This window comes from Corynebacterium sphenisci DSM 44792 (assembly GCF_001941505.1).
GTDB classification, from domain to species: Bacteria; Actinomycetota; Actinomycetes; order Mycobacteriales; family Mycobacteriaceae; genus Corynebacterium; species Corynebacterium sphenisci.
The window spans coordinates 950,282-1,058,808 of sequence record NZ_CP009248.1 but is presented as its reverse complement, the minus strand read 5'-3'; the positions used below and the strand labels follow the sequence as shown (position 1 = coordinate 1,058,808).

Annotated in this window: 108 protein-coding genes and 3 tRNA genes (2 of these 111 running past the window's edge); 29 read left to right on the top strand and 82 right to left on the bottom strand. The window is 75.0% G+C overall.

Features of this window, described 5'->3' with window-relative positions:
- The 28 genes from CSPHI_RS12650 to CSPHI_RS04735 form a co-directional block, all read right to left on the bottom strand.
- On the bottom strand, positions 1-132 hold the 5' end (the start) of the coding sequence (locus CSPHI_RS12650) for a hypothetical protein (RefSeq protein WP_075691754.1). It extends 288 nt beyond the left edge of the window; 132 of the gene's 420 nt are visible here — the first part of the coding sequence; the start codon lies at positions 130-132; its stop codon lies beyond the left edge, outside the window.
- A 74-nt stretch (positions 133-206) separates the two neighbouring features.
- Entirely contained in the window at positions 207-1,268 is a 1,062-nt protein-coding gene (locus CSPHI_RS04860) for a major capsid protein (RefSeq protein WP_075691753.1), read from the bottom strand.
- A 20-nt stretch (positions 1,269-1,288) separates the two neighbouring features.
- Positions 1,289-1,873 (bottom strand): hypothetical protein, encoded by a 585-nt coding sequence (locus CSPHI_RS04855; protein ID WP_075691752.1) that lies wholly within the window; start codon positions 1,871-1,873, stop codon positions 1,289-1,291.
- A gap of 60 nt (positions 1,874-1,933) precedes the next feature.
- A complete protein-coding gene (locus tag CSPHI_RS04850) occupies positions 1,934-3,151 on the bottom strand; it encodes a VG15 protein (protein ID WP_075691751.1) in 1,218 nt (405 codons plus the stop codon).
- Positions 3,152-3,154: 3 nt separating this feature from the next.
- Entirely contained in the window at positions 3,155-4,570 is a 1,416-nt protein-coding gene (locus tag CSPHI_RS04845; RefSeq protein WP_075691750.1) for a phage portal protein, read from the bottom strand.
- Positions 4,570-6,183 carry a hypothetical protein gene (locus tag CSPHI_RS04840; protein WP_075691749.1) on the bottom strand — a complete coding sequence of 538 codons (1,614 nt, stop codon included), beginning with the start codon at positions 6,181-6,183 and terminating at the stop codon, positions 4,570-4,572. Before CSPHI_RS04840 ends, CSPHI_RS04845 begins: the two co-directional genes overlap by 1 nt.
- The gene (locus CSPHI_RS12150; RefSeq protein ID WP_169840382.1) at positions 6,180-6,611 is read right to left on the bottom strand and encodes a hypothetical protein; all 432 of its coding nucleotides are present in this window, start codon (positions 6,609-6,611) and stop codon (positions 6,180-6,182) included. The genes CSPHI_RS04840 and CSPHI_RS12150 overlap by 4 nt, the downstream gene beginning before the upstream one ends.
- Positions 6,612-7,100: 489 nt before the next feature.
- Positions 7,101-7,433: an HNH endonuclease gene (locus CSPHI_RS12235; protein WP_211274686.1), complete on the bottom strand. Its 333-nt coding sequence runs from the start codon at positions 7,431-7,433 to the stop codon at positions 7,101-7,103.
- The gene (locus CSPHI_RS04825; protein WP_075691747.1) at positions 7,423-7,665 is read right to left on the bottom strand and encodes a hypothetical protein; all 243 of its coding nucleotides are present in this window, start codon (positions 7,663-7,665) and stop codon (positions 7,423-7,425) included. The genes CSPHI_RS12235 and CSPHI_RS04825 overlap by 11 nt, the downstream gene beginning before the upstream one ends.
- On the bottom strand, positions 7,658-8,371 hold the full coding sequence (locus CSPHI_RS04820; RefSeq protein ID WP_075691746.1) for a helix-turn-helix domain-containing protein: 714 nt from the start codon (positions 8,369-8,371) through the stop codon (positions 7,658-7,660). The genes CSPHI_RS04825 and CSPHI_RS04820 overlap by 8 nt, the downstream gene beginning before the upstream one ends.
- An 11-nt stretch (positions 8,372-8,382) precedes the next feature.
- A complete protein-coding gene (locus CSPHI_RS04815; protein ID WP_075691745.1) occupies positions 8,383-8,595 on the bottom strand; it encodes a hypothetical protein in 213 nt (70 codons plus the stop codon).
- Positions 8,592-9,218 carry a hypothetical protein gene (locus tag CSPHI_RS04810; RefSeq protein ID WP_075691744.1) on the bottom strand — a complete coding sequence of 209 codons (627 nt, stop codon included), beginning with the start codon at positions 9,216-9,218 and terminating at the stop codon, positions 8,592-8,594. The genes CSPHI_RS04815 and CSPHI_RS04810 overlap by 4 nt, the downstream gene beginning before the upstream one ends.
- A complete protein-coding gene (locus CSPHI_RS04805; protein ID WP_157118483.1) occupies positions 9,215-9,451 on the bottom strand; it encodes a hypothetical protein in 237 nt (78 codons plus the stop codon). Before CSPHI_RS04805 ends, CSPHI_RS04810 begins: the two co-directional genes overlap by 4 nt.
- Positions 9,448-9,723, bottom strand: a complete 276-nt coding sequence (locus CSPHI_RS04800) for a hypothetical protein (protein WP_075691742.1) — start codon at positions 9,721-9,723, stop codon at positions 9,448-9,450. Before CSPHI_RS04800 ends, CSPHI_RS04805 begins: the two co-directional genes overlap by 4 nt.
- Positions 9,720-10,190 carry a hypothetical protein gene (locus tag CSPHI_RS04795; RefSeq protein WP_075691741.1) on the bottom strand — a complete coding sequence of 157 codons (471 nt, stop codon included), beginning with the start codon at positions 10,188-10,190 and terminating at the stop codon, positions 9,720-9,722. Before CSPHI_RS04795 ends, CSPHI_RS04800 begins: the two co-directional genes overlap by 4 nt.
- A 24-nt stretch (positions 10,191-10,214) precedes the next feature.
- Entirely contained in the window at positions 10,215-10,682 is a 468-nt protein-coding gene (locus CSPHI_RS04790; protein WP_075691740.1) for a hypothetical protein, read from the bottom strand.
- Positions 10,683-10,693: 11 nt separating this feature from the next.
- Positions 10,694-11,392 carry a pentapeptide repeat-containing protein gene (locus CSPHI_RS04785; protein ID WP_211274685.1) on the bottom strand — a complete coding sequence of 233 codons (699 nt, stop codon included), beginning with the start codon at positions 11,390-11,392 and terminating at the stop codon, positions 10,694-10,696.
- A 13-nt stretch (positions 11,393-11,405) separates the two neighbouring features.
- The gene (locus CSPHI_RS04780) at positions 11,406-11,669 is read right to left on the bottom strand and encodes a hypothetical protein (protein WP_075691739.1); all 264 of its coding nucleotides are present in this window, start codon (positions 11,667-11,669) and stop codon (positions 11,406-11,408) included.
- Entirely contained in the window at positions 11,662-13,302 is a 1,641-nt protein-coding gene (locus CSPHI_RS12645; RefSeq protein ID WP_084210253.1) for a RusA family crossover junction endodeoxyribonuclease, read from the bottom strand. Before CSPHI_RS12645 ends, CSPHI_RS04780 begins: the two co-directional genes overlap by 8 nt.
- 9 nt (positions 13,303-13,311) lie before the next feature.
- A complete protein-coding gene (locus CSPHI_RS04770; protein WP_075691737.1) occupies positions 13,312-13,539 on the bottom strand; it encodes a hypothetical protein in 228 nt (75 codons plus the stop codon).
- Positions 13,536-13,685, bottom strand: a complete 150-nt coding sequence (locus tag CSPHI_RS12005; RefSeq protein WP_157118482.1) for a hypothetical protein — start codon at positions 13,683-13,685, stop codon at positions 13,536-13,538. Before CSPHI_RS12005 ends, CSPHI_RS04770 begins: the two co-directional genes overlap by 4 nt.
- Positions 13,685-13,984 carry a hypothetical protein gene (locus CSPHI_RS04765; RefSeq protein WP_157118481.1) on the bottom strand — a complete coding sequence of 100 codons (300 nt, stop codon included), beginning with the start codon at positions 13,982-13,984 and terminating at the stop codon, positions 13,685-13,687. Before CSPHI_RS04765 ends, CSPHI_RS12005 begins: the two co-directional genes overlap by 1 nt.
- The gene (locus CSPHI_RS04760; RefSeq protein WP_075691735.1) at positions 13,981-14,304 is read right to left on the bottom strand and encodes a hypothetical protein; all 324 of its coding nucleotides are present in this window, start codon (positions 14,302-14,304) and stop codon (positions 13,981-13,983) included. Before CSPHI_RS04760 ends, CSPHI_RS04765 begins: the two co-directional genes overlap by 4 nt.
- The gene (locus tag CSPHI_RS04755) at positions 14,301-14,588 is read right to left on the bottom strand and encodes a hypothetical protein (RefSeq protein WP_157118480.1); all 288 of its coding nucleotides are present in this window, start codon (positions 14,586-14,588) and stop codon (positions 14,301-14,303) included. Before CSPHI_RS04755 ends, CSPHI_RS04760 begins: the two co-directional genes overlap by 4 nt.
- Positions 14,589-14,596: 8 nt before the next feature.
- Positions 14,597-14,854, bottom strand: a complete 258-nt coding sequence (locus tag CSPHI_RS04750) for a helix-turn-helix domain-containing protein (RefSeq protein ID WP_157118479.1) — start codon at positions 14,852-14,854, stop codon at positions 14,597-14,599.
- Positions 14,855-15,039: 185 nt separating this feature from the next.
- Positions 15,040-15,258, bottom strand: a complete 219-nt coding sequence (locus CSPHI_RS04745) for a hypothetical protein (RefSeq protein WP_075691732.1) — start codon at positions 15,256-15,258, stop codon at positions 15,040-15,042.
- On the bottom strand, positions 15,255-15,989 hold the full coding sequence (locus tag CSPHI_RS04740) for a hypothetical protein (RefSeq protein WP_157118478.1): 735 nt from the start codon (positions 15,987-15,989) through the stop codon (positions 15,255-15,257). Before CSPHI_RS04740 ends, CSPHI_RS04745 begins: the two co-directional genes overlap by 4 nt.
- Before the next feature lie 86 nt (positions 15,990-16,075).
- Complete coding sequence (locus CSPHI_RS04735) at positions 16,076-16,309, bottom strand: helix-turn-helix domain-containing protein (protein ID WP_075691730.1); 234 nt, start codon at positions 16,307-16,309, stop codon at positions 16,076-16,078.
- A gap of 211 nt (positions 16,310-16,520) precedes the next feature.
- On the opposite strand from CSPHI_RS04735, the gene CSPHI_RS04730 reads away from it, so the two are divergent.
- From CSPHI_RS04730 to CSPHI_RS04720, 3 genes are read left to right on the top strand one after another with little or no spacing between them, the layout of a single operon-like run.
- On the top strand, positions 16,521-16,928 hold the full coding sequence (locus CSPHI_RS04730) for a helix-turn-helix domain-containing protein (RefSeq protein ID WP_075691729.1): 408 nt from the start codon (positions 16,521-16,523) through the stop codon (positions 16,926-16,928).
- 54 nt (positions 16,929-16,982) lie between these two features.
- On the top strand, positions 16,983-17,384 hold the full coding sequence (locus tag CSPHI_RS04725; protein ID WP_075691728.1) for a hypothetical protein: 402 nt from the start codon (positions 16,983-16,985) through the stop codon (positions 17,382-17,384).
- The gene (locus CSPHI_RS04720) at positions 17,381-18,565 is read left to right on the top strand and encodes a tyrosine-type recombinase/integrase (RefSeq protein ID WP_075691727.1); all 1,185 of its coding nucleotides are present in this window, start codon (positions 17,381-17,383) and stop codon (positions 18,563-18,565) included. Before CSPHI_RS04725 ends, CSPHI_RS04720 begins: the two co-directional genes overlap by 4 nt.
- Before the next feature lie 175 nt (positions 18,566-18,740).
- Here CSPHI_RS04720 and coaD read toward each other — a convergent pair whose 3' ends face one another.
- From coaD to CSPHI_RS04685, 7 genes are all read right to left on the bottom strand, one after another.
- On the bottom strand, positions 18,741-19,220 hold the full coding sequence (coaD, locus tag CSPHI_RS04715; RefSeq protein WP_075691726.1) for a pantetheine-phosphate adenylyltransferase: 480 nt from the start codon (positions 19,218-19,220) through the stop codon (positions 18,741-18,743).
- Positions 19,217-19,840, bottom strand: coding sequence for a 16S rRNA (guanine(966)-N(2))-methyltransferase RsmD (rsmD, locus tag CSPHI_RS04710; RefSeq protein ID WP_075691725.1), 624 nt, complete (start codon positions 19,838-19,840; stop codon positions 19,217-19,219). The genes coaD and rsmD overlap by 4 nt, the downstream gene beginning before the upstream one ends.
- Entirely contained in the window at positions 19,837-20,061 is a 225-nt protein-coding gene (locus CSPHI_RS04705) for an acyl-CoA carboxylase biotin carboxyl carrier protein subunit (protein ID WP_075693741.1), read from the bottom strand. The genes rsmD and CSPHI_RS04705 overlap by 4 nt, the downstream gene beginning before the upstream one ends.
- A 105-nt stretch (positions 20,062-20,166) precedes the next feature.
- Positions 20,167-22,356, bottom strand: coding sequence for an ATP-dependent DNA helicase RecG (locus CSPHI_RS04700; RefSeq protein ID WP_075691724.1), 2,190 nt, complete (start codon positions 22,354-22,356; stop codon positions 20,167-20,169).
- Between the two features lie 4 nt (positions 22,357-22,360).
- Positions 22,361-23,992: a DAK2 domain-containing protein gene (locus CSPHI_RS04695; protein ID WP_075691723.1), complete on the bottom strand. Its 1,632-nt coding sequence runs from the start codon at positions 23,990-23,992 to the stop codon at positions 22,361-22,363.
- A gap of 5 nt (positions 23,993-23,997) precedes the next feature.
- The gene (locus CSPHI_RS04690; protein ID WP_075691722.1) at positions 23,998-24,672 is read right to left on the bottom strand and encodes a uracil-DNA glycosylase; all 675 of its coding nucleotides are present in this window, start codon (positions 24,670-24,672) and stop codon (positions 23,998-24,000) included.
- On the bottom strand, positions 24,672-25,685 hold the full coding sequence (locus tag CSPHI_RS04685; protein ID WP_084210251.1) for a thiamine-phosphate kinase: 1,014 nt from the start codon (positions 25,683-25,685) through the stop codon (positions 24,672-24,674). Before CSPHI_RS04685 ends, CSPHI_RS04690 begins: the two co-directional genes overlap by 1 nt.
- Here CSPHI_RS04685 and CSPHI_RS04680 point away from each other — a divergent pair.
- Positions 25,684-26,661 carry a DUF3515 family protein gene (locus tag CSPHI_RS04680; protein ID WP_245803350.1) on the top strand — a complete coding sequence of 326 codons (978 nt, stop codon included), beginning with the start codon at positions 25,684-25,686 and terminating at the stop codon, positions 26,659-26,661. The genes CSPHI_RS04685 and CSPHI_RS04680 overlap by 2 nt on opposite strands.
- Positions 26,662-26,750: 89 nt before the next feature.
- Here the strand turns inward: CSPHI_RS04680 and CSPHI_RS04675 are convergent, their stop codons facing one another.
- On the bottom strand, positions 26,751-27,866 hold the full coding sequence (locus tag CSPHI_RS04675; protein ID WP_075691720.1) for a D-alanine--D-alanine ligase family protein: 1,116 nt from the start codon (positions 27,864-27,866) through the stop codon (positions 26,751-26,753).
- Between the two features lie 36 nt (positions 27,867-27,902).
- Complete coding sequence (locus tag CSPHI_RS04670; RefSeq protein ID WP_075691719.1) at positions 27,903-28,901, bottom strand: NAD(P)H-dependent glycerol-3-phosphate dehydrogenase; 999 nt, start codon at positions 28,899-28,901, stop codon at positions 27,903-27,905.
- A 227-nt stretch (positions 28,902-29,128) separates the two neighbouring features.
- On the opposite strand from CSPHI_RS04670, the gene CSPHI_RS04665 reads away from it, so the two are divergent.
- Positions 29,129-30,112, top strand: coding sequence for an NUDIX hydrolase (locus CSPHI_RS04665; protein WP_075691718.1), 984 nt, complete (start codon positions 29,129-29,131; stop codon positions 30,110-30,112).
- 72 nt (positions 30,113-30,184) lie between these two features.
- Here the strand turns inward: CSPHI_RS04665 and leuD are convergent, their stop codons facing one another.
- Together leuD and leuC are read right to left on the bottom strand one after the other, a co-directional pair.
- A complete protein-coding gene (leuD, locus tag CSPHI_RS04660) occupies positions 30,185-30,781 on the bottom strand; it encodes a 3-isopropylmalate dehydratase small subunit (protein WP_075691717.1) in 597 nt (198 codons plus the stop codon).
- Between the two features lie 36 nt (positions 30,782-30,817).
- Complete coding sequence (gene leuC, locus CSPHI_RS04655) at positions 30,818-32,296, bottom strand: 3-isopropylmalate dehydratase large subunit (RefSeq protein ID WP_075691716.1); 1,479 nt, start codon at positions 32,294-32,296, stop codon at positions 30,818-30,820.
- A gap of 98 nt (positions 32,297-32,394) precedes the next feature.
- Here leuC and CSPHI_RS04650 point away from each other — a divergent pair, with 98 nt between their 5' ends.
- The 3 genes from CSPHI_RS04650 to CSPHI_RS04640 are packed head-to-tail and all read left to right on the top strand — an operon-like array spanning position 32,395 to position 35,120.
- Positions 32,395-33,150: an IclR family transcriptional regulator gene (locus tag CSPHI_RS04650; RefSeq protein ID WP_084210250.1), complete on the top strand. Its 756-nt coding sequence runs from the start codon at positions 32,395-32,397 to the stop codon at positions 33,148-33,150.
- Positions 33,147-34,391 (top strand): MFS transporter, encoded by a 1,245-nt coding sequence (locus CSPHI_RS04645; protein WP_425429734.1) that lies wholly within the window; start codon positions 33,147-33,149, stop codon positions 34,389-34,391. Before CSPHI_RS04650 ends, CSPHI_RS04645 begins: the two co-directional genes overlap by 4 nt.
- 21 nt (positions 34,392-34,412) lie before the next feature.
- Entirely contained in the window at positions 34,413-35,120 is a 708-nt protein-coding gene (locus CSPHI_RS04640) for a metal-dependent transcriptional regulator (RefSeq protein ID WP_075691715.1), read from the top strand.
- Here the strand turns inward: CSPHI_RS04640 and CSPHI_RS04635 are convergent.
- The gene (locus CSPHI_RS04635; protein ID WP_075691714.1) at positions 35,081-35,599 is read right to left on the bottom strand and encodes a flavin reductase family protein; all 519 of its coding nucleotides are present in this window, start codon (positions 35,597-35,599) and stop codon (positions 35,081-35,083) included. The genes CSPHI_RS04640 and CSPHI_RS04635 overlap by 40 nt on opposite strands.
- Positions 35,596-36,003: a pyridoxamine 5'-phosphate oxidase family protein gene (locus CSPHI_RS04630; protein ID WP_075691713.1), complete on the bottom strand. Its 408-nt coding sequence runs from the start codon at positions 36,001-36,003 to the stop codon at positions 35,596-35,598. The genes CSPHI_RS04635 and CSPHI_RS04630 overlap by 4 nt, the downstream gene beginning before the upstream one ends.
- Before the next feature lie 91 nt (positions 36,004-36,094).
- Here CSPHI_RS04630 and nrdI point away from each other — a divergent pair, with 91 nt between their 5' ends.
- Positions 36,095-36,568, top strand: coding sequence for a class Ib ribonucleoside-diphosphate reductase assembly flavoprotein NrdI (gene nrdI, locus CSPHI_RS04625; RefSeq protein WP_084210249.1), 474 nt, complete (start codon positions 36,095-36,097; stop codon positions 36,566-36,568).
- A gap of 121 nt (positions 36,569-36,689) precedes the next feature.
- Positions 36,690-37,685: a class 1b ribonucleoside-diphosphate reductase subunit beta gene (nrdF, locus tag CSPHI_RS04620; protein WP_075691712.1), complete on the top strand. Its 996-nt coding sequence runs from the start codon at positions 36,690-36,692 to the stop codon at positions 37,683-37,685.
- A gap of 57 nt (positions 37,686-37,742) precedes the next feature.
- Here nrdF and CSPHI_RS04615 read toward each other — a convergent pair.
- The 3 genes from CSPHI_RS04615 to CSPHI_RS04605 form a co-directional block, all read right to left on the bottom strand.
- Positions 37,743-37,818, bottom strand: a tRNA-Glu gene (locus CSPHI_RS04615).
- A 208-nt stretch (positions 37,819-38,026) separates the two neighbouring features.
- Positions 38,027-38,099, bottom strand: a tRNA-Glu gene (locus tag CSPHI_RS04610).
- Between the two features lie 35 nt (positions 38,100-38,134).
- A tRNA-Gln gene (locus tag CSPHI_RS04605) sits at positions 38,135-38,206 on the bottom strand.
- 197 nt (positions 38,207-38,403) lie between these two features.
- On the opposite strand from CSPHI_RS04605, the gene CSPHI_RS04600 reads away from it, so the two are divergent.
- Positions 38,404-39,201 carry a methyltransferase gene (locus CSPHI_RS04600; protein ID WP_075691711.1) on the top strand — a complete coding sequence of 266 codons (798 nt, stop codon included), beginning with the start codon at positions 38,404-38,406 and terminating at the stop codon, positions 39,199-39,201.
- 71 nt (positions 39,202-39,272) lie between these two features.
- Here CSPHI_RS04600 and gltX read toward each other — a convergent pair whose 3' ends face one another.
- Both gltX and CSPHI_RS04590 read right to left on the bottom strand, forming a co-directional pair.
- Positions 39,273-40,766 (bottom strand): glutamate--tRNA ligase, encoded by a 1,494-nt coding sequence (gene gltX, locus CSPHI_RS04595; RefSeq protein WP_075691710.1) that lies wholly within the window; start codon positions 40,764-40,766, stop codon positions 39,273-39,275.
- 75 nt (positions 40,767-40,841) lie between these two features.
- The gene (locus CSPHI_RS04590; protein ID WP_075691709.1) at positions 40,842-41,060 is read right to left on the bottom strand and encodes a YgaP family membrane protein; all 219 of its coding nucleotides are present in this window, start codon (positions 41,058-41,060) and stop codon (positions 40,842-40,844) included.
- A gap of 85 nt (positions 41,061-41,145) precedes the next feature.
- Here CSPHI_RS04590 and CSPHI_RS04585 point away from each other — a divergent pair, with 85 nt between their 5' ends.
- Positions 41,146-42,093, top strand: coding sequence for an SLAC1 anion channel family protein (locus CSPHI_RS04585; protein WP_169840396.1), 948 nt, complete (start codon positions 41,146-41,148; stop codon positions 42,091-42,093).
- Positions 42,094-42,169: 76 nt separating this feature from the next.
- Here CSPHI_RS04585 and CSPHI_RS04580 read toward each other — a convergent pair whose 3' ends face one another.
- Entirely contained in the window at positions 42,170-42,925 is a 756-nt protein-coding gene (locus CSPHI_RS04580) for a TIM barrel protein (RefSeq protein WP_075691708.1), read from the bottom strand.
- Positions 42,926-42,964: 39 nt separating this feature from the next.
- On the opposite strand from CSPHI_RS04580, the gene CSPHI_RS04575 reads away from it, so the two are divergent.
- Positions 42,965-43,792 carry an SDR family oxidoreductase gene (locus tag CSPHI_RS04575; RefSeq protein ID WP_075691707.1) on the top strand — a complete coding sequence of 276 codons (828 nt, stop codon included), beginning with the start codon at positions 42,965-42,967 and terminating at the stop codon, positions 43,790-43,792.
- 108 nt (positions 43,793-43,900) lie between these two features.
- Positions 43,901-45,061, top strand: a complete 1,161-nt coding sequence (locus tag CSPHI_RS04570; protein ID WP_075691706.1) for an isochorismate synthase — start codon at positions 43,901-43,903, stop codon at positions 45,059-45,061.
- On the opposite strand, the gene CSPHI_RS04565 is transcribed toward CSPHI_RS04570, so the two are convergent.
- The 6 genes from CSPHI_RS04565 to CSPHI_RS04540 form a co-directional block, all read right to left on the bottom strand.
- Positions 45,058-46,167, bottom strand: a complete 1,110-nt coding sequence (locus CSPHI_RS04565) for a VanZ family protein (RefSeq protein WP_075691705.1) — start codon at positions 46,165-46,167, stop codon at positions 45,058-45,060. The two genes, CSPHI_RS04570 and CSPHI_RS04565, sit on opposite strands and share 4 nt — an antisense overlap.
- 78 nt (positions 46,168-46,245) lie before the next feature.
- On the bottom strand, positions 46,246-47,037 hold the full coding sequence (locus CSPHI_RS04560; protein ID WP_075691704.1) for a fumarylacetoacetate hydrolase family protein: 792 nt from the start codon (positions 47,035-47,037) through the stop codon (positions 46,246-46,248).
- Between the two features lie 88 nt (positions 47,038-47,125).
- Complete coding sequence (locus tag CSPHI_RS04555; RefSeq protein ID WP_084210247.1) at positions 47,126-47,755, bottom strand: exonuclease domain-containing protein; 630 nt, start codon at positions 47,753-47,755, stop codon at positions 47,126-47,128.
- Positions 47,756-47,760: 5 nt separating this feature from the next.
- On the bottom strand, positions 47,761-49,650 hold the full coding sequence (locus CSPHI_RS04550) for a DUF294 nucleotidyltransferase-like domain-containing protein (RefSeq protein ID WP_075691703.1): 1,890 nt from the start codon (positions 49,648-49,650) through the stop codon (positions 47,761-47,763).
- Positions 49,651-49,825: 175 nt separating this feature from the next.
- Complete coding sequence (locus CSPHI_RS04545; RefSeq protein WP_075691702.1) at positions 49,826-50,953, bottom strand: SufD family Fe-S cluster assembly protein; 1,128 nt, start codon at positions 50,951-50,953, stop codon at positions 49,826-49,828.
- 38 nt (positions 50,954-50,991) lie between these two features.
- Entirely contained in the window at positions 50,992-51,717 is a 726-nt protein-coding gene (locus CSPHI_RS04540) for an ABC transporter ATP-binding protein (protein WP_075691701.1), read from the bottom strand.
- A 393-nt stretch (positions 51,718-52,110) separates the two neighbouring features.
- Here CSPHI_RS04540 and CSPHI_RS04535 point away from each other — a divergent pair, with 393 nt between their 5' ends.
- The 3 genes from CSPHI_RS04535 to scpC all read left to right on the top strand — a co-directional run bounded on the left by CSPHI_RS04535 (position 52,111) and on the right by scpC (position 55,541).
- A complete protein-coding gene (locus CSPHI_RS04535) occupies positions 52,111-53,130 on the top strand; it encodes a 3-isopropylmalate dehydrogenase (RefSeq protein WP_157118569.1) in 1,020 nt (339 codons plus the stop codon).
- 38 nt (positions 53,131-53,168) lie between these two features.
- Positions 53,169-53,762 carry a hypothetical protein gene (locus CSPHI_RS04530; RefSeq protein ID WP_075691699.1) on the top strand — a complete coding sequence of 198 codons (594 nt, stop codon included), beginning with the start codon at positions 53,169-53,171 and terminating at the stop codon, positions 53,760-53,762.
- 267 nt (positions 53,763-54,029) lie between these two features.
- A complete protein-coding gene (gene scpC / locus CSPHI_RS04525) occupies positions 54,030-55,541 on the top strand; it encodes a succinyl-CoA:acetate CoA-transferase ScpC (protein WP_075691698.1) in 1,512 nt (503 codons plus the stop codon).
- Between the two features lie 162 nt (positions 55,542-55,703).
- Here the strand turns inward: scpC and CSPHI_RS04520 are convergent, their stop codons facing one another.
- From CSPHI_RS04520 to CSPHI_RS04490, 7 genes are all read right to left on the bottom strand, one after another.
- Positions 55,704-56,537 (bottom strand): phosphosulfolactate synthase, encoded by an 834-nt coding sequence (locus tag CSPHI_RS04520; RefSeq protein ID WP_075691697.1) that lies wholly within the window; start codon positions 56,535-56,537, stop codon positions 55,704-55,706.
- A gap of 131 nt (positions 56,538-56,668) precedes the next feature.
- A complete protein-coding gene (locus CSPHI_RS04515) occupies positions 56,669-58,057 on the bottom strand; it encodes an MmgE/PrpD family protein (RefSeq protein ID WP_075691696.1) in 1,389 nt (462 codons plus the stop codon).
- 320 nt (positions 58,058-58,377) lie between these two features.
- Positions 58,378-59,973 (bottom strand): phosphoglycerate dehydrogenase, encoded by a 1,596-nt coding sequence (gene serA / locus CSPHI_RS04510; protein ID WP_075691695.1) that lies wholly within the window; start codon positions 59,971-59,973, stop codon positions 58,378-58,380.
- Between the two features lie 259 nt (positions 59,974-60,232).
- Positions 60,233-62,089, bottom strand: coding sequence for a hypothetical protein (locus CSPHI_RS04505; RefSeq protein ID WP_245803349.1), 1,857 nt, complete (start codon positions 62,087-62,089; stop codon positions 60,233-60,235).
- A 197-nt stretch (positions 62,090-62,286) separates the two neighbouring features.
- On the bottom strand, positions 62,287-63,300 hold the full coding sequence (gene ilvC, locus CSPHI_RS04500; protein ID WP_075691694.1) for a ketol-acid reductoisomerase: 1,014 nt from the start codon (positions 63,298-63,300) through the stop codon (positions 62,287-62,289).
- A gap of 134 nt (positions 63,301-63,434) precedes the next feature.
- Complete coding sequence (ilvN, locus tag CSPHI_RS04495) at positions 63,435-63,941, bottom strand: acetolactate synthase small subunit (RefSeq protein ID WP_075691693.1); 507 nt, start codon at positions 63,939-63,941, stop codon at positions 63,435-63,437.
- Positions 63,942-63,970: 29 nt separating this feature from the next.
- Positions 63,971-65,875 (bottom strand): acetolactate synthase large subunit, encoded by a 1,905-nt coding sequence (locus CSPHI_RS04490; RefSeq protein WP_075691692.1) that lies wholly within the window; start codon positions 65,873-65,875, stop codon positions 63,971-63,973.
- Between the two features lie 330 nt (positions 65,876-66,205).
- Between CSPHI_RS04490 and CSPHI_RS04485 the strand changes: the two genes are divergently transcribed.
- From CSPHI_RS04485 to ilvD, 3 genes are all read left to right on the top strand, one after another.
- Positions 66,206-67,849 carry a mechanosensitive ion channel family protein gene (locus CSPHI_RS04485; protein WP_075691691.1) on the top strand — a complete coding sequence of 548 codons (1,644 nt, stop codon included), beginning with the start codon at positions 66,206-66,208 and terminating at the stop codon, positions 67,847-67,849.
- Positions 67,850-67,935: 86 nt separating this feature from the next.
- Positions 67,936-68,514, top strand: a complete 579-nt coding sequence (locus CSPHI_RS04480; RefSeq protein WP_075691690.1) for a PH domain-containing protein — start codon at positions 67,936-67,938, stop codon at positions 68,512-68,514.
- A 172-nt stretch (positions 68,515-68,686) separates the two neighbouring features.
- Positions 68,687-70,531: a dihydroxy-acid dehydratase gene (gene ilvD, locus CSPHI_RS04475; protein WP_075691689.1), complete on the top strand. Its 1,845-nt coding sequence runs from the start codon at positions 68,687-68,689 to the stop codon at positions 70,529-70,531.
- A 79-nt stretch (positions 70,532-70,610) separates the two neighbouring features.
- On the opposite strand, the gene CSPHI_RS12640 is transcribed toward ilvD, so the two are convergent.
- A complete protein-coding gene (locus CSPHI_RS12640; RefSeq protein ID WP_075691688.1) occupies positions 70,611-71,501 on the bottom strand; it encodes a hypothetical protein in 891 nt (296 codons plus the stop codon).
- Between the two features lie 137 nt (positions 71,502-71,638).
- Positions 71,639-72,718, bottom strand: a complete 1,080-nt coding sequence (locus tag CSPHI_RS04465) for a DoxX family protein (protein ID WP_075691687.1) — start codon at positions 72,716-72,718, stop codon at positions 71,639-71,641.
- A gap of 79 nt (positions 72,719-72,797) precedes the next feature.
- Between CSPHI_RS04465 and CSPHI_RS04460 the strand changes: the two genes are divergently transcribed.
- Complete coding sequence (locus tag CSPHI_RS04460; protein ID WP_084210244.1) at positions 72,798-73,865, top strand: hypothetical protein; 1,068 nt, start codon at positions 72,798-72,800, stop codon at positions 73,863-73,865.
- 70 nt (positions 73,866-73,935) lie between these two features.
- Here CSPHI_RS04460 and gatB read toward each other — a convergent pair whose 3' ends face one another.
- The gene (gene gatB, locus CSPHI_RS04455) at positions 73,936-75,450 is read right to left on the bottom strand and encodes an Asp-tRNA(Asn)/Glu-tRNA(Gln) amidotransferase subunit GatB (RefSeq protein WP_075691685.1); all 1,515 of its coding nucleotides are present in this window, start codon (positions 75,448-75,450) and stop codon (positions 73,936-73,938) included.
- A 145-nt stretch (positions 75,451-75,595) separates the two neighbouring features.
- Here gatB and CSPHI_RS04450 point away from each other — a divergent pair, with 145 nt between their 5' ends.
- Positions 75,596-76,261, top strand: a complete 666-nt coding sequence (locus CSPHI_RS04450) for a flagellar basal body-associated FliL family protein (RefSeq protein WP_075691684.1) — start codon at positions 75,596-75,598, stop codon at positions 76,259-76,261.
- A 15-nt stretch (positions 76,262-76,276) separates the two neighbouring features.
- Here the strand turns inward: CSPHI_RS04450 and CSPHI_RS04445 are convergent, their stop codons facing one another.
- The 6 genes from CSPHI_RS04445 to gatC all read right to left on the bottom strand — a co-directional run bounded on the left by CSPHI_RS04445 (position 76,277) and on the right by gatC (position 84,111).
- Positions 76,277-77,926, bottom strand: a complete 1,650-nt coding sequence (locus CSPHI_RS04445) for a YkvI family membrane protein (RefSeq protein ID WP_075691683.1) — start codon at positions 77,924-77,926, stop codon at positions 76,277-76,279.
- Positions 77,927-78,066: 140 nt separating this feature from the next.
- Positions 78,067-79,440, bottom strand: coding sequence for a YkvI family membrane protein (locus CSPHI_RS04440; RefSeq protein ID WP_157118477.1), 1,374 nt, complete (start codon positions 79,438-79,440; stop codon positions 78,067-78,069).
- A 184-nt stretch (positions 79,441-79,624) separates the two neighbouring features.
- Positions 79,625-80,656, bottom strand: a complete 1,032-nt coding sequence (locus tag CSPHI_RS04435) for a 6-phosphofructokinase (protein WP_075691681.1) — start codon at positions 80,654-80,656, stop codon at positions 79,625-79,627.
- Between the two features lie 136 nt (positions 80,657-80,792).
- On the bottom strand, positions 80,793-82,226 hold the full coding sequence (locus CSPHI_RS04430; protein ID WP_075691680.1) for a DHA2 family efflux MFS transporter permease subunit: 1,434 nt from the start codon (positions 82,224-82,226) through the stop codon (positions 80,793-80,795).
- Between the two features lie 68 nt (positions 82,227-82,294).
- Positions 82,295-83,809 carry an Asp-tRNA(Asn)/Glu-tRNA(Gln) amidotransferase subunit GatA gene (gene gatA, locus CSPHI_RS04425; protein WP_075691679.1) on the bottom strand — a complete coding sequence of 505 codons (1,515 nt, stop codon included), beginning with the start codon at positions 83,807-83,809 and terminating at the stop codon, positions 82,295-82,297.
- A 2-nt stretch (positions 83,810-83,811) separates the two neighbouring features.
- Positions 83,812-84,111 carry an Asp-tRNA(Asn)/Glu-tRNA(Gln) amidotransferase subunit GatC gene (gatC, locus tag CSPHI_RS04420; RefSeq protein ID WP_075691678.1) on the bottom strand — a complete coding sequence of 100 codons (300 nt, stop codon included), beginning with the start codon at positions 84,109-84,111 and terminating at the stop codon, positions 83,812-83,814.
- Positions 84,112-84,346: 235 nt separating this feature from the next.
- Here gatC and CSPHI_RS04415 point away from each other — a divergent pair, with 235 nt between their 5' ends.
- Together CSPHI_RS04415 and CSPHI_RS04410 are read left to right on the top strand one after the other, a co-directional pair.
- Positions 84,347-85,009 carry an ACT domain-containing protein gene (locus CSPHI_RS04415; protein ID WP_075691677.1) on the top strand — a complete coding sequence of 221 codons (663 nt, stop codon included), beginning with the start codon at positions 84,347-84,349 and terminating at the stop codon, positions 85,007-85,009.
- Positions 85,010-85,148: 139 nt separating this feature from the next.
- Positions 85,149-87,521 (top strand): glycogen/starch/alpha-glucan phosphorylase, encoded by a 2,373-nt coding sequence (locus tag CSPHI_RS04410; protein WP_075691676.1) that lies wholly within the window; start codon positions 85,149-85,151, stop codon positions 87,519-87,521.
- A gap of 90 nt (positions 87,522-87,611) precedes the next feature.
- Here CSPHI_RS04410 and ligA read toward each other — a convergent pair whose 3' ends face one another.
- The gene (gene ligA, locus CSPHI_RS04405) at positions 87,612-89,678 is read right to left on the bottom strand and encodes an NAD-dependent DNA ligase LigA (RefSeq protein WP_075693728.1); all 2,067 of its coding nucleotides are present in this window, start codon (positions 89,676-89,678) and stop codon (positions 87,612-87,614) included.
- Positions 89,679-89,819: 141 nt separating this feature from the next.
- Here ligA and CSPHI_RS04400 point away from each other — a divergent pair, with 141 nt between their 5' ends.
- Positions 89,820-90,500, top strand: a complete 681-nt coding sequence (locus CSPHI_RS04400) for a 3'-5' exonuclease (protein WP_157118475.1) — start codon at positions 89,820-89,822, stop codon at positions 90,498-90,500.
- A gap of 16 nt (positions 90,501-90,516) precedes the next feature.
- Here CSPHI_RS04400 and CSPHI_RS04395 read toward each other — a convergent pair whose 3' ends face one another.
- The 9 genes from CSPHI_RS04395 to CSPHI_RS04355 all read right to left on the bottom strand — a co-directional run bounded on the left by CSPHI_RS04395 (position 90,517) and on the right by CSPHI_RS04355 (position 101,330).
- On the bottom strand, positions 90,517-92,760 hold the full coding sequence (locus CSPHI_RS04395) for an MMPL family transporter (protein WP_075691674.1): 2,244 nt from the start codon (positions 92,758-92,760) through the stop codon (positions 90,517-90,519).
- Positions 92,761-92,850: 90 nt separating this feature from the next.
- Positions 92,851-93,921 carry a uroporphyrinogen decarboxylase/cobalamine-independent methonine synthase family protein gene (locus CSPHI_RS04390; RefSeq protein WP_075691673.1) on the bottom strand — a complete coding sequence of 357 codons (1,071 nt, stop codon included), beginning with the start codon at positions 93,919-93,921 and terminating at the stop codon, positions 92,851-92,853.
- Complete coding sequence (gene mnmA, locus CSPHI_RS04385; RefSeq protein ID WP_075691672.1) at positions 93,918-95,027, bottom strand: tRNA 2-thiouridine(34) synthase MnmA; 1,110 nt, start codon at positions 95,025-95,027, stop codon at positions 93,918-93,920. The genes CSPHI_RS04390 and mnmA overlap by 4 nt, the downstream gene beginning before the upstream one ends.
- 86 nt (positions 95,028-95,113) lie before the next feature.
- Complete coding sequence (locus CSPHI_RS04380) at positions 95,114-96,274, bottom strand: cysteine desulfurase family protein (RefSeq protein WP_075691671.1); 1,161 nt, start codon at positions 96,272-96,274, stop codon at positions 95,114-95,116.
- A gap of 125 nt (positions 96,275-96,399) precedes the next feature.
- On the bottom strand, positions 96,400-97,344 hold the full coding sequence (locus CSPHI_RS04375) for an electron transfer flavoprotein subunit alpha/FixB family protein (RefSeq protein WP_075691670.1): 945 nt from the start codon (positions 97,342-97,344) through the stop codon (positions 96,400-96,402).
- A 46-nt stretch (positions 97,345-97,390) separates the two neighbouring features.
- Complete coding sequence (locus tag CSPHI_RS04370; protein WP_075691669.1) at positions 97,391-98,176, bottom strand: electron transfer flavoprotein subunit beta/FixA family protein; 786 nt, start codon at positions 98,174-98,176, stop codon at positions 97,391-97,393.
- Between the two features lie 291 nt (positions 98,177-98,467).
- Positions 98,468-99,616, bottom strand: coding sequence for a THUMP-like domain-containing protein (locus CSPHI_RS04365; RefSeq protein WP_075691668.1), 1,149 nt, complete (start codon positions 99,614-99,616; stop codon positions 98,468-98,470).
- The gene (locus tag CSPHI_RS04360) at positions 99,613-100,479 is read right to left on the bottom strand and encodes an NUDIX hydrolase (protein ID WP_075691667.1); all 867 of its coding nucleotides are present in this window, start codon (positions 100,477-100,479) and stop codon (positions 99,613-99,615) included. The genes CSPHI_RS04365 and CSPHI_RS04360 overlap by 4 nt, the downstream gene beginning before the upstream one ends.
- Positions 100,480-100,481: 2 nt before the next feature.
- Positions 100,482-101,330, bottom strand: a complete 849-nt coding sequence (locus tag CSPHI_RS04355; RefSeq protein WP_075691666.1) for an ABC transporter ATP-binding protein — start codon at positions 101,328-101,330, stop codon at positions 100,482-100,484.
- A 146-nt stretch (positions 101,331-101,476) separates the two neighbouring features.
- Here CSPHI_RS04355 and CSPHI_RS04350 point away from each other — a divergent pair, with 146 nt between their 5' ends.
- The 3 genes from CSPHI_RS04350 (at position 101,477) to CSPHI_RS04340 (ending at position 106,288) form a co-directional block, all read left to right on the top strand.
- Positions 101,477-103,510 (top strand): alpha-1,4-glucan--maltose-1-phosphate maltosyltransferase, encoded by a 2,034-nt coding sequence (locus tag CSPHI_RS04350; RefSeq protein ID WP_075691665.1) that lies wholly within the window; start codon positions 101,477-101,479, stop codon positions 103,508-103,510.
- Positions 103,511-103,659: 149 nt separating this feature from the next.
- A complete protein-coding gene (gene glgB, locus CSPHI_RS04345; protein WP_075691664.1) occupies positions 103,660-105,855 on the top strand; it encodes a 1,4-alpha-glucan branching protein GlgB in 2,196 nt (731 codons plus the stop codon).
- Between the two features lie 4 nt (positions 105,856-105,859).
- Positions 105,860-106,288 (top strand): TIGR02611 family protein, encoded by a 429-nt coding sequence (locus tag CSPHI_RS04340; protein WP_084210242.1) that lies wholly within the window; start codon positions 105,860-105,862, stop codon positions 106,286-106,288.
- A gap of 57 nt (positions 106,289-106,345) precedes the next feature.
- On the opposite strand, the gene CSPHI_RS04335 is transcribed toward CSPHI_RS04340, so the two are convergent.
- Both CSPHI_RS04335 and CSPHI_RS04330 read right to left on the bottom strand, forming a co-directional pair.
- On the bottom strand, positions 106,346-107,350 hold the full coding sequence (locus CSPHI_RS04335) for a tetratricopeptide repeat protein (RefSeq protein ID WP_084210241.1): 1,005 nt from the start codon (positions 107,348-107,350) through the stop codon (positions 106,346-106,348).
- A 93-nt stretch (positions 107,351-107,443) separates the two neighbouring features.
- Positions 107,444-107,746, bottom strand: coding sequence for a thiamine-binding protein (locus CSPHI_RS04330; RefSeq protein WP_075691663.1), 303 nt, complete (start codon positions 107,744-107,746; stop codon positions 107,444-107,446).
- Between the two features lie 98 nt (positions 107,747-107,844).
- On the opposite strand from CSPHI_RS04330, the gene mce reads away from it, so the two are divergent.
- The gene (mce, locus tag CSPHI_RS04325; RefSeq protein WP_075691662.1) at positions 107,845-108,303 is read left to right on the top strand and encodes a methylmalonyl-CoA epimerase; all 459 of its coding nucleotides are present in this window, start codon (positions 107,845-107,847) and stop codon (positions 108,301-108,303) included.
- A 101-nt stretch (positions 108,304-108,404) separates the two neighbouring features.
- Here the strand turns inward: mce and CSPHI_RS04320 are convergent, their stop codons facing one another.
- Positions 108,405-108,527, bottom strand: partial view of a glucose PTS transporter subunit IIA gene (locus tag CSPHI_RS04320; RefSeq protein ID WP_075691661.1) — the final stretch only. Its footprint extends 1,923 nt past the window's final position; 123 of the gene's 2,046 nt are visible here — the last part of the coding sequence; the start codon falls outside the window, past its right edge — the gene reads right to left on this strand; its stop codon occupies positions 108,405-108,407.

Below are 108,527 nucleotides of genomic sequence, written 5' to 3'. Positions count from 1 at the left end.
CTCGGGGCGGCCGGCGATGTCGCGTGCGGTGTCGGAGACCACGCCGATCGCCCACTCGGCCAGGCCCCGGTCGAAGACGAGGTTGTCGGTGAGGCTGGCGGCGAGTGCCTCGGGGGTGATGAGCAGTGCCATCGGGTCCTCCTGCGGGTCCGGCCCCGCCCCGCGGGTGCGGGTGCGGGGCCGGGTCGCTGGTCGGGGGCTGCGGGCTAGGGGGTGCCGCCACCGCCGGCGGCCGCCGGCTCGGTCATGGTCGCGGCGCCCTTGATCTTGACGATGCGCTGGCCGTCGAGGATGGAGGCCCCGGCGAAGAGGTCCACGACCGCCCGGTCCTGGAGGTAGTCGGGGTCGTAGTCCTGGAGGTAGCGCATGGCGAAGCCGTCGGCGGCGACGGTGGACGCGAACGCCGCGCCCCGGGGGGTGGCGGTGGTGCGGGTGACCAGGGTGATCGCGTCGCGCTGCATCGCGAAGGCGGTGCTCGGGTCGATCGTGTAGTCGGCGATGACGGTGAAGCCGTAGAGCACGCCGAGGGTGGCCTGGCGCAGAACGCCGTCGCTGCCGGCCTCGTTGACCTTGTTCAGGTTGTCGAGGCTGAGCAGCACCTCCTCGAAGTCGGCGCCGACGACGAGGACGCGGCCGGCGGCCGGGACGCCGCGCTGCGAGAGCAGCTGGTAGGCCGCCCGGATTGCGCCGAGCACCTCCTCGCGGTTCTTCGGGGCCAGGGCCTTCGGCTTGACGGTGGCGCCGACGCCGAAGCCGGCCATCTCGGTGTCGGCGGCCCGAAGCTCGGCGATGGTGTCGTAGGCGGTGCCGTTGGCGCCGACGTAGGTGCCGCGAGCCGCCTTGTCGATGGGGGTGAGTCCGTCCGGGGTGGACTGGATCGCCGCGGCGACGGCGGTGTTGACGCCCTCGGCGACGGACTGGGCCATCGGGCCGATGACCTGCTGCTCCAGGCTGGTCAGCGTGAAGGTCGCGAAGTCGTCGGGCAGCTTCACCGCCTGGTAGATCTGGTCGGAGATCTTGACCGCCGTGTGCGGCTCGTAGAGGTCCGAGTAGGTGATCTTGGTCTCCGCGGCTCGGTCGGCCTCGGTGTAGGTCCGGGCCTTGTCGAGCATGATCGGCCGCTTCACGGTCACGGATGCGCCGCGGCCGGCGATGAACTCCTGCGAGTAGTCGGTGTTCACCATGCGTGCCAGGGTGGACTGGAAGCGCAGCGCGGCCAGGGTGGACCGGGCGGCTTCCTCGGGGGTGTACAGCAGGTGGTCAGTCATGGTTTATCCTGTTCAGGGCGTTAGCGGGCGTAGATCCGCTCACCGATCTTGGCGAGGTCGCTTTCCGCGCCTGCCTGTGATCCCGGGGGGATCGAGCCGCGGTGTCCGGGTGCCTCCCTGGGCAGCCCGGGCGGGGTCGCGCGGCCGGTGAGCCCCAGGGCCTCGATGAGGCTCTGGGCGTCGGCCACCAGCTGGTCCTCGGTATCGCCCCGCAGCCGCTCGCACATGTCGAGCGGCAGCCCCGCCTGAACGCCGACGCGGACGCGCAGCGCCTCGGCCTTGGCGGCCTTGGCGGCCTCCTCGGCGGTCTTGGCGCGCTCTCGGAGATTGCGCGCCTCGCGGCGGGCCTTCTCCAGCTGCCGGCGCACGGCCGGCGGCAGGGTGGCGTCGTCATCGTCGGCGTCGTCGCCGGCGGTGTCGTCCGGGGCGTCGGCTTCGGCGTCCCGGTCGTCGGGGGTGGTCTCCTCGGCGGCGGGCGAGGTGGGGGCCTCCTGGGCCTGCTGCTCGTCGTCGGCGGAGGTGCTGGTGGTCTCCGGCTCGGCGGTGGCCGGGCCGGTGGTGGCGTCGTCGGCCGCCGCCTGGGCGTCCGCGGTGGTGTCAGCCATGGGTCGGTGTGCCTCCAGGGTCATCGACTGCGGCACCGGTGGTGCCGTCTGGCCGTCACGCTAGGTCAGCTGGGACTCGGCGTAGGCGATCTGACGCTCGATGCGCTCCAGGCGGCGGGCGATGGCGGCGGCGGGCCCCGGCTGCTCGGGGCCCTGGCCGCGGGCTTCGAGGTCGGCGAGCTCGGCCTCCATCCCCGCGCGGCGGGCGAGCAGCCCCCGGTAGGCGCGGGCGAGCTCGCCGCGGTCGAGGTCCTCGATGGGCCGGCGGGCCGGCTTGCCGGCCGCCGCCCGGGCCCGGCGGGCGCGCTCCCGGCCGTACTGCGGGGCGCTGGGCCGCTTCCCGGCTGCCTGGGCGCGGCGGCGGGCGGCGGCGTTCTCCTCACCGGGCCGGGTCCCGGATTCCCGCCAGCGCCGCCAGGTGGCCCAGGGGTCGTCCTGGCCGGAGGCGATCTCGGCCCACTGCTCCGCCAGCTCGGCGCACCCGGGCGGCAGGTCGGTGGCGTCGCGTCCGTAGATCGGCTCCAGGGTGCATCCGCACCCGTCGTGCACCATGAAGGCCCCATCCCCGCTGAACAGGGCGTTTGATGCCTTGAAGGCGTCCGACCGGTAGACCGCGCCGCGGCTGGCGAGCATGGCGCAGAACGGGCAGGGCGCGGCGTCGGGGACGCGGGCGTAGCCGATGGCCCCGTTGCGGCCGGAGTCGACCTCGTCGGAGATGACGGCGCGGCCGCCATCGGCGACGAGGCGGGCGACCTTGGCGCCCACGGCGCCGGCGGCGCGGGAGGTGGCCTGCTCGGGGTCCTCGCCGCGGGCGATGCGCCGCTTGGCGGCGGCCGCGCCGGAGGAGTGGAGGTCCCGGGCGATGCGCGCGGCGTCGGGGAGGCGGTCATCGGGATCGGTGAGCCGCGGCTGCGGGCGGTGGAGGGCGTCGGCGAGCTCGGCGCGGGGCACCAGGTGCCGGGGCGGGCGTGGCCCGTGGTCGTCGCCGGCGGTGGCCTCGTCGTCGGGCAGGTGGTCGCCGACCCGCAGCAGCTGCTTCAGCTCATGGCGGCGGAAGGCGACCAGGTAGTCCTCGGCCTGCTGCTTGGACAGCTCCCGGGAGGCCATGACGATCGGGAGGGCTTTCCGCACAAAGAGTGCCGAGGAAGCGTCAATGTCGGCGGGGTCGATCTCGGCGTGGAAGAGCCGGGTGATGCGGTCGACGACGGCGGCGGTGATCGCGGCCTGGGCGAGGCGGTGGCGCTCGGTGGCGGCGCGGCCCTCCGGCGAATGCGCCACGGGCTACTCCCCCGCGTCGTCGCCGGCGGGGCTGGCGGTGGTGGCGGTGTGCCGGCGCAGCATCGCGTCGAGCGGGTCGTCGACCCGGTCCTCGGCGACGAGCTTCTCCCACTCCTGGGTGTCGGAGCGCTCGACGCCGGGGATCCGGTGCCACAGGGCCCGGGCGGGGATGCCGAGCATCTGGGCGGCCTTGCCGAGGGCGTCGACGGCCTGGGACATGGACCGGATCTCCATGTCCTGCCAGGTGACCCGGATCAGCGGGTCCACCGCGGCGGCGTCGTGGCCGGCGATGGAGGCGGCCAGCCGCAGCATGCCGGCCCAGGCCTCGCCCGCGCTGACCTGCCGCTCCCAGACCTTCTGGGTCAGCGGCGCCCGGGCGGCGGCGAGCGCCTCGGCGGAGAGGTTGACCAGCTGGCCGGTGAGCGCGTGCGCGGGGGTCTGGGACACCGCCGCCAGGGCCTCGATGTCCGACCTCCACGAGTTCACGAAAGGATCCAGGGCGGTCGCGTCGAGGGTGCCGAATTTCGTGTCCGGCGCCTCGCTCATCAGGATGTCCTCCTGCGAGAGCCGGACCTTCTGCTCGTCGAGGGCCTGCCGGTCGGTGGCCGGGTCCCCGGTCTCCTCCGGCAGGTCGATCCCGGCGATCGTGCGGACCTTCCAAGAATTGAAGTGCTGGGCCAACAGCCGGTCGTAGCTGGTCTTATTGATCCGGGCGGCGGCCGGGATGAACGGGTCCGCCTCGCCCGAGACCCGCCCGTCGAGGTCGAGGAGGTTGGCGAAGCGGACCACGGGGGTGACGCCCACGCCGTGGAAGTCGATGCCGGTGACGTGCCAGCGCTCCGGGCCCGAGAAGGCGTCCACGCCCTCGACCGCCGAGTAGATGTGGTGAGCGTCGTAAACCCGCCACCGCCGCTGGGCGGTGGAGTGGGGCCGGCTCATCAGCTCGGCTGCGACCACGGGGTGCGGGTCGGTGGCCGCGTCCTCCCACTCCACGGCCATCCGCCGCGGCGACAGGCACCGCATCCGGGCGGACTCCACGCCGAGCAGCGTGGCCGGGGTGACCACGCCGAACGACTCGCCGTAGGCGATGAACGCTCGGTGAGCCGCGATCTGGTGCGCACCCATCCGGTTGGAGTTCCAGAGCCGCCACAGCTCGTCGACCGGCCCATCGGAGCCCACGACGTGATCGACGTACATCGCCTGGGCCACATTGGTGACGACCAGGCCCAGCCAGGGGGTCCGGGAGAGCCGGGCCAGCGCCCGGTGCTCCCGGGATGCCTTGTCCGGCAGGTCGAAGCCGGCGGTCAGCTCGGGCCGGATCCAGGAGTCGATGTTGTCGGCCCGGCGGGTCTGGGCGGCGATCTTGATGGACAGGTCGTCCAGGACCGCCGCGACCTCCTCGACGCTCATCGGCTGCATCACGCCACCCTCCTCCGGCGGGGCTTCCCTACCGGGTCCATCGACAGGCCCTTGACGGCGAGCGTAACGGCGCGCAGCGGTGCGAGCGTCACCTGAGCGGGCCCCTGGGCCCACGTCCAGGCGGTCTTGGAGGTGCCGACGAGGCGGCGGCGGGCGGTGAGCGCCGCGTCGTCGAGGAAGCCGGAGCCGTCCCGGGCGTGGAGGATGTGCGGATCGGGGGCGCCGGTGTCCGGGTCGCGCTGGGTGAGGCGATCGTAGAAGTCGGCGGTGCCGGTGGTGAGGTCGCGGGTGGTGGCCATGCTGACCGGGGTGCCGGCGGCGATGAGGTGCGGGGCGACGGCGGCGGCGCCGGAGTAGGAGTCCACGACGACGCCGGCGTGGGCGGGGTTGCGGCTGTGGGCGGCGTGCGCGGCGGCGGCGCACCAGGCGGTGCCGGCGCGCTGCTCCAGGATGTCGATCACGATGCGGCCGTCCTCCAGCTCGGCGGCGCCGGCGAGGACGGCCATGTCCCGGTCGGCGGTGACCTCCAGGGCCAGGGAGCGGCGGACCACGGCGATGCCGGCGATGTCGTCGGCGGTGATGGCGGACCGGCGCCACACCTCCGGGGCGATGACCGCGGCGCGGGCCTTGTCCGCCCAGATGCCCAACCTCTCCCTCTTGTACTGCTCCTCGTCCATGCCGCGCAGGTCAACGCCGCTGATCCAATCCCAGGACTGGAAGTATCCCAGGGACGGGTTGGAGATGCGGGCCGCCTCGACGGATCGCCAGTCCGGGCACGTGGTGAGGTCCACCGACCACTCCAGGTAGCAGAGGAAGCGCTCGGCCTCCGGGTGCTCCAGCGCGCGCTTGCGCAGCGCCTCCAGCACGGTGGAGTGCTCCATGCCGGCCGAGCTGGTGTACCAGACCTGCGGACGCGGGCGTGCGCTCAAGGTCGGCAGCAGGCTGGCGACCAGCTCCTCGGACAGCCGGAAGGCCTCGTCGAGGTAGACGGTGTCGCCGGAGAGCCCGCGGCCGCCGTCGGCGTGGCGGGCGAGGAAGTCGATCCGGTAGCCGTCCCGGTGGGCTACGGCCATGTTCTCCGAGCTGTGGGTGATCTTGACCAGGTCGCGCAGCTCGGGGACGCGGCGGATGTGCTTGACGAGGTCGCGGTGCGCGCCGGTGGCCGTCTTGAATTTATGGGCCGTGTGCACCTGCTGCTCCTCCTGGAAGAGGAAGAGCCCGGCAAGCTGGCGCGCGAGGAGCACGACGTTCTTCCCGTTCTGGCGGGGCAGCACCAGGCCGACCTCGAAGGCCGCCCAGCGGTCGCCGCGCTCGCCGAGGGCGTTGCGCAGGACGAGCTGCTGCCAGGGCAGCAGGTCCAGCCCGCAGACCGCGGCGAGGTCGATCGCGTCGTCGGCGGCGGTGGTCGTCCACAGCGGGGCGACCAAGTAGGTCGGGGTCTGCCGGCCCACCGGCTCGGAGCGGGGGACCTCCAGCGTCGGCGGCACCTCCAGCCGCGGATCCGTGGCGGCCAGCTCCTCGGTGACCACCGCGGTGGGCTTGCCCTCGGCGTCGTAGTGCGTCCCCGGGGCGTGCTCATCGGCCGGGGCGGCGGGCGCGGCGGCCGAGGTCACGCCCCGTCCCCTGCGGCGGCGGCGAGCCGGGCGGCGCGCTTGGCCTGGAGCTGGTCGAGGACGCTGGCGGGCTCATCGGCGCCGGTGGCCTCGACGCTGACGACGCCGAGCTGGCCGAGGGTCTGCCGCAGCTGTCCCTGGGCCTGCCGGGCCTCGCCGAGGAGGCCGTTGACGACGATGGGGATGCCGCCGGTGTCCGGGTCCTCCTCCCCCAGCTCGAACCACATCTGCTTGCCGCTGGCCAGGGCGCCGGCCATGCGCTCCAGGCGGTCGGCGGTGCGGCAGGCCTCTCCGAGGAGCACCAGCGCCGCCGGGGTGAGGCTGTAGTCGGCGGTGATGCTGTCCCAGAGCGCCTGGCCGCGGGCCTTGAGGTACGCCGGGGCCGGCGGCGCCGCAGCCGGGGCGGGGCCGGCTGGTGCGGTGGCCACCGCCGCGCCCCGGGTGGCCGGCGCAGCCGCGGCGGGTGCGGCCGGCCCGGTCGGGCGGGTGGCGGGTGGCCCGCCGAGGCGCCGGGCCCGGTTGTAGTCGGCGTTGGCCTGCTTGCAGCGGGGGCAGGCGTGCTCGCCGCGTCGGCGGTGGGCGGCGTAGCCGGCCCGGGTCCCGCAATTCCGGGTGATTGTCGGGTTCTTTTTCGCATTCCTTTTCGCCACGTATTCCACCGCCTTTCGCCATTCATCCGGCTGGGTTTTATTCAGGTGTCATGGGCCGTGACACACAACCCGGTGCCGGCGCCCACGGGGTGAGCGACGTTCCAGGTCGGGGCGCGATGTGACACGCTCTCCAGGCATCCCTATACCGGGAGGGGGGAGGCCCGTTGATGAGGGGGAGTCACCCCCCACCCGGGGCCCCGAGGGTATCGCGGCGCCCGGCGCGACGGCGCGATCTTCGGCTGCGTATTCATCTGCTGCATATCAGCGTCACCAGTGGAGCAGGGTCGGTGGATGCGCGCGTGCGCGTGCTCGGCGGCCGTCGCCGCGGCCGGAGTTGCAGCGCCTGTGCGCCGGCTCGGCGGGCCCGTCGATGTCGCCGCCGCGCGATAGCGGCGTGAGGTGGTCGAGGGTGAAGGCGTCGCGGTGGCCGGGCGGCAGCGCCATGTCGATGGGCTCATGGCAGATCCAGCACACGGCGGCGGAGGGGTCGCGCTCGGCTTTGGCGCGGGCGCGCTTGACCCGGGTCTTCCACCGCCAGCTGTCCATCCTGGGGTTGGTGGAGCCGGCGGCCGCGGCGCGGGCGTGGCCATCATGCGGCATGGCCACCGCCTCCCCCGTCGGGCAGGTGCTCACCGGGGTAGTGGCCGGTGGCCCTCTTGTGGAGGAGGTTGCAGTAGCCGCGGGCCCGGGTGCCCAGGTGCGGGGTGAGGTGCATCACGCAGCGGGTCCAGTCCCCCGGCGTGCCCCAGGCGATCTTCACCGAGCCCTCGCCGTGCAGCCAGTACTGGCGCAGCCGCTCGGCGCCGCCGTCGCCCGGCCGGTAGTCAGCCATGTCGGTCTCCTCTCGTTTGGTCTTCGATGCTGCCCGGGGCGGCGGCGCAGGCCGGCCATCGCCCGGCGCGGTATTCGCGCAGCCTGTGCTTGAGGGTGTGGCCGTGGGTCTCGGGCCGGGCCCGGGGGTCGTCGATGAGGTCGGGGTCCCACTCCATGGGCAGGGGCCACATGTGCTCGGCGACGGCGGGCGTGGGCCGGCGGACGGGGTCGGCCTGGTGGTCGAGGAAGAACCGGCGGATCGCCTCGTGGGTGCCGGCGGTGACGCGGCGCTGCTGCCCGGCGGTGGCGCGGTAGATCACCACGGCGTGGACCCCGGTGGCGGTGGCGAGGTCGGCTGCTCGCCAGCCGGCGGTGCGCAGCGCCCGCAGCCGGCGGCGGGTGCCGAGGGCGTCGACGAGGGTGCGGGGCTGGTGCCGGAGCTCGCCGGCGGGGTCGGCGAGGACCGCGGTGAGCCGGGCGGCGGTGACCGCGCGCACCCGGGGCCGGTGGCCCTGGCGCAGCTGCTGGACGGTGCGGCGGTGCATGCCCGCGGCCGTGGCGATGTCCTGATCGCTCCACCCCTCGGCGTGGAGCCGGCGCAGATCGTCGGCGATGCGGCCGGCGGCGACCAGCCCCCGGCTGGCGGCGAGGTAATGCGGCTTGCACAGGCCACCGCTGTGCGGCCGACGGCCGCACCTCGGCCTGGTGCACGTCCCCTCGCCCATCGCGGTCCTCCTCACCCCAGGTCCAGGTCCAGCCAGTCGTCGGCGTAGCGCGAGGCGATGGTGCCGCCGCGGCCCAGCCGCGCGGAGAACAGCACCGCCCCGGCCACCGGCAGCACGGCCTCGACCACCCATGGCCGGCCGGACGGGTGCTTGAGCCGCATGCCCGGGGTGAGGTCGCGGGCGCGGACCCGGGTGGGCGCGGGGAACAGGCCATCCTGGGTCATCGCCGGCCCCCTTCGGAGCGCGCCGCCGGGTCGTCGATGCGCGCCGGATCCCACTGCATCGGCAGGGGCCAGCCGCGCCGGGCGATGCGGGGCGGCACCGGGCGCACCGGGTCGGCCTGGTGGTCGAGGAAGAACCGGGCGACGGCGAGGTGGGGGCGGGCGTGGACCGTGGCCCGGTCCTCCTCGGTGGAGAGGCTGTAGACGGCGCCGCGGGTGATGCCGGTGGCTTCGGCGAGGTCGGCGGGATCCCAGCCGGCGGCGCGCAGCGCCTGGAGCCGGCGGCGGGTGCCGAGCACCGGGACGCAGGTCGTCGGCGCCAGGGCCGCGGCGTCGATGGGCCCGTCGAGGAGCCGGCGCAGGCGCGCCGCCGTCGCGCCGTAGACGCGGGGCCACCGGCCGGACAGGACGGTGGTCAGCGACGCCTCGCACACGCCGGTGTAGACGCTGAGCGCCTTGATCGTCCACCCGGCGTCGGTGAGCTCCCGCAGCCGGCGGCGGTAGGGCCCGGCGTCCTCGGGGGCCGGCCAGGTGCGCTGGTAGTGCGGCCAGCACATCCCGCCGCGGTAGGGCGCGCGGGTGCACCGGGGCCGGGCGCACTGGCGGGTGGCCACCGCGGCGGTCATCGCGGGCCTCCCTTCCGCAGGACGCGGTCGAGGTCGGTGAGGAAGAGCGCACCCTGCTCGCACCGGGGGCACAGGTCATGGCTGGCGCGGCGCACCCAGCCGGCGGGCATGACCTGCGGGAAGGCGATGGCCATGGTGATGCGTACCTCGCCGCGGTGCGGGGTGGCGGGCAGCTGGTCGCGGTTGTCGGCGGTGCAGCCGCAGATGTCGCAGGTGAAAACCGTATGGGTCATCCGCATGGCGGCGGCTCCTCTCCCGGGATGGCGAGGAGGCCCTCGACCAGGAGGCCGAGAGCCAGGCGCCGGAGGTGGTCGGCGCAGTCCGGGCAGCCGCGCCACCCGGCTGCGACGACCGGGCACTGGGGGTCGCCGCACTCGCCGGCGCAGCAGTGGCCGCAGGACGCGCCCCGGCCGGCGAGCGCGCCGGCGACGCGGTCGATGAGGCTCTGGGCGGCGGCGCGGCCGGTGGCGGTGGGGGCCCAGCCCTCGGGGTGCGGGGTGCTCATTGGCCGGCCTCCGGTCCGGGGACGCCGGGGATCGGGCCGGAGCGGACGCCGTCAAGGGAGATCTTCATGGCCAGGTGGGCGAAGCCCTCGAAGACCTCCCCGATGTCGAGGTCGGGGTCGGGATCGGTCCAGCAGACCGCGGCATCCAGGTGCCGGCCGAAGGCGCTGATGAGCTCGCTCGGCACCAGCCGGGGGGCCCTGCGCACCGCGGCGCAGGTGTCGATCATCGCGGCGGTGACCCGGCGGTGGGTCGCTGCCACCTCGGCTCGGTCGCGGCCCGTCAGCTCGGCTTCCCTGGCCTCCATGACCGTGGTGATGTGGCGGCAGGCGCCGGCGATGCCGGAGATCCCGGTGGTGAGCCAGGGCACGTGCCGCATGGCGTCGCCCAGGTCCATGTCGAGTGCGCTGAGGGCATGGGTCATGAGCAACCAGGACAGGCCGTCCTCGACGGTGAAATCGGGGTTCATGATGGTCCTCTCGGGTAGGGGTGGTCACCGGGCGACGGCGGCGCCGGGCGGGAGGTGCGAGCCGGCCTCATCGCCCCAGGCGACGCTGGCGGCGGACAGGTAGTCGTCGAACACGCGGCGGGTCTCCGCCCGGGTGCGCAGCACCTCATCCTGGGAGGCGGCCACCAGCATCGACCGGAGGCGGTTGAGGTGATGGTTCGCGGTGGCGGCGGCGCGCACCCGCTCGTCGGCCTGTGGCCCGTCGAACACCGCGGCGCAGGCGGCGAAGGACGAGCCGCCCCACACCGACACCAGCGGCAGGGAGGCCCGCAGCCACCGCTCACCGGTGGTCATCCTCACCTGGGTGGCGCTCACCCGCTCCACGGTGGCCCGGTGGACTTCGGCGGTGGCAGCGTCGCCGGCGGTCAGGAGGTGCTGATGCAGGTAGGCCAGGGTGTCGCCGGGCCGGATGGTGTCGGTGGTGACGATGGCCAGGTGGTCGCGGTCGGTCATGGCGGGGTCTCCTAGTCGGTGGCGGGCGGGAAGTGGGGGCCGGGGTGGGCGGCGATGAAGCTCTCCGCGAGCTCGATGGTGGCGGCCGTGAGCAGCGGGCGGCGCCGGGCGCGTTCGGCGGCGGCGCACCCGGAGGGCCAGTCGTCCCCGGCGATGAGCTCGCGCAGCTCATCGGGGGTGCCGGTCCAGCAGCCGATGGACAGGCGCCACCCACCCGGCGTGGGGCACAGCACCAGGTGACCGGACGGCAGACCGTTGATCGAGAGCACCGGAAGACCCAGTACGTCGTGGAAGTTCGCGCCCGTCAGGGTGGCCAGGGTGAGATCCGCGCCGGTCAGGTCCACGTCGCGCAGGTCCGTGCCCCGCAGGTACGCGCTGTGGAAGTCCACGTTCCACAAATCTGCGCCGTGGAGGTCCGCGCCGCCTAGGGCCGCTTTGGACAGGTCCGCGCCGATCAGGTCCGCGTCGCCTAGGGCCGCGCTGGACAGCGTCGCGCCGTGCAGATTCACGCCGCGCAGGTCCGCGCGGCGCAGGTCCGCGCGGTACAGGTCTGCGCGGTACAGGTCTGCGCCGCGCAGGTCCGCGCGGTACAGGTCTGCGCCGCGCAGGTTTGCGCCGTGGGCTTGAATGCCGCGCAGGTCGGGGCGCTCGCCCTCCTCCCGGGCGCGGGCGACGGCAGCCTTGATTTGGTCGGCGGTCATCGTGGTCATGGTGGGGGTCCTTTCAGGCGGCCGCGAGGATGCGGCGGATGTGGCGTGGGCTTGTGCGGTAGGCGCGGGCGAGGTGCTCGGCGAGGGCGGTCCCGTGGAAGCCGAGGTCCTGGAAGTGGCCGGCCTCCTCGGCGACGCGGGCGGTGATGGTCTGGGGCCGGGGGTCGACGAGGGCGGCGACGGCGGACCAGGTGTCGACCTCGGCGGGCTCGAAGCCGTCGTGGGGGTCGACGCGCCAGCGGCCGTCGGCCAGGCGGTGGATGGTCAGCTCAGGCATCGTGGGGCTCCTCCGGGCCGTCGGCGGGCAGGCTGTCGCGGAGGTCGTCGAGGACCCGCAGCGCGTCGGGCAGCGCCGCGGCGATGCGGCTGCGGCCGCCGGCGGCGGTGAGCGTGATCTCCGCGCCGGGGCTCTCCCCGGGCCGCGCCCGGCGCTTGGTGGCGGTGATCGCGACGACCTGGGAGTCGTCGCGCAGCGCCGGCCCGGTGAGCCCGTCGAAGATTCCGCGCAGCAGCTTGTCCAGGTCGGGGCGCTCCACCATCGGCGGGGCGGGCCGGTCGCCCATGGCCTTGGTGCGCGGCATGCGGAAGACCACGGTCATGGCCACCGGCCCGTCGAGAGGCCCGTCGGGGTGGGCCACGGCGGCGCCGGCGGCGACGGCGGCGCGCCACGCGGGCAGGTCCTTGGAGGACTCGCACAGCACGGTGCGGCGGGCGCGCCGGGCGCCGGCGGCGCCGGCTGCGTAGCGGCGGCCGGTGGAGGTGGTGACCTGGCGGGCGATCTTGGAGCCCTGGGGTCGGGGGGTTCCGGGGATGAACATCGCGCCTCCTAGGCGGGGTTCGTGGCGGCTGCACCGGCCGCTCGCGGGGTCTCGGGGGTCGGTGCGGGGTCGTGCCGGGGGGGCGGGGTGCTCGTCGCCGCTGTGGCCCGCTGAGCGCCGGGCGAGGTGCTCGGCGCGCCAGCGGCGCAGCGCCTCGGGGCTCAGGTCCTCGGGGCCGTCGGGGCCGCGGCGGTGCCGGGTGGCGCGGGCGCGCTGCTTGGCGGCGTCGATGATCGCGGTGTTGCCGGCGGCGTCGTGGGTGCACCGGATGGCCGGCTCGACGGCGGCGCCGGAGTGCTGGTCGATGATCCAGCCGGCGTGGTCGCACAGCCGGCAGGGGCCGATGGCGGTTTCCCGGGCGCGCATCTCCTCGCGGGCCCGGGCCTCCGCGGCGGTGCGGGCTGCCATCGCGGCGCGGCGGGCGGCGGCGCAGCCGCCGCATGGCGGTGGCGCGTCGACGGTGGCGTGGGTGGCGCAGCGGGCCAGGCTCGGCTCCTCGACCCACTCCGGCGGCAGCGACGCCGCAGCGGGGTCGGCGGCCGGCGGCGGTGACGTTTCGCGCGCGCCCGCGCCAGCACCTTCCCTGACCTGAGTAAGCCCCTCCTCCCTGTTCCCCTGTTCCCCTGTTCCCCTGTTCCAGCGCCGAGTTTCCGCCGAGGGTTCGGGGGATTCCGCCGAATCCTCGGCGGACTCCCCCGAAGGTTCGGCGGGATGGGGGTTGACCAGCCACGACGTGACGTCGATTTCCTCGCCGTCCTCCGGTGCGGGGTAACGGCTGGCCTTCGAACGCTTGTCCACTTTCTGGTGCGCCTCCCACGACGGGATGGCGTAGTAGGAGCGGCCGGCGACGCGGTAGAACCTCACATCGAATGCTCGGTGGATTTCCCCGAGTCCTCGGCGGAAATCTCCGACCGTCATGTCGTCGTCGTGCGGGAAAGCGAATCCCATCAGCTCTCGCGGCTCGCAGGTGCCGCGACCGTAGTCGTCGGCCCAGGTCCACATGGCGATGAAGAGGAGCCGCCACATCGGGTCGAGTCCGGTGACGCCGGGCGAGGACCAGAACTCGGGCTTGATGGTCCGGATCCGGGGCATCGTGGCCTCCTAGGGGGTCGTGGTGGGGCAGGGGGTGTCGCCGGGGCCGTGGTCGGCGGAGGGCGAGGGCGGGCAGTCGGCGGTGGCCACCGGGGGCCGGCCCGGCGCGGCGGGCGGCGTGGTGTGGCGCCCGGGTAGTCCGGTGATGGTGAGCGCGGCGAGGAGCAGGATGAGCATGGCGACTCCGGTGGCGGCGATGGCCCCGAGGGCGCAGCCGAGGGCGTTGTGGGCGGTCATCGGGGCGTCCCCGGGTGCTCGGGTGGCCAGATGTCGGCGAATTCGGCGTCGGCGCCCGGGGCGGGGCCAGGGCGGGTGCGGAGGGCGCACAGCAGCAGTGCCGCGCCGGCGAGGGCGGCGGTGGTGCCGCGGGCGGTGGTGGCCATCAGCAGACCTCCAGGATGTCCATGCGGGCCTCGCGGGCGGGGATGTGGCCGGGGTCGAGGCGACGGCGCAGCTCGTCGGCGTGGCCGGCGGCGCCCCCGCGGGCGATGTCGGCCAGGCTCGACCAGCCGGCGGTGCAGCCGACGGTGGGGTAGTCGTCCAGGCATTCGCCGCGGATGCGGCCCTCGCGCAAGCGGTTGTAGCAGGGCTTGCACAGGCCGCGGGCCTCATGGACCTTGGTGCGGGTGCACCGGGCGCACGGCACCAGCACATGGCCGCGCTTGCCATTCCTCCAGCTCACTGCTGCTCCTCTGCGGTGATGATGCGCACGTAGAGCCGGCGGGTGAGGCCATCGCCCTCGGTATGGGATTGCAGGTGGAGGCCGCGGGCGGTGAGGTGGGTGCGGACGCCGACGAGGAGGTGGGTGCACCGGGATTCCCAGGCGCCGGGGGTGTCGATGGGGCCGATCTGGCTGACGTCGATGAGCGCCCATCGGCCGGGCTGACCGGCGAGTGCGCTGGCGACGCCGCGGTAGGTGGCCAGCAGGTGCGGGTCGCGGCGGCGTGGCCGGGGTGCCGCCGGGGGCCGGGTGGGCTCCTGCCAGGTCAGCAGCGCGGTCATGACGCGATCCCGGCGAGGGTGTGCGCGTCGGCGGCGATCATCAGCGCCCAGAGGGCGAGGATGACGGCGGCCGCGGCGAGCAGCAGCGCCCACCTGACCAGCCGCTGATCCGGGGCGGCCGGGGCGCGGTGGCGGGCCGGCGGCGCCGCGGCGGCGGTGGCCATGCGGGGCCGTGGCGCGCCCGGGCGGGCCGGACGGCCGGCGGGCCGGGTGCGCGGCGGGTCGAGGACGTCGGCGGCGCGGGCCACGGCGAGCAGGTCGGCGCGCGGAGTCCGCGGGGGCATGGGGGTGGTCACTGGCGGTCCCTCCAGGAGTCGAGGTCGCTGCGCCGGATGAGGATCCGGCCGGCGACGCGGTAGTGCGGGATGGGGTCGTGGGCGCGGCGGGCGAGCTTGTAGACCATGCCCGTGGAGACGCCCAGGTAGGCGGCGGCGTCCCGGACGGGCATGCCCGGGCTCTGGACGGCGGCGGTCATGATGTCCTCCGATCTGGTCGTGGTGTCGTGGGTGGCGCGCAGCCCCACCGGCCGCTGGAAAGTGGCAGCGGCCACGGGGGCGGGGCTTACCGCCTGCCCATGCGGCTTGACGCGCCTGTGCCCCGGCCCGGAGTCGAACCGGGCGCTCACCCGCCGGGGCGGGGCTACGCTATGCACTTATTGGAACTGTTGTGCGAATCATCTGGTGGTGTGGCCCCTCGGGGCCCGGGATGGGGCGGCCTATCCGCCCGGGTGCGCGCTCAGGTCGGCAGCACCCCCTGCATCGCCACCCGGGCGGCGTCGACGAGCCTCTGGAGCTCCGCCGGGTCGGAGACCCGCAGCGCCCCGATGAGGAGCACCGGTTCCTCGCCGTCGACCACCACCCGCAGGGTCTGCAAGCAGGGCTTGAGCACCCCGCCGGCATGCCCGACCTCCGCGGCGAGCACCCCGCCGTCGTGGAGCACCTCGCGGCCGCTCATGACGCCTCCCCCGCCGCCACTGGGCGCGCCGTGGCCTGCCCCCAGGGAGTCGTCGGCGGCACCCCGCCCAGCTGCTCCACCAGCGCCCGGCGCGACTCCTCATCCAGCACCAGGGTCAGCGGCTCCGCGGACGCCTGCTCGAAGACGACCACCGTGCGGGAGTGCACCTCGAACCGGGCGCCGGCCTCCCCGGCGACCCACACCCGGGAGCCGGCCCGGGAGCGCGCCGGGGCGAACTCGACCCGCTCCACCTCCGCGGCGGGGCCCGGGGGCTCGATGAGCCACCGGCCGGTGCGGGCCAGCACCTGCGCCAGCTGCTCATGCGGCACCGCGTACACCGCCGAATACCCCGCATCCGCCAGCTCATCGACGGCATCGGCGAGGTCCACCGCCCCCGACTCCGGGCGCAGGGTCGGATCCGCGATGAGCAGCTCCCGCAGATCCCGGATCATCTGCCGGCGGGTGACCTCGTCCACCACCGGCCGCGCCAGCGGATGGGTCACCACCAGCCCCACCGGCCGCCACGGAAGCTCGCGCACGGGCACGGCCTCATCCTCGACGCGGTAATCCTCCGGATCCGACAGCCGCACCGCGTACGGCTGCAGCAGGCGGTAGATCTCCCGCATCTCCAGCCTCAGCTCCTTGACCTCTTTCTCGCCGAGGACGGCCTCCAGGTCCACGGTGATCGCGTCGGGCTCGGCGTCGGGATGCCGGATGAGCTGGACGCGCATGCGGCGGCTGATGGGGCTGTCCTGGGGGGTGGTATCCTGGTTGCTGGCGTCGCGCTGCATCGCGGCGCCTCCTTTCGTGACGGGGGCTAGAGGGTGACGGGGGTCGGGGGTACAGGCTCCAGGCCGGCGGTCATGGAGACCGCGGCGGCGTGGAGCAGGTCTACGGCGACGGGGAGCGACGGCTGCTCGCCGCGGCGAATTCGGGAGATGGTCGCGGCGGTGACGCCCAGCCGGGCCGCCAGCCGCTCATCGCTGCTCACATCCAGCCGCTCCCGCGCCCGATCTACGACCTCGGGCCTCACTCGGTACCGACTGCTCATCGGGTCCCCTTCCCCGCCGCGCTCCTAGCGCTTGGTAGTGGCTCTCAATGTCCGGTACCTAAGCTTGGCCGCTCTCCTAGCTATTGTCAACCCTTTTTCCCAATCTTGTCAGGAATTCTGGATGCCATGACATGCCTATATAGCCTCTGAACAGCGCGTTCACCTCTAGGCCATGTTTGCACCCGCAGGATTTCTCGCATACCTTGGCAGCATGAGCACCCACCAGAGATGGTTTGACGACCTCACCGACCAGGCCTCCAGGAAGTCCGCCGCCGAGCGCGCAGACCTCCCCGTCAGCACGCTGAACTTCCAGTACAAGCGCGGGGAGTTCTCCGCGGACGTCGTCGTCGCGCTGGCGCGGGCCTACGGCGTCAGCCCGATTGTGGCGCTGGCGCGCACGGGCTTCATCACGCCCGATGAGGTCGTCAAGGGCGGTGCCTCCGAGGCCCTCCAGCTCGCCAGTGACATGGACCTCCTGGCCGAGGTGGGCCGCCGGATCAAGGCCAGCCGTGCGGTCTGGGACATGCCCCTGGACAAGGCCCTGAGCCTCCCCGAGCAGGACCCCGACTACTTCGAGCGGGTGGCGGAGACCGGGCCGGAGGACGACACCGAGCCGTAGGCCGGCGGCCGCGTCCCCGCAGGCAACCCGACCCCGATCCGTGAAAGGCACGCCATGACCGACTCCCCCGCCCACGGGTGGGCGCGCTACGCCCAGGCGCTCATCCGCGGGGACTCCTACGCCTCCGCCGCCCGGCGCGCCGGATTCGACAAGTCGGCGTTCAGCCGATGGCAGCAGGGCAAGCGGCCGGATCCGGTGTGCGCGGTCAAGCTGGCCCGCGCATACGGCGGTGACGTCCTGGAGGCCCTGGTGGCCGCCGGGCTCATCACCGCCGAGGAGGCCGGGCAGCCGCAGATGCGGCCGGCGCGGATGCTGCGGGAGGCCGAGCGCCTCGCGGATGGGATCCGGGCCGCGGCCGGCGCGCAGGAGTCCGCCACCGCGGCGCTGCGCAGCCTCCTGGAGATTCCCGAGGTGCGCGGGGCGCTGGTGGCCTCGGGCGAGGAGGCGGGGGCATGAGCGTCCAGCGCCGGGTGCGCGGCGGGCGGGTGCGGTTCATCGGCCGGTACCGGGGCCCGGACGGCCGGGAGCGCTCCCGGACCTTCGAGCTGCGCCGTGATGCCGTGGCCTGGGTGGCCAAGCGCGAGGCCGAGGTCAGCGCCGGCGACTGGCTGGACCCGGATGGCGCGGCGATCCTCATCGAGGACCTCGCCGCGGCGTGGGCGGCGCAGGCCTCCACGCGCGGCACCCGGCAGATCCGGCAGCAGGTGGAGCGCAACCTCGGCTCCCTGCGGGGCACCCCGATCGGCCGGCTCAGCCCGCCGATGATCCGCACCTGGGTCTCCGAGCTCTCCGAGGGCCGGCCGTGGAAGCCCGGGTGCCGGGGCCTGGCGCCGGCGACCGTGTCGTCGCTGTCGTCGCAGCTGCGGGCGATGCTGCGGCAGGCGGTCGAGGACCAGCTCATCCGCCGCAACCCCGCGGACGGGGTGCGGGTGCCGCGGCCGGCGACGGCGATCACCTGGCGGGAGCTGCCCACCGCCGAGGAGGTCAACGCGCTCATCGCCCTCGCCCGGGACGGCGGGCCGCGCAAGCTCGACGCCGAGGGCCGGCGGCAGTGGGTGTGCGCGAGCCCGGACATGGCGCTGGCGGTGCACCTGATGGCCACCACGGGCATGCGCACCGGGGAGTGCTGCGGCCTGACGTGGGCGGCGGTGGACTGGGAGAGCCGGCGGATCGCGGTCATCGCGCAGGCCGACCTCACCGGGCCGGGGCTGCGGGAGCTCAAGACCGGCGCCGAGGGCCGGCGGACCATCACCGTCGATGAGCGGACGATGGAGCTGCTCGTCGAGCACCGGGAGCGCCGCCGCGGCTCCGAGCGGGTGCTGCTGAGCAGCGCCGGCCACCCGCTCATCGCCTCGGTGACCGCCGTGAAGTTCCGGGGGATGTGCCGCTACCTCGGCCTGCCCGCCGCCATCACCCCGAAGAGCCTGCGGCACTTCCACGCCACGACGCTGCTGCGCGCCGGGGTGCCGGTCAAGACGGTCCAGCAGCGTCTGGGCCACGCGACGGCGCGGATGACGCTGGACGTGTATGCGCACGTGCTGCCCGAGGATGACGAGCCGGCGGCGGCGGTGGTAGCGGGAGTGCTCTCTGCTGCGGGACCAGTGCGGGACCAGCCCCGGAGGCTCCGAGCGCTGTAGAGGCGAACCCCCTGGTCAAATGGATTTCCGGGCCAGGTGGTCAAAGACGCGGTACATGATCCGGATGGTACGTGCGCAGCGGCGATTGGCGCGGTGGGCGCGCCGGGGGCGTGTCCCCGGCGCCGCCCGGGCGCGCCGCCCCCGCACCCGGCGGGGCGGCTCCGCGCCGGCGGGCTCAGCCGCGCCCGGCGCGCCCGCGCAGCGCCGCGGCCACCGGGTCGGGCACCAGCCCGGTGAGGTCCCCGCCGAAGCCGGCGACCTCCTTGCACAGGGTCGAGGAGGTGTAGCCGTAGCGGGGGTCGGTGAGCAGGAACATGGTCTCCACCCCGGACAGCCGCCGGTTCATCTGCGCCATGGGCAGCTCGTACTCGTAGTCCAGGGCGGAGCGCAGCCCCTTGACCAGCACGGTGATGCCGTGCGCGGTGGTGTAGTCGACGAGCAGCCCGGTCCAGGAGTCCACCCGCAGGTTGTCCAGCCCGGGGGTGGAGTCGGCGATGAGCCGCATCCGCTCCTCCGGGGTGAACATGCCCGTCTTCGCGGGGTTGTGCGTGACCAGCATGGTCACCTCGTCGAATTGGGCGCAGGCGCGGCGGGCCACGTCGACGTGGCCCATGGTCACCGGGTCGAAGGAGCCGGGGAAGCAGGCGCGGGTCATCGCGGCCCCTCCCCCGCGGCCGCCTCCGGGGCGGCGGCCGCGTCGCCGGCGGCGGGGCCGACCCAGATGGCGGTGTCGAAGCGGGCCCGGCCGTGGGTCTTGCGCTTGGCCTTCTGCACCAGCTCGGCGTAGCCGGCCGGCCAGGTCGTCGCCGGGTCCGCCGCGGAGCGCTCCACGGTGACCACCGCGTCGGCGGCCAGGGCCGGGCGCAGCGCGGCGAGCATCTCGGTGACCGCGGCGTCGGCGAGCTCGTAGGGCGGGTCCGCGATCACCCGGTCGAAGTAGCCGGCCGGGGCGCCGGCCAGGTAGGTCGAGGCGCGCATCTCCGCCAGCTCCGCCCCGGGCAGGCCGACCGCCCCGATGTTCGCCCGGATGGCGGCCGCCGCCGGGGCGGAGTCCTCGACCAGCACCACCCGCTCGGCGCCGCGGGACAGCGCCTCCAGGCCGAGCGCCCCGGTGCCGGCGAAGAGGTCCAGCACCCGGGTGCCCTCGATGCCGAAGCGCTGCTGCCAGGAGGAGAAGATCGCCTCCTTGGCGCGGTCCGCGGTGGGCCGGGTGGCGGTGCCGCGCGGGGCGGTGAGCCGGCGGCCCCGGGCGATGCCGGCGATGATCCGCATCAGCGCCCCTCCCCGGCCGGCCGGATCCGGGCGAGCACGTCCCCGCCGGCGACGTCGGCGAAATCGCCGGGCAGGGCCTCGGCGACGGTGCCCGGGCAGGGCGCGACCACCGGGGCCTCCAGCTTCACCGCCTCCACCACGGCGATCGCCTCGCCGGCGGCGACCTCGGCGCCGGGGGCGACGAGGGTGCGGGCCACCCCGGCGAAGGGCGCGTGCACGGCCACCTCGGCCGGGTCGGCGGTGCCGGCGCGGCCGGCGGGATCCTCGGGAGAGACGCTCATGGGCCCGATTCTACGGGCCCGCGGCCGCCCCGCCCGGCGGGACCGGGCTCAGCCGCGCTCGAGGTAGTCCGACTCCTCGGCGGTGATGTCCGCGGTGAGCCGCCGGGCCAGCGCCGGATCGGCGGCGGCGATCCGCTCCGCGTCCACCCGGGCGCGGCGGATGATCCGGGCGTCGGCGATGAGGTCGAGTACGCCCAGGCCGCCGCCGGCGCCGGACTGCTCCTCGCCGAGCACGTCGCCGTGCCGGCGCTGCCGCAGGTCCAGTTCGGCGAGCCGGAAGCCGTCGACGGTGGCGGCGATGCCCTCCAGCCGCTCCCGCTCCGGGGTACCCGGCTCGGTGCGGGTGCACAGCAGGCACAGCCCCGGGGCGCCGCCGCGGCCGACCCGGCCGCGCAGCTGGTGCAGCTGGGAGACCCCGAAGCTCTCCGCGCCGCGGATCATCATCACCGTGGCCTCGGGCACGTCCACGCCCACCTCGACGATGCTGGTGCACACCAGCACGTCGACCTCCCCGGCGGCGAACCCGGCCATCCGGGCCTCCTTCTCCGCCGCCGGCAGCCGGCCGTGCAGCACCCCGATGCGCAGCCCGGCGAGCTTCTCCCGCACCAGCGGCAGCACCGACTCCAGGGACTCGTCGCCGGCGACGGCCCCGTCGCCGGGGTCGCCGGCGTCGATCCGGGGGCAGACCACGAAGGCCCGGGCGCCGCCGGCGACCTCCTCCCGGATCCGGGCCCAGGCGCGCTCCGCCCAGCGCGGCTTCTCCAGCACCGGCACCACCGCGGTGTCCACCCCGGCCCGGCCCCCGGGCAGCTCCGCGAGGGTGGACACCGCCAGGTCCCCGAAGACGGTCATCGCGATGGAGCGCGGGATGGGGGTGGCGGTCATCACCAGCACATGGGGGGTGAGCCCGTCGCGGCCCCGGTCGCGCAGCCGGTCGCGCTGGCGCACCCCGAAGCGGTGCTGCTCGTCGACGACGACCAGCCCGAGATCGAAGAACTCCACCCCCTCGGAGATGAGCGCATGGGTGCCCACCACCACGTCGACCTCCCCGGTGACGATCGCCAGCAGCGCCGCCCGGCGCTCCGGCACGGACATGGACCCGGTGAGGGTGAGCACCCGGGGCCCGTCCGGGAGTTCGCCGAAGAGCCCGGCCAGGGTGCGCGCATGCTGGGCGGCGAGCACCTCGGTGGGCGCCAGCAGCGCGCACTGCCGGCCGGCGTCGACGACCCGGGCCATGGCCAGGGCGGCCACCGCGGTCTTGCCGGAGCCGACCTCGCCCTGCAGCAGCCGGTTCATCGGGGCCGTCGCACCCAGGTCGGCGTCGATCTCGGCGAGCACCGCGGCCTGGCCGCCGGTGAGCTCGAAGGGCAGCGCCGCGGTGAGCCGCTCGCGCACCCCGCCGGGGCGCGGCGGGCAGGCCGGGGCGGTGCGCCGGGCGGCGTCACGCCGGCGCAGCGCCAGGGCCAGCTGCAGCTCCAGGGCCTCGTCGTACTTCAGCCGGGCCAGCGCCGGGCCGGGCCCGCCGGCCGGCGGGAACTGCAGCCCGCGCAGGGCGGCGTCGAAGCCGGGCAGCCCCGGCGGCGGCTCCGGCAGCGGCTCCGGCTGCTCGGGCAGGGCGCGCAGCACCCGGTCCAGGTACAGCGCCACCGCGATCCCGGGCAGGCCGCGCCGGCCCCGGTGCAGCGGCAGCGCCGGGCGGTCCAGCAGCCGGCGCAGCTCGCCGACGTCCTCGGCGGCGGCGAGCAGCTTCTCCAGCCGGCCGGTGGCCGCCCGCGGTTCCCCGCCGGGGCCGAGGATCAGGAAGTCCGCGTTGGCCAGCTGCATCCCGGCGGCGGTGGCCCGGACCTGGCCGAGCACCAGCAGCCGGCTGCCCGGGCGCAGCCGGCGCAGCAGCGCCGCCTGGCCGAACACCGGCATCACCAGCTGCCGGGCGCCGTCGGTGATGTGCACCTCCCGGGGCCGGGGGCGCCGGCCCCGGCGCCGGTAGTAGCCGGGATCGCCCTCGGCGGGGTCGCGGCCCAGCCGGGTGACGGTGACCATCGCGGTGACCGTGCGGCCCTCGTCGGCGGGGCCCACGTCGAGTCCGTCGTCGTGGCCCAGCCAGCGCGGCGGCACCAGGGTGAGCAGATCCCCGACCGACTCCAGGCCGAGGGCCTCGCGCAGGGCGCGCGCGGCGGGGGCGTCGAGCACCTCGCGCAGCGGGGCGGCCGCCGCGGGCGAGCGCCGCCAGCCCAGCACCGGGCTACTCCACGCCGAGCAGGATCAGCGAGCCGATCCCCTCGGCGGCGTAGGCGGCGACGTCCACCCCGGGGGCGCTGCGGCCCAGGTGCGCGCGCAGCGCCGCGGCGAGCTCCGCGGCGGCGCCGTCGCCGAGCAGCAGGGTGACCAGCTCCCCGCCGGAGCGCAGCATCAGGTCCACGGTGCGCGGCAGCGCGGTGGCGAGATCCGGGGCGACCACCAGGATGTCCCCGCCGACCTCGGCGAGCACGTCCCCGGCGGCGCAGGGCCCGGCGGCGGTGAGCCCCGGCCCGGCGGCGCGGGTCAGCTCCGCGGTGCGCACCCCGGCGGCGGCCTCGCCCATCGCGTAGGCGTCCACCGCCAGCGGCAGCTCCGGGTCGTGCACGGCCAGCGCGGCCAGCCCGTTGGCGGCGGTGGGCGCGGAGATGATCGCCAGGGTGCGGCCCCCGGAATGGGCGGCCAGCTCGATCTCCACCAGGCCCCGGTTGCCGACCAGCCCATTGGGCAGCAGCACGATCTCCACCTCCGGGGCGCAGCCGGCGATCGCCTCGCGCACCGCGGCCACCGGGTCCGCCCCGGGGTGCACCGGGCGGGCCCCGGAGGAGCCCATCAGCTCCGCCAGCGGGCCCGGCGCGACCAGGGCGAGCACCACCCGGGAGGGGGCCTCCGGCACCGCCGCCTCGTCGAGGATCTCGATCCGGATGGACCCGGGCCGGCCGAGTTCCAGGGCGGCCTCGAGCACCGCCCCGGCGTCGGCGGTGTGGATGTGCACCATGGTGCCGCCCTCGGCGTCCCCGGCGAGCACCAGGCTGTCGCCGAGCCCGGCCAGGCGCTCCCGGAGCAGGTCCTCGGTGCCGGGTTCGCCGGGCAGGTGGAACATCACCTCCAGCCGGCCCCCGGCCCGCCCGTGGCCGCCCGGGTCCGGCCGCGCCCCGCGCGGGGCGGGCCCGGGCCGGCCGGCGTGGCCGGCGTGGCCGACCCGCAGCGCGGGCGCGGCGGGCACCGCGGCGCCGAGCTCGTCGGCCAGCGCATCGAGCAGCAGCACCAGCCCGGCGCCGCCGGCGTCGACCACCCCGGCCTCGCGCAGCACCGCCAGCTGGGAGGGGGTCTGCGCCAGCGCCACCCGGGAGGCCTCCGCGGCGGCCTCCACCACCGCGCGGGCGTCCGCGGAGCCGGTGGCCCCGGCCGCGGCGGCGGCCTCGCGCAGCACGGTGAGGATGGTGCCCTCCACCGGGTCGGCGATCGCCCGGTCCACCAGGTCCACCGCCTGGGCCAGCGCCCGGCGCACGTCGGCGCCGTCGATCCGGCCCGCCCGGGCGGCCTCGGCGATGGCCCGCAGCACCTGGGAGAGCACGGTGCCGGAGTTGCCGCGGGCGCCGTGCACCGCCCCCTTGGCCAGGGCGGCGCCGATCTCCCGGGTCGCCGCGGCGGCGTCCCCGCCGGCGGCCGCGGCGGCGTCCTCCGCGGCGGCCAGCGCCGCGCCCATGGTCGCGGCCATGTTGGAGCCGGTGTCGGAGTCCGGCACCGGGAAGACGTTGAGCTCGTTGATCTCCTCGCGGCGGCGGCGCAGCGCGGCCACCGAGCGGCGCGCCCAGCCGAGCAGGCCGGCGCCGTCGATGGTCCTGGTCTCGCCCATGGCGCTCATGCTAGCCGCCAGTCCACCGGGTCCGCGCCGAGCCGGACCAGCTCCGCATTGGCCCGGCTGAACGGGCGGGAGCCGAAGAAGCCCCGGTTCGCCGACAGCGGGGAGGGGTGCGGGCTCTCGATCCGGGGATGGTCGCCGAGCAGCGGGGCCGCCGATTGGGCGTCCCGGCCCCACAGGATCGCCACCAGGGGCCGGTCCCGGGCGGCGAGGGCGGAGATCGCGTGGCCGGTGATCTCCTCCCAGCCGCGGCGGCGGTGCGAACCCGGCCGGCCGGGGGTGCAGGTGAGCACCCGGTTGAACAGGGCCACCCCCTGCCGGCACCAGGGGCGCAGATCCCCGTGCTCGGGGGGCGCGATGCCGAGATCGGCGTGCAGCTCCCGGTAGATGTTGGCCAGGGAGCGCGGCACCGGGCGCACCTGGGGCTGCACGGAGAAGCTCAGGCCCATCGCGTGCCCCGGGGTGGGGTACGGGTCCTGGCCGAGGATGAGCACCTTGACCTCGTCGAAGGGGTAGCCGAAGGCGCGCAGCACATCCGCCCCGGCGGGCAGGTAGCCGCGGCCGGCGGCGTTCTCGGCGCGCAGGAAATCGCCCATCGCGTGGATCCGGTCGGCCACCGGGGCCAGCGCCTCGGCCCAGCCGTCCTCCACCGGCAGCCGGTCGCGGGCGGCCATCAGAAGCTCACCCAGCCGCCGCGCAACCAGGGCTCCGCCCCGTCGACGCGCACCTGGCCGTCGCCGCGGACCACCCGGCCGATGGCCCGGAAGCCGGTGGGCGGCTCCCCGTTGATGGTGCCGAGCAGGGTGTGGTCCTCGCCCCCGGTGAGCACCCAGTCCCAGGGGTCGGCGCCGACGGCGTCCCCGGCGCGGCGCAGCGCCGCATCCGGCGCCACCGCCGCCCCGTCGACGTCGATGGCCACCCCGGAGGCGGCGGCAATCTGGCCGAGGTCCACCAGCAGCCCGTCGGAGTTGTCGGTGAGGCTGCCCGCCCCGGCGGCGCGGGCCACCGGGCCGCGGCCGTAGGCGAAGTCGGGCACCAGGTGGGCGCGCACCAGCCCGGCGAACTCCGCGGGCACCGCGGCCGGCGCGCCGAAGCGCTCGAGCAGCGCCAGCCCCGCCGCCGAGGCCCCGATCACCCCGGCGGCGATCACGGTGTCGCCGGGGCGGGCCCGGTCCAGGGTGAGCGGCTTCGCCGGGCCGCCGAGCTCCCCGATCGCGGTCACCGACACGGTGAGCGCCTCCCCGCCGACGACGTCGCCGCCGACGATCTCGGCGGCGCAGGTGCCGCACTGGGCGTGCAGTCCGCGGGCGATGCCGACCACCGTCTCCAGGGGGGTGTCCCCGGGGGCGGCCAGACCCAGCAGCAGGGCGGTGGGCCGGGCGCCCATCGCCTCCACGTCGGCAAAGTTCTGCACCGCCGCCTTGGCCCCGATCTCCTCCGGGCTGGACCAGTCCAGGCGGAAATGCCGGCCGGCGACGAGCATGTCGGTGGTGACCACGTAGCGGGCGTTGGGGGTGGTCATGGACAGCACCGCGGCATCGTCGCCGTTGCGGGCCGAGGGGGCGACCTCGCGGATGGCGGCGATCACCGCATGCTCCCCCACCTCTGAGATGGTCGTCTGGTGCGCGGGCACGGGTCCTTCCCGGGGATCGGCGGGGCGCGGCCGGTGGCTAGACTGGGGCCCCATGGGAGACAAGGTTCAGGACCAGGGTAGCCGCCGGCGCGCCGGGATCGCGCTGGCGCTCGCCGTGGCGCTGGCGCTGGGCGTCATCGTCGCCACCAAGATCATGCAGGATCGGGCCGCCCGGCAGCCGGTGCTGCTGCCGACCGTGGAGATGCCCATGGACGACTCGCCGCAATGCGCGGAGCTGGTGGCGGCGCTGCCCGATTCCCTGGGCCGGCTGCAGCGCGCCGAGCTCGCCGAGCCCGCCCCGACGGGCGCGGCGCTGTACCGGGACTTCACCGACGACCGGGTCACGGTGCGCTGCGGGGCGCCGGTCCCGGCGCAGTACACCACCCTGTCGCGCACCGTCGAGGCCGGCGACGTCACCTGGCTGCGGGTCGCCGACGACACCCCGGATCTGGATCTGGTGACCTGGTTCTCGGTGGGCACCTCCCCGATCGTGGCGGTGACCGGCTCCTCCGATCACGATGATGTGCTGCCCGAGATCGCCGGGCGGATGGGCGCCGGCTTCGGCGCCGGCCCGGAGCCGGGCCCGCTGCCGCTGACCGATCTGGCCGCCCCGGCCGCCGACGGCCGCTGCGAGGGCCTGCTCGCCGCGCTGCCCGCCGCGATCGCGGAGCGCGACCGGCTCGGCGAGGGGGATCTGCCCGAGGGCATGACCCTGCCGCCGGCCACCGCGGCCTGGGCGAACGCCGACGGCGACGCGATCACGCTGCGCTGCGGGGTGGCGGAGCCGGCCGGCTACGCGGCGATGGCGGACCCGGCCAATGACGGCGATCGGCAGCTCACCCAGGTCGGCGACATCGTGTGGTTCACCGACGCGGAGCGCTCCTCGGGCACCACGGCGACGTACTTCGCCCTGGGCCGGGAGCGGATCGTGGCGGTGCATCTGCCGGTGGCGGTGTCCTCCGGGGTGCTGCCGGAGCTCTCCGCCACGATCGCGGCGAATCTGGAGAACACCGCCCCCTCCGAGGAGTAGCCCCGCCCCGGCCACCGGCCGCGCCGCCCCCGACCCGCATGCCGCGCGGGTCGGGGGCGGCGGCGGATCCGGCTGCCGCGCCGGGGCGGTCAGCGGCGGGCGACCAGCGCCCGGCGCACCAGGATGTCCAGCAGCTCGGGGTAGGCCACCCCGGTGGCGGCGAGCATCTTCGGGTACATCGAGATCGGGGTGAACCCGGGCATGGTGTTGATCTCGTTGATCACCGGTCCGGATTCGGTGACGAAGAAGTCCACCCGGGCCAGGCCGTCGCAGCCCAGCGCCCGGAACGCCGCCCGGGCCACCCGCTGCAGCTCCGCGGTGGCCGCCTCCCCGATGGGCGCCGGGATCTCGGCCTCCACCACGTCATCGAGGTACTTGGTCTCGAAACCGTAGAAGCCCTCCGCCGAGTCACCGGTGCCGCGCAGCAGCGCCGGGGCGGAGGCGACCAGGGCGCCGTCCGGGTGCTGCAGCACCCCGCATTCGACCTCGGCGCCGTCGATGCCGCGCTCCACGATCACCTTCCAGTCATGCCGCCGGGCCAGCGCCAGGGCGGTGTCCAGCTCCGCCCAGTCGGCGACCCGGGAGATGCCGATGGAGGACCCGCCGCGGGCGGGTTTGACGAACACCGGCAGCCCGAGGCGCTCGCGCTGCGCCGCGTCCAGGCCCTCCCCGGGGTGCAGCACCACCTGCTCCCCGATCGGCAGCCCGGCGGCGGCGAGCAGGTTCTTGGTGCGCTCCTTGTCCATCCCGGCCGCCGAGGCGAGCACCCCGGGGCCGACGTAGGGCACCCCGGAGAGCTCCAGCAGGCCCTGGATGGTGCCGTCCTCCCCGTTGGGCCCGTGCAGCACCGGGAAGACCACGTCGGCCACCGCGTGCACCGCGCCCTTGTTCGGCCCGGAGAGCACCCGCAGCTCACCGGGCCGGGCCGGGTCCGCGGACAGCGCCAGGCGCACCCCGCCGGGGCCGGGTTCGGCGACCTCGGGCAGGTCCGCGCCGGCCGGGATCGCACCGCCCGGGTCGGCGACGCCGGGCACCCAGGTGCCGGAGCGGGTGATGCCCACCGGCACCACCCGGTAGCGCTCCGGGTCCAGGGTGGCCAGGATCGCCGAGGCGGAGATGCAGGAGACGGGGTGCTCGGGGCTGGCCCCGCCGTAGAGGACCGCGACCGTGGGCCGGTCGCCGAGGGTGCTGCTGGTCTGGCTCATGGTCGCCGATGGTACCGCCGCCGGCGGGGCCGGCCCTCATTCCGCCTTGCGGCTGCGCCCCATCAGCGCCCGGATGGTCTCCGGCACGCCCACCCCGCGGTGGCACACCGCGTGCACCGCGGCGGTGATCGGCATCTCCACCCCGTGGCCCTCGGCCAGCGCGGAGACGCTCACCGAGGAGATCACCCCCTCGGCGACCTGGCCGCGGGTGGCGTGCTGGGCCTGCTCCATGGTGTCCCCGCGGCCGAGGCGCTCCCCGAAGGTGCGGTTGCGCGACAGCGGGGAGGAGCAGGTGGCGACCAGGTCGCCGAGCCCGGCGAGCCCGGAGAAGGTCTTCTCCCGCGCCCCGGCGGCCAGGCCCAGCCGGGTGATCTCGGCCAGGCCGCGGGTGATGATGGTGGCCAGGGTGTTCTCCCCCAGGCCCTGCCCGGTGGCCATCCCGCAGGCCAGGGCGATCACGTTCTTGCAGGCGCCGCCGATTTCGCAGCCGATCACGTCGGTGTTCGTGTACGGCCGGAAGTAGCCGGTGGCCACCGCGGCCTGCACCAGCCGGGCCCGGTTCTCGTCCACGCAGGCGATCACCGTGGCGGCGGGCTGCTCGGAGGCGACCTCCCGGGCCAGGTTCGGCCCGGACAGCACCGCCACCCGGTCCGCGGCGATGTCCGCGACCTCGGCGATCACCTCGCTCATCCGCTGGTGGGTGCCCCGTTCGATGCCCTTGGCGAGGCTGAGCAGCGTGGCCTGGGCGGGCAGGTGCGCCCGCCATTCGGCGAGGTTGCCGCGCAGGGTCTGCGAGGGCACCGCGAGCACCACGATATCCGCCCCGTCGAGCGCCCCCGCGGCATCGGCGGTGGCGGTGATCCCCGAGGGCAGGCCCAGTCCGGGCAGGTAGTCGGGGTTCTCCCGGGTGATCTGGATCCGGCGGGCCTGCGCCTCGCGGCGGGACCACAGCGCCACCTCGTTGCCCGCGTCGGCGAAGACCTTCGCCAGGGTGGTCCCCCAGGATCCGGCCCCCATCACCGCGATCTGCACCATGGTGCGCTCCTCCCGTCGGGGTCGGCGCGGGGGCGGTGCCCGCGCCGCGGCTGCCGATCCGTGCGCCGGCATCGCCACCAGGGTAGCGGCGTGGCGCCGGGCGGCGCCGGGCGGCGGCGCCGGGCGGCGGGGCCGGCGACGGGGCTAGAATCGACCCGGCCCCGCGCCCGGGCCCGATCCGCGGCGGGGCCCGCCGCGAACCCAGCCCCCGGGAGGAGCCCGTGCCGATGCACGAGAACGACAAGGACCTGGACAACGTCTCCGACCTCACCGGCCGGCGCCGGGAGATCCCGGTCAAGCCCGCCGCCGGGGTGGCCAAGCCCACCTACGCCGCCGGGGCGGTGCTCTGGCGCGGCGACCCCGCCGATCCGGAGGTGGCGGTGATCCACCGGCCCGGCTACGACGACTGGTCCCTGGCCAAGGGCAAGCTGGACCCGGGCGAATCGCTGCCGGCGACCGCGGCCCGGGAGATCCTGGAGGAGACCGGCTACCGGGTGCGCCTGGGCAAGCTGCTCGGCCGGGTGGAGTACCCGGTCGGCGGGCGCACCAAGCTGGTCTGGTACTGGACCGGGGAGGTCACCGGCGGCGAGTTCGCGCCCAACGCGGAGGTCGACGAGCTGCGCTGGACCACCCCGGGGCAGGCCCGCCGGCTGCTCAGCTACGAACTGGACCGGGGGGTGCTGGACAAGGCGGTCAAGCGCCTGGCCGCGGAACCGGACACCCGGGTGATCTACGTCCGGCACGGCCGGGCGCATTCCCGGAAGAACTGGGCGGCGCACGATTCCCGCCGGCCGCTGGACAAGAAGGGCCGCCGGCAGGCGGAGCTGCTGGTGCCGGCGCTGCTGCCCTTCGGCCCGGAACGGGTGTTCTCCGCGGAGCCGGACCGGTGCCGGGCCACGGTGGCCCCGCTGGCCGCCGAGCTGGGCGTCGAGGTGGCGGTGGATCCACTCCTCGGCGACGCCGGCTGGCTGGGCTCCATGGTGGACGCGCAGCGCGCCTTCGCCGATGTGGTGGCCCGCGGCGGGGTGAGCGTGGTCTGCGGGCAGGGCCTCGTCATCCCGGACATGGTCGCCTGGCTCTCCGCCCGGGGCACGCTGCCGCTGGCCGCCGATGACGTGCCCGCGAAGAAGGGCTCGGCCTGGGTGCTGGGCTTCCGCGACGGGGTGCTCACCACCGCCGACTACTACGCCTCCGCGCTGCCGGTGAAGTAGGCGCGCCGCGGCCCGCGCCCCCGCCGGGGCTTTCCGGCGGGGGCGCGGGCGGATCCGGGTGGCCCGGGGCGCTCAGAGCTGCTGGGTGCGCGGCTTGTGGCTGGGCCGGTTCTCCTCGAAGCGGCGGATCGCCTCCTCGTTGCGCAGGGTCAGCGAGATGTCGTCGAGGCCCTCCATCAGCCGCCAGCGGATGGAGTCGTCGACCTGGAAGGGCAGCACCACGTCCCCGCAGGCGGCGGTGCGGTGCTCCAGGTCCACGGTGATGGTGCGGCCGGGCTCCTCCTCGAGCAGCTTCCACAGCAGCTCGATGTCGCCCTGCTCCATCTGCGCGGCGAGCAGCCCGGCCTTGCCGGAGTTGCCGCGGAAGATATCGGCGAAGCGGGAGCTGAACACGGTCGTGAAGCCGTAGTCCATCAGCGCCCACACCGCGTGCTCGCGGGAGGAGCCGGTGCCGAAGTCGGGGCCGGCGACGAGCACCGAGCCATTGGCGTAGGCGGGCCGGTTGAGGACGAAGTCCTCCTCGTTGGTGCGCCAGTTGTTGAACAGGCCGTCCTCGAAGCCGGTGCGGGTGACGCGCTTGAGGTAGACGGCGGGGATGATCTGGTCGGTGTCCACGTTGGAGCGGCGCAGTGGCACGCCGACGCCGGTGTGGGTGATGAACTTCTCCATGGGGGCGGGGTCCTTTCGGGTGGCCGGGGCGGCGGGTCAGGCGGAGGCGGCGCGCGGGGCCGCGGGCATCGCGTCGGCGACCGGGTCCAGCTCATCGGGGGTGCCCAGCCGGCCGAGCACCGCGGTGGCGGCGGCCACCGGCGGGGAGACCAGGTGGGTGCGCCCGCCCTTGCCCTGGCGGCCCTCGAAGTTGCGGTTCGAGGTGGAGGCGCAGCGCTGCCCCGGGGAGAGCTGGTCCGGGTTCATGCCCAGGCACATGGAGCAGCCGGGGTTGCGCCATTCCGCGCCGGCCCGGATCAGGATCTGGTCCAGGCCCTCGGCCTCGGCCTGCTTCTGCACCCGGGAGGAGCCGGGCACCACCAGCATGCGCACCCCCTCGGCGACCCGGCGGCCGCGCATCACCTCGGCGATGGCGCGCATGTCCTCGATCCGGCCGTTGGTGCAGGAGCCGCAGAACACCACGTCGACCGGGATCTCCCGCATCGGGGTGCCCGGCTCCAGGTCCATGTACTCCAGGGCGCGCTGGGCGGCGATCCGCTCGGATTCGTCGGAGAAGCACTCCGGGTCCGGGACGCAATCGTCCAGGTGCACGCCCTGGCCGGGGTTGGTACCCCAGGTGACGAAGGGGGTCAGCGCATCGCCGTCGATCTCCACCACGGTGTCGAACTCGGCGTCCTCGTCGGTGACCAGGGAGCGCCAGTACTCCACCGCCCGGTCCCAGTCCTCGCCCTTGGGCGCGTGCGGGCGGCCCTTGAGGTAGGCGAAGGTGGTCTCGTCCGGGGCGATCATGCCGGCGCGGGCGCCGGCTTCGATGGACATGTTGCAGATGGTCATCCGCGCCTCCATCGACAGCTTCTCGATGGCCTCGCCGCGGTACTCGATGACGTGGCCCTGGCCGCCGCCGGTGCCGATCTTGGAGATGATCTTCAGGATCAGGTCCTTGGAGGTGACCCCGGGCCGCAGGGTGCCGGAGACGTTGATCGCCATGGTCTTGAAGGGCTTCAGGGACAGCGTCTGGGTGGCCAGCACATGCTCCACCTCGGAGGTGCCGATGCCGAAGGCCATGGCGCCGAAGGCGCCGTGGGTGGCGGTGTGCGAATCGCCGCAGACCACGGTGGTGCCCGGCTGGGTCAGGCCCAGCTGGGGGCCGACCACGTGCACGATGCCCTGCTCGATGTCGCCCATCGGGTGGATCCGCACCCCGAAGTCCTCGGCGTTCTTGCGCAGGGTGGCGATCTGGGTGCGCGAGGTCAGCTCGGTGATCAGGTTGATCCGCCCGCCGGAGACGTCGGTGGGCACGTTATGGTCCTCGGTGGCGATGGTGAGATCGGTGCGGCGCACCTTGCGGCCGGCCAGGCGGAGCCCGTCGAAGGCCTGCGGGGAGGTCACCTCATGGCAGAGGTGGAGGTCGATGTAGATGAGATCCGGCTCACCGTCGCCCCCGGGCACGACGACGTGGTCGCGCCACACCTTCTCCGCCAGGGTCTTCGGTCCCGTGTCCGCAGCGCTGCTCATGGTCACCTCATGGGTCGTCGGAATATTCGGTGCGGGGCGGTCCCGGTGGGCTGAACCCGGACCCCCCATCCCAGATGATGGGATGCTAGTATCATGGCATGGGACAGACTAGCACAGCCGCCGGCGGTCCGGTACGCGGGGACGCCCGCGGCGAGGCCCCGGCCAGCGGCATCAAGGTACTCGACCGGTCGGTGCTGATCCTCACCACGGTGGCCGACGGGCCGTGCACCCTCACCGAGCTGTGCGAGCGCACCGGGCTGCCCCGGGCCACCGCGCACCGCCTGGCCACCGCCCTGGAGGTGCACCGCCTGGTCACCCGCACCGCCGACGGCCGGTGGACCTCCGGGCCCGGCCTGGCCGATCTCACCCCGGTGACCTCGGACCTGCTCACCGACGCCGCCGCGCACGTGCTGCCCCGGCTGATGGAGCTCACCGGCGAATCGGTGCAGATCTACCGGCTCACCGGGGACACGCGCACCTGCATCGCCTCCATGGAGCCGCCCACCGGGCTGCGCAACACGGTGCCGGTGGGCTCCCGGATGCCGCTGACCGCCGGCTCCGCCGGCCGGGTGATGCTCGCCTTCGGCCCGGAGGGCCTGGCCGAGCGCTTCCTGCCGGAGGCGGAGTTCAGCCGCGCCGACCTGGCGGCGACCCGGGAGGCCGGCTGGGCGGAGTCCATCGGCGAACGCGACCCCGCCCTGGCCAGCGTCAGCGCCCCGGTGCGCAACGCCGCCGGGGAGATGGAGGCGGTGCTGTCCATCTCCGGACCCGTGGAGCGGCTCACCCCCTCCCCCTACGCCGCCTGGGGACGGGAGGTGCTCGACTCCGCGGAACTGATGGGTCGCCGCCTGTGACGGGGCCGGGCCCCGTCCCCCGCCGGGAGCGGATCGCCGCCGCCGGCGGCTACCGGCACCTCGCCCTGGCGCTGTCCACCCTCGCCGCCACCGGCTCCACCACGGTGCACATGGGGGTGCCCCTGCTCATCCCCGCCCTGGTCGACTCCGGGCTGCCGCTGGCCACCGCCGGCCTGATCGGGGCGATGCCGGCGGCCGGGATCGTGCTCACCCTGATCGCCTGGGGCTGGTTCGTGGACCGCTTCGGCGAACGCGCCGCGATGAGCCTGGGCCTGGCCGCCACCGCGGCGGCCACCGCCGCGGCCGCGGCGGTGGCCGGCTCCGGCACCGCCGCCCTGGCCGGGGCGCTGCTGCTCGCCGGCTGCGGGGCGGCCAGCGTCAACTCCGCCTCCGGCCGGGTGGTCTCCGGCTGGTACCCGCCGGCGCGCCGGGGCACCGCGATGGGGGTGCGCCAGATGGCGCAGCCGCTGGGCGCGGCGCTGTCCGCCGCGGCGCTGCCGGCGCTGGCCGCCGCGCACGGCATCGGCGGCGCGCTGGCCGCCGCGGCGGGGCTGTGCGCCCTGCTCGCGGCGGCCTGCCTGGTCGGCATCGTGGATCCGCCGCGGCCGGCCGCGGGCAGCGCCGGGCACGCCGCGGCGCGGGCGAACCCGTACCGGGGCTCCGGGGCGCGGGTGCCCTACCTGGTGCGGATCCACCTGTCCTCGGCGATGCTGTCCTGGCCGCAGTCCATGATGGGCTCGATGTTCCTGGTCTGGCTGCTCGCCCGGGGCTTCTCCGGGGCCGCCGCCGCGGCCGTGGTGATCTCCGCGCAGCTGGCGGGGGCGGCCTCCCGGGCGCTGATGGGCCTGATCTCGGACCGGGTGCGCTCCCGGCTGCGGCCCTACCGGGCGGTGGCCGCGGCCACCCTGGGCCTGGCCGCGGCGGCCGCGGCCCTCGACGCCGCCGGCGCCGGGGCGGCCGCGGCGGCGGTGCTGGGCCTGCTCGCGGTCTCCGCGGTCTCGCCCAACGGGCTGGCCCTCACCGCGGTCGCCGAATACTGCGGGCCGCTGTGGTCGGGCCGCGGGATGGGCGCCCAGAACACCTTCCAGAACGTGGTCTACGCGGCCACCCCGCCGCTGGCCGGGCTGGTCGTCGCCGCCGCCGGGTTCCCGGCGCTGTTCGCCCTCACCGCCGCCTTCCCGGCGGCCGCGTTGCTCATCTCCCCCCGCTCCGACGAGCGCGGACGCGCCACGCTGCGCTGAACCGGGTTAGGGTTGACCACCATGGAGATGAAGGATCTGAGCGACAGCGCCCAGAACTACCTCAAGGCGCTGTGGACCCTGTCCGAATGGTCGGGGGAGCCGGTGGCCCCGTCGAAGGTGGCCGCGCACCTGGATCTGCGCCCCTCCTCGGTGTCGGATCAGATCCGGCGGCTGCGCGAGCAGGGCCTGGTCGAGCACGCCCCCTACGGGGCGGTGGGCCTCACCGAGCGGGGCCGGTCGATCGCGCTGCAGATGGTGCGCCGGCACCGGCTCATCGAGACCTTCCTGGCGGACACCCTCGGCTACACCTGGGATGAGGTGCACGAGGACGCCGACCGGCTGGAGCACGCGGTCTCCGACCGGATGCTGGCCCGGCTCGACGAACTGCTCGGCCACCCCACCCGGGATCCGCACGGCGACCCGATCCCGGCCCCCGACGGCACCGTGCCCGATTCCGGCGACGGCGGCCTGGACGCGGCCCGGGCCGGGGCCCTGGTGGAGGTCACCCGGGTGCGCGACGCCGATTCGGCGCTGCTGCGCCATCTCAGCGATTCCGGGGTCACCCCCGGGGCCCGGTTCACCGTCTCCGATGCCGGGGCCTCGGCGGGGGTGCTGCTGCTGCGCCCGGCGGACGGCGCCGGCGCGGCGATCCCGGTGAGCCGGGACGTCGCCGCGCTGATCCGGGTCGCCTACGTCGCCGACCCGCCGGCGGGGGCCAGCCGCCAGTAGGCGCGGCCGTGGTGCACCAGCGGCGCGGCGGCCGCGTCCGCGGCCCAGGCGCGCCGGGTGTGGCAGATGAGCAGCCGGGAGCCGCCGACGGCGAGGATCTCCGCGACGTCGACGTGCAGCCGGCCGATCACCCCGGCCGCCTCCGGCAGCACCGGCAGCCCCGCGTCATCGCGGGTGTGGCCCACCCCGGCGAAGCGGTCGATGCCGGAGGTGGCGAAGCGGGCGGCCAGGCCGGCGGCGTCCGCGCCGAGGGCGTGCACCACCAGCCGCCGGCGGTGCGCCACCGCCGGCCAGGAGGAGGAGCCCTCCTGCAGGGACAGGGTGCAGGTGGCCGGGTCCAGGGCCACCGAGGCCACCGAGGAGGCGGTGAAGCCCACCGGCGCGCCCGCGGCATCGCGGGTGGTGACCACCCACACCCCGGAGGCGGTGCCCCGGAAGAACAGCCGCTGCCCCTCCCCCGGGTCCGGGGCGGGGGTCACCGGGCCCCGTCCACCCGCGTGCCGGCCTTGGCGCCGGAGCGCAGCGAGTAGATCTCGTCGATGTGGATGAGCACCGCCCGCTTCGGCTCGCCCATCCCGTTGTCCTGGGCGAAGGCCAGGCAGTCCTCCCAGGCCGGGCCGGACTGCACCGCCTCGGCGTGGCCGAGGAAGCGGTACCCGTCGAGCGTGTCCCAGTCGATGACGGCGACCGCGACCTTGGAGCCGGCCTCGATGTTGGCCAGGTGCCGGCCCCCGGTGTTCTCGTTGTAGATGAGCGTGCTGTCGTCGAACGCCCGCAGCGAGCGCTTGGGCCCGATGTTGGGGGTGGTGCCGTCGGTGACCGTGGCCAGGATGGGCAGCTGCGCGGCGAGCATCTCCCGCATCGCGTCGTCGATGGCGGCCATGTGTGAGCCTCCTTGCCTTCCGTTGAGATTGGGTGCCACGAAGTCTAGGGTTCGCTGCTACGTACTTCAACCGACCCACCGGAAGGCGGACATGGCACTGCTCGTGTACTTCTCCTCGGTCTCCGAGAACACCCGCCGCTTCGTCGACAAGCTCGGCCTGCCGGCGCGGCGGATCCCGCTGCGGCCCTCGGAGCCCCGGCTCGTCGTCGACGAGCCCTACGTCCTGCTCACCCCCACCTACGGCGGCGGCGCCCCCCGCGGCGCCGTGCCCAAGCAGGTGATCCGCTTCCTCAACGACGAGCGCAACCGCGCGCTCATCCGCGGCGTGATCACCTCCGGCAACACCAACTTCGGCGAGGCCTTCTGCCTGGCCGGGCCGATCATCGCCGCCAAATGCGGGGTCCCGGAGCTCTACCGCTTCGAGCTGCTCGGCACCGGGGCCGACGTCGCCGCGGTGCGCGCCGGCCTGGCGGGCTTCTGGGCCCGCGGCGGCCGGCTGCCCGAACCCGGCGAACCCGGCGCGGACCCCGCCGCCGCGCCCGGGGCCGCCGCCGGCGCCCGCTGAGGCCCCGGCCGACCCCGTCCCGGCGCCGGGTGCGGCGCACCGCCGCCGGCGCCGGCGCAGACTTCCCACCCCCACCCGCATCCGGCGCCCGAGGCGCCGGCGATCGAGGAGGACCCTTCCCATGACCCACGCCCACATCACGCCCCCGCAGTGGTGGCCCGGGGAGACCCGGCCGCTGCACCCGGTGAACTGGAACCGGCTGCAGGACGACAAGGACCCGGAGATCTGGCAGCGGCTCACCGCCAACTTCTGGCTGCCGGAGAAGGTGCCGCTGTCCAATGACCTGCCCCAGTGGCGGCTGCTGGAGGAGCGCGAACGGGAGCTCACCGTGCGCATCTTCACCGGGCTGACCCTGCTGGACACGGTGCAGGCCACCGTGGGCGAGGTCGCCCAGATCCCGGATGCGCGCACCGAGCACGAGCAGGCCGTCTACGCCAACATCGCCTTCATGCAGGCGGTGCACGCGCGCAGCTACTCCTCGGTGTTCTCCACCATGTGCTCCACCGCGGAAATAGACGCCGCCTACGCCTGGGCCACCGCCAACCCGGTGCTGCAGGAGCGGGCCACCGCGGTGATGGCGCACTACCGCGGCGATGACCCGCTCAAGCGCAAGGCCGCCGCCACCCTGCTGTCCTCGCTGCTGCTCTACGCCGGGTTCTACCTGCCGCTGCGCTTCTCCTCCCGCGGGGTGATGATGAACACCGCGGACATGATCCGGCTGATCCTGCGGGACAAGGCGGTGCACGGCTACTACTCCGGCTACAAGTTCCAGCGCGGCCTGGACGCCCACCCGGAGCGCCGCGCGGAGCTGGAGGAGTTCACCCACGGGCTCATCGAGCGCCTCCTGGAGCTGGAGCTGGCCTACTCCAGCGAGCTCTACGAGGGCTTCCACATGATCGACGGGGTGATGGCCTTCGTGCACTACAACGCGGACAAGGCGCTGATGAACCTGGGCTACCGGCCGCGCTACGAGAAGGAGGCCGCCGGCGTGGAGCCGGAGATCCTCGCCGCGCTGGCCCCGGATGCCGCGGAGACCCACGACTTCTTCTCCGGCTCCGGCTCCTCCTACGTGATCGGCCGGGCCGAGTCCACGGAGAACTCCGACTGGGACTTCTAGGCCCCGGCAACGCCGGAAAACCCCCTCCCGGACATGTCCGGGAGGGGGTTTTGCGCGTGGTACCCCGTACGGGATTTGAACCCGTGCCGCCGCCGTGAGAGGGCGGTGTCCTGGGCCGCTAGACGAACGGGGCTCGGACCGCGCGGGGCGTGCCCGCGCTGACCCGGGGAAGATTATCAGCCCCGCGCGGGGTTCGCCTAATCCGCAGCTCAGGGCGGTTATCGGGTTGCACCGGAGAGTATCGTCCGGCGCCCTCCCGGCGGCCCGGACGACCCCGGCCGCGCCCGGGGCGGACCGGGACGCGAAAGCGCCCCCACCGGTTTCCGGTGGGGGCGCAGACGTACCCCGTACGGGATTTGAACCCGTGCCGCCGCCGTGAGAGGGCGGTGTCCTGGGCCGCTAGACGAACGGGGCTCGACCTGCCGGCGGACGGATCCGCCTGCGGTCAGCTGGCCTACCAGGACTCGAACCTAGAATGGCTGAACCAGAATCAGCTGTGTTGCCAATTACACCATAGGCCACCGTGCTCGGACTCCCGGCGGCCGGGCCGGTCGTCTCCGCAACGGGGACAACTATATGGGACACCACCCCGGGGCACAAATCCCCAGGTGGCGGCGGATGACCGGCGCACCCCCGGGGGCTGGCCGGCGCCGGGGGCGCGGACTAGGCTCCCCGCCGGACGGCGCCGGCCCGCGGCGCCCGGAGGAAGGGGCCCGCCATGGCCGAATCGCTCACCGAATGGGGCGACGCCGCCGCGGCCTACGACCTCAGCTACGCGGGGATGTGCGCCGGGGCGATCCCGGCGGTGCTGGCGCACGCCCGCGCCGGGGTGCTCGCCGACGTCGGCTGCGGCACCGGGCGGCTGGCCCGGGCCGCCGCCGCGGCCGGCCACCGGGTGCTGGCCTGCGACCCCTCCCCCTCCATGGCGGCCGCCGCCCGGGCGCGCCTGGCCGGCCGGCCCGCGCAGGTGCACCGGGCGGGGCTGCCGGAGCTGGCCGGGTTCACCGACCACGGCGCGCCGGTGGCCGCGGACACCGTGGTATGCGCCTTCGTGCTGCAGCAGCTGCCCGACCCGGCCGCGGCGATGGCCGCCCTGGCCGCGCTGGCGCGCCCCGACGCGGCGGTGATCACCCTCACCTGGCCCACCGGCTACCTCCCGCACCGGCACGTGGTGCTGGATCTGCTCGACGAGCTCGGCGCCGACCCGCTGCCGGCCGCGGCGGCGAGCCCCCTGCGCCCCTCCCCGGAGGGGCTGGCGGAGCTGGCCGCCGGCGCCGGGCTGGAGATGGTCCGCGCCGCGGAGGAGCGCTGGACCTGGTCCACCGACTGGCCGAGCTTCCGCACCGGGCTGCGCGCCGGGATCGCGCACACCGGGGCGCGCTTCCTCGCCCAGGGCCCCGGCCTGCGCGCCGAGGTGGAGCGGCGGCTGCCCGCCGCCCTCGCCGCCTACGGCCCGCCGGAGGCGCTGCGGATCCCCTGCCGGGCGGCGCTGTGCGTGGCCCGGCGGCCCGGCTAACTCCCGCGGCGACGCCGACGGCCCCCGCCCAGGTGGGGGCGGGGGCCGTCGGCGGCGGGGAGGATGCGGGCTCAGCCCTCCGCCGGGGCGGTCCAGGGGGTGGCCTCGCGGGCGGCGCGCAGCCGGCGCAGGCAGCGCTCCCGGCCGAGCAGCTCCATGGACTCGAACAGCGGCGGGGAGACCTGGGCGCCGGTGACCGCCACCCGCACCGGGCCGAAGGCCTTGCGCGGCTTCTCCCCCAGATCCTCCACCAGGGCCCGCGTCAGCGCGGCCTCGATGGCGGCGGTGTCGAAGGAGCCCTCCCCGATACCCTCCACCGCGGCGATCGCGGCGTCGAGCACCGGGGCGGCGGCCTCCTTGAGATTGCGCCGGGCGGAGCGCTCGTCGAGGGTGAACCCGTCCTCGTCGACGACCAGGAAGCGCAGCAGCGGCCAGGCGTCGCCGAGGGTCTTGATCCGGGTCTGCACCAGCTCGGCGGCCATCCGGAAGTCCTTCGCCGGGAAGTCCAGCGGGAAATCGTGGGTGGCCTCCAGGTAGCTGCGCAGCCGGGCGGTGAAGTCCTCCGGGTCCAGCCGCCGGATGTGCTCGGCGTTGATCGCATCGGCCTTCTTCTGGTCGAAGCGGGCCGGATTGGCGTTGACGTCGCGCACGTCGAAGGCGGCGACCATCTCCTCGAGATCGAACACGTCGTGGTCGGCGGAGATGGACCAGCCCAGCAGCGCCAGGTAGTTCAGCAGCCCCTCCGGGATGAAGCCGTTCTCCCGGTGGATGAACAGATCCGACTCGGGATCGCGCTTGGACAGCTTCCGGTTGCCCTCGCCCATCACGAAGGGCAGATGCGCGAACTCCGGCACCCGCTCGGCGACGCCGATCCGCTGCAGCGCCTGGTAGAGCGCGATCTGGCGGGGGGTGGAGGAGAGCAGGTCCTCGCCGCGCAGCACGTGGGTGATCTCCATCAGCGCGTCATCGACCGGGTTGACCAGGGTGTAGAGGGGCTTGCCGTTGGAGCGGGCGATGACGAAGTCCGGCACCGAGCCGGCGGCGAACTCCACCCGGCCGCGCACCAGGTCGTCGAAGGCGATGGCGGTGTCCGGCATGCGCAGCCGGATCACCGGCTCGCGGCCCTCGGCGCGGAAGGCGGCCTTCTGCTCCTCGGTGAGGTCCCGGTCGTGGTTGTCGTAGCCCAGCTGCGGGTCCTCGCCGCGGGCGCGGCGGCGCTCGGCGACCTCCTCGCGGGTGGAGAAGTCCTCGTAGGCCTCCCCGGCGGCGAGCAGCTTGTCGATGACCTCCCGGTAGATCCCGCCGCGCTCGGACTGCCGGTAGGGCCCGTGCGGGCCGCCGACGTCGATGCCCTCGTCCCAGTCCAGGCCGAGCCAGGTCAGGGCGTCGATGATCGCCCGGTAGGACTCCTCGGTGTCCCGGGCGGCGTCGGTGTCCTCGATCCGGAACACCAGCGTCCCGCCGGTGTGCCGGGCGTAGGCCCAGTTGAACAGCGCCGTGCGGATGAGCCCGACATGCGGGGTGCCGGTGGGCGAGGGGCAGAAGCGTACGCGTACGTCAGACATGACTCCCGACGATACCCGCACCGCGGTCCACCCCGGACCGCCCCGCGCGCGGCGGGGCCGCACGGGCGGGCGCGGCTAGTCCACCCGGGGCGCCGCCGGCGCCGGGCAGGTGGAGAAGCCGAGGAGCCGGTACAGCGGGCAGAACCCGACCGCGCCGGTGATCAGCAGCACCGCCCCGACGATGCCCAGCACCCAGTTCCAGGGGGCGCCGGCGATGGTGAAGGCCAGGATGAGCAGGATGATGCCGGCGATGGCGCGCACGGCGCGATCGGCGGTGGATTCGTTGCGCTTCATGAGGTCAGGCTTACCCCGCGAACCCCCCGGGCGGGCGGGGGCACCCCCGGATGGGCGGATACCCCCTCTGGTATTCTCCCGCGCCGTGACCTCGATCAAGCAAAAGCTCGCCCTCACCCCGCTGCCCATCTTCGCCACCGTGATGGGCACCGCCGGGCTCTCCCTGGCCTGGCGCCGCGCCGAGGACGCGCTGGGCGTGCCCGGCGCCTTCGCCGACGTGCTCTTCTGGTTCGCCCTGGTGGTCTTCCTCGCCGCCGCGGCGGCCTACGGCGTGCGAATCGCCGACCGGGACCGCCTCGCCGCCGATCTGGGCCACCCGATGAAGGCCACCTTCCTCACCACGATCACGGTGTCCCTGGTGCTGCTGGCCGCCACCGGCCGGGAGGCGCTGCCCGGCCCGGTCACCGAGGTGCTCTGGTGGGTCGGCGCGCTCGGCCACCTCGCCGGGATGCTGGTCACCATGCGGCTGTGGATGTCGCCGACGATCGGCATCGGCCACGTCACCCCCGCCTGGTTCATCCCGGTGGTCGGCAACGTGGTGGTGCCCCTGGGCGGGGTGCCGCTGGGCCATGTCGGGATGAGCCTGTTCAGCTTCTCCGTGGGCATCGTGATGTGGCTGGGCATCCTGCCGCTGGTGCTGCACCGGCTGTTCCTGCACGACACCCCGATGCCGCCGAAGTTCCTGCCCACCATGGCGATCCTGCTCGCCCCGCCGGCGGTGTCCGCCGGCAGCGCCTACCTGCTCTTCGACGGCGGCGAGGGGGAGCCCGGCGCGCCGGCGAGGATCCTGGCCGCCTCGGCCGGGGCCTTCCTGCTGCTCGCGCTGACCCGGGCGATGGAGATCATCCGGCTGCCCTTCGCCCTGCCGCACTGGGCGATGTCCTTCCCCGCCGCCGCGATGGCCTCCGCCACGCTGCTCATGGAGCCGCGGATCGGCCTGTTCTTCCTCGCCTTCGCGACCATCCTGATCACCGGGCTGTGGGCCCGGATGGTGGTCGCCGTCGCCCGCGGCGGCATCTTCGTCGCCGACTAGCCCGGGCCCGCACCGCCCGGCGCGGCGCCCCCTCCCCCGCCCGCGGGGCCGGCCACGGCCCCGCGGGCGGGGCGCGTCAGGACGGGTCCCACTCCGCGGCGACGTGCCCGGCGTAGCCGGCGGCGCGCAGCGCCCGCACCCACCGGCCCAGCGGGGCCGCCCCGGTGCCGGGGGCGCCGCGGCCCGGGGCGTCGGCGACCTGGACATGCGCCGGCGGCGCCGCCCGGCCGGCGGCGAGGTCGCCGAGCCAGGCGTCGACGTCCACCCCGTTGGCCGCCAGGTGGTAGAGGTCGGCGAGCACCCCGGCCCCGGTGCGCTCCGCCAGCGCCGCCGCGGCCCGGGGATCGCGCAGCGGCAGCCGGGGATCCCCGGACAGCGGTTCCAGCAGCGGGGTGAACCAGTCGCCCACCTCCTCGACCACCGCGGCGATCCGCGCCTCCTGCGCCGCGGTGGGCTCCGGCCCGCCGGCGCCGGGCAGCAGATTGCCCATCGCCACCCCGGTGGCCCCGTGCAGCCGGCGCAGCGCCGCCAGGTGCCCGGGCGGCAGGTCCGCCCGATGCAGCACCCCGCGCTCCCCGGCGCCGAGATCCCCGCCCCACAGGTTCACCGCGACCAGCCGCACCCCGGCGCGGTCCAGCCCCGCGGCGAAGGCGTCGATCTCCGCCGGGGCCGGGTCGGGGACCGGGAAGGGCCACCAGAACTCCACCAGCGACCAGCCGGCCGCGGCGGCGGCGTGCGCGGCGGCGATCGGCTCGCCGCCGAAGAGGATCGAGCAGTTGGCCACGTCGGCGTAGGGCGCCTGGTCGGCGCGCGGTCCCGCGGGAGGCGTCATGGCCACCCAGACTAGACCGGCCATGCCACAATGGCGGCCATGTCCCCCACCGGATCCGAGGTCCCCGCGCCCGCCCCCGAGCGACCCCGGGTGGCCGTGGTCACCGGCGGCGGCGCCGGGATCGGCCGCGCCGCCGCCCGGCGCCTGGCCGCCGAGGGCTGGACGGTGGTGGTCGCCGGGCGCACCGGCGCCACCCTGGAGGCCAGCTGCGACCGCCCCGGGATGCACCCGGTGGTCGCCGACGTCACCTCCGACGGGTCCGTGGCCGCGCTCTTCGAGGCCGCCGGGGCGCTCGGCGAGGTGCGGCTGTGCCTGGTCAACGCCGGGGTGCCGGGGCCGGTGGCGGAATTCGGCGACCTCGCCCCGGCGGAGTTCGCGGACACCGTGGCGGTGAACCTCACCGGCGCCTTCCGCACCGCCGCGGCGGCCTTCCGGGCGATGCGCGACCAGGATCCGCCGGGCGGCCGGATCATCGTCAACGCCTCCATCGCCGCCCAGGTGCCCCGGCCGCGCAGCGCCGCCTACGCCGCCTCCAAGGCGGGCCTGGCGGGGCTCACCCGGGTGCTCGCCCTGGACGGCCGGGCGCACGGGATCGCGGCCACCCGGCTGGACGTCGGCAACGCCGCCACCGGGCTGCTCGCCGGGTTCGGCGTGGCCGGCGCCGATCCCGCCCCCGGCACCCGCACCCCGCCGGGCGAGGAGGGCCCGGGGGCGCTGCAGCCGGACGGCTCGCACCTGGTGGAGCCCTCCTTCGACGTCGCCGAGGTGGCCCGTGCGGTGTGCTACCTGGCCGCGCTGCCGGCCGAGGCCACCGTGGACCAGCTGACCCTCACCGCCGCGGGGATGCCCTTCCTCGGCCGCGGCTGAGGCCGCCGCCGCCGGGGGCCGGCGGCCTTGGCCGCCGTTCGACTCCGCCGCCCGGGCGGCTATGATTGGCCCGACCGAGCACGGCGCGACGAAGGCGGTGAACCCACCATGACGGCGCAGCGCGACGCGGGGTCCCTCGACGGGCCCGGGCGCCGGTTCCGGGATCGCCCGGAGACCGCCCCGGATTTCCTGCTCTCCCGGGCGCACGGCTCGGTGCGCACCCGCGGCATGGTCGCCGGCTACGCCGACCCCTGGCTGGCCGCGGAGCATCTGCGCCGGGGCCGGCACCGGATGGTCGTCGGCGCGCTGCCCTTCAACACCGACCGTCCGGCGGCGCTCACCGTGCCCCGGGAGGTGGTGCGCTCCGCGCAGCCCCTGGAGCCCCCGGCGCACTACCGGGCCCGCCGCGGCCGGCTGGGCGCCCGGATCACCGCCGAGGACCCCGCCCCGCCGGAGCACGTGGAGCGGGTCGCCGCGGCGGTGCGCACCATCGGCGCCTCCGGGCTGGAGAAGGTGGTGCTCGCCCGGGCCGTCGAGATCGCCTTCGACGCGCCGATCGATCCGCTGCTGCTGGCCGCCCGGCTCATCGACGCCTCCCCGAACCGGGACGGCTTCGTCGCCGATCTCTCCCCCGCCGGCGGCCGCTTCGCCGGCCGGCTGCTCATCGGCTCCTCCCCGGAGATGCTGGTGCGCCGCCGCGGCACCCGGGTGGAGGCCTTCCCGCTGGCCGGGTCGGTGGCCCGGTGCCGGGACCGCGCCGAGGACGAGGCCGCCGCCGCGCGGCTGCTGGCCTCCCGGAAGAACCACGACGAGCATTTCTTCGTGGTGGAGGACATCGCCGCGAACCTGGGCCCGCTGTGCCGGGACCTGGACGTGCCGGAGGACCCGGTGCTGCTGTCCACCTCGGAAATGCACCACCTGGGCACCCCGATCCGCGGGGAGCTGCGGGACCCGGTGATCTCGGCGCTGGATCTGGCGCTCATCGTGCACCCCACCCCCGCCATCTGCGGCACCCCCACCGAATCGGCGATGGGGGTCATCGAGGCGGTGGAGACCGACCGGGGCTTCTACGCCGGGGCGGTGGGCTGGTGCGACTCCGCCGGCGACGGCGAGTTCGTGGTGGCCATCCGCTGCGCGGAGGTCGACGCCGGCGGCACCGCCGCCCGGGCCTGGGGCGGCGGCGGGATCGTCGCCGACTCCGACCCGGAGGAGGAGGTCGCGGAGACCTCCGCGAAACTGCGCACCGTGCTGCGCGCCATGGGCCTCTAGCCCCGGCCGGGCCCCCGCGCCGGCTCCCCCGGCCCCGGGGCCGCCGGGGTGGGCCGGCCGGCGCGTTCGTCGACCAGGCGCAGCCCGAGCAGCCGGCCGGCCAGGCCGGCGGAGCCGGGCCGGGCCAGGGACCAGGCCGCGTCCACCGCCAGCAGCGCCGCCACCGCGGCGGGCGCCGCCGTCGGGGCGTGCAGCAGCGCCGCCGCCGCGCCCTGCACCAGCAGCACCCGCGCCGCCCCGGCCGGGGCGGCGCCGGTCTGCCGCAGCCAGCCGTGCCGCAGCCCCAGGGTGCCGCCGCGGCGGGCGGCGAGCGTCGCCTGGCCGGCGACCACCGCCGCGGCGACGAGGACGCCCACGGCCCCCGCGGCGGCGTCCGGCCCCGGCGCCCCGGTCAGCGCGGTGACGGCCACCGCCGCCGCCCCCGGCAGCGCGATGAGCGCCGCCAGGTCGATGCCCCGGGCCAGCACCACCCGCCAGGCGCGCACCGGGCGCGGGGCCAGCCGGTCCGGGGCCGCCGGATCCGGGGCCAGGGCCAGCAGCGGGGCGGCCACCGCGACGCCGAGGGCGGCGCCGGCGGTGTTGAGGATCAGATCCGAGGTGTCGGCGACCCGGAAGCGGCAGGGCGCCAGCCCGAACAGGGCGGTGAGCTGGCTGGTCTCGATGAGCGCCGAGGTCACCGCGCCGGCGGCGATGACCCGGGCGGCGGTGGCCCCGCGCACCCGTCGAGGCACCCGCCCGTAGGTCGCCCACCAGCAGCCGAGCACCCCGAAGGGCAGGAAGAACACCACGTTGAGCAGCCCCTGGCGCAGCGCGGCGCGGTGGATCCGGCCGCCGGCGGGGTCGGCGAGCACATCGCGCACCCAGTCCAGGGGGTTCACCGCGATCCCGGCCTCGTGGGCGGCGCACCAGGCGTCGGTGAGCTCCGGCAGCGGGAAGGTGGTGTAGACGAACAGGGCGGCGGCGTAGACCGCGGTGGCCGCCCAGGCGAGCAGGCCGCGGGCGCGCGGGGCGCCCCAGCGGCGCACCTGCAGCAGGATCAGCGGCCCGGCGGTGAGCGCCGCGAAGACCCCGCCGAGGCCCAGGGACAGGACCAGGTTCTCCTCCATGGCCCCGACGCTAGGGCCGCCGCGGACGGCGGGGGTGGGGTGCGCCCCACCACGGGCACCCGCGCCGCGGGGGCGGCGCTAGTCGGCGCGCTCGACCGGGTTGGCCAGCCGCCCGATGCCCGGGATCTCGATCTCGATCCGGTCGCCGGGGAACATCGAGGCGGTGCCGGCCGGGGAACCGGTGCAGATGACGTCCCCGGGCAGCAGGGTCATCGAGGCGGTGATGAACTCGATGATCTCGGGGATGTCCATGATCATCTGGTCCGAGTTGGAGTCCTGCTTGGTCTCGGTGACGCCCTCGTGGGTGAGATGCGCCTTGATCGGCAGCCCGGCGGGGTCCAGCTCGGTCTGGATCCAGGGGCCCAGGGGGCAGAAGGTGTCGATGCCCTTCGCCCGGGCCCACTGCCCGTCGGCGAACTGCAGATCCCGGGAGGAGACGTCGTTGACGATGGTGTAGCCGAAGATGACGTCCATCGCCCGCTCCCGGGGCACGTTCTTGCAGGGCTTGCCGATGACCAGGGCCAGCTCGCCCTCGAACTCGACCTTGGTGGCGAAGTCCGGGATCCGGATCGGCGCCTCGGGGCCGATCACCGCGGTCGGCGGCTTGAGGAACAGCGTCGGCGGCAGCGATTCGCCGGAGGCCTTGAAGACCTCCTTGACGTGATCGGCGTAGTTGCGGCCGATGGCGACGACCTTCGACGGCAGCATCGGGGACAGCAGCCGGATGTCCGCCAGGGGCCAGGACCTGCCGGTCTTGACGATGTCGGCGAAGGGGTGGCCCTCGATTTCGTGCAGTCGGACATCGGCGCCCTCGCCCTCGACGAGTGCGAAGCACATGCCCTCCGGGTGGGCGATCCTGGCGATACGCATGACGGACAGGCTACACGCGCGGCCCGGTTCGGCCATGTCGGGGGGTGCCGCCGCCGTGTCGCGCCCCGCGGCGGCGGATCCGCCGGGCTCAGCGCCGGGGCACCCGGTGCGCGTCCTGGGCCAGCCACACCTCGGCGCAGGCCAGGGCGTCGTTGAGCGCATGATGCGCCCTGGTGGCGGGCAGCCCGTAGCCGGCCCGGACGTTCCACAGCCGCAGCTCATCGCGGCCGGGCCGCCGGCCGGCGGCGGAGATCCGGGCGAACTCCCGGGTCATCGTGTCATCGGCGGGCACGTCGAAGCCGGCGCCGAAATGGCGCCGGCAGGCCCGGTCCAGGAAGCCCAGCTCCATGTCCGCGAAATGGGCGAGCAGCCGCCGGCCGGTCAGCGCGCGCAGCACCATCGCCACCGCCTCGGCGGGGTCCTCCCCGGAGGCGACCATGTCGTCGGTGAGCCCGTGCAGGGTGGCGGACTCCCCCACCGAGTCCATGTCCTCCCGGCGCAGCACCACGTGCCCGGCCCCGCCGAGGATGATCTCGGCGCCGTCGACCGGCACCCAGCCGATGGAGAGCAGGTGGTCGGCGTCCGGGTCCAGCCCGGTGGTCTCCACGTCCACCGCCAGCCGGCGCTCCGGGTGCGCCTCGGCGGCGTAGAGCCCGGCCAGCGGCCCGGTGGCGCCGCGCCGGGCGCGGTCGCGGCGGATCCCGTCGAAGATGCCCATCGCGCTCAGCCGATCGTGTGGATCGGGTACTTCGCGGCCAGGCCCTGCTGCATCCGGCGCACCACGCCGAAGGCGTCGCGCAGGTGCTGCCGCTCCAGCTTGGACAGCTCCCGGGGGTGCAGGTGGTTGTCGGGCTCCGCCCCGGCGGCCGCGGTGTGCGCCTGGTGCTCCAGCAGCACCGTGGTGAGGAACTCGTAGGCGTCGCCGAGATCGGCGGCCCCGCGGCGGGAGACCGAGCCCGCCCCGGCGGCGGCGATCAGCCGCTCCCGGGTGCCCAGCTGGGGCAACCCGGCGGCCAGCGCGAACAGGCGGGCCATCTGCACCACCGCGGCGGTGCCGCCCTTCTTCAGGTCCAGGGTGTTGGCGTGCTCGCCGTCCTTCTCCAGCACCAGGCCGCGGAACACCCCCAGCGGGGGCTCCCGGTGCGCGGCGAGCTTGGCCAGGTGCGCGTGCAGCCGGGGGCTGTTCGCCGCGATCGGCACGTAGGAGCCGCGCAGCGCGTCCACCAGGGCGGTGGCGCCGTGGATGCCGCGGATGTCGAAGAAGGTCTGGGCGTGCAGCAGCGCATCCGGCTCGGGGGCGGTGACCCACTGGTGGAAGGTGGTCTCCCAGGCCGATTCGGTCATCCGCCAGGCGGGGTTGGTGGCCATCATGTCGCCGGGGCAGAGCGGGTAGCCGCAGTCGGCCAGCCCGGCGCAGACGAACTCGGCCAGGTCCGCGAAATAGCGCCCGTGCGCGGCCTCGTCGTAGGCGTCGTCGAGGATGAGCGCATTGTCCTGGTCACTGGCCAGGCCCATCTCCCGGCGGCCCTGGGAGCCGAGCACCACGAAGGCGTAGGGCACCGGGGGTTCGCCGAGGGACTCCTCGGCGAGCACCAGCAGCCGGCGGGCCACCGCGTCGGCGTTGGCGGTGAGCAGCCGGGAGATCTCGTCGGGGCCGAAGCCGCGGTCGATGAAGGTGCCCACGGTGCGCCGGGCGTTCGCGGCGATCTCGGCGATCTCGGTGATCGAGGCCTTGCGGGACAGCGCCGCGGTGGCGTAGACGGGGTCGGTGTGCAGGGTGCGCATCAGATCGCCGATGACCAGCATCCCGCGCAGCTCCCCGGCGTCGGCCACCGGCAGGTGGTGGTAGCCGCGCTCGGCCATGAGCAGCATCGCCTCGAAGGCGAGCACCTCGGGGGCGAGCACCTCCGGGTCGGGGGTCATCACCTCCGACACCGGGCGGGAGGTGTCCACCCCGGCGACGATCACCCGCCGGCGCAGGTCCCGGTCGGTGATGATGCCGACCAGCCCGGAGGGGTGCGCCCCGTCCGCCGGCGCCGCCGCCGGGTCGACGATCAGGAGGGAGGACACCCCGCGTTCGGTCATGATCGCCGCGGCCTCCCGGATGGGGGTCGCCGGCCCGGCGGTGACCGGGTCGGGGGCCATCAGGTCCGCGACCCGGGTGCGCAGCGCGTCCCCGGCGGCGGTGGAGCGCAGCGAGGAGGCCACCGCCCGGATCCGGGCGTTCTCCCCGCCGTAGTAGCGGGCCACGCACTCGTGGCGCTCCATCAGATCCGCCCAGACGTCGCGGTGCATGACCAGCAGCACCGCGTCCTCCACCGCGGTCATGGTGTAGAGGGAGGGCTCCCGGGAGAGCAGCGTGGAGTAGCCGAGGTGGTCCCCGGCGTCGCGGCGATCCAGCAGGGTGCCGGAGGCGTCGAAGACGTCGACCAGCCCGGAGCGGATCAGGAACACGTCGTCATTGGCGCGGCCGGCGGCGAGCACGTCGTCGCCGCGGCGCACGTAGCGCATGGTGAGCCGGCCGGGCAGGGCGTTGAGGGCCTCGACGGGCAGGTCGGAGAACGGCGCGCAGCCGGCGAGGAAGTCGCGGATCTCCTCGAGTTCGACGGTCATGGGTGGGCGCCTTTCGTCCGCGCGGCGGCCCGGGCGGGCCGGTGCTTTCCCCCAGGATAGCGAGGGGCCCCGCCGGCCCGGGCGGCTTTGCCCGGCGGGCGCGCCGCCGGGGGTGGCCCGGCGGCGGCCGGCCGCCCCCGGCCGGCCGCGGGGGCCGGCCGGGGCCGGGGCGGGATCAGAAGTTCTCCGCCTCCCGGGCGGCGCTGACCAGGTCCTCGACCCGGTCGCGCACCGCGGCCGGGATCCGGTCGTCGTCGAGGTTGAGGAAGCCCTGCACGATGAGATCGCGGGCGGCGTCCTCGTCGATGCCCAGGGCCTTGAGGTAGTCGAGCTTCTCGTCGTCGATCATGCCGACGGCGGCCTCGTGGGAGAGCTGGGCCCGATCCGCCCGGGCGTCCAGGGCCGGGATGGACTCGATGACGCCGGTGTCGCGCAGCAGCAGCCCGTCGCACTCCAGGAAGCCGCGGACGTCCTGGACGGTGGAGCGCAGCGTGTTGACGTTGCGGATCCGGCCGCCGTCGGAGACCATCCGGGAGACCTGCTCGGCCTGCGCCCCGGCCCCGGCGAGATCGATGACCGTGGTCATGTCCCGGTCGGTGCCCTCCGGGGCGAAGACGATGCTGTGCGAGGTGCACGCCGAACGGGCGCCGACCTCGGTGCGGGAGTCGGCGACCATCCTGCGCAGCCCGGACACGGCCACCGACACGGTGCTCATGGTGGCGTCCGCGCCGACCCTGGCGCGGTCGTAGCTGTGCACCTCCATCTCCCGGCCCCAGCGGTCCACGTCGACGCTGCGCACCTGGGCGCCGTCGCCGACGAAGGTCTCGTTGACGCTGACGTGGGTGCCGTGGGTGAGCGCCGGGGCGACCGCGGAGCCGGAGACGGAGTCGACCACGGCGCCGGCGCCGATGACGGTGATGTCGTGCACGAACTGGCGCTCCTGCGGCACCGTCATCACAGTGAAGGACTGGTGCGGCAGCTCCACCCGGGCCCCGTCGCGCACCCAGGTGAAGGTGCCCAGCGGCTCCCGGGTGGATTCGAAGGCCCGGCGCAGGATGGGATCGGACTCCGGGTCGATCAGGCTGAACATGAGGTCCTGCACCCAGGGGTGCGCGAGCAGCGCCTCGGCCAGGGGCATCATCACGATGTCCGGGTGCTGGCTCTCCATGGCGGCGTAGCCGTGGTCGACGAGCACGGAGGTGGCGGAGCGGCGCTCGGGCGGCGCCCAGCCGACGGATTCGAGCAGATCGGGGTTGGCGGCGGCGGGCCCGAGATCCCGCGCGGTGGGGGCGATGGTGGTCATCGTGGGTCATTCCTTTCGCAGGGGCGGTCCGGCGGGGCTCAGGCGGCGGGCGCCCGGTAGCCCTCGCGGCGGATCGCCTCGAACATCTCGTGGGGGTCGCCGGAGTCGACGAGCCGGCCGTCGACCATCAGGTGCGCGACATCGGCGTCGATGCCGTCGAGGATGAACCCGGTGTGCGTGATCACCAGCCCGGCGCGCGGCCGGCCGGCGGCGTCGGGCCGCTCCAGCAGCTCGCGCACCGCCCGGCCCACCACGGCGACCTGCTCCATGTCCACCCCGGACTCGGGTTCGTCGAAGAGGCAGAGGCTGGGGCCCTGCAGATCGAGCTTCATCACCTCGAAGCGCTTGGCCTCGCCCCCGGAGAAGCCGTGGTTGACGTCCCGGTCGAGCAGATGGGCCAGGCCCAGCCGGTCCGCGGCGTCGGGCAGCCGGCCCTCGGCGCCGATCGCGGCGGCGAGCCGGGCGACCTGCACGCCCTTGAGCGCGGGCGGGCGCTGGAAGGCCAGGCCGATGCCGGCGCGGGCGCGTTCCTCGGTGGGCATTCCGGAGATGTCCTCGCCGCGCAGCCGGGCCACGCCGGCGGCGATCCGGAAGGGGGTGATCCCCATGATGCCGTTGAGCAGGGTGGATTTGCCGGATCCGTTGGGGCCGAGCAGGATGTGCCGCTCGCCCTCCCGGATGACCAGGTCGATGCCGCGGCAGATGACGTCCTCGCCGGCGGCCACGTCGACGCCGCTGAGCTGAAGAAGCGGGGTGTCGGACATGACGGTGCCTCTTTCCTGTGTGCGGGCGCCGTGGCGGGGCCGCGCCACCGCGCCGTTATGGCGGGTACTGCCATGGATGAGGCTGCACCACCGAAGATACCACCGGATCCGCAATTCCGCCCGCGCCCGGCATTGCGTACCGCGGCGCCCGCCGCATCCGCGCCACGACCGTGCCGACCTGCGGGTACGTGAACCGGGAAAACCCGTTATGGTTGCCATGAAATAATCTCCCTAAATGCATTCGGCGTTAATTCGCGGATCTGCGCGAATACGCAAATGCGGCATTCGCCGCCGGGTGGGGGCGCCCGGCGGCGGGACCGGGCGGCGGACCCGCTTTGCTAGGATGCATGCGTCCACGCAGTGAGAAAGGAATCCCGCCACATGAGCAGCGCACTGAGGATCGCCGTCATCCCCGGCGACGGCATCGGCACCGAGGTCACCGCGGAGGCGCTGAAGGTGCTCCGCGCCGCGATCGGCGATTTCGAGGTCACCGAGTACGACCTGGGCGGGCGCCGCTACGCCGCGACCGGGCAGACCCTCACCGAGGCGGACCTGGCCGACATCCGCGGCCATGACGCGATCCTGCTCGGCGCGGTCGGCGACCCGGAGCGGGTGCCGCCGGGGGTGCTCGAGCGCGGGCTGCTGCTGCGCATGCGCTTCGCCCTGGACCACCACGTCAACCTGCGCCCGGCCCGGCTCTTCCCCGGAGTGGCCTCCCCGCTGCGCGATCCCGGCGAGATCGACTTCGTGGTGGTGCGCGAGGGCACCGAGGGCGCCTACACCGGCAACGGCGGCGCCATCCGGGTGGGCACCGCCCAGGAGGTCGCCAACGAGACCAGCGTGAACACCCGCTTCGGCGCGGAGCGGGTGGTGCGCTACGCCTTCGACCTGGCGATGACCCGCCGGCGGCGGCTCACCCTGGTGCACAAGACCAACGTGCTCGTGCACGGCGGCGGCCTGTGGCAGCGCACCGTCGACGAGGTCGCCGCGGAGTACCCGGAGGTGGCGGTGGACTACTGCCACATCGACGCCGCCACCATCTACCTGGTCACCGACCCGGGCCGCTTCGACGTGATCGTCACCGACAACCTCTTCGGCGACATCCTCACCGACGAGGCCGGGGCGGTCACCGGCGGGATCGGCCTGGCCGCCTCCGGCAACATCGACGCCTCCGGGGCCAACCCCTCCATGTTCGAGCCGGTGCACGGCTCCGCCCCGGACATCGCCGGCACGGGCGTCGCGGACCCGACCGCGGCGATCCTCTCGGCGGCGATGATGCTGCGCCACCTCGGCCGCGCCGGGGCCGCGGAGCGGATCGAGGCCGCCGTGGAGGCCGATCTCGCCGCCCGCGGCGACGCCCCGGTGCGCACGGTCGAGGTCGGCGACCGGATCGCCGCCGCCGTCGCCGGCTGATCCGGCGCACTCCCCCGCCCCCGACCGAGGAGCCGACGATGACCCGGATCCGCCCCCGCCGACGCGCCCTCGCCGCCGCCGCGGCCGCCCTGCTCGCCCTCGCCGGCTGCTCCGGCGCCGGGGACCCGGACGACTCCGCCGAGGCCCCCGCGGCGCAGGACCCGACCGCCGCGCCCGCCACGCCCGCCGCGCCGACCCCGCCGGCGACCGACGCGGCCGGGGCGGCCGAGCTGCTCGCCGCCGCCGCCGACGGCGGCGCGGTGCGCGCCGGCCGGGTGGTGCCCCCGCCGAACTGGGGCGAGCTGACGCTCAGCGATGTGGGCAACGCCCGGGTGACCGCCCCCGCCGACGGGGAGGTCGATCCGCTCGCCGGGCTCGCCGACCGCTTCCCGGTGGGCGCGCCCGGCTGCGAATCGACGCTGTACCTCATCACCTTCGTCGCCGACTCCGGGGAGGTCGCCGCCGGCTACGGGGCGGACCCGGCGCCGGCCGCGCAGGCCGAGGGCTGGATGCTCGCCGACGCCTGCCACCGGCCGAAGCTCATCGGGGTCACCGCGGACACCCCGGTGGCGGTGGTGGTGGACCGCTACGACCCGCCCGCCGAGGCCCCCGCGCAGCGACCCGCGGGCTAGCCGCGGCGCCCCGGCCGGGCCCCGGGCGCGGCTGCGGCGACCGGGCCCGGGCCCGCGGCGCACCCCCGGGCACCCCCTTTCCGGGTGACCGGGGCCGGCTCCCCCGGCGCGTGCGCGGCGCTTCCGCCCGATCCGGGGCACACCGTTCGCCCCGGTGGCTGCGCGTGACGCCCATCACGTGCTAGATTCGCCTGTGAAGCAACCCTTAGCGGCGGGTCAACGGCGTTACAGACGGCCCCGGGCCCGCCCCATCCACCAGGAGGACATATGTCGGACCGGATCTCCCACCAGGGCCTGCGCGGGAAGGTGATGTCGGCGGACGACGCCGCGCAGCTCATCAAGCCCGGCGACCAGATCGGCTTCTCCGGGTTCACCGGCGCCGGCTACCCGAAGGAGATGCCGGGGGCCATCGCCCGCCGGATCACCGAGGCCACCGAACGCGGCGAGGAGTTCCGGATCAACGTGCTCACCGGCGCCTCCACCGCCCCGGAGCTCGACGGGGTGCTCGCCGAGACCGGCGGGGTCAACTGGCGCGCCCCCTACCAGTCCGATCCGACCCTGCGCGGCAAGATCAACGACGGCACCACCTACTACTCGGACATCCACCTCTCCCATTCCGGGCAGATGACCACCCAGGGCTTCTTCGGCCCGGTGGACGTCGCCATCGTCGAGGCGGTGCGGATCAAGGAGGACGGCTCCATCGTGCCCTCCTCCTCCGTGGGCAACTCGGTGAACTACCTGCAGGCCGCCGAGCGGATCATCATCGAGGTCAACGAGTGGCAGTCCGCCGAACTGGAGGGCATGCACGACATCTGGCTGCCCGGGCTGCCCCCGGCCCGCCAGATCATCCCGATCGAGGAGTCCGGCCAGCGGATCGGCAAGGCCGCCATCGACATCGACCCGGCCAAGGTCGTCGCCGTGGTGGAGACCAACGCCCCGGACCGCAACTCCCCCTTCAAGCCCCTCGACGAGGACTCCAAGCGGATCGCCGGGCACCTGATCGACTTCTTCGAGCACGAGGTGGCCCAGGGCCGGCTGCCGGAGAACCTGCTGCCGCTGCAGTCCGGGGTGGGCAACATCGCCAACGCGGTGCTCGCCGGGCTGCTGGACTCCAAGTTCGAGAACCTCACCTCCTACACCGAGGTGATCCAGGACGGCATGATCGAGCTGCTCGACAACGGCACCATGTCCGTGGCCTCGGCGACCTCCTTCGCGCTGTCCCCGGATGCCGCGGACCGGATGAACGAGAAGGCCTCCGACTACGCCAAGAAGATCATCCTGCGCCCGCAGGAGGTCTCCAACCACGCCGAGGTGATCCGCCGGCTGGGCGTGATCTCCTGCAACGGGCTCATCGAGGCCGACATCTACGGCAACGTCAACTCCACCCACATCATGGGCACGAAGATGATGAACGGCCTGGGCGGCTCCGGGGACTTCACCCGCAACGCCTACATCTCCACCTTCGTCTCCCCCTCCACCGCGAAGGGCGGCGACATCTCCGCCATCGTGCCGATGGTCTCCCACGTCGACCACACCGAGCATGACGTGATGGTGATCATCACCGAGCAGGGCCTGGCGGACCTGCGCGGCCTGGCCCCGCGCCAGCGGGCCAAGGTGGTCATCGACAAGTGCGCCCACCCGGACTACAAGGAGGCGCTCACCGAGTACGTCGAGCGCGCCGAGAAGCAGCCCAAGGTCGGCATGCACACCCCGCATGATCTGCGCGAGGCCCTCGGCTGGCACCAGCGCTTCCTGGAGACCGGCAGCATGAAGGCCTAGTCCCGCCGCATCCGGGACCGTCGGAGGGGGCCGGGGCGGCCACGGCGCCGCACCCCGGCCCCCTTCGCCGTGGGCGCCCCGCGCCGCCCCGGGCGCGCGGACGGCCCCGCCGCCCCCTCGAGGGGGCGGCGGGGCCGCTGCCGTGGCGCGGTTGGCCGGGGCCTAGGAGGGGTTGATGACCCGGCCCCAGGTGGACTTGTTGCCCCAGACGTTCTGGCGCAGGCCCTCCAGCTGGAGGATCTGGGAGTGGTCGACGAAGAGGTTGCACTCGTTGCCGTAGTTCTTCACGTACCACTCGAACACGGGGCCGTCGGCGGCCTCGAACATGACGTTCTCCAGGCCGAGGCCGTTGATGATGGAGGCGGCGGCGCCGGTGTTCCACTCGACGACGTTCTCGGTGATGCCCTCGGACTCGATCATGATGATGGAGGCGCCGGCGTCGAGGGCGCGCTTGCCCCGGTCGACGAGGTCGCCGACGTCCTTGGCGGTCTCCGCGGCGAGCTCCGCCTCGGAGGAGTCGCCGCCGGAGCCGATCTGGATGCCCAGCTCGGGCTTGGCCTTCAGCCCGGCCTTGACGACCTTCTCCACGAGCCGCTCCAGCCCGGAGGTGGGCAGCATGATGAAGCCGGTGGAGATCTCGATGACGTCGAAGCCGACCTCCTTGGCCAGCTTGAGGTACTCGTCGACGGCGTCGTCGCCGTAGCGCAGCACGGTCTCGATCCAGCCGCCGGAGGAGACGTAGGCGTCGTTCTCGTGGGCGATGTCGCTGAACCTGCGGACCTGCTCCGGGGGCACCAGGGAGAAGGAGCCGCCGGCCCACTTGATCCCGTCGACCCACTGGCCGGCGACGTCGAAGACGTCCTGCAGGTGCCGGGTGCCGAAGGTGTCGTAGTACGGCGCCCGGATCTCGGTCATGCCGTAGGTGCGCGGCTTGGCCGGCCGCTTGGCGCGGGGGACGAAGTTGAAGGAGACGTCGAAGTCGATGGCGTTGGACATGGTTCGGGTCCTGTCTTTCTGTGGTTCGGGGGTACGGGTGGCGCGCGCCGGGCCCGCGGGGTCGCGGGCCGCGCGCGGCGGGCGCCGGGGCGACCCCGGGGCGTGGCCGCCCCGGGCGCCCGGCGGGCCCGCTAGGAGCGGGTGACGGAGACCTGCGCGAGCAGCTCGGTGAGCTCGGTGATCCTGGCCACCTCGTCGAGGCGGTGCACCGTGTCGGCGATCTCGTCGCGCAGCGCCTGGTCGGCGAAGGGCGCGGCCAGGGAGTCGAACTTCGCCCGGGCGCCGGCCCAGTCCAGCGGCTGGGAGTGGAAGCCGTCGTAGGCGGACTCCACCGCGTGGAACTCGGTGCCGTCGTCGAGGACGACGGTGAGGTCGGCGGGCATCTCGTCCGGGAACCGGTCGGAGAAGCCGTCGTCGGGGGTGATCGTGACCTTGCCCATGAGGGTCTGCACGTCCTCGGCGACGATCCGCTCCGGGGCGTACTGCCGCGGGGTGAGCTCCCCGTCCAGCAGCATCGCGGCGAGCATCCAGGGCAGGGAGTGGTCGGCCTCCTCCTTGGTGCGGATATTGCGCTTGTCGCCCTCCTCGCCGCCGCCGATGATGGAGTAGGCGACGTCGAAGGTGGTGAGCCGGACCTCGGCGATCCGGGAGGCGTCGAAGCCCTCCTCGGCGCGGATCTTCGCCGCCGCGTCGAGCGCGGACTGGGAGTGGATCTCGGCGTTGTACTTCTTGATGATGGAGCGGGTGACCGACTCCAGGTCCTCGGCGGACCAGTCCAGCTCGTAGTCGCCGGCGAGGGCCTTGAAGCCCTTGTTGCCCTCGAAGACCTCCTCCGGGCCGGTCATCCCCTTCGCGGCGAAGAGGGCGTAGAACATGCCCTCCTTGGCCACGTGCGGGTAGGCCAGGCCCTTCCAGTGCGAGAGGTTGCCGGTGCGGGTGACCCGCAGCGCCACGTTCGCGGTGCCGGTCATCGCCGCGGCGTTGGCGATCTGGTCGGCGTCCAGGCCCAGCGCCTTGGCGGCGGAGGCGCCGGCGGCGAAGGCGCCCTGGGTGGTGTGGTCGAAGCCGCGGGCGCGCACCGGGGCGACGTCGGAGAGCCGGGTGTGCACCTGGTAGGCGACCGCGAAGGCGGTGAGGAAGTCCCGGCCGGAGGCGTCGGCGACCTCGGCGGCGGCGAGCACCGCGCCCATGTTGTCGGTCGGGTGGTTGGTCTCCCCCTTGGCGAGGTAGGCGTCCATGAAGTCGAGGTAGCGGCTGGCCGCCGAGTTGTGGAAGGCGGCCAGGTTCGCGGCGGTCTTGCCGCCGCCGATGAGCGTGGCGGCGCCGTTGCCGCCGAGATCCTCGATGAGGGAGCGGATCGCCTGGAGCACATCGGAGTCCAGGGCGCCGATGCCGACGCCGATGGTGTCGAGCACCCGGATCTTCAGCTGCTCGACGGCCTCCTCGGACATCTGGGAGAGATCCGCGGCGGCGACGAAATCGGCCATCTGCTGGACTTCGGTGCGGTGTGCGTCTGTCATGTCGGAAACCCATCCGGCGGGGAGGCCCCGGGTTCCGCCGCATGGCGGAAGCCCCGCCTGGTTCAATTCGCGGGCCTGGCCCCGGAGGTTAGGCTGCCCTGCCTCATTGTCAAGCCCCCGAAGGCACCCCCGCGGGCCCGCCGCCGAGGGTCCGCCCACGCCCCCGGCGCACCGCGGCGCACCCCCGGCCGGGGATGTCTCCGCTGGTGGGACCGGGTTTCCGAATGGCACCGGCCCGCCCCGTGGGCGCCGCGTGCGCGGCACCGGGGCGGGCCGGAATTTTTCCAGGATCGGTGGGGAAAACCCCTCCGGGCGGGTGCCTAGTCGAGCACCAGCTGCAGCACCTTCTCCGCGTCGACGGCCTCGGCGATGGCCTCCTGGAGCGCCTCGGGCACCTCCCGGTCGACCCGCAGCACCAGGATCGCGTGCTCCCCGTCGCCCTCCTGGCTCAGCGCCGCGGCGTCGATGTTGATGCCCTCGCCGCCGAGCTGGCCGGCGATCCGGCCCAGCGCGCCCGGCTGGTCCGGGTAGGACAGGAAGAGGTTGCGCCCGGCGGAGCGCATGTCCAGCCCGCGGCCGTTGATGCGCACGATCTTCTCCACCCGCTGCAGCCCGGTGAGCGCGCCCACCACGGTGGCCTTGGCCCCCTCGGCGGAGATGATGGACACCTCCAGCACGCTGCGGTGGCTCACCGACTCCGGGGAGGTGGTCACGGAGACCTCCACCCCGCGCTCCTCGGCGATGGTCGGCGCGTTGACGAAGGTCACCGGCTCATCGACCATGATCGAGAACAGGCCGCGGGCGGCGGCCAGGCCCAGGATCTGCACGTCCTCGGTGGACAGCTCGCCGCGGGCGACGACCTCCACCTTCGCCGGGGCCCCGTCGAGCAGCCCGCCGGCGACCAGGCCGAGCTCCCGGGCCAGCTCCAGCCAGAGGGAGACCTCCTCGCCGACCGCGCCGCCGGTGACGTTGACCGCGTCGGGGACGAACTCCCCGGCCAGGGCGAGCAGCACGGAGCGGGCCACGTCGGTGCCGGCCCGGTCCTGCGCCTCCGCGGTGGAGGCGCCCAGGTGCGGGGTGGCGACGACCTCGGGCAGGGCGAACAGCGGCGAGTCGGTGCACGGCTCGGCGGCGTAGACGTCGAAGCCGGCGCCGCGGATCCGGCCCTCCCGGATCGCCTCGGCCAGGGCGGCCTCGTCGACCAGGCCGCCGCGGGCGGCGTTGACGATGATCTGCCCGGGCTTGGCCTTGGCGAGCAGCCCGGCGTCGAACATGCCGGCGGTCTCCTTGGTCTTGGGCAGGTGGATGGTGACGAAGTCGGCGCGGCCCATCAGCTCCTCGAGCCCGACCAGCTCCACGCCCAGCTGCGCCGCCCGGGCCGGGTTGGCGTAGGGGTCGTAGGCGATGATCTCGGTCTCGAAGGCGGCCAGCCGCTGCGCGAAGAGCTGCCCGATGTGGCCGAAGCCGACGATGCCGATGGTCTTGCCGAAGACCTCCACGCCCTTGAAGGAGGAGCGCTTCCACTCCCCCTCGCGCAGGGTGGCGTCGGCGGCGGGGATCTGCCGGGCGGTGGCCAGCAGCAGCGAGATGGCGTGCTCGCAGGCGGAGTGGATGTTGGAGGTGGGCGCGTTGGCGACCATCACCCCGCGCTTGGTGGCGGTGGCGATGTCGACGTTGTCCAGGCCCACGCCGGCGCGGCCGACGATCTTCAGCTTCGGCGCGGCCTCGAGGACCTCCGCGTCGACGGTGGTGGCGGAGCGGACGAGCAGGGCGTCGGCCTCGCCGACCGCGGCGAGCAGCTCCGGGCGGTTGGGGCCGTCGACCCAGCGCACCTCGACGGAATCGCCGAGGGCGTCGACGGTGGACTGGGCGAGCTTGTCGGCGATGAGGACGACCGGGCGAGCGTTCTGGCTCACGTGTACTCCTGATATGTGCTTGGGCGACCGCCCCGCCGGCACGACCGCGTCGGCGGGGCGGGACCACGCCGGCTCGTTGACGTGGAACATGCCAAGCATATCCCGCCCGGCCCGGCGGCATGCCGGGACCTGGCGGGTTCCCCCTCCCCGCCCGGGACGCGCCGGGCCCGGGGCGCACGCCGCCGGCCGCGCGCCCGGGGCGGGCCCGGGTGCGCGGCCGGCGGGGGTCGCCCGCGGGCGGGCGCCCGCGGGGGGCGGGTCACTGGTAGGTGACCACCCAGGGGGTGGGCTCGATGGCCGCGGTCTGCGCGGGATCGAACATCGGCTGGTCCTCGTCGATGAAGTTCTTCCAGGCCAGGAAGATCTCCGGCTGCAGGTCCTGCTTCATCACGTTCCAGGTGTCGAACTTCTGCCCCGGGGTGCCGTGGCCGTCGGCGTGCAGCACCAGCGCCAGCTCCGGGTGGTCGGTGCGCACCTCCTCGCGGTCGCGGATCATCTGCAGCTGGAACTGGTGCAGCATGAGCATCTTCTGCGGCAGCCCGCGCTCCCGGGTGAACGAGGCCAGCCAGTCGGCGACCTCGTTGACCTCCTCGGCCTCGACGTGGCCGACCTCGGTGGCGGGCACCTGGCCGGGCTCCATCTTCCACTCCGCGTCCAGGGCCAGGCCCACGTTGGGCCGGGCGAGCAGCTCCTCGTAGAACTTCGCCTGGTCCAGGAAGCGGGCGTTGCCGGGCTGCAGGTCGAGCACCGCGTAGCCGCCGGCCTCGGTGATCGCGTCGACGTAGGGCTCCAGCTCGCTCACCGGGGCGGGCACCGAGAAGGTGCCGTCCTCCCCGGGCACCGGCTGCGCCACCGAGGCGATGATCTCGAACATGGGCACCACCGGCTCCTCGACGTGCTCGGCGAAGGCCTGCGCCCGGGTCTTGGCGTCCTTGACCGCCTCGGCGGGGGTCTCCTCCCCCATCACGCCCATCGCGGGCACCCCGGGGTGGCCGTAGACGGCGACCATCCGCCGGCCGGGCAGCAGCAGCTGCCCGCCGCCGGCCAGGCCGAGCTCCTCGACCTCCTCGTCGGCGGCGAGCTCGGTGAGCCGCGCCAGGTGGTCGGCGTCGCCGAAGGAGGCGCCCAGGGCGATCACGGAGCGGCCCTCGCGCACCGCGGACACCGAGGCGTCGGTGGCCCGGGGGTCGCCGGCGGGCAGCCAGAGCACCTCGTGGCCCACCGCGCGGGCGGTGGCGATGGCGCCCAGGGGCGCGTCCGGGCCGGCGAGCACCACCGCGTCCGGGTCGCCGTGGCCGGACATCTCCGGCAGTTCGGCGATGGTGCGCCGGGCGCGCTCCGCCTCGGCCGCCGTGGCCTGCCCGGCCGCCTCCGCCTCCTCGGCGTCCGCGGCCTCGGCCTCCTCGTCCCCGGCCGGCGGGATCGGGTCCTCGGCGGCCTGCTCCGGCGCGGCCGGTTCCGGGTCGATCCCGGGGGCGGTGGGGTGCTTCCGGTCGAGTTCGGCGATCGCCCGGGCGGGGTTGCGCTCCTCCTCCGGCTCGGCGGGCTCGACCCCGGTGAGCTCGGCGAAGCCCTCGGCGTCGCCGGGGTCGGCGACCACGGTGCGGCCCTCGGCGCCGGCGCCGAGGTCCACCGCGCCGACGGTGACCACGTGCCCGGCGTCGAGCCGGTCGAGTTCGGCGGCGATCTCCGCCGCGTCGGAGCCGGTGGCCTCCCGGCCCCAGTAGGACTGGTCGGCGGCGAGCGCGCGGGCCTCGGCGACGTCGTCGATCTCCCACAGCCGGCCGCCCTCCTCGCGCACCTGCTCCATATGCCGGCGGTCGGCGTCGGTGCGCAGGGTGAGCATCGGCGCCCCGGCGGCCACCGCCAGCGCGGCCGCGCGCCGCTCGACCTCGGGGCCCATCGCGGAGACCACGACCAGCTCGGCGGAGTCCAGCAGGGTTTCGCTGGCGTCGAGTTCGGTGGCCGCGGCCACCGGGGCGTCGGGGGTCTTCGTGCGGGTCAGGCCCTCGTCGTCGGGGCCGCCGCAGGCGACGAGCCCCGCGGCGAGGGAGAGGCCGGCGAACAGCGCCAGGGGGCGGCGCCACGGCGACGGGCGGTGGGGGGACCGGATCACGTCGGGTCTGCCTTTCGGGTGGAGGACGATGTTCCCGACCAGCGTATCCGAGGCTCACCCCGCGGCGCCGCCCGCCCCGCCGGAAACATGAGGCCCATTCACCCGCGGCGTCGCCCGCACCGGCGCCGCCGGCGACGGCGACGGCCCCACGCCGACCCGGGCGGCGGGTCGGCGCGGGGCCGTGGCGGGGGCGCGGTTTAGGCGGTGGCGTCCAGCGGGTTCTTCACCCAGGACATCAGATCGCGCAGCTTGGCGCCGGTCTCCTCGATCTGGTGGGAGTTGTAGGAGGCGCGCAGCTCCTCCAGCTCCTTGTTGCCGCCCTCCACGTTGGCGATGAGCCGCTTGGTGAAGGTGCCGTCCTGGATGTCGGAGAGGATCTCGCGCATCCGCTGCTTGGTGTCGGCGTCGATGACCCGGGGCCCGGAGAGGTAGCCGCCGAACTCGGCGGTGTCGGACACCGAGTAGTTCATGTTGCCGATCCCGCCCTCGAACATCAGGTCCACGATCAGCTTCAGCTCGTGCAGGCACTCGAAGTAGGCCATCTCCGGCTCGTAGCCGGCCTCGACGAGGACCTCGAAGCCGGTCTTCACCAGCTCCTCGGTGCCGCCGCAGAGCACGGCCTGCTCGCCGAAGAGGTCGGTGACGGTCTCCGCCTCGAAGGTGGTCGGGATGACCCCGGCCCGGGCGCCGCCGATCGCGGCGGCGTAGGACAGGGCCAGCTCGCGGCCCTCGCCCTTGGGGTCCTGGTCCACGGCGATGAGGCAGGGCACGCCCTTGCCGTCGGCGAACTGGCGGCGCACCAGGTGGCCGGGGCCCTTCGGGGCGACCATGCCCACGGTGATGTTGCCGGCGGGCTGGATCAGGTCGAAGTGGATGTTCAGGCCATGGCCGAAGAACAGCGCGTCGCCCTCGTCGAGGTTGGGCGCGATGTCCTCGGCGTAGACCTTCGCCTGGGTGGTGTCGGGCACCAGCAGCATGATCACGTCGGCCCAGGCGGCGGCCTCGGCGTTGGACTTCACCGCGAAACCGGCCTCCTCGGCCTTGGCCGCGGACTTGGAGCCCTCGCGCAGGCCGATGACGACCTCCACGCCGGAGTCGCGCAGGTTCTGCGCATGCGCGTGGCCCTGCGAGCCGTAGCCCAGGATCGCGACCTTGCGGCCCTGGATGATCGACAGATCGGCGTCGTCGTCGTAGAAAACTTCAATAGCCATGTGCTTGTGTTCGCCTTTCGGGGGGAAACGTCGGGTTGTCGGGTTCGGGGAACCCGGCGCGCCGGCCAGTCTAGCCGGGCGCGCCGGGCCCCGGCGGCCGCGCGCGGCGCGGGCGGCCGCCGGGGCGGGTCGGCTCAGCCGCGGTCGGTGAGCATCGGCCGGGGCCCGCGGGCCACCGCGACGACGCCGGACTGGACCAGCTCGCGGATGCCGAAGGGCTCCAGCACCTCCAGCATGGCGCGCAGCTTGGAGGGCTGCCCGGTGGCCTCGATGACCACCGACTCGGGGCAGACGTCGACGACGCGGGCCCGGAACAGCTCCGCGGCGGCGACCACCTGCGGCCGGTTGTCGTTGTCGGCGCTGACCTTGACCATGAGCAGGGCGCGGGAGACCAGCTTGTCGGCGGGTTTGCGCACCACCTTGATCACCGGCACCAGCTTGTTGAGCTGCTTGGTGATCTGCTCGATGGGGAGATCCTCGGTCTCCACGACGAGGGTGATCCGGTTGACCCCGTCGACCTCGGTCTGCCCGGAGGTGATGGACTGGATGCTGAAGCCCCGGCGGGTGAACATCCCGGCGATGCGGACCAGGATGCCCGGCTCGTCGAGGGTCAGCACGGACAGGGTGTGCAGTTCGGCCATGGTTGTCGGCTTTCCTCTCGGGGCGCTGCTCAGCGGCCCTGGATGGTCGGGTGATCGGCGTCGAGGGCGGCGTCCTCGCCGCGGTCGGCGATGGTCTCGTTGATGTCCGCCGGCGGCTCCCCGGCGCTCATCTCGTCGTCGAAGAGGGGGCGCAGCCCGCGGGCGGACTCGATCTCGTCATTGGACTTGCCGGCGGCGACCATCGGCCACACCTGGGCGTCCTCGCCGACGATGAAGTCGATGACCACCGGGCGGTCGTTGATCCCGCGGGCCCGCTCGATGGCGCCGGCGACGTCCTCGGCGCGGGTGACCCGCATCGCCACGCAGCCCAGGCCCTCGGCGAGCCGCACGAAGTCCGGGACGTAGGAGTCGTCGGCCGGGCGCAGCTTGGTGTTGGAGTAGCGCTCCCCGTAGAACAGGGTCTGCCACTGCCGGACCATGCCCAGGTTGCCGTTGTTGATCAGGGCCACCTTGATCGGGAAGCCCTCCACCGCGGCGGTGGTGAGCTCCTGGTTGGTCATCTGGAAGCAGCCGTCGCCGTCGATGGCCCACACCTCGGCGTCCGGGGCGGCGGCCTTGGCGCCCATCGCCGCCGGGATGGCGTAGCCCATGGTGCCCAGGCCCCCGGAGTTCAGCCAGGTGCGCGGGTTCTCGTACTGGATGAACTGGGCGGCCCACATCTGGTGCTGGCCCACGCCGGCGGCGTAGATCGCCTCCGGGCCGACGATGTCGGAGAGGGTCTTCAGCACGAACTGGGGCGACAGGGAGCCGTCGGACTGCTCCTCCCAGCCCAGCGGGAAGCGCTCCCGCAGCCCGTCGAGCTCGGCGTACCAGTCCGCCGTCCGCGGGGCGGGCAGGTCCAGGTCCCGGTAGGTCTTCAGCAGCGCGGCGAGCACCTCGCGGGCGTCGCCGACGATGGGCACGTCGGCGTGCCGGATCTTGCCGATCTCGGCGGGGTCGATATCGGCGTGGATCACCTTCGCCTCGGGGGCGAAGGTCTCCAGCTGGCCGGTGACCCGGTCGTCGAAGCGGGCGCCGATGGTGATCAGCAGATCGGACTTCTGCATCGCGGCGACCGCGGAGACCTTGCCGTGCATCCCGGGCATGCCCATGTGCAGCCGGTGCGCGTCGGGGAAGGCGCCGCGGGCCATCAGGGTGGTCACCACCGGGATCCCGGTGTGCTCGGCGAAGGCGAGCAGCTCGGCGCAGGCCTCGGCCTTGAGCACCCCGCCGCCGATGTAGAGCACCGGGCGCTCGGCGGCGGCGATCATGCGCGCCGCCTCCTCGATCTGGCGGAAGTAGGGGGTGGTCACCGGGCGGTACCCGGGCAGGTCGATCCGGGGCGGCCAGGAGAAGTCGATCTCGGTGTTCTGCAGATCCTTGGGCACGTCCACCAGCACCGCCCCGGGGCGGCCGGTGGCGGCCAGGTGGAAGGCCTCGGCGATGGTGCGCGGGATGTCCTCGGCGCGGGTGACCATGAAGTTGTGCTTGGTCACCGGCAGGGTCACCCCGCGGATGTCGGCCTCCTGGAAGGCGTCCGAGCCGAGCAGCGGCCGGCCCACCTGGCCGGTGATCGCGACCACCGGCACGGAGTCCATGTTCGCGTCCGCCAGCGGGGTGACCAGGTTGGTCGCCCCCGGCCCGGAGGTGGCGATGCACACGCCGACCTTGCCGGAGACCTGGGCGTAGCCGGTGGCGGCGTGGCCGGCGCCCTGCTCATGGCGGACCAGCACGTGGCGGACCTTCTCGGAGTCGTAGAGGGGGTCGTAGAGGGGCAGGATGGCGCCGCCGGGGATGCCGAAGACGACGTCGGCGCCGAGCTCCTCGAGGCTGCGCACGATGGCCTTGGCCCCGGACATGCGCTCGGGGGTGCTGCGCCGGGTCCTCCCGGCCACGGTGGCGGGCGTTGGGCTGGTGTTGGGGGCGGCGTTCACGTCGGTGCGCTCCTCGGGTTTTCGGTGGGGTGGGGTGCTGCGGGCCGTCCGGCCGGTCCGGCGCCGCCCGTGGCCTGGGCCACGGAAAACGCCCCCGGGCACAGCGGGACTGTGCGGGGGCGCCAGCGGGTGCGACTGGTCGAGCCGCTATCGGCCGGCGCCGGCGGCTACGGAAAGTCGGTTTCGCTGCATGCCCCAGACCATAGCGTCCACATAGTGGACAGTCAATCCCACTCAATGAACACCGTATTCCGCTCACCCGTCCGGGGGGCCGGGGCCGGCCGGGCCCGCCGGCGGCGCCGGCGGCCGAAGGCGCCTACGGTGGCCCCCATGGAGTTCGCGTTCTATCTGCTGCGCCGGATGCTCACCTGGTTGGCCGATCCCGGGCTGACCATCGCCGCCCTGGTCATCGTGCTGCTGCTGATCCCCCGGATCCGCCGGTTCATCCTGGCGATCTCGGAGCGCAACATGGTCGAGGGCCAGGAGGAGACCAAGGGCCGGATGGCCCTCATCGGGGCCGTGGTCTACGTCCTGGAGATGGTCGCCTACTTCGTCTTCGGGCTCACCCTGCTGGCGAAGCTGGGCGTGAACCTCGGCGCGGCGGTGGTGCCCGCCACGATCGTCTCCGCCGCCCTCGGCTTCGGCGCCCAGGGGCTGGTCGGGGATCTGCTCGGCGGGGTGTTCATCATCCTGGAGCGCCAGTTCGGCGTCGGCGACTGGGTGGCCTTCCACTCCCCCTCCGGCACCGTGCAGGGCGACGTGGTGAACCTGACCCTGCGGGCGACCACCATCCGCACCCTCAACGGGGAGGAGATCATCGTGCCCAACGGGGAGGCCCGGATGGCGGTGAACTACTCCTCCCGGTGGTCCCGGGCGGTGGTGGAGGTGCCGGTGCCGGTGACCGCCGGCCGGTCCGTCTCGGAGATCGAGCGGCGCACCCTGGCCGCGGCGCAGCGCGCCGCGGACGCCGAGGGGGTGCGCGAGCACGTGCGCAGCGAGGTGCGCATCCAGTCCTCCACGGATCTGGCCCCGCCGGCGGCGATGGGCCAGCCCTGGACGGTGAGCATGCGCATCGTCGTGGAATCCGATCCGGGGGATCAGTGGGTGGTGGAGCGCGCGGTGCGCGCCGCGGTGCTGGACACCTGGTGGGAGGCCTACGGCGAGCGCGCCGAGGGCCCGGTCGCCCCCTTCGCCGGCTCCGCCGGGGCCCCCGCGGCCGCGGCCGCCGGCGGGGAGGGCGCGATCCCCACCGCGGCGGAGGTCGACGCCGCCCGCGCCGATGATCCGGCCGGCGACGGTGACCGGCCGCATCCGGAGGCCCCCGCCGCCGCGGACCCGACCGATGCCGCGGACACCGAGCTGCTGGCCCCGGCGGCCCGGCCCGCCGGGCGGCGGGCCCGGCTGCGCGAGCTGCTCTCCGCCGGGGGCCGGGCCCGGCCCTCCACCGTGGTCATGATCGTCACCCTGCTGCTGCTCGGGCTGCTCAACCTGGCCACCATCGAGCCCGGCGAGGGCGAGGACACCCCCTCCGGCTGGCTGGCGCCGAGCCGGTTCACCGGCGAGCGCGACGCCGGCGACGGCGACGGCGAGGACGCCGGCGCGCCCGCCGGCGAGCGCGGCGCCGGCCGCGAGGGCGCCGATGGCCGGGGCACCCGGGATTCCGGCGATCTCCGGGATCGCGGGGAGCGCGGGGACGACCGCGGCGATCGCGACGGCGGCGTCCGCACCCCGGGCACCCGACCCGACGGCGGCGACGCGGGGCGGCCCCCGGCCGGCGGCGCCGGCGACTCCGGCGCCGGCGGGTCCGACTCCGACTCCGGCGGCGGTGCCGGGGGCGGCGACTCCGATGCCGGCGGGGACGCCGGCGACGGCGGCTCCGGGTCCACCGGCGCGGCCGGCGGCGGGGACGCCGCGGACGCCGACGGGATGGACGGGGCGCCCGGGGTGACCCGGGCGGCCCGGGCCCGGGGCTGAGCCGCACCCGGCCCCGCCCCGGGGCCTCCCCCGGCCGCGCCGGGCCGAATCGGGCGGCGGGGCGGGCGCGGGTTAGCATGGCCCGCATGAGCTCCGATGAACCCGCCGTGCCGGCCGCGGACGGCGGAACCCTCCCCGTGACCAGGTTCCGCCCGCAGAAGACCCACTACCTGGGGGTCGCCTTCCTCGCCCTGATGGCCTTCATCGCCCTGGGCTTCGAACCGCGGTTCTTCGCCTGGACCCCGATTCCGCCGATCGTCTACGCCGCCTGGATCCACCGGGCGCGCACCACGGTCAGCGATCGGGGGATCACCGCGGTCTACCTCCTCGGCCGGCGGCGCTCGCTGCCGTGGTCGCGCTTCCGCGGGGTGCTCTTCGGCAGGACCGGCCGGGCCTTCGCGGTCTCCGCCGAGGGCGAGGACGCCAACCGCGCGGAGCGCTTCGCGCTGCCGGCGATCAGCTTCAACTCGCTGCCCGCCCTGGCCGAGGCCTCCGGCGGCCGGATCCCGGATGTGCTGAGCTCGGGGCTGGCCGCCAAGGACGAGCAGGTCGAGGTGCACCACCGGGACGGCTACTCGGTGCTGCGGGATCGCAGCGAGGTCGCCGAGCGCAAGCTGCCCACCTTCGAGGTCAAGCCCACCGAGCGCCCCCGCGCCGGGGAATAGCCCGGCGCCGCGGCCGCGGCGCCGGGGCCGGCCGATCCCACGATCCATCCCACAGGATGGGACGGTTCGCCCGCAGCGTGGGACACCGGCTATCATCGTCCGGAAGCGCCGGCGGCGCCCACCCACGCCGCCGCCGCGGTACCGACTCCGACCCAGCTACGGAAGAACGCCCATGATCCCCCTCCGCTCCAAGGTCACCACCTCCGGCCGCAACGCCGCCGGCGCCCGAGCCCTGTGGCGGGCGACCGGCATGACCGAATCCGACTTCGGCAAGCCGATCATCGCCATCGCGAACTCCTACACCCAGTTCGTCCCCGGCCACGTGCACCTCAAGAACGTCGGCGACATCGTCGCCGAGGCCGTCGAGGCCGCCGGGGGCGTGGCCCGCGAGTTCAACACCATCGCCGTCGACGACGGCATCGCGATGGGCCATGACGGGATGCTCTACTCCCTGCCCTCCCGCGAGATCATCGCCGACAGCGTGGAGTACATGGTCAACGCGCACACCGCGGACGCCCTGGTGTGCATCTCCAACTGCGACAAGATCACCCCGGGCATGCTCAACGCCGCGCTGCGGCTGAACATCCCCGCGGTGTTCGTCTCCGGCGGCCCGATGGAGTCCGGCGAGTCCATCGTGGTCGGCGACGTGGTGATGCCCGGCTCCGATCTCGTCGACGCCATCTCCGCCTCCGCGAACGACCAGGTCAGCACCGAGCAGCTCGACGTCATCGAGCGCTCCGCCTGCCCCACCTGCGGCTCCTGCTCCGGCATGTTCACCGCCAACTCGATGAACTGCCTCACCGAGGCCCTGGGCCTGTCCCTGCCCGGCAACGGCTCCACCCTGGCCACCCACCACGCCCGCCGGGACCTGTTCACCCGGGCCGGCCGGCTCATCGTGGACCTGGCCAGGCGGCACTACCACGAGGGCGACGACTCGGTGCTGCCCCGGTCCATCGCCTGCCGGGAGGCCTTCATCAACGCGATGACCCTGGACGTGGCCATGGGCGGCTCCACCAACACGGTGCTGCACATCCTCGCCGCCGCCCAGGAGGGCGAGGTGGACTTCGACCTCGACGACATCGACGCGATCTCCCGCCGGGTGCCCTGCCTGTCCAAGGTGGCGCCGAACTCGCACTACTACATGGAGCACGTGCACCGCGCCGGCGGGATCCCGGCCATCCTCGGCGAGCTGAACCGGGCCGGGCTGCTGGAGACCGGCGTGCACTCGGTGCACTCCCCCACCCTGGCCCGGCACCTCGCCGACTGGGACATCCGCGGCGGGGAGGCCACCGCCGAGGCCGTGGAGCTCTTCCACGCCGCCCCCGGCGGGGTGCGCACCACCGAGCCCTTCTCCACGGAGAACCGCTGGGAGAGCCTGGACCGCGACGCCGCGGAGGGCTGCATCCGCGATGTCGAGCACGCCTACACCGCCGAGGGCGGGCTGTGCGTGCTCAAGGGCAACATCGCCGAGAACGGCGCCATCCTGAAGACCGCCGGGATCAGCGAGGAGCAGTTCCACTTCGAGGGCCCGGCCCGGGTGGTGGAGAGCCAGGAGCAGGCGGTGACCGCCATCCTGAAGAAGCGGCTGCAGCCCGGGGAGGTGCTCTTCGTGCTCTACGAGGGCCCCTCCGGCGGGCCCGGGATGCAGGAGATGCTGCACCCCACCGCCTTCATCAAGGGCTCCGGCCTGGGCAAGGTCTGCGCCCTGGTCACCGACGGCCGCTTCTCCGGCGGCTCCTCGGGACTGTCCATCGGGCACGTCTCCCCCGAGGCCGCGCACGGCGGCGCGATCGGCCTGGTCCGCGACGGCGATCCGGTGTACATCGACGTCGGCGAGCGCCGCCTGGAGATCCGGGTGCCCGAGGAGGAGCTGGCCCGCCGCCGCGAGGAGGAGCTCGCCCGGGAGCACCCCTTCACCCCGCACACCGAGCGGCCGCGGAAGGTGTCCAAGGCGCTGCGCGCCTACGCCAAGATGGCCGCCAGCGCCGACAAGGGCGCCGTGCGCGTGGTGGACTGACCCGCCCCCCGCACGGCCGACGCCGCCGGCGCCCCGCATCCGGGGCCCGGCGGCGTCGGCGATCCGGGATGCGCCGGGCTCAGCGGCGGGCCGCCGCCGGCGCCCCGGGGATCCCCGGGATCCCGGGCATCGCCGGGATCCCGGGGGCGGCGGGCGGCCGCGGCAGCCCCGGGCCGGCCCCGTCGGAGCCGGCGGCGATCGCCCCGGGCAGCCCGCGCACCGCATCCGCCCCGCCGGGGAAGGCGGCGCGCACGTCGGCGGTGTGCGTGGCCGCGGTGCCCCAGGTCGCCGCGCCGACCACGAAACCGGTCCCGATGGAGGCGCTGGCGTGGCAGGACACCCGGTCATCGGACCAGCCGAACTTGGTGCCGGTGACCCCGGGCAGGGTGGCGGTGCCGAAGTTCTGCGGGTAGCCGTCGGCGGCGATCGCCTCGGCGTGCCGCATCGCGGTGAGCACCGGCCCGGTGGGGTCGCGGCGCTCCAGGGCGTCGAGGAAGGTGGCCATGTCGTAGGCGGAGGTCCGGGAGGCGCCCCAGCGGGCGCCGGCGACGGTGTCGCCGAGCCGGTACCGGGCGGCGATCGCGGCGATGGACTCCGGGTGGCGCCGGTAGAGCCGGGTGGCCACCGCGTCATCGGAGGCCCGGATCATGCGGGTGACCTCCGGGATCTCCGCGGGGCTGCCCTGCTCCACCACGTATTGGCCGATGAGAAGTTTCACCATGGAAAGCCCCGGTCGGGACTCGTGCTGGTTGGCGGTGCCCAGCCGGATGCCCAGCGGGGTGTAGATGATGGAGATCTGGGTCCGCGGCGGCGCCTGCAGGTTGCCGGCGGCGTCCAGCGCGGGCAGCGGCACCATGGCGGAGGCGGAGGCGGCCGCCGGGGCGCCCAGGGCGGGGCCGAAGACGGCGGCCGCGGCCAGGGCGAGCGCGGCCAGGCGGCGGCGGATCGGTCGGCTGCGCTGCGGGCGCATGGGGTTCCTCGGGGGTCGACGGGCCGGTGGACCCGACCATCCTGCCACAGCGGACCCGCGCGCGGAAGGCCAGGATCGCCGAAACCCGCCGGGGGACTCCCCCGGCGGGCGCCCGCGGCGGCCGCCGCGGGACCGGCTCAGCCGACGTCGACGGTGGTGGAGCCGACGAAGGGCAGGGTGCCGGTGACGAGCCACCACAGCGCCACCGCCGCGGCGATCGCGATCAGGCAGAAGATCCAGGAGCTGGCCAGCGGGCGCCGGGCCCAGCCGCGGGTGGCGTCCAGGCCGTACCGGCCCGGGCCGGTGAACTGCAGGGCCAGCGCCCCGGCGGTGAGCAGCAGCTGCAGCCGCACCGCCTCGGCGCCCTCGCCGGCGGCGATGTTCCAGCCGCCGGGGCCCATCGCCACCTCCGCCATGGTGAGGAAGGCGGAGATGACCAGGGCCAGGGCCGCGCCCAGCGGGGTGGCCAGGCCGAGCACCAGCAGGCCGCCGGCGATGACCTCCACGGTGGGCACCGCCACCGCCATCACCTCCGGCACGTTCCACGCCGCATCGGCGAAGGAGCTCTGCAGGGCCCCGATGCCCGGGGCTCCGCCGAAGCCGAAGAAGGTGGTCAGCCCGTGCAGCAGCAGCATCCCGCCGACGCCGAGGCGCAGCAGCAGCAGGCCCAGGTCCAGGGTGCCCCGGCGCGGGTCCGGCTCCTCCTCGAGGAAATCGTCCTCGGCGGGCGCGGCCGGCTCGGCGACCGCGGTCCCGGCGCCGCCGGCGACGGCCGCCGCGGGCAGCGGGGCGGCGGCCACCTCGGTGGGCGCGGGCTCCGCCGGGGCCGCCGCGGGGGCGGCCCGGGTGGCCTCCGGGTCGGCGGCGGCGAGGTACTCGGTGGGCGCCTCCGCCTCGGCCGGGGCGTAGCGGGGCTCGATCACCCGCGGGGCGGCGCGCCCGGCGGCGGCGTAGGGATCCAGCGGGGCCTCCGCGGGCTCCGCGGTCTCCGTGGGCCCCGGCTCCGCGGGGCCGGCCGGCTCGGGGCGCGCGGCGGCGGTGGAGCCGCCCTCGCCGGCGGGGGCGGGGGCCTCCGGCAGGGTCTCCCCGGCGGCCCCCTCGGGGGCGGTGTCATCGTCGGCGAGCCGACGGTAGACGGGCACGTCCAGATCGTCGTCGAGGCCGCCGCCGAGATCGTCGTAGGCGTTGTCGGGCTTCCGGTCGTCGTTGTCGTTCACAGGCTCCACAGTAGGGTCCCCGGGGCCGGTGCGGGTGCCGCCGTGCCGTGGGCGGCCCGGTTTTCCTATGCTGGCCGGCGTGGGCACCAGGGACGCGGGCAGGCGCCGGGCCGCGATCGCGGCCCGGTGCGCCGCGCTGGCCGCCGCCGCGGCCCTGGCCGCCGGCTGCGCCGCCGCCCCGGATCCGCATGCCGGGCCCTTCACCGCCCGCGAGGCCGAGCCCACCCCCGCACCGATGCCCGATGCGGCGCTGAGCCGCGCGCCCACCGCGCAGCCGCCCCGCGGCGACCGCTCCGAGGACCCCTGCGCCCGGGACCGGATCACCCTGGCCGCCTGCCTGCCCGCGGTCACCGCGCTGGCCCCGATCGGGCCCGGGCGGGCGCTGGCCGGCGACGCCGCCGGGGATCTGTGGGAGGTCGCCCCGAATCGCCCGCCGCGGCTGGTCGCCGAACTGGGCGCCCGGGTGCGCCAGCTGCTGCCCTCCCCGGAGGTGGCGGAGGACCACCAGGTGCACGTGCTGCTCCTCGGCGGCGCGGTGCTGCGGCTGACCCTGCTGCCCGGCGGCGGCGTGGATCGCCGCGAACTGGCCGCCCCGCCGGGCACCATCGCCATCTACCGCGGCGCCCTCGACCCGCCCGGGGCCCCGGTGAACTACCTGGTCGCCGGGGATCCGGCGGTGGAGATCGTGGCCACCTGCCTCACCGGGCGCGGGGTGCCGCCGCTGCTCGCGGCCCGGGTGGACGGCCGCCCGCAGCTGGTGCAGCTGGACGGCCCGGAGCTGATCCCGGTCGCGGAGGTCGACTTCGACGACAGCATCGGCGGCTGCGCCGTCGCCGGCGGGCTGGTGGCGGTGGCGGTGCCGGGGGCGCAGAAGGTGCTCACCCTGCCGATGTCCGTGGACGTGGCCGTGGCCCCCGGCCCCGGGCCGGCGCACTCGCCGCGGTGGCGGGCCGACGGGGCCCCGGAGACGGTGGTGGAGGGCGAGTTCGGCCATGTCGCCACGGTGGCCGCGGTGCCCGCCGGCGGCGGGCCGCAGCTGTGGGCGGGCACCGCGAACCGGGAGCTGGCCGCGGCCGGCCCGGCCGCCGCCGATGACCGGGTGGTGCGGCTGCCGGACGCCGGCTCGGCCGCCGGGGCCCCCGACTAGGCCCGCCGACGGCCGCGGCCCCGCCGCGCCCGGGCGGGGCGCGGCGGGGCCGAGGCGCCGCCGGCGGGGCCTACATCTTCGCGACCAGCTCGCCGATCAGCTTGTTGACCTGGGCGGGATCGGCCTTGCCGCGGGTGGCCTTCATCACCTGGCCGACGATCGCGCCGCCGGCCTTCGTCTTGCCGTCCTTGATCTTGGCCACGATGTCCGGGTTGGCGTCCAGGGCCTCCTGCACGGCGCGGGTCACCGCCCCGTCATCGCGGACCACCTCCAGGCCGCGGGCGGCGACCACCTCGTCGACCTCGCCCTCCCCGGCGAGCACCCCGTCGACCGCGGAGCGGGCCAGCTTGTTGGTGAGCTTGCCCTCCCCGATGAGGCCGATCACCCGGGCGACCTGGGCGGGGGTGATGTCCAGGGCGGCGAGCTCCACCCCGGCCTCGTTGGCCTTCTGGGAAAGGTAGGCCACCCACCAGGAGCGGGCCTCGTCCGGGGCGGCGCCGGCCTCCACGGTGTCGATGATGAGGTCCAGCGCCCCGGCGTTGACCAGGTCGCGCATCTCCTCGTCCTTGAGCCCCCAGTCCGCCTGGATCCGGGCTCGGCGCACCCAGGGCAGCTCCGGCAGGGTGGCCCGGATCTCCTCCACCCACTCCCGCGGGGCGAGCACCGGGGGCAGATCCGGGTCGTTGAAGTAGCGGTAGTCCTCGGCGGTCTCCTTGATCCGGCCGGCGGAGGTGGAGCCGTCGGCCTCCTGGTAGTGCCGGGTCTCCTGCCGGATCTCGCCGCCGGCGGCGAGCACCGCGGCCTGCCGGCGCATCTCGTAGCGCACCGCCTGCTCCACGGATTTCAGGGAGTTGATGTTCTTCGTCTCGGTGCGGGTGCCGAACTCCTCCCGGCCCACCGGGCGCAGGGAGAGGTTGGAGTCCACCCGCATGGAGCCCTGGTCCATCCGGGCGTCGGAGACCCCGAGGGCCTTGACCAGGTCGCGCAGCGCGGTGACGTAGGCCCGGGCGACCTCCGGGGCGCGCGCCCCGGCGCCGATGATCGGCTTGGTGACGATCTCGATCAGCGGGATCCCGGCCCGGTTGCAGTCCACCAGGGAGCGGGTGGCGCCGTGGATCCGGCCGGTGGCGCCGCCGAGGTGGGTGAGCTTGCCGGTGTCCTCCTCCATATGCGCCCGCTCGATCTCCACCCGCCAGGTCTCACCGTCGTCGAGCACCACGTCGAGGTAGCCGTCGTAGGCGATCGGCTCGTCGTACTGGGAGATCTGGTAGTTCTTCGGCTGGTCCGGGTAGAAGTAGTTCTTCCGCGCGAAGCGGGAGGACTCGGCGATGGAGCAGTTCAGCGCCAGCCCGATCTTGATGGCCCACTCCACCCCGGTGCGGTTGACCACCGGCAGCGCCCCGGGCAGGCCCAGGGAGCAGGGGTCGACGTTGGAGTTCGGCTCCGCCCCGAAGTTCGCCGAGGAGGCGGAGAACATCTTCGTCTTCGTCGCGAGCTCCACGTGCACCTCCATCCCCATCACGGGATCGAAGCGGTCGAGGACCTCGTCGTAGTCCATCAGGTCATCTGCGTAGGCGGCGGTCATGGCCGACATCCTACCGCCGGGGCGGGGCCGGTCGCGTCCGGGCCGCCGGGGCGCCCGCGGGCTATCGTGGGGGCCTGACCCGCCGCCGCCGGGCGCGACCCCGGCGCGGCACCCGAGACCGCCCATGCACCGGAAGGCAGAGCAGATGACCGAGCGAGACCACCGCGACGAGCCCGCCCGGCCCGGGGACCCGGCCGGCCCGGACCGGCCGGGCGAGGGCGCCGCCGCGCCGCAGCCGGCCGAGCGGGCCGGCCAGGCCGAGCCGGCCGCCGACCCCACCGCGCTGCCGGCACCCGGCGGCGCCCTGCCCCGGGTGCTCATCGCGGCCCTGGCGGTGGTGGCGGTGCTCGGCGCCGGCGTCGCCGGCTGGCGGCATTTCGCCGGCGGCCCGGAGGGCCACGGCGCCCCGCTCACCGCCGAGGCGGTGCGCGACCGGCTGCCGGAGCCGCTGGCCGGGGCCTGGGTGGCGCAGGCCTGCGTGGCCCAGGCCGGCACCCCGCCGGGGCTGGGCCTGGACGGGGCCGTGGAGGCGATGAACTGCCTGCTGCTGGACACCGGCGACGGGGAGCCGGCGGACGGTCCGCTGGTGGCGATGTACTCCGATCCGGGGGTCGCCGAGGCGGTGCGCGGGGACGCGGATCTGGTGGACCTCGGCGAGGCCGAGGGCGGCGCGCACCGGATGCGCTACCAGCCGGGCACCGGGTTCAGCTGGGATCTGCGTGAGGACGCGGTGCTGCGCTTCGGCCCGCATGCCGACGAGGACGCCGCCCGGGCCTTCGCCGCGGCGCACGGGCTCGTCGAGGGGGAGTGAGCCGGGCCCGGCCCGCTAGGGTCGGCCGGGCCCGGGCTCGCCGTCCTCGGCGACCTCGCGCAGCAGCCGGGCCTTCACCGGCTGGTGGCCGCGGCTGGGCCCGGTCGCCGCGCGGCGGCGCGCCGTGGCCCGGCCCGCCGCGGCCCGGCGGCCGTCCGCCCGCCGCCGGCGGGCCCGCTCGGCGGGGCTCGCCGCGGCATCGGCGGCCAGCTCCTCCTCGGTCTTCAGGGTGAACCGCCAGCCGGGTTCGGCCGCCGGCCCGTCGTGGTCGTCGGCGTCGTCGGGCCGGTCCTCCCAGTCCTCGTCCTCCGGGTAGACGATGGTCGCCGCATCGGCGGCCTCCGCCGCGGCATGGGCGTAGGAGGGCGCCGAATCCACCTCCGGGTCCGGGAAGTCCACCTCGTCATCGGCGATGAGCTCGGCGACGACCTCCTCGTACACCGCGTCGACCAGGGCCCGGTCGTCGACGTTGGAGTCGTCCACGGCCTTGCGCAGCCGGCGCGCGTCGCCCTTGGTGAAGCGCATCCGCGGGTCCAGCCGGCGCACCGCCAGCGCCCGGATGTGCTCCCGGCGGGCGGACTCCTCCCGGATCGTGGAGCGGCCCCGCAGCCAGCCGACGATGACCACGATGACCAGCAGGATCCCGAAGTAGCCGATGAGCGGGTAGAGCACCGCGATGAGCTGCTTGAAGCCGACGAAGCTGATCGCGAACCCGGCGAGCACCACGGAGATGAACACCACCCGGAACCGGTCCTGGCGGCCGGCGGTGAGCCGCTTGCCCAGGGCGTAGAACATCCCGATCCCGGTGTTGAAGATCATGCCGAAGACGACCAGGGACATCACCACGCCGAGCACCGGGTTGATCGAGGTGACCAGCTCCATGGTGGGCAGATCGGCCGCCATCAGCTCCGGGGAGTTCAGGTACAGGGCGCTGGAGACCAGCAGCACCAGCACGCCGTAGCCCACCCCGCCGAGCAGCCCGCCGATCCCGGCCTCCCGCGGGGAGAGGTTGGTGCCGCCGATCACGATCGCCATGGACACCCCCACCATGAGGTTCATGCCCACGTAGTTGAGGGAGGCGACCAGCCAGTGCGGCAGGATCGCCTGCATCCACCCCGGGTAGCCGGCCCGGATCATGGTGGACTGGTCGTGCAGCTCGGCGAAGGTGTGCCCGTTGTGCAGCAGCGCCCACGCCCCGGCGAAGACCAGCAGCACGATGATGAAGGGGGTGATCGCGCCGATCACCCGGTTGACGATGTGCACGTCGAGCATTCCGGCGGCGAGGATGAGCCCCAGCATGATGAGCGAGCCGACGATGAGCGGCAGCCCGAACTGCTGGTTGAGGTTCGACCCGGCCCCGGCGAGCATCACGAACCCGGTGATGAACAGGGTGGCCATCACGCTGAGGTCCAGGATCCGGGAGGTCCACGGGCCCCGGGAGATCCGGGAGAACACCGCCATGTGCTCCTCGGCCTGCAGGTAGCTGGCCATCTGCAGGGTGGCGTAGCCGGCGACCACCATGATCGCCCCGGCCAGCGCCGCCCCCCAGATCCCGGGCAGGCCGAAGGCGACGAAGTACTGCATCATCTCCTGGCCGGAGGCGAAGCCCGCCCCCACGACCAGGCCGATGAAGGACATGGAGATCCCGATGGCGCGTTTGAGCATGGCTGTGGTTCCGGGTCCTTCCGGTGCCGGCCGGGGACCGGCGCTCCCGGGGTCGCCGGAAGACCGCGCCCGGGCGGCGGTTGACGGGCGTTCGGTCGCGGCGCGCCCGCGGGCGCGCCGGGTGCCAGGCTAGTCGGCGCTCAGGCGTCGCGGGGGGCGGTTTCGCCCTCCTCCTCCGAATCGGGGTAGACGACCTCCGCGTCGGCGGCGGCCTGCACGGCCGCGTCGGCCGCGGAATCGCCCTCGGCGACCTCGTACTCGGGGAAGTCCACCTCCTCGTCGGCGCGCAGCTCCTCGACCACCTCGCTGTACACCGCGTCGGCGAGATCGGCGTCGTCGACGTTGGAGGCGTCCACGGCGCGCTCCAGGTGCCGGCGGTCGGTCTTGGTGAAGCGCATCCGCGGGTCCAGCCGGCGGGTGACCAGGGTGCGCAGCAGGTTCCGGCGGTCGGATTCGGCGGAGATCCGGCCGCGGGCCCGGAACCAGGCCACCACCATGATCGCCACCAGCACGATGCCGAAGTAGCCGAGCACCGGGTAGACGTGCGCGACCAGGGTCTTGAAGCCGACGAAGGAGAGGATGAACCCGGCGACGGTGACCGCGGTGAAGACCACCCGGTAGCGCTCCGGGCGCTTCGCGGTGAGCCGCTTGCCCAGGGCGTAGAACAGCCCCAGCGCGGAGTTGAAGATCATCCCGTAGATGATGAAGGCCATCGCCACGCCGAGCCGGGGGTCGATGGACTCGATGAGCGCCAGCATCGGCATGTCCTCGCCGGCGACGATCCCGGAGGTCAGCAGCAGCGCGATGGTGCCCAGGACCAGGAAGGCGCCGAAGAGGATGCCGGCGATGAGCCCGCCGATGCCCGCCGAGCGCGGGATCAGGTTCGCCCCGCCGATCACGATCGCCATGGACACGCCCATGATGAGCGCCAGCCCGGTGTAGTTCACCGCGGACAGCCACCACACCGGCAGCGCCGGGGTGACCCCCTCCACCACGGAGAGGTCCCGGCCCGGCTCGGAACCGTAGGCGATGATCGCGTAGAGCGAGCCGATGAGCAGGAACACCAGGATGAAGGGGGTGATCCCGCCGATCACCCGGCTGACCTTGTCCACGTCGAGCATGCCCGCGGCGAGCACCAGCAGCAGCATCACCCCGGAGCCGACCCACACCGGCAGCCCGAACTGCTGCTGCAGGTTGGACCCGGCGCCGGCGAACATGACGAAGCCGGTGGAGAACAGGGTGACCAGCACCGCGGCGTCGAGGATCCGGGAGGTCCACGGCATCAGGGTCATGCCCTCGAACACGGCGGTGTGCTCCCGGGCGCGGTAGTAGCTGCCGTACTGCAGCATGGCCAGGCCGGCCAGGGCCATCATGATCCCGGCGGCGCTGGCGCCGATGATCCCCTTCGTGCCGAAGGCGACGAAGTACTGGAGCAGCTCCTGTCCGGAGGCGAAGCCGGCGCCGATGATGACGCCGGTCACCGCCATGGCGATGCCGAGTGCTTCCCTGAGCATGATCCTCCTAAAGGACGGGACGTATCGCCCAAGGCCGGCGCGCGGGCCGCACCCCGGGGCGGGGTGAACGTCGCACAGGATAACCGCAGCCCCGGCCCCCGGGGTCCTTCGGGTGCGGAAAGCGCCGATCCCGGGCGGCGCCGCCCGGCCCGGTCGCGCGGCCCGGGATCGGGCCCGCGGCGGCTCAGCCGAAGAGGGCGCGGGCGGTGCGGTAGCGGCCCTCGGGCACCACCTTCAGCTCGGCGACGGCGTCGTCGATCGGGATCCGGGTGACCCGCTCGCCCTGCAGGGCGACGATGGTGCCGAAGTCGCGCTCGTGCACCGCGCGGGCGGCGTGCACCCCGTAGCGGGTGGCCAGCACCCGGTCGTAGGCGGTGGGGGTGCCGCCGCGCTGGATGTGCCCGAGCACCGTGGTGCGCACGTCGTAGCCGGTGCGGTTCTTGATCTCGTCGCCGATGATCTGGCCGATCCCGTTGAAGGTCTGGTGGCCGAACTGGTCCACCCCGCCGGCGTCGAACTCCATGGTGCCCTCCTTGGGCGCCGCACCCTCGGCGACCACGATGATCCCGTACTTCTCCCCCATCTGGAAGCGGCGCTCCATGGACTTGCAGATCTCGTTGATGTCGAAGGGCTCCTCCGGGATCACGATGTAGTGCGCCCCGCCGGCCATGCCCGCGTGCAGCGCGATCCAGCCGACGTGCCGGCCCATCACCTCCACGATCATCACCCGCTGATGGGATTCGGCGGTGGTGTGCAGCCGGTCCACCGCATCGGTGGCCACCGCCACCGCGGTGTCGAAGCCGAAGGTGAAGTCGGTGCCGTTGACGTCGTTGTCGATGGTCTTCGGCACGCCCACCACCGGCACCCCGTTGTCCGCGAGCCATTTGCCGGCCTTGAGGGTGCCCTCGCCGCCGATCGGGATCAGCGCGTCGATGCCCGCGTCGGCGAGGTTGTCCTGGATCCGGTCCAGGCTGGCGGTGAGGATGTCCGGGTGGATCCGCCCGGTGCCGAGCATGGTGCCGCCGCGCAGCAGCACCCGGTCGATGTTCTCGTCGTCGTAGAGCTGGACCCGGCGATCCTCCATGAGGCCGATCCAGCCGTCCTCGTAGCCGACCACGGTGGAGCCGTACTCGGAGGAGGCGGTGCGGACGATGGCACGGATGACGGCGTTGAGCCCGGGGCAGTCGCCGCCGGAGGTGAGGGTCGCGATACGCATGAGCCCCAATCTAGTCCGCCCGATCCGGCCGCGCCCACCGAGGGTGAAGGCCCAGGTCACGACCGTTCGGGCCGGATCCGCCGGGGCGGGCGGCGGTGCCGGGCCGGGCCCGGCGGCGAACACCGTGCGCCGGGGCTCAGGCCCCGCCGGCGCGCTCGGGCGCGCCGCGCGGCGGCCGGGGCCGGCGGGAGAACCCGGAGACCGCGACCAGGCCCAGGGCGAGCACCACCGCCTGCATCACCAGCACCTGGCCGAGTACCTCCACCCCGGCGCCGGCGGCCTCGCGCAGCTGGATGAACGCCGCGGTGGCCGCCGAGCCCAGCACCGCGCCGACCTGGCGGGCGGTGTTGTACACCCCGGAGGCGGCGCCGACGGCGTCCCCGCGCACGCCGAGCATCGTGGTCGTGGAGTTCGGCGCCCACACGAAGCCGTTGCCGAAGCCGAGCACCACCGAGGCCGCCGGAACCCACCACACCGAGCGGGCCGGGTCCAGCACCAGCCACATCAGCAGATGGCCGGCGATCATCATGGCGAAGCCGAACATGGACAGCACCCGCGGCTGCACCCGGCCGATGAGGGCGCCCACCAGCGGGGCCAGCGCACCGGAGACCACCGCCATCGGCGCGATCATCAGCCCCGCGGCCAGGGCGGAGCGGTCCGCGAAGCGCTGCAGGTAGATCATGATCGGCAGCGCGTTGGAGGCCACCGCGAAGCCCATCGCGGCGATGGAGAAGGAGCCGCGGGAGAAGTCGCCGTCGCGGAAGAGCCCCAGCGGCACCAGGGCCTCCACCCCGCGCTCGCTGGCGCGGGCCTGCAGCCGGATGAACACCGCCACCAGCGCCGCCCCGCCGGCCAGCAGCGCCCACACCCAGCCCGCCCAGCCCGCGGACTCGCCCTGCTGCAGCCCGACCACCAGGAAGGTCATCGCCAGCAGGGAGACCACGATGCCGGGGATGTCGAAGCTGCGGGAGACCCCCGGCAGCTCCGGGATCACCCGCAGCCCCAGCACCACGCAGAGCACGCCCACCGGCACGTTCACCAGGAAGATCCAGTGCCAGGTCAGGGCGGTGACGATCACCCCGCCGAGGATCGGGCCGGTGAGCGTGGCCAGGCCGGCCACGGTGCCCCACAGGCCCATCGCCGGCCCGCGCCGCTCCGGGGGGAAGATCCGGGTGATCACGGACAGCGACTGCGGGGAGATCATGGAGGCGCCGAGGCCCTGCAGGGCGCGGGCGCCGACCAGCAGCTCAATCGACGGGGCCAGGCCGCACAGCAGGCTGGCGACGGTGAACACCGCCACCCCGGCGAGGAAGATCCGCTTCTGGCCGAGCTGGTCGCCGAGCCGGCCCATCACCAGCAGCGGCACCGCGTAGGCGAGCAGGAAGGCGCTGGTCACCCAGATCACGGCGTTGTAGTCGGCGTCCAGCCGGGCCATGATGTCCGGGGTGGCCACCGCCACGATGGTCTGATCCAGCAGGATCATGAAGAAGGCGGTGCACAGCGGGATCAGGGCCAGCCAGGCCTGCCGCGGCGGCGGGTACCCGGTGCCCGGTTCTGCGTTCCTCGACACGCAGGCGACGCTACACCAGCGCCCCGCCGCCCCGGATCGGGGCGGCGGGGCGCGGCGGGCGGCGGGGCCTAGCCGATCGGCCCGCGGCGGGCCTCGTAGGCGGCGCCGACCCGGTAGAGCCGGTCATCGGCGTGCCGGGGGGCCATGATCTGCAGGCCCACCGGCAGCCCGGTGTCCGCGGCCAGCCCGGAGGGCACCGACATGCCGCACATGCCGGCGAGGTTCAGCGGCAGCGTGCACAGGTCGAACATGTACATGCCCAGCGGATCGTCGGTCTTCTCGCCGAGCCGGAACGCGGTGGTCGGGGTGGTCGGCGAGACCAGCACGTCGACCTGCTCGAAGGCCCGGTCGAAATCGCGCTGGATGAGGGTGCGCACCCGCTGCGCCTGGATGTAGTAGGCGTCGTAGTAGCCCACGGACAGCGCGTAGGTGCCGATGATGATCCGGCGCTTGACCTCGTCGCCGAAGCCGGCGGCGCGGGTGGCGGCCATCACCTCCTCCGCGGAGCGGGTGCCGTCGTCGCCGTCGCGGCGGCCGTAGCGCATCCCGTCGAAGCGGGCCAGGTTGGAGCTGACCTCGCAGGGCAGGATCAGGTAGTAGGCGGCCAGGGCGTGGTCGAAGTGCGGGCAGTCCACCTCCACCACCTCCGCCCCGGCGGCGGTGAGCTCCGCCACCGCGGCGTGGAAGCTGTCCAGCACCCCGGGCTGGTAGCTCTCCGGGCGGTCGAACTGGCGCACCACGCCGACCCGCACCCCGGAGAGATCCCCGCCGGCGCCGGCCCGGGCCCCGGCGACCACGTCGGCGATCGGCCGGTCCGTGGAGGTGGAGTCGTGCTCGTCATGGCCGGCGATCACCTGGTGCAGCAGCGCGGTGTCCAGCACGGTGCGCGCGGTCGGCCCGCCCTGGTCCAGGGAGGAGGCGCAGGCCACCAGGCCGTGCCGGGAGACGGTGCCGTAGGTGGGCTTGACGCCCACGGTGGCGGTCAGCGCCGCCGGCTGCCGGATGGAGCCGCCGGTGTCGGTGCCGATCGCCAGCGGGGCCATCGCCGCGGCCACCGCCGCCGCGGAGCCGCCGCCGGAGCCGCCGGGGGTGCGCTCGGCGTCCCAGGGGTTGCGGGTGGGCCCGTAGGCGGAGTTCTCCGTGGAGGAGCCCATCGCGAACTCGTCCATGTTGGTCTTGCCCAGGATCGGGATCCCGGCGGCGCGCAGCCGGGCCACCACGGTGGCGTCGTAGGGGCTGCGGTAGTCCTCCAGCATCCGGGAGCCGCAGGTGGTGGGCGCGTCCACGGTGGTGAACACGTCCTTCAGGGCCAGCGGCACCCCCGCCAGCGGGGAGGCCGGCTGCTCCCCCGCGTCCAGGGCGGCGTCCACGGCCCGGGCGGCGGCCAGGGCCTCCTCGGCGCCGACGTGCAGGAAGGCGTGCAGCCGCGGGTCCACCTCGGCGATCCGGTCCAGGAAGGCGCGGGTGACCTCCTCGGAGGTCAGCTCCCGGGAGTGGATCCGCTCGGCGAGTTCGGCGGCGGTGGCGCCGAGGATCGGGTCGGCGGCGACGGCGGCGGCGAGATTCGGGTTGGGCTCGGTCATGCTCACTCCGCCTCCCCCAGGATCCGGGGCACCTCGAAGCGGTCCTCGCGCACCGAGGGCGCCTGGTCGAGGGCCTGCTCGGCGGTGAGGGTGGGCCGCACCTCGTCCTCCCGCATCACCCCGGCCAGCGAGGAGGGGTGGCTCATCGGCTCGACATCGGCGGCGGCGACCTCCTGGACCTGCCGGACGTGGTTGATGATGCCGTCGATCTGGCCGGCGAACTCGTCGAGTTCGGCGTCCGTCAGCGCCAGGCGGGACAGTCGTGCGAGGTGGGATACCTCGTCGCGCGAGATGGCGGGCACGCGTGACCCCTTTCCTAAGTCGGGTGGTTGATCAACGCACCAGGGTAGTCGCCCGGCCCGCGCGGCGCGCGGAGCGCCCCACGCGGGCGGTGGCGGGGGTGCGCCGGGAACAAAGCCCGGGGGCATGCGCGTTACGTGATGGAGGGTCCGCCCGGGGGGCGGCCGCCGCCGCCTCCCCCGCCGGGGCCCGCTGAGCCACCCGACCCGACCCGGAAAGGCCGAACCGATCTCCGCCATGAGCTACCTGCTGCGAGTCCAGCTGCCCGACGTGCCCGGATCCCTGGGCTACCTCGCGGCCGCCCTCGGCGAAATCGGGGGCGACATCCGCAGCGTCGACGTCGTGGAGTGCACCGAGGACCGCACCGTGGTCGACGACATCGTCGTGGAGCTGCCCACGGGGGTGCTGCCCGATGCGCTGATCACCGCCGCGCGCTCCATGGGGGACGTGGAGGTCGACTCGGTGCGGCCCTACTCCGGGACCGTGGACCGCCGCGGCGAGGTGCGCATGCTCGCCGACCTGGCCCGGCACCGGGCCGCCCCGGTGCGCGCCCTGGCCGAGATCGTGGAGGGCCTGCCGCGCACCATGACCGCCGGCTGGGCGATCGTGCTGGAGCACGACGGGGCCGGCACCCGGCGCCTGGCCGCCTCCGCGGCCTCCCCGGAGGACGATGGCCGGGTGCTCGCCGAACCCCCGGTGACCAGCCCCCGGGAGCTCGACGGCGAGGGCGAGGACTGGATCCCGGACTCCTGGGCGGTGATGGACTCCGCCCTGGCCGCCGCCCCGGTCGGCGAGCGCTACACCCTGGTGGTGGGCCGGCCCGGCGGGCCGGACTTCCTGCCCTCCGAGGTGGAGCACATGGGCCGGCTCGGCGACATCATCGGCGCCGTGCTGGGCTGAGCCGGCGGCGCCGCGCGGCGGCCCGACCCGCGGATCGGCGCCGGTGCCGGGTATGCTGGGACTTTGGCCGCGACCCCGCCGCACCCGCCGGATGGGGCCGTGGCCGGACCGCGCCTCGCCGACCCCTAGGAGCAGCCCCATGACCGATTTGACCGCCAGCCTCGCCTCCCACGTCCGGGCGGAGTCGGGCCGCACCCCGGCCTCGGCGACGGCCGCCGAGTTCTGGGCCGGGCTGTCCAGCGTGGTCGTCGACCGGCTGGCCGGCAACTGGGAGGCCAGCTCCCGGGCCTACGCCGCCACCCGCCGCCAGCACTACTTCTCCGCCGAGTTCCTCATGGGCCGGGCGCTGCTGAACAACCTGCTCAACCTGGATCTGCTCGACGAGGCCCGGGAGGCCGTCGCCGCCTGCGGCGCGGAGCTGCCGGACGTGCTCGAGGCCGAGCATGACGCGGCCCTGGGCAATGGCGGCCTGGGCCGGCTGGCCGCCTGCTTCCTGGACTCCTGCGCCACCCAGGACCTGCCGGTGACCGGCTACGGCATCCTCTACCGCTACGGGCTGTTCAAGCAGACCTTCGAGGACGGCTTCCAGGCCGAGCACCCGGACCCGTGGATGGAGGAGGGCTACCCCTTCGTGGTGCGCCGCGAGGAGCGCGCCCGGATCGTGCGCTTCGACGACCTGGTGGTGCGCGCGGTGCCCCATGACATGCCGATCACCGGCTACGGCACCGACAACGTGAACACCCTGCGGCTGTGGAACTCCGAGCCGATGCGGGAGTTCGACTACGACGCCTTCAACTCGCAGCGCTTCACCGAGGCGATCGTGGAGCGCGAGCGGGTGCACGACCTGTGCCGGGTGCTCTACCCCAACGACTCCACCTACGAGGGCAAGGTGCTGCGGGTGCGCCAGCAGTACTTCTTCGTCTCCGCCTCGCTGCAGGAGATGGTGGAGACCCACCTCGCCGAGCACGGCGACCTGGCCACCTTCCACGAGTACAACTGCATCCAGCTCAACGACACCCACCCGGTGCTGGCCATCCCGGAGCTGATGCGGATCCTGCTCGACGAGCACCACATGGGCTGGGACGAGGCCTGGGGCATCGTCTCGCGCACCTTCGCCTACACCAACCACACCGTGCTCGCCGAGGCCCTGGAGACCTGGGAGTACTCCATCTTCGAGCGGCTGTTCCACCGGGTGCTGGAGATCACCGCGGAAATCGACCGCCGCTTCCGGCTCGACCTCGCCGGGCGGGGCGTGGACCAGGGCACCATCGACTACCTGGCGCCGATCTCGCACGGCCGGATCCACATGGCCTGGATCGCCTGCTACACCGCGTACTCCATCAACGGCGTCGCCGCGCTGCACACCGAGATCATCAAGCGGGAGACCCTGCGCCCCTGGCACGACATCTGGCCGGAGCGGTTCAACAACAAGACCAACGGGGTCACCCCCCGGCGCTGGCTGCACCAGTGCAACCCGCGCCTGGCGGAGCTGCTCACCCGGCTCGCCGGCTCCGACGCCTGGGTCACCGACCTCGACGAGCTCGCCGAGCTGGAGCGCTACGCCGGGGACGAGTCTGTGCTGCGCGAGATCGCCGCGGTGAAGCGGGCCAACAAGGCCGATTTCGCGGAGTGGATCCGCCGCCGGCAGGGCGCGGAGATCCCGGTCGACGCGATCTACGACGTGCAGATCAAGCGGCTGCACGAGTACAAGCGGCAGCTGCTCAACGCCCTGTACATCCTGGACCTGTACTTCCGGATCAAGGCCGACCCGGACCTCGACATCACCCCCCGGGTGGCGATCTTCGGGGCGAAGGCCGCCCCCGGCTACGTGCGGGCGAAGGCGATCATCAAGTTCATCAACGCGATCGCCGAGCTGGTCAACGGCGACCCGGAGATCGGCGACCGGCTCAAGGTGGTGTTCGTGGAGAACTACAACGTCTCCCCCGCCGAGCACATCATCCCCGCCGCGGACGTCTCCGAGCAGATCTCCACCGCCGGCAAGGAGGCCTCCGGCACCGGCAACATGAAGCTGATGATGAACGGGGCGCTGACCCTGGGCACCATGGACGGGGCGAACGTGGAGATCGTCGCCGCCGTCGGCGACGACAACGCCTACATCTTCGGCGCCACCGAGGAGGAGCTGCCCGCGCTGCGCGAGTCCCACCGGCCGCGGGAGCTCTACGAAACCGTGCCGGGGCTGCGCCGGGTGCTCGACGCCCTGGTCGACGGCACCCTCTCCGACGGCGGCACCGGCATGTTCCACGAGCTGCGGGCCAGCCTGCTCGACGGGGTCGGCCATGAGCCGGCGGACGCCTGGTACGTGCTCGGCGACTTCGCCGACTACCGGGAGACCCGGGACCGGATGGCCGCGGACTACCGCGATGAGCTGGGCTGGGCGGCGATGTGCTTCCGCAACATCATCCGCTCCGGCCGGTTCTCCTCGGACCGCACCATCCGGGACTACGCCGAGGAGGTGTGGCGGATCGAGCCCACCCCCATCGAGGGCGAGTAGCCCGGCGCGGGCGCGTCGGGCGGGGCCCGGCCCCGGCGGTGGACGCCGCCGGGGCCGGGCCCCGGCCGGCTCCGCCGCGGGCCGCCGGCGCTACCCCTCCCGCCCCGGGATCGCCGCGGCGCCCTCGGCGAGCAGCCGGTGGAAGCCGGCCTCGTCGAGCATCGGCACGCCCAGGGACTCGGCCTTGTCCGCCTTGGACCCGGCCCCGGGCCCGGCGACGACCACGTCGGTCTTCTTCGACACGCTGCCCGCGGCCTTGCCGCCGCGGGCCATGATCGCCTCCTTGGCGCCGTCCCGGGTGAAGTCCGCCAGCGACCCGGTGACCACCACGGTGAGCCCCGCCAGGGTCTGCTCGGGGCGGTCGGCGGCCGCATCGGCCATCCGCACCCCGGCGGCGGCCCAGCGGGCGACGACCTCCCGGTGCCAGTCCACCGCGAACCAGTCGATGACGCTGTCCGCGATCACCTCCCCGACCCCGTCGACGTCGGCGAGCTCCTCCCGGTCCGCCGCCCGGATCGCGTCCATGGAGCCGAAGCGGCCGGCCAGCGCCCGGGCCGCGATCGGGCCGACGTGCCGGATGGACAGGCTGACCAGCACCCGCCACAGCTCCCGGTCCTTCGCCGCCTCGATGTTGGCCAGCAGCTTGCGCCCGTTGGCGCTGAGCTCCCCCTTGGCGGTGGTGTACACCCCGGTGCGGCGCAGATCGGCCTCGCCGAGCTCGAAGAGCCGGCCCTCGTCGGGCAGCACCCCGCGGTGGATCAGGTCCGCGGCCCCGCGTTCGCCGAGGTTCTCGATGTCCAGCCCGGCGCGGGAGGCGAGGAACTCCACCCGCCGGCGCAGCTGCCCGGGGCAGTACCGGGTGTTCGGGCAGCGCCAGTCGGCGTCGTCCTCCCGGGCCGGGGCCAGCCGGGTGCCGCATTCGGGGCACAGGTCCGGGAAGCGGTACTCCCGCTCGGAGCCGTCCCGGGCCTCGGCGACGGGGCCGAGCACCTCGGGGATGACGTCCCCGGCCTTGCGCACGGTGACCCGGTCGCCGATGTAGACGCCCTTGCGGCGCACCTCGGCGGGGTTGTGCAGGGTGGCCATCTCCACCGTGGACCCGGCCACCTGCACCGGGCGCAGCACCGCGTAGGGGGTGGCCCGGCCGGTGCGGCCGATGGACACCCGGATGTCCAGCAGATCGGTGATCTGCTCCTCCGGCGGGTACTTGTAGGCGATCGCCCAGCGCGGGGCGCGGCTGGTGGAGCCCAGTTCGCGCTGCCGGGCGAGATCGTCGACCTTGACCACCAGCCCGTCCATCTCGTGCTCGGCGTCGTGCCGGTGCTCCCCCCAGTGCCGCATCGCGGCGACCACCGCATCGGGGTCGGTGACCCGCCGGGTGTGCGGGCTGACGTGCAGCCCCCAGGCGGCCAGCGCCCGGTAGCCGTCGTGCTGGGTGGCCGGGCGCTCTCCCTCGAAGGCGCCGATGCCGTGGCAGATCATGGACAGCCGGCGCCGGGCGGTCTCCGCCGGGTCCTTCTGCCGCAGCGAGCCGGCGGCGGCGTTGCGGGGGTTGGCGAAGGCGGGCCGGCCGGCCTCGACCCGCTCGGCGTTGACCCGCTCGAATTCGGCGAGGGGGAGGTACACCTCGCCGCGGACCTCCACCAGCTCCGGCACCGGGAACTCCGCGGTGCCGGTGAGCTCATCGGGGATGTCGGCGATGGTGCGGGCGTTGGCGGTGACGTTCTCCCCGGTGACCCCGTCGCCGCGGGTGGCCGCCCGGGTGAGCCGCCCGCCCTCGTAGACCAGGTCGATGGACAGCCCGTCGATCTTCAGCTCGGTGAGGTAGGCCTGCGCCGGGGTGCGCGCCAGCCAGTCCCGCAGCGAGGCCTCGTCGAAGACGTTGTCCAGGCTGTACAGCCGCTGCAGGTGGGTGACCGGGGCGAAGACCTCCCCGTCGCCGGCGGCGGCCAGCGCCGCCGGGTCCGCGCCCACGGTGCGGCTGGGGCTGTCCGGGACGGCCAGCGCCGGGTGCGCCGCCTCGAGATCGCGCAGTTCGGCGAAGAGCCGGTCGTATTCGGCGTCGGCGACCACCGGGGCGCCGGCGTAGTAGCGGGCGGAGTGCTCGCGCAGCGCCCCGGCGAGCTCGGCCCAGCGCGCCCGGGCGGCGGCGGGCACGGCCCCGGGGTCGTCGGCGGGCTCGGCTGCGGCATCGGTGCGGGAAGTCACGGCGCCGAGTCTAACGCCGCGGGCCGGCGGCGGGCCCGGATGCGCCCGCGGGCGCGCGGGATCGCCCGGGCCCGGCCTAGACTGTCCGGCATGAGCCGCTTCGACGTGGGAAAGATGGTCGCCTTCGATTTGGAGACCACCGGCACCGATCCGCGCACCTGCCGCATCGTCACCTCCGCCCTGGTGCGGCTGACCGCCGGGCAGGAGCCGCGGAAGCTGGCCATGCTCGCCGACCCGGGGGTGGAGATCCCGGAGGCGGCGACCCGGATCCACGGGATCACCACCGAACGCGCCCGCGCCGAGGGCGAGCCCCATGAGCGGGTGCTGCGGCGCACCATCGACGCGCTGCGGGCGGCCTGGGCGGACGGCTACGCGGCGGTGATCTACAACGCCGCCTACGACCTGTCGGTGCTGCGCGCCCTGGAGCCCGGATTCACCGTGGACGGGCTGGTGGTGGACCCCTACGTGCTGGACAAGCGCTTCACCCCGAAGCTGCGCGGCTCCGGGCAGCGCAAGCTGGGGCCCACCTGCGAACGCTACGGGGTGCGCCTGGACGCCGCGCACGACGCCACCGAGGACGCCCTCGCCGCGGCCCGGCTGGCCTGGATGATGGCCAAGCGGCATCCGGAGATCACGGAGATGGACGGCGATGCGCTGATGGAGCTGCAGGCGGTGCAGGCCTGGGAGGACGCGGCCTCGCTGGCCGAGTACTTCCGCAGCCGGGGCCGGGACGCCTCCGATGTGGACGGCACCTGGCCGATGCGCGGCTGAGGCCGCCGCCCCGCCCCTAGTCCGCGGCCGCCGCCGCGGCCCCGGCCGGCGCCGCCGGCCACAGCGCCCGCGCCCCGAGCAGGCGCACCAGGGCGGGCACCACCAGCGGGCGCACCACGAAGGTGTCCAGCAGGATGCCGATCGCCATGGCCAGGCCGAACTGGAAGAGCTCGCGCACCGGCATCACGGTGAGCACCGCGAAGGTCGCCGCCAGGATCACCCCCGCCGAGGAGACCACCCCGCCGGTGCGGGTGAGCGCCTCGCGCATCGCCGCCCGGGGCCCGGCGTGCACCAGCTCCTGGCGGTACCGGGCCATGAGGAAGATGGTGTAGTCCACGCCCAGGGCGATGGTGAAGATGAGCACGTAGGCGGGCACCTCCGCGCCGATCCCGGCGTCCCCGCCCAGGGTCACCGCGGCGAGCACGGTGGCGCCCATGGTGGCGGCGTAGCCGAGGGCCTGCAGGGCCATCAGGTACGGCGGGGCCAGCGCGGAGCGCAGCAGGGCGGCGAGCACCGCGCCGACCACCACCAGCAGCAGCGGCAGCAGCACCGCCAGGTCCCGGTGCACCGCGGCGCGCAGGTCCCGGTCCTCGGCGGCCGGCCCGGCCGCCGCCGCCCGCGGCGCGGCCACCCCGGCGGCGGCGAGCCCCTCCTCCACCGCGGCGGTGAGCTCGTCGAGGGAGTCCATCACCGCCGGGGTGCGCGGGTCGGCGGCGGGGATCACCCGCAGCCGCCCGGCGGTGCCGTCGGCGGTCGCCGCGGGCCGGGGCAGCGCCACCCGGGCCACCAGATCGGGGTGCTCCTCCGGCAGCCGGGCGGCGACCCCGGCCAGCCGGGCCTCGTCCAGGCCGCCGGCGGCGCGCAGCTCGATGGTCTCCGGGGCGGTCTCCCCGGGGCCGAGTTCGGCGGCGATGAGGTCCCGGCCGGCGGCGGCGTCGGTGGCCACCCGCAGCCCGGAGACGGTGTCGTGGCTCTCCCGGTAGCCGGCCAGGCCCGCGGTGAGCGCCAGCAGCAGCGCCAGGCCGGCGGCGAGCACCCGCCGCGGGGCGCGGTCGACGCCCCGGGCCACCGCCGCCCACAGCCGGGGCCGGGCCGCCCGGGCCAGGGCGCGATCCCGCCCGCCGGGCCAGAACACCGCGCCCCCGGCGGCGAGGATGAGGGCCGGCAGCAGGCTCACCGCGGCGGCGAAGAGCACCGCCACGCCGAGGGCGAACAGCCCGCCGAATCCGCGCAGCACCGGGGTGGCGGCCACGAGCAGCGCCAGCAGCGCGGCGATGATGGTGCCCGCCGAGGAGGCCAGCGCGGAACCGGCACGGCCCATCGCCCGGATCATGGCGGCGTGCCGGGCGGGGCCGGGGTCCGCCGCGGCCCGCGCCCCCGCCGCGGCGAGCTCCTCCCGGTAGCGGGCGTTGATGATGAGCGCGTAGTCGGTGCCCACCCCGAACAGCAGCACGGTGAGGATGGCGGTGGACTGGGCGGTGCTGGACACCGCCCCGGCGGCCTCGGCGAACCCGGCCAGGCCGCGGGCGGCGACCAGGGCCACGGCCACCGCGGCCAGCGGGATGACCGCCAGCACCGGGGAGCGGTACACCGCGAGCAGGATGATCAGCACGATCGCCATGGTCGCCGCGCCGAGCGCCCGGTCGGCCTGGGCGAAGGCGGCGACCAGGTCATTGGCGATGCCCGCCGGGCCCGCCAGATGCGCCGCCGCCGCCGGCCCGGCGGCGGCGGCGACCGCGTCCCGGGCGGCGGCGCGCACCCCCTCGATGGTGTCGGCGTAGCCGGCCGCGCCCGGGGTATCGGCGAGCAGCACGGCGGCGGTGCGGGTGGCCCCGTCCGCCGAGGCCGTCCCGGCCTCCTCCCCCGGGATGCACCCCGGGCCGGGGCGCAGCCCGGAGCCCGGGTCCGCGCACAGCGGGGACACCACCGCGGTGACGCCCTCGGCGGCGCCCACGGCGCGCAGCGCCGCGGCCATCGCGGCGGTCGCCGCACCGGCGTCGCCGGCGTGCACCACCAGGGTGCCGGGCGGGCCGCCGGCGCCGGCCGGGCCGGCCGCGCCGGCGTCCAGGAAGGCCCGCTCCAGGCGGGCGGAGGCCGCCGCCGAGGGCGCGTCCGCCGGCGCTCCGCCGGCGTGCGCGGCGGGCTCCCCGGCGGCCGGGGCGGTCAGCGCGAGCAGCACCGCGGCGAGCAGCCAGGCCCCGATCACCGCCCAGGCGCGGGCGCGGGTGGCCAGGAGGGTCTCGGCGAGGCGGCGGAACATAGCTGGATTGTCGCACGGGTCGGCCATGCCCGGTGTTCGGAGCCGACGCCGCCCCCGGTGCGGGCCCCCGCCCGGGGCGGGGGCGGGGCCTCAGAGGTCCCCGGCGGCCCGGGTGACCAGCCCGGCGGCCCGGCGCACCGCGGCCAGGGCCCGCGCCGGCCAGGCGGCGTCCACCCCGGCGAACCCGGCCTCCGGGGTCAGCGCCACCCGGTCGACCAGTTCCGCGCGGGGGAAGCCCAGCTCGTCCCAGAGCCGGGCGACGCCCTCGGCGATGGCCCGCTCGTCGGGGTCCGCCCAGGCGCCGGTGATCGCGTCCCGGGCCCCGGGCGCGGCCGGGGCGCAGCCGAGCTCCAGGTGCACCCCGCCGGCGATGAGGGAGCCCACCCCGTCCAGGGCGGCGGTGCCGCGCAGCCGGTCCGCGCGCACCCACAGCGCCGCCGCCCCCGATTCGGCGACCACGGCGGCGGGCAGCGCCGCGGTCCCCGGGCCGGCCGGGCCGGCTACCGGGGCGGCGCCGGGGCGCAGGGTCACCGGCACCTCCGCGGCGGCCAGCCGCCCGATGAGGAGGCGCAGCAGCGCGGCGGCCTCCCGGGCGGGCACCGGCTCCAGCCGGCCCCAGCCGGCGGCGTCCGGCACCAGCCCGCCCAGGGCCGCCCCGATCCCGGGTTCGTCGAGCTGCACGGCGACCGCCGCGCCATGCCGGCGGCGGATGTCCGCGGCCGCGGCGGCCAGGCCCTCGGCCAGGGATTCGGCGAGCCAGGCCCGGGCGCCCCGGTCGGCGAGCAGCCGGTGCCCGGCGGCGTCCTCCACCGCGGTGGCCAGGCTCAGCGGGCCCAGCGCGCTCAGCCGCACCCGCTGCGGGGCCGTGCCCCAGGCCGCCTCGCAGCCGTCGGCCTCGGCCTCCAGCAGATCCCGGGCGCGCACCGCCGCCCGCGGCGGGTGCCCGGCGTCGCCGCCGGCCGCCACCCGCCAGCCGCGGATCCCGCGGTCCAGGACGAGATCGGCGGCCAGCGCCCCGGTGCGGCCCACCGGGTCGGCGCCGAGGCCCCGGGCCGGCTGCACCGGGCGGTGCACCACCCCGGCGGATTCCCCGGCGATGATCTCGGCGGCCGCGGCCGGGTCCGACCCCGGCATCGGGCCCAGCCCGTGGCAGCCGGTCACCGGCCGGCCCCCCGGATGGTGCCGGAGGCCAGCACGATGTCCCCGCGCGGGTCGGGGCGGTAGAGCACCGCGGCCTGGCCGGGGGCGATCCCGGTGAGATCCGCCGCGGCGTGCACCCGGAAGGCCCCGCCGCGGCCGGTGCCCGGGTCCTCCGGGCCGGCCAGCGGCTGCACCGTGCAGTCCACCGGGGCGCCGTGCGCGCGCACCTGCACCTGCACCGGGCCCGCGGTGACCTGACCCGGGTCGGCCAGCCACACCGCCCGGTCCACCTCCAGCCGGCGCACCCGCAGCTGCTCGGCGGGGCCCACGGTGACCGTGGCGGTGGCCGCGTCGATGCCGGTGACGTAGCGGGGCCGGCCGTCGGCGGCGGGCCCGGGCAGGCCCAGGCCGCGGCGCTGGCCGATGGTGAACCCGTGCACCCCCTGGTGCCGGGCGAGCACCTCCCCGCTGCCGGCGTCCACCACCGCCCCGGGGCGCAGCCCGATCCGGGCGCCGAGGAAGGCGCGGGTGTCCCCGTCCGGGATGAAGCAGATGTCGTGGCTGTCCGGTTTCGCCGCGGTGCGCAGGCCCAGCGCGGCGGCCTCGGCGCGGATCGCGGGTTTCTCGGTGTCCCCGCAGGGGAAGAGGCAGTGCGCCAGCTGCACCCGGTCGAGCACCCCGAGCACGTAGGACTGGTCCTTGGCGGCGTCCGGGCTGCGCCGCAGCAGCCCGCCCTCGTGCACCGCGTAGTGGCCGCTGGCCACCGCGTCGAAGCCCAGCGCCAGGGCGCGTTCGAGCAGGGCGGCGAACTTGATCCGCTCATTGCAGCGCAGGCAGGGGTTGGGGGTCTCCCCGCGGGCGTAGGAGGCGGTGAAGTCGCCGATCACCTCCCGTTCGAAGCGCTCGGCGAAATCCCACACGTAGAAGGGGATGCCCAGCCGGTCGCAGACCCGGCGGGCGTCGGCGGAGTCCTCCAGGGAGCAGCAGCCGCGGGCGGATTCGCGCACCGCCGCCGGGTCCCGGGACAGCGCCAGGTGCACCCCGATGACCTCATGGCCGGCGGCCAGGGCCCGGGCGGCGGCGACGGAGGAGTCCACTCCCCCGCTCATCGCGGCGACGACGCGCATCACGCTCCCCTTCCGGCTCGACCATGGGCCGCCCCCGCGCGGGCCGCGGCCGGGGGCCGGGGCGGGCGGTGGGCGGTGCGGCGGGCTCAGGCCATGCCCGCGGCCCGCGCCCGGGACACGGTATCACCGACCGCGGCGAGCACCGCGGCGACATCGGCCTCGGTGGAGTCCCAGCCGAGGGTGAACCGCACCGCGGCGCGGGCGACGTCCTCGGCCACGCCCATGGCCAGCAGCACATGGCTGGGCCGGTGCACCCCGGCGGAGCAGGCCGAGCCGGTGGAGCACTCCACCCCGGCGGCGTCGAGCAGCATGGTCAGGCTGTCGCCCTCCGCCCCGGGGAAGCTCAGGTGCAGATGCCCCGGCAGGGCGGGTTCGGTGGTGTGCACCACCACGTCGTCGACGGTGGCCAGGATGCCCTCGCGCAGCCGGTCGCGCAGCGCGCGCAGCCGCCGCCGGCGCTCCTCCCCCTCGGCCCGGTCGGCGGCCAGGGCCGCGGCCAGGCCCACCGCCCCGGCCACGTCCGGGGTGCCGGAGCGCAGCCCCCGTTCCTGGCCGCCGCCGTGCACATGCGCGGCCAGGCGCGCCCCCCGGCGCACCAGCAGCGCCCCGATCCCGCGGGGGCCGCCGAACTTGTGCGCGGACAGCGCCAGGGTGGCCGCCCCGCAGTCCCGGAAGGGGGTGGGCGCGCCGGAGGCGTCGAGCACCGCCCCGGCGGTCTGCACCGCGTCGACGTGCAGCGGCACCCCGGCGGCGCGGCAGCGCTCGGCGACCGCGGCCACCGGCTGGATCGCCCCGGTCTCGTTGTTCGCGGCCATGCAGGCCACCAGGGCGGTGCCCCGGCGGTCCAGTTCCGGCAGCCGCGCCGGGTCGACCCGGCCGGCGGCGTCGACGGGGGCCGCCAGGATCTCCGCCCAGTGCTCGGCGGCCAGATGCGCGGCGATCCGGGCCACCGCCTCGTGCTCCACCGGGGGCGCCACGATGGTGGAGCCGGAGCGGGCGAGGTAGAGCCCCTGCACGGCGAGGTTGTCCGCCTCGGTGCCCCCGGAGGTGAACACCACCTCGACGGGTTCGCAGCCGAGCAGGTCGGCGACCCGCTCCCGGGCGTCGTCGAGCAGCGCCCGGGCGGCGCGGCCGGAGGCGTAGCGGCCGCCGGGGTTGCCGGCGCCGAGCGCCCCGATGAGGGCCTCCCGGGCCTCGGGGCGCAGGTGGCTGGTGGCCGCATGGTCGAGGTAGTGCCGCTCGCTCATGCCCCGACCCTAGCGCGGGCGGGGCGGATCCGGGGCGGCGGATCGGCGCCGCCGCCGCACCCCGCGGTGGGCGGGGTGCGGCGGCGGGAGGCGGCCCGGTCGCGGCGCGGCGGCGCCGCGGCGGGCTACTTGACCTTGTCGGTCAGCGCCGGGGTGACGTCGAAGAGGTCGCCGACGATGCCGAGATCGGAGATCTCGAAGATCGGGGCCTCCTCGTCCTTGTTCACCGAGACCACCGTCTTGGAGGTCTGCATACCGGCCTTGTGCTGGATGGCGCCGGAGATGCCCAGGGCGATGTACAGGTCCGGGGACACGGTCTTGCCGGTCTGGCCGACCTGGAACTGGCCCGGGTAGTAGCCGGCGTCCACGGCGGCGCGGGAGGCGCCCACGGCCGCGCCGAGGGCGTCGGCCAGGGGCTCCACGACATCGGCGAAGCCCTCCGCGGAGGCGACGCCGCGGCCGCCGGCGACGACGATCTTGGCCTCGGTGAGCTCGGGGCGGTCGCCGCCCTCGGCCGGGGTGAAGGAGACGATCTCCACCGGGGCGTCGGGGGCCTCGGGGAAGGCCACCTCGGTCACCGCCGGGGAGGCCGGGGCCTCCTCCGGGTCCACCGAGCCGGGGCGCAGCGCGTAGACGGGGGAGGCGCCGAAGCCGCCGCCGTCGACGATGAAGTCGCCGCCGAAGATGGAGTACTTGGCGCTGCCGTCGGCGTTGATCGCGACGACGTCGGCGAGCACGCCGGAGCCGGTGAGGGTGGCCACCCGGCCGGCGATCTCCTTGCCGGCGGCGGAGCCGGTGACGACGACCGGCACCTGGCGCTCGGCGGCGAGGGCGACGAGGGTGTCGACCTCCTCGGAGAGCAGGTAGGTGCCGGCGGAATCGGATTCGGCGGCGAGGATCTCCCCGGCGCCGTAGGCGCCGAGGGTGTCGGCGAGCTTGGCGGCGGTGCCGGGCTTGCCGACGACGACGGCGGCGGGGGTGCCGAACACGCGGGCCGCGGTGAGCAGCTCGGCGGTGGCGTTCTTCAGCTCGCCATCGGTGTGGTCGACGAGAACGAGGACATCGGTCATGGTGTTCTACTCCTGGTATTCGTTCGTTCGGTGTCGCGGTGGCGGACTAGATGAACTTGTTGGTCTTGAGGAATTCGGCGATCTTGTCGGCGCCGGCGCCGTCGTCGGCGACGATCTCGCCGGCGGACTTCTCCGGCTTCGGGGTGACCCCGGTGACGTTGGTGGCGGAGTTCTCCACGCCCAGCTGCTCCGGCTCGGCGGCGACGTCGGCCAGGGTCAGCTCGCGCACCGGCTTCTTCTTCGCGGCCATGATGCCCTTGAAGGAGGCGAAGCGCGGGGAGTTGGCCTTCTCGGTGACGGAGACGATGGCCGGCAGGGAGGCCTTGAGCTCGTAGATGCCGTCCTCGGTCTCCCGCTCGCCGGTGATGGTCTCGCCCTCGATGGCCACCGAGCGCATGTGGGTGAGCACCGGCAGCCCGCGGTAGACGCCGAGGGCGGCGGGCACGGTGCCGGTGCCGCCGTCGGTGGAGGCGTTGCCGGCGATGACGACGTCGAACTCGCCGATCGCGTCGAGCACGTTGGACAGCGCCCAGGCGGTCTGCACCGCGTCGGAGCCGGCGACCGCGTCATCGGAGAGGATCACCGCGTCATCGGCGCCCATGGCCAGGGCCTTGCGCAGCGACTCCACGGCCCGCTCCGGGCCGACGGTGGCGACGGTGACGTTGCCGCCGTGCGCCTCCTTCAGCTCCAGGGCGGCCTCGACGGCGTTCTCGTTGATCTCGTCGAGCACCGCGTCGGCGGAGTCGCGGTCGAGGGTGTAGTCATCCTCGCTGAGCTTGCGCTCCGACCAGGTGTCGGGGACCTGCTTGACCAGAACCACGATGTTCGGCATGTGTCTGTCGTCCTTACTGTGGGGAATGTTGCGTCGGGTGTGCCTGCGCGCCCGCCGGCCCCGGTGCGGGGCCCTCGGGCTCGCCGACGGCGGCGCGGGCGGTGGCCCGTTCCGCGTCATCCGTTCCGAAGCTAACAGAGGTCCGGCCCGCGCGGGGTGATCCAGGTAACAATTTGTTTATTTTTTCGTCCGCGCCTCAGTTCACCGGGCCCGCGGCGCACCCGCCGGGGGTGGCGCCGGCTGACCCCGCCCGCCGCACGGCGGGCGCGCGCGGTCGCCGGCGGGGCCGGCTCAGCCGGCGACCCGGGGGCCGCAGATGAACGCCCGGGCGGAGCGGCCCACCCGGGTGAGCACCACCGCCAGCGGGCGCCCCCCGCGCAGCCGCCAGCTCGCGCGCAGCCGATCCGGGTCCTGGTCCACGCCGCGCACCAGCACCTCGGCGCTGCCGCAGTCCCGGGCGGCGAGCTCCGCGCGCAGCCGCTTCGGGGCCACCTCGGCGAGCACCTCGAACCCGGTCGCCCCGGGCGGCACCGCGTCCCCGGTGAGGTGGGCGATCCGCTCGTCGAGCTGGTGCAGCCCGTGCGCGGCGGCGAACTGGCGGACCAGCCCGGCGCGCACCACCGCCCCGTCCGGGTCGATGATGAACCGCCCGGCGGGGCCGACCCCGCACCCGTCGGGCATCGCGTCGTGGTAGCGCCGGGTCGGCGCCCCCCGGGTGGACAGCAGCGTCGCGCTGCGGCGCACCCCCGGCGCGGCCAGGCCCGGGGTGTACAGGCAGGCCTCCTTGACCCGGCCGTCCACCGAGGCCAGCGCCACCTCCCCCGGCCAGTCGGCGAAGTCCAGGCCGGGCGCGCACTTCACCGCCGCCTCCGCCCCCGGCCAGGCGGCGAGCAGCCCCGGCAGCGGCGGGCGCAGCTGCTCGGGGCGGCGCAGCCGGCGGCCGCCGGCGCGCCGGGCGGGGTCGGCGACGATGATCGGCGCCCGGGAGGCCGGGGCCAGCGCATCGGCGACCAGCACCGGGGCGCCGGGCACGTTGGCCCGGGCCATCGCCGCCCGGGCCGGGTCCAGATCGCTGCCGAGCACCCGCGCCCCGGCGGCGGCCAGGGCCGCCAGATCGGCGCCGATGGAGCAGGTGAGGTCGTGCACCCAGGCCCCGCCGGCGGCGCGCGCGATCCGCCCGGCGCGTTCGGCGGCGACCAGGGCGTGGGTGGCCTGCTGGGCGGCCTCGGCGCTCATCAGCCAGTGCCCGGGCAGCCGGCCGGCGGCGCCGCGGCGGGCGCGCACCAGCTCCACCAGGGCCCGGGCGCGTTCGCCGTGCCGCGCCCGCAACGCCGCCAGATCCGCGATCAGGGTGGCGTCGTCGAGCTCCCGGGCCTCCGCCTCGGCCACCGCCTCCGGATGCGCCGCCAGCCAGGCCACCTCGGCGGGGTCCAGGCTCATCCCCGCTCCCCCGCCGCGTCCCCGCCGGCGGCGCCCTCGGCGGCGCGGCCCCCGGCCCGGTCGGCCAGGGCCCGCTCGCGCAGGTGGCCCATGTGATCGGCGACCGCGAAGAAGGGGTCCATGAACTCCTCGCCGAGGAAATCGGAGGTGGTCCGGGCCACCGGGGCCTCGGCCAGGGCCAGCGCGGCGGCGACGTCCGGCGCCTCCGCCAGCCGGGTCAGCTGATACCAGGTCGGCGGCATCAGCCCCACCCGGCCGGCCCGCCAGCCGGCGAGCAGCTCCGCCGGGGCGGCCCAGCGCGAGCCCGCGGATTCGGCGGTGTCGCCGTCGGGGCGCTGCCCGGCCGGGGCGGCGGCGAGGAAGAAGAAGGTGTCGAAGCGCATCGGCGACCACCGGGGGGTCACCCAGTTGCCCCAGGGGCGCAGCAGATCCGCGGCCAGGGCGAGCCCCTCCGCGGCGAGCAGCCCGCCCAGGTCGGCGGTCTTCGCCTCCAGGGCGTCGCGGTGCGCCCGCCGCGCCCGGCCGGACAGCGCCGGGGCGGCGCCGGCGGGGTCCACCGCGAGCAGCACCCCGGTCTCCTCGAAGACCTCCCGCACCGCGGCGACCACCAGGGCCCGCGCCGCGGCGGCGGGGACCCGCAGCCGATTCGCCCACCAGCGCTCCCCCGGGCCCCGCCAGGCCCCGGGCGCGGCGGCGTCGCGGTCGTCCACCCCGCCGCCGGGGAAGACGGTCATCCCGGGGGCGAAGCGCATGGTGTCCGCCCGGCGCTGCACGAACACCTCCAGCCCGGCCGGGCCATCGCGCAGCAGCAGCACCGAGGCCGCCGGCCGGGGCGCGGCGGGCCGATCCGGGGCGGCCGGCACGCTCAGCCCCGTCCGGCCCGGTCCGGGCGGGTCAGCGCGGAATGGTCCCGGCGGGCGAAGAAGCGGCCGTCGATCCGGTCCACCGCGATGGGCTGGCCGAAGGCGGCGGAGAGGTGCTCGGAGGTGAGCACGTCGTCGATGAGGCCCTGGGCGACCACGGCGCCCCGGTCGAGCAGCAGCGCATGGGTGAAGCCGTAGGGGATCTCCTCCACGTGGTGGGTGATCATCACCATCGCCGGGGCGTCCGGGGACAGCGCCAGCTCGCCGAGGTAGCCGACCAGGTCCTCCCGGCCGCCGAGATCCAGCCCGGCGCCGGGCTCGTCGAGCAGCAGCAGCTCCGGGTTGACCATCAGGGCCCGGGCGACCAGCACCCGCTTGCGCTCGCCCTCGGACAGGGTCCCCCAGGTGCGGTCGGCCAGATGGGCCGCGCCGAGCCGGCGCAGCAGATCCGCGGCCTGCGCGAAGTCGATCTCCTCGTAGGTCTCCCGCCAGCGGCCGAGCACCGCGTAGGAGGCCGAGACCACCAGGTCGCCGACGGTCTCCTCCTCCGGGATCCGGTGCGCCAGGGCCGAGGAGGTCAGCCCGATCATGGTGCGCAGATCCCGCATGTCGGTGCGGCCCACCCGCTCCCCCATGATCCGGGCGACGCCGGTGGAGGGGTGCTCCTCGGCGGCGGCGAGCCGCATCAGGGTGGTCTTGCCCGCCCCGTTGGGGCCGATGATCACCCACCGCTCGTCGAGCTCCACCTGCCAGTCCAGCGGGCCGACCAGGGCCCGGCCGCCGCGCACCAGGGACACCCCCCGGAAGTCGATCAGCAGATCCTCGTCGTAGTCGTCCTCGAATTCAGCCACGCCCCCATCGTGCCCCACCGGCGGCGACGGCGTCGAACGCCCCGCCGCGGCCCGGCGCCGCCGCGGCGGGCTGCTCTACCCTGGACGGTGGACCCATGATGTACGGACGCGGGCGGGCCGGGCCCGCCGCGCAAGGAGCGGTGAAGGTGACTGGACGACTCGGTATCGATGATGTGCGGCCCGTGGTGGACGGGGGCGCGACCCCCGCCAAGGGGGTCGTCGGGGAGGTCATCCCCGTGTTCGCGGTGGTGTGGCGGGAGGGCCATGACGCGCTCTCGGCGACCCTCAACGTCAAGGGGCCGGGCGAGTCGGCCTTCGCCGCGCGCACCCAGCGGATCCCGATGCGCTACTCCGATCACGACCCGAACCAGGTCAACGCCACCTTCGTCCCGGACGCCCCGGGGCTGTGGACCTTCCGGGTGGACGCCTGGTCGGATCCGATGGCCACCTGGCGCAATGCGGTGACGAAGAAGATCGAGGCCGGCCAGGACGCCGCGGAGATGGCCAACGACCTGGAGATCGGGGCGCGGCTGTTCGAGCGCGCCGCCGCCGGCGCGGCCACCCGGCACCGGCCGCATCTGCGCGGGGTGGCCCGCAGCCTGCGCGCCGGGGGCGCCGATGTGCGCGCCCGGGTGGCGCAGGCGCTGTCCGAGGAGACCCTGCGGATCCTGGAGATGCACCCGCTGCGCGAGCTGCTCACCCGGGGCAAGACCCGCAAGGTGCTGGTGGAGCGCCGCGCCGCCCTGGTCGGCGCCTGGTACGAGTTCTTCCCCCGCTCCACCGGCGGCCTCGACGAGGCCGGGGAGCCGGTGCACGGCACCTTCGCCAGCTCCGTGGGCCAGCTGGACCGGGCCAAGTCGATGGGCTTCGACGTGGTCTACCTGCCGCCGATCCACCCCATCGGGGAGGTCAACCGCAAGGGCCGCAACAACACCCTGGACCCGGAGCCCGGCGACGTGGGCTCGCCCTGGGCGATCGGCTCCGCCGCCGGCGGCCATGACGCGGTGCACCCCGAGCTCGGCGATCTCGCCGATTTCGAGGGCTTCGTCGCCGCGGCCGCCGAGCGCGGCCTGGAGGTGGCCATCGACCTGGCGCTGCAGTGCGCCCCGGACCACCCCTGGGCGGCGGCGCACCCGGAGTGGTTCACGGTGCTGCCCGACGGCACCATCGCCTACGCGGAGAACCCGCCGAAGAAGTACCAGGACATCTACCCGCTGAACTTCGACAACGACCCGAAGGGGATCTACGAGGAGATCCTGCGGGTGGTGCGCTTCTGGATCCGCCGGGGGGTGCGCATCTTCCGGGTGGACAACCCGCACACCAAACCGGGCAGCTTCTGGGAGTGGCTGATCGCCGCGGTGCACGACACCGACCCGGACGTGATCTTCCTCGCCGAGGCCTTCACCGCCCCGGCCCGGCTCTACGGGCTGGCCAAGGCCGGGTTCACCCAGTCCTACATCTACTTCCCGTGGAAGACCACGAAGGCCGAGCTCACCGAGTTCGGCGAGGAGATCGTCCGGCACGCCGACATCGCCCGTCCCTCGCTGTGGGTGAACACCCCGGACATCCTGCACGCCTACCTCGTCGAGGGCGGCCGCGCCGCCTTCGCGGTACGCGCCACCCTGGCGGCGACCATGTCCCCGCTGTGGGGCATGTACTCCGGGTTCGAGCTCTACGAGAACACCCCGGTGCGCCCGGGCAGCGAGGAGTACCTGGACAGCGAGAAGTACCAGCTGGTGCACCGCGACTGGGCCGCCGCCCGGGAGTCCGGGGACTCCCTGGAGCCCTACATCACCCTGCTGAACCGGCTGCGCCGGGAGCATCCGGCGCTGCAGCAGCTGCGCACCCTGCGCTTCCACGAGATCGACGATGACGCGATGCTGGCGTACTCCAAGTTCGACCCGCTCACCGGGGACGCGGTGCTGGTGGTGGTCAACCTCGACCCGCACCGGGCCCGGGAGGCGACGCTGACCATCGACATGAACTCGCTGGGCCGGCGCAGCGTGGACCGGATGGCGGTGCGCGACCTGGTCACCGGGGCCGAGTTCGACTGGGGCCGGGAGAACTACGTGCGCCTGGAGCCCTGGTCGAACGTGGCGCACATCGTGCAGCTGCCGGATATCCCGGAGGGGCTGCGCCGCCGCCTGGCCTGGCGCGAGGTGCCCGACTACGCGGGCTGATCCGCCCCGCCGGCCGGCGGGGGCCACCGTCGCCGCGCGGGCGCGGCGGCGCGCCTAGGCTGGGGGGTGGCGCGGTATGCGCCGCGGCGGCGCCCCGGCCCGGGCGCGGTGCGCCGACGACGATCGACACCCTCCGGAAGGACCCCCGAATGACCTCTCCCTCGGATCCCCGCCTCGGCATCCCCGACGGTGATCTGGAGCGACTGCGCTCCTGCTCGCACCACGCCCCGCACGACTACTACGGGGCCCACGTCATCGACGGGGACACCGTCGTGCGCACCCGGGTGTTCGGCGCGGAGCGGGTCGACGTGGTCACCGAGACCGCCGAGTACCCCGCCGAGCCGGTGGGCGATGACGTGTGGGCGGCGCTGGTGCCCGGCGCGGAGGGCTTCGACTACCGCCTCCGGATCCGCTGGGCCGCCGGCGGGGAGGTGCTCCGCGCCGACGGGTACCGCTTCCTGCCCACCGTGGGCGAGGCGGATCGGCACCTCATCGCCGAGGGCCGCCATGAGCGGCTCTGGGAGGTCCTCGGCGCCCATGTGCGCCGCTACGACACCGCCATGGGCGAGGTCACCGGCGTCTCCTTCGCGGTGTGGGCGCCCAATGCCCGGGGGGTGGCCGTGATCGGCGATTTCTGCATGTGGAACGGCGCCCAGTACCCGATGCGCTCCCTGGGCGCCTCCGGGGTGTGGGAGGTGTTCATCCCGGGCATCGGCGCCGGGGAGACCTACAAGTTCGCGATCACCACCGCCGAGGGGCACCGGATCGACAAGGCCGATCCCATGGCCTTCCACGCCGAGGTGGCCCCGGCCACCGGCTCCATCGTCGCCGAATCCGACTACGCCTGGGGCGACGCGGACTGGCTGGCCCGGCGCGCGGAGACCGACTGGCAGGCCGCCCCGATGAGCGTCTACGAGGTGCACCTGGGCTCCTGGAAGCAGGGCCTGTCCTATGAGGTGCTCGCCGAGCAGCTGGTCGGCTACGTCTCCGAGATGGGCTACACGCACGTGGAGTTCATGCCGGTGGCCGAGCACCCCTTCACCGGCTCCTGGGGCTACCAGATCTCCGGCTACTACGCGCCGACCTCCCGCTTCGGCACCCCGGACCAGTTCCGGGCCCTGGTCGACGCCTTCCACGCCGCCGGGATCGGGGTGATCGTGGACTGGGTGCCCGGGCACTTCCCCAAGGACGAGTGGGCGCTGGCCCGCTTCGACGGCACCGCCTGCTACGAGCACCCGGACTGGCGCCGCGGGGAGCAGCGCGACTGGGGCACCTACGTCTTCGACTTCGGCCGCAACGAGGTGCGCAACTTCCTCTACGCCAACGCCCTGTACTGGGCGGAGGAGTTCCACGTCGACGGCATCCGGGTCGACGCGGTGGCCTCCATGCTCTACCTGGACTACTCCCGCGAGGACGGCGAATGGCTGCCGAACCAGTACGGCGGCCGGGAGAACCTGGAGGCGGTGCAGTTCCTGCAGGAGTTCAACGCCACGGTGCACAAGCACCAGCCGGGCTTCCTCACCATCGCCGAGGAGTCCACCTCCTGGCCGGGGGTGACCACCCCCACCGAATACGGCGGGCTGGGCTTCTCCATGAAGTGGAACATGGGCTGGATGAACGACACCCTGGAGTACTTCGCCAAGGACCCGGTGCACCGCGCCCACCACCACAACGACCTGACCTTCTCCATGGTCTACGCCTACTCGGAGAAGTTCGTGCTGCCCTTCTCCCATGACGAGGTGGTGCACGGCAAGGGCTCCCTGTGGGGCCGGATGCCCGGGGACGACTGGAACAAGGCCGCCGGGCTGCGCTGCCTGCTGGCCTACATGTTCGCCCACCCCGGCAAGCAGCTGCTGTTCATGGGCCAGGACATCGGCCAATGCGCGGAATGGGATCACGACTCCTCGGTGTCCTGGGGCGATCTGGACGGCTGGGGCGGGGAGTACCACCGCGGGATCCAGCTGCTGGTCAAGGACGTCAACCGGCTCTACCGGGGCACCCCGGCGCTGTGGAGCCGGGACGACCGCCCGGAGGGCTTCGAGTGGATCAACGCCGATGACGCGGCGAACAACGTGCTCTCCTTCGTCCGCCGCGGCGCCGACGGCTCCCAGCTGGCCTGCGTGTTCAACTTCTCCGGCACCACCCACCAGCGCTACCGGGTGGGCCTGCCGGCCCCGGGCCGCTGGGCGGAGGTGCTGGCCACCGACGTGGACCGCTACGCCGGCGCCGGCTTCCACAACGACGGCGGGGTGACCGCCGGGGCCGAGCCGTGGAACGGCCACCCGCAGTCGGCGGAGATCTTCCTGCCGGCGATGTCCGCGGTGTGGCTGCGCCACGAGGGCTGAGCCGGTGGCGCGGCGGCGGCTGGCCGAGATCCCGGAGATCGGGATGGAGGTCCGGGTGGCCCGGATCCTGGGCCGGCTGGTGACCCGGCATGAGCGGTGGAAGACCCGCCGCTTCGGCGTGCTGGTCGCCCCGGCGACCATCCTCGCCGGGCTGGCGCTGCTGCTCGTCGGGATCATCGCGCTGCCCGCGCCGGGGCCGGGCTGGCTGCTCATCTTCACCGCCCTGGGGGTGCTCTCCCTGGAGCTGCGCGGCACCCGGGGGCTGGTGCTGCTCGCCGCCCGCGGCTTCGACCGGCTCGAGGCCTGGTTCCGCCGCCGCCATCCCGCGGTGCAGCTCACCCTGGGCGGGCTGACCACCGCGCTGACCATGGCGGTGATCGCCGGCTCCTGGTGGCTGCTCGCCCCGGCCGGCTGGCCGCTCACCCGCGGCTGAGGCCCCTCCCCCGAGCCCCGGCGGCCCGCCGCGACGGCGGGCCGCCGGGGCGGCGCCCTAGAACAGGGCGCTGGCCATCCGGCGCCGGGCGTCCAGGGCCAGCGGGTCGGCGGGGTCGAACAGCCGCAGCATCTCCAGCAGCCGGGCGTGCACCCGCTTCCGGTCCTCCCCGGCGGAGCCGGCCAGCGCCGCCAGCAGCCGGTCCAGGCAGGGCCCGGCCTCGCCGAGCAGCATCTGCTGATCGGCGGCGTCCAGGGCGGCGTCGACGTCGCCGGGGGCGGCGTCGGCCCGGGCGATGTGGTCCACGGTGCGGTCCAGCCGCTGCGCCCGGGCCAGGAAGGCCACGTTGGTGCGGGCGGCGAGCAGGGCGGCGTTGCCCGGCTCGGAGTCCAGGATCGCGTCGTAGACCGCGATCGCGCGGTCGAAGTCGCCCTCGGCCAGCGCCTGCTCGGCCTCCGCGAGCCGGGGGTCGTCGGTGGGCGCGTCCGGTTCCGCGGCGGCCTCGGACTCCTCCCCGGCCCCGCGCATCCGGGCCCCGGCGGGCAGCCCGCGCAGCCGGCCGGCGACCGCGTCGAGCACCGCGGTGGCCCACTGCTCCAGGAACTCCCGGGGCTTCTCCCCCTCGGCCTGGCCGATCGGGGCGCCGCCAGCGACGGCGACCAGGGTGGGCAGCATGCGCACCCCGAAGGCCTGCGCGACCTGGAACTCCGCGTCCGCGTCGACCACGCCGAGCAGCCAGCCGAGATCCGCGGCCCGGACCATCTCCTCCAGGTCGGCGCGCATCCGCACCGTCTCCGGGGCCCCGGGGGCGCCGATCAGCACCAGCACCGGCACCTCCTCGGAGCGCAGCACCACCGCCGCCTCCAGGTTCGCCGCGGTCACCTCGGTGACCGGGTCGATCGCCCCGTCCGGGTCCCCGGCGGCGGCGCGGGCCTCCCGCCGGCGGCGCTCCTCGGCCTCGGCGCGCAGCCGCAGCTGCTCCAGGTCGACGGTGCCCGGCGGGGGCGGCGGGGTGGCGCATTCGCGGTGGCCGTGGCCTGCGGGTCCGTGGGCGTGGGTCATGGGGGTCCTTTCCGGTGGCGCGGCGTCGGCGGCGGGGACTGCGGCGGGGTGGGCGCACCCGGGGCCGCCGCGGGCCCAGGGTACGCCGCGGCGCTACCGCCCGGCGAGGCGGCGCTCCACCCGGTCGACCTTGCCGCGCAGCATCCCGGTGTGCCCGGGGCGGATGTCCGCCTTGAGCACCAGGGAGGTGCGCGGGCTGACCGCGGCGACCGCCTCGGTGGCGCGGCGCACCACCGCCATCACCTCATCCCACTCCCCCTCCACCAGGGTGAACATGGCGTTGGTCTCGTTGGGCAGCCCGGATTCGCGGACCACCCGCACCGCCTCGGCGACGGCGGCGGACATGCCGGCGTCCGGGTCGGCGGCGGCGGGGGCGACGGAGAAGGCGACGATCATGGCCCCACCCTAACCGGGCGGCGCCGCGGCGGCGCGGGGGTGCACCCGGGGCGCTCTCCGGCGGCCGGGGCCGGGCCCGCGCAACTAGGATCGGGGCCATGACCGACTCCCCCGCCCCCGCGCACCTGCCCCATGATCTCGTCACCGCCGTCGACCACGTCGGCGTGGCGGTGCCCGATCTCGACGCCGCCCTGGACTTCTACCGGGAGTCCCTGGGCTGGGTGAACCACCATGAGGAGGTCAACGAGGAGCAGGGGGTGCGCGAGGCGATGGTCGGCCCCGCCGACGCGCCCGCCGGCGCCGCCCTGGTGCAGCTGCTGGCCCCGCTGGACGAGGGCTCCACCATCGCCGCCTTCCTGGACAAGCGCGGCCCCGGGCTGCAGCAGTACGCGGTGCGGGTGCGCGATCTGGACGCGCTGATGGCGCATCTGGCGCGGGTCGGCACCCGGGTGCTCTACCCGGAGCCGAAGGCCGGCACCGCGGGGTCGCGGATCAACTTCATCCACCCGCGCGACGCCGGCGGGGTGCTGCTGGAGCTCGTCGAGCCGGCGCGGTAGCCCCCGCCCCGGCGGGCCGGGAAGGCCCCCGGAGCCGCCGACGGGCCCGGACCCCCGATGGGGGCCCGGGCCCGCGGCGGATCGGCGTCCCGGCCGGCGGATCAGGCCTCCGGCGGGGTGGGCCGGACCTCCAGCAGGGCGTCCCCGGCGGCCACCCGGCCGCCCTCGGCGACCACGTCGACCCCGGCGAACTTCCTGTGGTTCGTCACCAGCACCGGGGTCAC

What these genes read in the sequence shown, in the direction of transcription:
- CSPHI_RS04795 (WP_075691741.1), bottom strand. Translation starts at nt 10,190, where the DNA reads ATGAACCCCGATTTCACCGTCGAGGACGGCCTGTCCTGGTTGCTCATG.
- CSPHI_RS04330 (WP_075691663.1), bottom strand. Translation starts at nt 107,746, where the DNA reads ATGATCGTCGCCTTCTCCGTCGCCCCCGCCGCCGCCGACCCGGACGCC.
- CSPHI_RS04530 (WP_075691699.1), top strand. Translation starts at nt 53,169, where the DNA reads ATGACCCGGATCCGCCCCCGCCGACGCGCCCTCGCCGCCGCCGCGGCC.
- CSPHI_RS04800 (WP_075691742.1), bottom strand. Translation starts at nt 9,723, where the DNA reads ATGAGCACCCCGCACCCCGAGGGCTGGGCCCCCACCGCCACCGGCCGC.
- CSPHI_RS04445 (WP_075691683.1), bottom strand. Translation starts at nt 77,926, where the DNA reads ATGCTCAAACGCGCCATCGGGATCTCCATGTCCTTCATCGGCCTGGTC.
- CSPHI_RS04855 (WP_075691752.1), bottom strand. Translation starts at nt 1,873, where the DNA reads ATGGCTGACACCACCGCGGACGCCCAGGCGGCGGCCGACGACGCCACC.
- leuD (WP_075691717.1), bottom strand. Translation starts at nt 30,781, where the DNA reads ATGGAGAAGTTCATCACCCACACCGGCGTCGGCGTGCCACTGCGCCGC.
- CSPHI_RS04540 (WP_075691701.1), bottom strand. Translation starts at nt 51,717, where the DNA reads ATGTCCGACACCCCGCTTCTTCAGCTCAGCGGCGTCGACGTGGCCGCC.
- mce (WP_075691662.1), top strand. Translation starts at nt 107,845, where the DNA reads ATGACCGACTCCCCCGCCCCCGCGCACCTGCCCCATGATCTCGTCACC.
- coaD (WP_075691726.1), bottom strand. Translation starts at nt 19,220, where the DNA reads ATGACCCGCGCCTGCTTCCCCGGCTCCTTCGACCCGGTGACCATGGGC.
- CSPHI_RS04410 (WP_075691676.1), top strand. Translation starts at nt 85,149, where the DNA reads ATGACCGATTTGACCGCCAGCCTCGCCTCCCACGTCCGGGCGGAGTCG.
- CSPHI_RS04770 (WP_075691737.1), bottom strand. Translation starts at nt 13,539, where the DNA reads ATGACCGCCCACAACGCCCTCGGCTGCGCCCTCGGGGCCATCGCCGCC.
- CSPHI_RS04450 (WP_075691684.1), top strand. Translation starts at nt 75,596, where the DNA reads ATGACCGAGCGAGACCACCGCGACGAGCCCGCCCGGCCCGGGGACCCG.
- gatA (WP_075691679.1), bottom strand. Translation starts at nt 83,809, where the DNA reads ATGACCGAGCCCAACCCGAATCTCGCCGCCGCCGTCGCCGCCGACCCG.
- ilvD (WP_075691689.1), top strand. Translation starts at nt 68,687, where the DNA reads ATGATCCCCCTCCGCTCCAAGGTCACCACCTCCGGCCGCAACGCCGCC.
- CSPHI_RS04845 (WP_075691750.1), bottom strand. Translation starts at nt 4,570, where the DNA reads ATGCAGCCGATGAGCGTCGAGGAGGTCGCGGCGGTCCTGGACGACCTG.
- CSPHI_RS04630 (WP_075691713.1), bottom strand. Translation starts at nt 36,003, where the DNA reads ATGGCCGCCATCGACGACGCGATGCGGGAGATGCTCGCCGCGCAGCTG.
- CSPHI_RS04720 (WP_075691727.1), top strand. Translation starts at nt 17,381, where the DNA reads ATGAGCGTCCAGCGCCGGGTGCGCGGCGGGCGGGTGCGGTTCATCGGC.
- CSPHI_RS04685 (WP_084210251.1), bottom strand. Translation starts at nt 25,685, where the DNA reads ATGGGGCCCCAGTCTAGCCACCGGCCGCGCCCCGCCGATCCCCGGGAA.
- CSPHI_RS12640 (WP_075691688.1), bottom strand. Translation starts at nt 71,501, where the DNA reads ATGCGCCCGCAGCGCAGCCGACCGATCCGCCGCCGCCTGGCCGCGCTC.
- CSPHI_RS04690 (WP_075691722.1), bottom strand. Translation starts at nt 24,672, where the DNA reads ATGGCCGCCCGCGACCGGCTGCCGGTGGAGGACGGCTGGGCCGAGGCG.
- CSPHI_RS04395 (WP_075691674.1), bottom strand. Translation starts at nt 92,760, where the DNA reads ATGTTCCGCCGCCTCGCCGAGACCCTCCTGGCCACCCGCGCCCGCGCC.
- CSPHI_RS04780 (WP_075691739.1), bottom strand. Translation starts at nt 11,669, where the DNA reads ATGCCTGAGCTGACCATCCACCGCCTGGCCGACGGCCGCTGGCGCGTC.
- CSPHI_RS04820 (WP_075691746.1), bottom strand. Translation starts at nt 8,371, where the DNA reads ATGGGCGAGGGGACGTGCACCAGGCCGAGGTGCGGCCGTCGGCCGCAC.
- CSPHI_RS04825 (WP_075691747.1), bottom strand. Translation starts at nt 7,665, where the DNA reads ATGGCTGACTACCGGCCGGGCGACGGCGGCGCCGAGCGGCTGCGCCAG.
- CSPHI_RS04375 (WP_075691670.1), bottom strand. Translation starts at nt 97,344, where the DNA reads ATGACCGATGTCCTCGTTCTCGTCGACCACACCGATGGCGAGCTGAAG.
- CSPHI_RS04335 (WP_084210241.1), bottom strand. Translation starts at nt 107,350, where the DNA reads ATGACCCACGCCCACGGACCCGCAGGCCACGGCCACCGCGAATGCGCC.
- CSPHI_RS04735 (WP_075691730.1), bottom strand. Translation starts at nt 16,309, where the DNA reads ATGAGCAGTCGGTACCGAGTGAGGCCCGAGGTCGTAGATCGGGCGCGG.
- CSPHI_RS04790 (WP_075691740.1), bottom strand. Translation starts at nt 10,682, where the DNA reads ATGACCGACCGCGACCACCTGGCCATCGTCACCACCGACACCATCCGG.
- CSPHI_RS04815 (WP_075691745.1), bottom strand. Translation starts at nt 8,595, where the DNA reads ATGACCCAGGATGGCCTGTTCCCCGCGCCCACCCGGGTCCGCGCCCGC.
- CSPHI_RS04370 (WP_075691669.1), bottom strand. Translation starts at nt 98,176, where the DNA reads ATGCCGAACATCGTGGTTCTGGTCAAGCAGGTCCCCGACACCTGGTCG.
- scpC (WP_075691698.1), top strand. Translation starts at nt 54,030, where the DNA reads ATGTCGGACCGGATCTCCCACCAGGGCCTGCGCGGGAAGGTGATGTCG.
- mnmA (WP_075691672.1), bottom strand. Translation starts at nt 95,027, where the DNA reads ATGCGCGTCGTCGCCGCGATGAGCGGGGGAGTGGACTCCTCCGTCGCC.
- gatB (WP_075691685.1), bottom strand. Translation starts at nt 75,450, where the DNA reads ATGACCGCCGCCTACGCAGATGACCTGATGGACTACGACGAGGTCCTC.
- CSPHI_RS04805 (WP_157118483.1), bottom strand. Translation starts at nt 9,451, where the DNA reads ATGACCCATACGGTTTTCACCTGCGACATCTGCGGCTGCACCGCCGAC.
- CSPHI_RS04665 (WP_075691718.1), top strand. Translation starts at nt 29,129, where the DNA reads ATGCACGAGAACGACAAGGACCTGGACAACGTCTCCGACCTCACCGGC.
- CSPHI_RS04380 (WP_075691671.1), bottom strand. Translation starts at nt 96,274, where the DNA reads ATGAGCGAGCGGCACTACCTCGACCATGCGGCCACCAGCCACCTGCGC.
- CSPHI_RS04785 (WP_211274685.1), bottom strand. Translation starts at nt 11,392, where the DNA reads ATGACCACGATGACCGCCGACCAAATCAAGGCTGCCGTCGCCCGCGCC.
- nrdI (WP_084210249.1), top strand. Translation starts at nt 36,095, where the DNA reads ATGGCACTGCTCGTGTACTTCTCCTCGGTCTCCGAGAACACCCGCCGC.
- CSPHI_RS04600 (WP_075691711.1), top strand. Translation starts at nt 38,404, where the DNA reads ATGGCCGAATCGCTCACCGAATGGGGCGACGCCGCCGCGGCCTACGAC.
- CSPHI_RS12005 (WP_157118482.1), bottom strand. Translation starts at nt 13,685, where the DNA reads ATGGCCACCACCGCCCGCGGCACCACCGCCGCCCTCGCCGGCGCGGCA.
- CSPHI_RS04550 (WP_075691703.1), bottom strand. Translation starts at nt 49,650, where the DNA reads ATGACCGTCGAACTCGAGGAGATCCGCGACTTCCTCGCCGGCTGCGCG.
- CSPHI_RS04640 (WP_075691715.1), top strand. Translation starts at nt 34,413, where the DNA reads ATGGAGATGAAGGATCTGAGCGACAGCGCCCAGAACTACCTCAAGGCG.
- CSPHI_RS04365 (WP_075691668.1), bottom strand. Translation starts at nt 99,616, where the DNA reads ATGAGCCTGGACCCCGCCGAGGTGGCCTGGCTGGCGGCGCATCCGGAG.
- CSPHI_RS04745 (WP_075691732.1), bottom strand. Translation starts at nt 15,258, where the DNA reads ATGAGCGGCCGCGAGGTGCTCCACGACGGCGGGGTGCTCGCCGCGGAG.
- CSPHI_RS04755 (WP_157118480.1), bottom strand. Translation starts at nt 14,588, where the DNA reads ATGCCCCCGCGGACTCCGCGCGCCGACCTGCTCGCCGTGGCCCGCGCC.
- CSPHI_RS04810 (WP_075691744.1), bottom strand. Translation starts at nt 9,218, where the DNA reads ATGACCGCCGCGGTGGCCACCCGCCAGTGCGCCCGGCCCCGGTGCACC.
- CSPHI_RS04575 (WP_075691707.1), top strand. Translation starts at nt 42,965, where the DNA reads ATGTCCCCCACCGGATCCGAGGTCCCCGCGCCCGCCCCCGAGCGACCC.
- CSPHI_RS04730 (WP_075691729.1), top strand. Translation starts at nt 16,521, where the DNA reads ATGAGCACCCACCAGAGATGGTTTGACGACCTCACCGACCAGGCCTCC.
- CSPHI_RS12235 (WP_211274686.1), bottom strand. Translation starts at nt 7,433, where the DNA reads ATGCCGCATGATGGCCACGCCCGCGCCGCGGCCGCCGGCTCCACCAAC.
- CSPHI_RS04680 (WP_245803350.1), top strand. Translation starts at nt 25,684, where the DNA reads ATGGGAGACAAGGTTCAGGACCAGGGTAGCCGCCGGCGCGCCGGGATC.
- ilvN (WP_075691693.1), bottom strand. Translation starts at nt 63,941, where the DNA reads ATGGCCGAACTGCACACCCTGTCCGTGCTGACCCTCGACGAGCCGGGC.
- CSPHI_RS04520 (WP_075691697.1), bottom strand. Translation starts at nt 56,537, where the DNA reads ATGTCCAACGCCATCGACTTCGACGTCTCCTTCAACTTCGTCCCCCGC.
- CSPHI_RS04695 (WP_075691723.1), bottom strand. Translation starts at nt 23,992, where the DNA reads ATGGGCGAGACCAGGACCATCGACGGCGCCGGCCTGCTCGGCTGGGCG.
- CSPHI_RS04580 (WP_075691708.1), bottom strand. Translation starts at nt 42,925, where the DNA reads ATGACGCCTCCCGCGGGACCGCGCGCCGACCAGGCGCCCTACGCCGAC.
- CSPHI_RS04480 (WP_075691690.1), top strand. Translation starts at nt 67,936, where the DNA reads ATGAGCTCCGATGAACCCGCCGTGCCGGCCGCGGACGGCGGAACCCTC.
- CSPHI_RS04485 (WP_075691691.1), top strand. Translation starts at nt 66,206, where the DNA reads ATGGAGTTCGCGTTCTATCTGCTGCGCCGGATGCTCACCTGGTTGGCC.
- CSPHI_RS04570 (WP_075691706.1), top strand. Translation starts at nt 43,901, where the DNA reads ATGACGGCGCAGCGCGACGCGGGGTCCCTCGACGGGCCCGGGCGCCGG.
- CSPHI_RS04860 (WP_075691753.1), bottom strand. Translation starts at nt 1,268, where the DNA reads ATGACTGACCACCTGCTGTACACCCCCGAGGAAGCCGCCCGGTCCACC.
- CSPHI_RS04435 (WP_075691681.1), bottom strand. Translation starts at nt 80,656, where the DNA reads ATGCGTATCGCGACCCTCACCTCCGGCGGCGACTGCCCCGGGCTCAAC.
- gltX (WP_075691710.1), bottom strand. Translation starts at nt 40,766, where the DNA reads ATGTCTGACGTACGCGTACGCTTCTGCCCCTCGCCCACCGGCACCCCG.
- ilvC (WP_075691694.1), bottom strand. Translation starts at nt 63,300, where the DNA reads ATGGCTATTGAAGTTTTCTACGACGACGACGCCGATCTGTCGATCATC.
- leuC (WP_075691716.1), bottom strand. Translation starts at nt 32,296, where the DNA reads ATGAGCAGCGCTGCGGACACGGGACCGAAGACCCTGGCGGAGAAGGTG.
- CSPHI_RS04555 (WP_084210247.1), bottom strand. Translation starts at nt 47,755, where the DNA reads ATGGGCATCTTCGACGGGATCCGCCGCGACCGCGCCCGGCGCGGCGCC.
- CSPHI_RS04440 (WP_157118477.1), bottom strand. Translation starts at nt 79,440, where the DNA reads ATGCTCAGGGAAGCACTCGGCATCGCCATGGCGGTGACCGGCGTCATC.
- CSPHI_RS04670 (WP_075691719.1), bottom strand. Translation starts at nt 28,901, where the DNA reads ATGGTGCAGATCGCGGTGATGGGGGCCGGATCCTGGGGGACCACCCTG.
- CSPHI_RS04560 (WP_075691704.1), bottom strand. Translation starts at nt 47,037, where the DNA reads ATGCGTATCGCCAGGATCGCCCACCCGGAGGGCATGTGCTTCGCACTC.
- CSPHI_RS04565 (WP_075691705.1), bottom strand. Translation starts at nt 46,167, where the DNA reads ATGGAGGAGAACCTGGTCCTGTCCCTGGGCCTCGGCGGGGTCTTCGCG.
- CSPHI_RS04415 (WP_075691677.1), top strand. Translation starts at nt 84,347, where the DNA reads ATGAGCTACCTGCTGCGAGTCCAGCTGCCCGACGTGCCCGGATCCCTG.
- nrdF (WP_075691712.1), top strand. Translation starts at nt 36,690, where the DNA reads ATGACCCACGCCCACATCACGCCCCCGCAGTGGTGGCCCGGGGAGACC.
- CSPHI_RS04725 (WP_075691728.1), top strand. Translation starts at nt 16,983, where the DNA reads ATGACCGACTCCCCCGCCCACGGGTGGGCGCGCTACGCCCAGGCGCTC.
- CSPHI_RS04740 (WP_157118478.1), bottom strand. Translation starts at nt 15,989, where the DNA reads ATGCGCGTCCAGCTCATCCGGCATCCCGACGCCGAGCCCGACGCGATC.
- CSPHI_RS04760 (WP_075691735.1), bottom strand. Translation starts at nt 14,304, where the DNA reads ATGACCGCGCTGCTGACCTGGCAGGAGCCCACCCGGCCCCCGGCGGCA.
- CSPHI_RS12645 (WP_084210253.1), bottom strand. Translation starts at nt 13,302, where the DNA reads ATGCCCCGGATCCGGACCATCAAGCCCGAGTTCTGGTCCTCGCCCGGC.
- glgB (WP_075691664.1), top strand. Translation starts at nt 103,660, where the DNA reads ATGACCTCTCCCTCGGATCCCCGCCTCGGCATCCCCGACGGTGATCTG.
- CSPHI_RS04675 (WP_075691720.1), bottom strand. Translation starts at nt 27,866, where the DNA reads ATGAGCCAGACCAGCAGCACCCTCGGCGACCGGCCCACGGTCGCGGTC.
- CSPHI_RS04400 (WP_157118475.1), top strand. Translation starts at nt 89,820, where the DNA reads ATGAGCCGCTTCGACGTGGGAAAGATGGTCGCCTTCGATTTGGAGACC.
- CSPHI_RS04515 (WP_075691696.1), bottom strand. Translation starts at nt 58,057, where the DNA reads ATGACAGACGCACACCGCACCGAAGTCCAGCAGATGGCCGATTTCGTC.
- CSPHI_RS04650 (WP_084210250.1), top strand. Translation starts at nt 32,395, where the DNA reads ATGGGACAGACTAGCACAGCCGCCGGCGGTCCGGTACGCGGGGACGCC.
- CSPHI_RS04545 (WP_075691702.1), bottom strand. Translation starts at nt 50,953, where the DNA reads ATGACCACCATCGCCCCCACCGCGCGGGATCTCGGGCCCGCCGCCGCC.
- CSPHI_RS04590 (WP_075691709.1), bottom strand. Translation starts at nt 41,060, where the DNA reads ATGAAGCGCAACGAATCCACCGCCGATCGCGCCGTGCGCGCCATCGCC.